This is a genomic window from Nocardia sp. NPDC102475, from assembly GCF_055584605.1.
In genome coordinates, this window is sequence record NZ_JBVJLS010000025.1 from 1 (window position 1) to 110754 (window position 110754).

Consider the following 110754-nt stretch of genomic DNA (forward strand, 5'->3'; position numbering starts at 1 on the left):
TAGGCGGCGGAGTCGGTCGCGGGGGTTTCGGCGGGCTTGGAGTCGGTGGCTCGCGTTGCGGCCGCGCTCGATGCGGCGCGTTTCTTCAGGTATTCATCGATGCCGCCGGGCAGATTGGTGAGTTTTCCATCGCATGCAGACGGCCGACCTGCGCTTATTGCATTCTGGCACAAGGTAGTTGTAGTAGTGGGCATCGCAGGCGGCTTTGTCTACGCCGTTGACCTGCACGACACCCTTCGTGCATTGCGGCACCGCGAGCGGTGCAGCAGACGCGCTCGGAGTGGCGAGCAGACCGGCCGATAGGCCGTTACCGAGAATGACTAAGAACCGGGTCGCTAGGTTTCGCATGATTCCCCCTCACGAGTCGAGAAATACTGTTACGCAACGTTTCCCATTCCGACTGGCTGACCGACCGGCGCCGATCAGTACTCCTCTGATGCGTCGGACTTCATCCCGACCGTGTCCTCGCCTTCGATCCGTTCGCGGATTCCCCTGACGGACCGGTTCTTCGGAATCCGTTCCGGCCACACCATCACTCCGACCGTCACCAGCAGCGGCAGCCCGATCGCGACAACCCAGCCGAGCTCGATCACGGCAGATCTTGGAGCAGTCGCAGCACCGTGGCGCACGTCTCGGCGTTGGCGGGTTCGACAGGGCTGACGCGGTGATCCACGACGGCAGCACCCGGAACCCGTTGCGGTAGCACACGATCGGCTGGAGTCCGCAACTCCAGGTACACCCCTGGACCGTCGTTGTCGTCGCCGTTGTCGGCGACCTCCAACAACCCGCCTGGAAACACGAACAGTCGTGTGAACCTGTCCATCTCGACTCCTGTAGTCCGGTGTTGGTAGGCACCCCGTGACCGGTTGGCGTCACATGTCACGGGGGCCAGCTCAGACGCTACGAACCGACAATTAGATGGGTCCACAAGTTTGATAAAACTTGCTCATATTTAGTGATCAGCTAGACGTGCCAGAAAGTTGGAGGGATCATCGAAATCAGCACGGAAAGTCCGTGCATATAAGTGGACACGGAGCTAGATCATGCTCTTGCATTTCCTCGGTAAGGGTGGTTCGGGAAACAACGATTGCCCGAACCTCTACGCCACTGACCAGGGCAGTTACGCGATCATTGGATGGGTTACCGATCGGCCGGAGACGGTTGAGATTCCGCACTTGCTGTTGGGATTCCTCGAGCCGGACACGTTCATCGATGCGACCTTGACCGATTCGGGCCGAGGCACGTTCCTTGTGTCCGGTAGCCCGATCACGGACCGTGAAACGCTGGGCAAGATGACGATGGAGACCTACGAAACCGCTATCGAGGTTCCGAAGGCAGAAAGGACGTTCTACGGTGCAGCTGCTTCAGGGCAATCCGTGGCCTGACCTCTTCGGGCAGTGCCAACGAGAAGCGTTCCACCTCGAAGTCAGAGACACCTACGCAGTGCCGAACGAGTCGGAACCGCTGCGCCGGTTTCTTGATGGGGAGCCGGACGACAACGCATGGTTCGAACCGTGGGGGGAGCTTGTACGGGCAACAACCGGCCGGGGTGTGCGTGTGACCCGTGTCCGGGTTGTCACATTGCCTCACGTGGACTACCAGCGATGGTTGCTAGCGCTGACAGCGCTGAATACCGAAGCGGGTGAAGAGATCCGGTACCTTCCCCGGCATCTCGCTGGAGATGTGCCCGTCGATGATTTCTGGCTGTTGGATGACGAACGGGTGGTGTTCAACCTCGTCGACGAGAACGGACGTGCGGCCGGGGCGTCAGCTCTGACCACCGACCCGAGGATTGCCGACCAGTGCCGACAGGTGAAAGAGCGCTTGTGGCAGCTAGCTACGCCGTACACCGAGTACGCGGTAGACATCCGGAGGTGAGTAACGGCGTTGATGAGGCCCGGCAGGCGCTCGGGCAGCGGCTTCGGGAGATCCGGCGGAGGTCGGGAATCTCAGGCCGTGAGCTTGCGCGCCTGTCTGGCTGGCACGAAACGAAGGTCTCCAAGATCGAGTATGGCAGGGTAAAGCCGTCCGACGCGGATATTCGTGCCTACTGCGCTCACACCGGGGCAGGTGATCAGCTCGAAGATCTACTAGCGACAGTCCACAACATAGATGCTGCGTACCTGGAGTACCGACGACAGCACGCGGCAGGACTCAAACGGGGACAGCAGAAGTCGGTCAGGCTCGCTGAGCGTTCGAAACTGATGAGGATCTATCAGCCGGTCGTTATTCCCGGCATTCTTCAGACTGCCGAGTACGCCGAAGCCATCTTGAGGCATTCAGTCGATTTCTACCGACTCCCTGACGACATAGACGAAGCAGTATCCAAGCGGCTCGAACGTCAGCAATACCTGTACAGGGGTGAACGGCGCTTTCACATCCTGATTGCCGAGCAAGCTTTGCATACCTCGGTCGGCACCGACGCCGTAATGATCGGGCAGCTAGACCGGCTCATGGCCGTGATAGGCCTTTCCCGGGTTCGGCTTGGAATCATTCCGGCGCAAGGTGGCCCGCCTATGCAAACGACGAACTTCGTAATATTCGACTCGCGCATGGTCACGGTCGAAGGCATCACAGCAGAGCTGACGATTACGCAACCGCGAGAGGTTGCGATCTACGGCCGGGCGTTCGATGTGCTTGCCGGTCAATCGGTTACAGGTGAGGCAGCCAGGGAACTCATCCGGAAGGCGCTCGAAAGGCGGGCTCGATAGCCGTCTGACGGACTTTAGTGCGCCGTCTGGAGTTGCCCACTCTTGAATACCGCTGTGGATGCCTTCGACGGAGCATCGTAGTCGCTCTTCACTCGCCAGGCCGTGCCGGTTATGCGGCTTGCTCAGCGCGTGACAGCCGTTGCCGCACTGGGCAACAGCTATCGCTCGTTTGCAGATCAGGCTGTATTCGAGACCCGGTTGAACATCCGACCAGCCATATCTGCGCCCACGATCCGGCCGTTCTCGTCGCGGGTAAAGAAACCGCGCTGCCCCTGCAGACCGCCACTGGTGACGACGTATTCGTCGCGGTCGCCGGGCAGCAGGCCGAGACCGGCGGCCGGAAGATCCGGTGGCAGTTCGATTTCCGAGGCCGCGCGGACCTCCGGTTTGATCCCGCAAGCGACCGTCAGGCCCGTCTCATCGGTGCCGATGGTGAGTGTCATGGCGTCGATTTCGTAGTCGCCGATGATCTCCTCGGCCCGTGCCGGATCGAAGGGGAGCGGTTCGGGATCCTGATCGATCAGCCCGAGGTAGTGCTCCAGCGCCCACCGCACCACGGCCTGGTTGAACTGGATGCCGTCGTCCGGGCCCGCATTCGACATGACGGTGATGGCGAAATTCCGTTCCGGCACGGTGACGAGTTCGGCGAATTGGCCGTTCGATGAGCCGCCGTGGCCGACGATTCGCACGCCGTCCACATCGCGCAGGAACCAGCAGATGCCGAAGGCGTCGCCGAGCGAGCTGCCCTGCAACTCGACGGTCTGCTCCTTCATCCGCGCCAGCACCTCGGCGGGCACTACCTGTTCACCGCTTTCGGCCCGGCCGTCGCCGAGCTGAAAACGCGCCCAACGCAATTGGTCGGCGACCGAGGATACGATGCCGCCACCCGGATTGTTGGCCCGCGTATCTTTCCACTCGCGTGCGACCGTCAGCGCACCGTTCGCACCGCGATTGTGTCCGACCGCGAAGCGCCGAGTCATGATCTCGCTCAACAGATAACGGCTGTGCGACAGCCCGATCGGGTCGAGCAGCAACTGCGCGACCGCCTTCTCGAAGGTCAGCCCGGTGACCTTCTCGATGACCCGCCCGAGCAGGTTGTACCCCGCCTGTGAATAGGACGCGCGAGCACCGACCGGCCCGATCAAATCCAACTCGTCCAGTCGCGCCACATACTCGGCCAGCGCGTCGTCCCCGTCTCCGGTCTCGACAATCAGCCGAATCCCCAGCCCCGCAGTGTGATTGAGCAGATTCAACACCGTCATCTCCGCAGCGGCCGCCGCATCGCGGAGTGCTAACTCCGGCACATACCGCCGCACCGGCGCATCCAACTCGACCTTGCCCTCCGCGACCAGCCGCATCACCGCCGTCGCGGTGAACGTCTTGCTCACCGACCCCAACCCGAACATCGTGTCCCGATCCACCGGCACCGGACTCTCGATACTCGTCACCCCATGCGCGGCAAAAGCCTCCCGCCCATCAACCCAAACCCCCACCGCAGCCCCTGGCACCCCGAACTTCGCTGCTATCTTCGCAACGAATTCCCCCAGCTCAACGTCAGTCATCGTCCAACCCTTTCGGTCCTGTCCGCCACTCCGGGGAAGTCCCCCGTGCGGCCTGCCAGAACCATGCCCACCCCCACTGACACGCCGCTGACACGGCGCGCAGAGCCCTCGGTGCGGACGACACCTTCGAACGCAGGCACCGGGTGGCGGCCGGAGACACCGCCACCCTGCGCAGCCCTTTCGAATTCACCGTGGATCCGGCGTCACTGATGCCCTGAGCCGGACTTATCACGGGCAGGTACTTGGGCGAGTAGTTCATCGACCGACCATTGGTCATCGGCGTGCACCCCGAGTTTGCCGGCGAGCACACGTCCGTCGGGGGCGATGAGGAAGTCGCCCGGGAGGCCGAGGCGGCCGCCTTCGGGTTCCGATGGGGGAGCGGGCTTTTCCTTGCGGAGGACGGCCATGGTCGCGGTGGTGACGCCGCGGATTATAGTGGGCCAGGCGCGGGGGTCGAGGAGGGCGCGGGGTTTGGCTTCGACGCCGAATTCGCGGTATAGGGTTCGGGTCGGGTCGGCGATCAGGTCGAAGGGGAGATTGCCTTCGTATTTGCGCAATTCATCTGCGCTGGAATGGAATACGACGACTTCGCGGATATCTGCGGCGAGGATTTCGGCGTGCCGGACCGCGAACGAGCGCAGGTGCAGGTTGCAGATCGGGCAGCCGGCGAAGCGGCGGAACTGGAGGTGGATCAGGCAATCCTGGTCCGGAATCCGAATTGTGCTGTCGGCGATGGTGACCAGTTCTCGGGTGGGCACCGTGGTCGGCAATGGCATGGAAACTCCCTTCGTAGGTGTACGACGTACGCCTACGACAAGTATGCGCGTACCTTGTACGCTGTCAACCCGTGCCCCGCCCTCGCTCGCTGACCAGCACCGCCATCGCGGCCGCCGCCGTCTCGGTGCTCGACCGCGACGGACTGCCCGGCTTCACCATGCGCGCGGTCGCGAACGAACTTCGCATTGCCACCATGGGCCTCTACCGCTACGTCGCCGACCGCGACGAACTCGAGGTGCTGGTCGTCGACCATCTCCTGGCAGATATCGATCTCACGCCACCGACCGACCCGGACTGGCGCGATCGCATCGCGGCCCTGCTCGACCGCATGCGAACGACGGCATCCACCCACCCGGCCGCGATCCCGCTGGTCGTGCGCCACCGTCAGTCCGCCCCGAACAGCCTGCGCTGGATCGAGGCGATGCTGACCGTCCTCACCGATGCGGGCTTCACCGGCATCGGCCGAGTCCTGGCCCAACGCACCCTGATGGCCTTCCTGCTCGGCCACCTCCAGAACGAGCACTACGGCCCACTCTCCGGCCCGGGCACCGCCGCGATGACCCGACTCGCCCCGGCCGACTATCCGGTACTCGTCGAAACCGCCACCGACGCCCGAAATGTCGATGCCGAGACGGAATTCCGCCTCGGCATCGAAATCGTCTTGCGCGGCCTGGCCCCGTAACTAGTCGGTAAGCCCCGGGATCGCCATGGTCTCACCCATGATGCGGTGACCCGCATCGTTCAAATGCAGCCCGTCGCCGCTGTCCAGATCGGGTCGGATGAAGTCGGGATCATTCGGATCCTCGACGGCGGCAGCCACGTCGAACACGGCATCGAAAACGGTTGTGGTGCGCAGCCATTCGTTGACATCACGGCGAACCACCCGGCCCTCGGCGACATTGAGGTCCGGATAGATGACACCGGCGAACGGGCCAATGGTGTTGGCGTACACCGCAAGTCCCGCCGCACGGGCACGTCCGGCCAATTCCGTATAACCGGCAATGAGCGCCTCGGCAGACGATGTGCTGTTGTCGAGGATCAGATCGTTGATGCCGAAGTTCAGGACAACATGGGTCACGCCGGGAACTGCGAGCACATCGCGGTCGAAACGGGCCAGACCGTGTTCGCCGATCTGGTCGGTCAGCAATCGGGTCCCGCTGATGCCCTGATTGAGAACCCAACCGCTGGTGAGGCGTTCGTTGAGGACGTCGACGGAACGATGGTTCGCACCCGATGTGGACCCGACGCCTTCGAACCAGGAGTCGCCGAACGCGACAACGATCGGGCTGTCCGTCGAGGTGAGCACGTCGACACCGGTCACATAGAAGCGCGAGGTCGTCTCCTCGGCTTCGGATAGCGCGAGTGCGGCGACCTGGTCACCGGCGGCCACGAAACTGGATTCCATCGGCAGATGCGAAAAGGGTGCCAGGCCGGTCTCTTCCGGCAGGTAGATACTCAGCACCAGATCCGTACCCGCCGTCGTCGCGAAATCGACCGGGTCGCTGACGATATCGGCACCCGCCGGAACGGTCACTGAAACCTCGCCGTCGAAACGCAGCTCGGTATCGGTCTCCGCGACGATCTCCGCCCCGAACTTGCGCACCGCGATCCGTGCCGCGCCGACGGTCACCGGCGTCGCGCCATAGCGGTTCGTCAGCCGCACCCGCAGCTGCTCGCCGCCTCCGACCAGGTGCAGCACCTGGCGCACCGTCTCATCGGCGAAGCCGCGCGGCTCGGCCAAACGGATCCGCTCGGTGGGGTCGACCAGCGTGGAACGGAAGCCCGCGACCCAGCGCGAAGAGGTAGTCATCGGAATCTCCATTTAGTTGCGGTGAGGAATATTGCGATGACAACAATCTAGCGCATATGTTCCGCATGTCAACTATCCCCACCGCAACTATCTCGGCTAAGCTCGCTCCCGTGGACGCAGAACTCTTCGACGATCCCAGGCTAACCACCATGGGCCTGCTCTACGAGGCGTACGACGGCCTGACCCGAAAACTGGAACCCACCTGGAAGAAACACGGTCTGTCCGGCCTCGATGTCAACGCACTCATGCGCCTGAGCCGCTCACCGGAGCGTCGCCTGCGCATGACCGATCTCGCAGCCCAGACCAACTTGTCCACCAGCGGCGTCACCCGACTGGTCGACCGCCTGCAGCGCAACGGTTTCGTGCGCCGCGAACTCGACTCGGTCGATCGCCGCAGCTCCTACGCGGTCCTCACCGCCGCCGGAGCGACCCGCCTGGCTCGCGTACTCCCGGATTACCTCGAGGTCATCGAGCGCTGGTTCACCGGTCTGCTTCCCTCCGACCAGCTCGAGGCCTTTGTCGCCGGTCTGCGCACCATTCGCGATCAGGTGAGTCCGGAAGCCACTATGCGCGAAGCCGACTAGAACAGAATCCGCCCCGCCATCACCGTTGTCATGGTGGCCGGACTCGCCGCGTCAGGGTGGTTGTCGAGATCGAGGCCGTCGCAGCCACCAGGCGGTACGGCTTTCGGGCCGGATCCAGCAGTTGCGGACGCCCTGGGGCAGGCTTTCGCGGCTGAAGGCGGGCGAGTATCGGGTCAATCCTCTTGGGTGAGTCTGGTGTTGAGTTCGAGGGCTTCGGACAGTTGGTCTTCCAGGATGATGATCCGGCACGCCGCCTCGAGGGGTGTGCCGTGGTCGACCAGTTCGCGGGCCCGTGCGGCGATGCGCAGCTGGTAGCGGGAGTAGCGGCGGTGCCCGCCGGCGGAGCGTTGCGGGACGATCAGTTTCGCCTCGTCCAGGCTGCGCAGGAATGCCTGGGTGGTCCTGAGCAGGTCCGCGGCCCGGCCCATCGAGTAGGCGGGGTAGTCGTCATCGTCGAACTTCTCGTTCGCGGTCGGGGATTCAGAAATCGTGCGGCCTCCATACGCCGAAGTGCCCCGGTGCCGTGCGGCACCGGGGCACTGAAAGGGGGGAATTACTTTCGTCTTCCGACATGTAACCGAAACGTCGGCGATCACCCGAACCACAAACTTTCCCGGGTGACCCGACGGGCAACTTCTCCCTTCTCCTCACGGGGTTACTTCATCTTTCCTTCAACTCATCTTGCTGTCCGGCGGGCGGCGGGACCCTTGTAACTGCTGGTCCCGCGGCCGCGCCCGCCGTCTTACCTATCACGGGCAGTTCATCATCTCCCGTGCTGTCTGGATATTTCCTTCGCTTCCGACATCACAGAAGTTACCGCGTTCTGCAGCGAATGTCTACTGTTGTCACTACAGAATTTTTCGAGCCGTCGGATGAGGGTGCAACGAGAGATCCCGACCACGGGCGACCCGTGCCACAGGCCGGCCGGGGGTGTGGAGATGGCCGGCCACCGCCGGTATCGCGACCCCGATGACGACGCGAGCCTGGCCGAGGAGTACGGCGTCGGCATTCTCGCGCGATCGGTGGCCGTTTGGTGACACGATCCTTACCGGCACCTCCAGCTAGTCGATCGCGGCGGTAAGGCGATTGGTGAGTTCGCGGACGTGGGCAATCAGTTCGGGGGGTTCGTGGATTCGGCAGTCGAAGCCGAAAGTCGCTATGTAGACGGCGAGTTCGTCCAGGGAGTTGGAACCGGTGCGGAGCAGGCAGGTCCGGTCGTCGATGGCCTCGATGACGCCGACGGTCGGGGTAATGCGTTCCGCGGCGACCTGGGCGGGTACGTACAGGGTGACGCGGGCGGCGTAGCGGTAGGGAGAAGTCGTTGTGCCACTGGTGATGTAGTGGGCCAGGTCAATGCGCGCTGGCCCGCACCGCTGCCCGGCGACGGCTGGGACACCGGCGTGCCGACCACCTGGCTGCGCGAACTGGTCGACTGCTGGCGCACCGGCTACGACTGGCGCGCTGCCGAGGCCCAGCTCAACACCTATCCGCAATTCACCACCGAGATCGACGGACAGCGCATCCACTTCCTGCACGTCCGCTCGCCCGAGCCCGATGCCATGCCGCTGTTGATGACGCACGGCTGGCCCGGTTCGGTCGTCGAATTCCTCGACGTGATCGGACCGCTCACCGACCCGCGCGCCCACGGCGGCGATCCCGCCGACGCCTTCCACCTGGTCATTCCATCGCTGCCGGGCTTCGGCTTCTCCGGACCCGTCAGCGAGTCGGGCTGGACCCGCGCGAAGATCGGCGAGGCCTGGGTCGAACTCATGCGCCGACTCGGCTACGAGCGTTACGGCACACAGGGCGGCGATATCGGCGCTGCGGTGAGTCCGGAGGTGGCCCGGAGTGCGCCGAAGAACGTAGTGGGCGTCCACACCAACGGTGGTCCGGACCCGCTTGCGACCCATCAGCTTTCCGAGGACGAATCGGCGAGTCTGACCGATCTCGAACGCGACCGGATCGATCGCATCCAGGCCTTCATGCGCGAGGAGTTCGGCTATATCGCGATTCAATCCACCCGCCCGCAGACCTTGGCATACGGACTGGTCGATTCGCCGATCGGCCAGCTCGCCTGGATCATGGACAAATTCCGGGAATGGACCTTTCCGCGAAATGTGGACCCGGACAAGATCCTCGACCGGGACCGGCTGCTGACCAATGTGATGCTGTACTGGCTCAACGGCACCTCGGGTTCGGCCGCATTCGTCGGCTACGCACAGAACGATGCCCGGGGTACAACCAAGTCAAATTCCAGAGTGCCCACTGCGGCAATCGTTTTCGCTCACGATGTAGGCATTCGCCGATACTGCGAGACCCAGAACACCATGGCCCGCTGGGTAGACGTGGACCGCGGCGGGCACTTCGCGGCGCTGGAGGAGCCGGAGCTGCTACTGGAAGACGTTCGCGAGTTCTTCCGCGACCTGCGCTGAAAAGTTGGGCCTGTTCCGGCATGTCGCGGCCGGAGCAGGCTCACAATCAATGGCAGCACGACGGTGGCAATGCAGAGGTGAGCGCCATGAGTGAGCCGAGACGGATTACTCAGCAACATCGGGAAGACTTCTGGCGGAGCTGCGGCTGGTCACCGGGTCTGCCGGAGGGCGAACGACGCCATATCGAGGAACTCTGGGATGACGAGTCCATCGACATGGCCGAGCTCTTCGGCTGGTAATGCGTGATCAGGCGGTGAGTTCACCGGCCTGCCGCCAGGAGTCGCGTTCGGCGGCAAAGGCTTCGGCCTGGACCGCGCGGAATTCGTCGATGGACTCGGCATTGTCGGCGAGGAACTTCCGATAGTCGGCGAGCGCGAACTCACCGTCCTCGGCCCGCACCTGGATCTTGCCCGCCGCGAAATCGGCGCGCAGGTCGAGGAGTTCATCGGCCTCGACCGGATACCAGTGGATCCGGTCGAAATAGCGCAGCAGCCAGGGGGATTCGTCGCTCACGATACCGGGGTGACGGTGGTTCCAGACTTGGGTTGTGCGGCCCACGAACTGATAGCCGCCGGGTCCTTCCATCCCGTAGATGCACAGGTATGCGCCGCCGATGCCGACCGCATTCTCGGGAGTCCAGGTGCGGGCTGGGTTGTACTTCGTGGTGACGAGCCGGTGGCGTGGGTCGGTCGGGGTGGCGACCGGTGCGCCGAGATAGACGTCGCCGAGACCGAGGACCAGATATTCGGCCCCGAAGACGGTGTCGTAGACGTCCTGTACCGACGCCAATCCGTTCATGCGCCGGATGAATTCGATATTCCACGGGCACCAGGGTGCGTCCGCGCGCACACCGTGCATATAGCGGGTGATCGCCTCCCTCGTGGCCGGATCGTCCCAGGACAGCGGCAGGTGCACGGTGCGGCTCGGCACCACGAGCTGGTCGGAGGCGGGGATGTGCTGTTCGGCCGCGGTGAGCAGATCGAGCAGCGTGGAGACCGGCATGACCGCCGGATCGACCCGGATCTGCAGCGAACGGACACCCGGCGTCAGCTCCGTCACGCCGCGTACACCGACCTCGAGCAGGTGCTGGTGCAAGGCGTGCACGCGAGCGCGTAGCCCGAGATCCAGTGTCATGGCACCGTATTCGACGAGTACACCGTCATCTCCCTGACGGCGGTAGGTCACCCCCGTCTCGTCGTCGACATCGGTGCGGCGCAGTACACCGTCATCGCCGTCGCCGCCAGGGGATAGCACCGTGGGCCATGCGGCGCGCCGGGCCGGACCGAGTTCACGAACCGAGGCGGCGCGATCGCTGCGGATCGGGACGAAGCGCACGGCATCGCCGGGGGCGAGCTGACCGAGTTTCCATCGGTCGGCGGCGACCACCGTCACCGGGCAGACGAAGCCGCCGAGACTGGGTCCGTCTGGGCCGAGCAGGATCGGCGTATCGCCGGTGAAGTCCAGCGCCCCAACCGAATACGGGGTGTCGTGGATATTGGACGGGTGCAGTCCGGCTTCGCCGCCATCGGTCCTGGCCCATTCGGGTTTCGGGCCGATCAATCGGACTCCGGTGCGATCGGAATTGAAATGCACCTCGTAGTCGGTGCCGACAATCGTGTCGAAGTCATTGCGGGTGAAGAACTCCGGTGCGCCGTGCGGCCCCTCGGTGACGGCCAATTCCCACCGCCGGGACAGGACCGGCTGCTCCTCCATCGGCACTGCGGCCGCCACCCGGCCCTGATGCGCGCCGAGCGGCAGCATTTCACCGATACGCAACGCGGCACCCGCGCTGCCGCCGAACTTGCCGAGGGTGAATGTGGCTGCACTGCCCAGATATTCGGGCAGTTGAATACCACCGGCGATCAGCACATAGCAGCGCATACCCGGTCCGCTTATCGCACCGATATCGAGAATTCCATCCGCCGGGACCAGCACCGTTCGCCACTGCTGGACGCGGGTCCCGTTCACAGTGACATCGGTCGGCGCACCGGTGACACACACCCAGGTCGGCGCGGAAAACTTCAGTGCGGGACCGCCGAGTGTGCACTCGAGGCCCGCCACGCCCTCGGGATTGCCGAGTACGCGGTTGCCGAGCCGGAACGACAGATCGTCCATCGGCCCCGAAGGCGGAACGCCGACGTGCCAATACCCGATCCGCCCCGGCCAATCCTGCACCGTGGTGAGCATTCCCGGCCGTACCACCTGCGCCGACTGCTCTGGCTCGACGGCGCGCGTACCGTCGATCGGCATCGCACTCTCGGCGGGGCCCACCACTTCGCTCTGCGCGACAACCGCTGTCATCGGGTTACCACCATCCGTACGGGCGTGGGATCGAAGCCGTTGCAGGGGTTATTGATCTGCGGGCAATTCGACACCAGCACCAACGTGTCGATCTCGGCTCGCAGCGTGACTTTCTTTCCCGGAGCCGACAATCCGTCGACAATGCCGAGGGTGCCGTCGGTCTCGACCGGGACATTCATGAACCAGTTGATATTCGACACCAGATCCCGTTTGCCGAGGCCCCATTTCAGCGCCTCGGTGAGGAAGTTCTCCACACAGGCGTGCTGGTGGCGGGTGTGATGGCCGTAGCGCAGCGTATTGGACTCCTGGGAGCAGGCGCCCGCAATGGTGTCGTGGTTGCCGACCTCATCGGCGAGCACGGTCATGAGCGCGGTGCCCGCATCGGTGCGCAGCACGCTGCCCGTGCCGAGGAAGATATTGCGCTGTGCGGTAATGGTGGCCTGTGCGCTGTAGCGGTCGGTGTGGTCGGCGGCCGAATACAGCAGGCAGTCCACCGCCTGATTTCCGTGCAGGTCGATGATTTCGAGCTGGTCGCCCGCGCGGACCACGGTCGACCAGGGCGCGCAGGCGGGCACGGTTTCATCGAGCACGATGGTGCGGCTCGGTGCCGAGATCATGCCGCTACCTCCAGAGTCGCGGCCGTCCAGGCCTGTTCGGTGTTTTCCACGGCCCGCAGGTACTCCGGATCGGAATTGTCCAGTACGGCAAGCTCTTCCGGTGCGGACCAGGCGACTATGTCGAGATACGTCGCGGGCCGGTCGTCGAGCGGGTGTGCGGTGTCGGCGATGAGCAGCACCACCGGCAGATGGATGAGCAGGTCGACCGAGGAGCCCGCGCCTGCGCTACCTGTGGCGGTCAGCGCACCATCGGATTCGATGCGGACGCCGCGGAAGAAGGACACGGTCGGCCCGATATCCCGTGGCTCGAGTCCCTGCTTTGCGCCCGCGAGCCGCAGCAGCGCACGGCTTTCGGGCGTCGGGCCGCAGAGGGTGTCGTGCCGACCGGACGTGTCGGCGACAACGGTGGCCAGCACCCGACCCTGATCCGAGAGCAGTGGATGTCCGGTACCTAGATACGCCTGCCACGGCACCTTCACGGTATCGGCGACATTGAGCCGCTCCCACGGTGCGTCGGCTCGCAGCAGTAATACGTGCGCGCATGCGGCACCGGCGGGATCGCGCAAGCGCAGCCTGGTCCCGCGACCGAGTACGACATTCGTGTATCCACCGGGCGGAATGCGTTGTGCGAAGGTTATCTTCGCCGCCGCGACGTCATCCGGTAGGTCAGGCCCGGCAATGGTTGCGGCAGCGGCTTGCGACCTCGCATGTGCGCGTGCTCCGGTAGTGGAGGCTGTGCTGGTCATCGTTGTCCCTAAGGTCGTAGACGTCTGGGGTTGGTGTCGTCTGGGGTTGGTGCCCCGGACGCCCAGGGGCAGTGAGGTAGCTGATCGTTGGTTGCAGTTGTTGTGTTGTTGTGGCTCGAGGGGAATGGCTTCCCCCGAGGTGCTGAACACTCCGACCGCTTATTGAGATCTGAAGCGAGTCGTCGCTGGTGAGAGATCTGGTGGCGGGCTGCCTACGGGCTGTTTCTGCGAGCAGTGGGTTCGAGGCGGTGTGCCAACGGATGTGGGTCGGCATCAGGTGTGCCACGTGGGCGGCTGGTGCGGCGGCGGTGGGCGTCAGCGCCCACCGCCGCGCGCAGGGTCAGGCGAGTTGGGCGGCGGGTTCGGGACCTTCGATGCTCGGCCCCGCATTGACGATCCGATGCACGACAACTCCGACGGCGACCACGATCACCACGAAAAGTGGTGCGGCCCAGAGCATCCACCAGCTGCCGCCATTCGGCGTATAGACCTCGGCACGCGGCCAGGCCAGGTTCACCGCCATCGCGATGCCCCAGACGACGGCGAGCGCGTTGATCGGAATTCCGAAGCGCCCCAGGCTGAACAGCCCGGCAGCACCGCGGTCCCAACCCTTGATTCGCCGCATCAGCAGCGGCACTGTGACCAGCAAATACGCCAGATAGAGCGTCACGATGCAGACACTCGCCAAGGTGGCGAAGATCGCCGCATTGCCGAGATTGAGCACCAGCAGACCGATACCGAGCACGCCGATGATCACCGCGGGCAGCACCGGTGTGCCGAAGCGCGGATGCACCACGGCTAGGCGGCGGGCGAAGGGTAACTTGCCGTCTCGCGCCATCGAGAACATCAGCCGCGACCCTGCGGTCTGAATTGCCAAGGTGCACACCGTGATCGCCACCGCGACGCAGCCGAGCAGCACCTTGCCTGCCGGGCTGTCCAGCTTCGAGGTGAGCACATAGGCCAGGCCCTCGGTGCCCAACGAACCGTCATCCAGACTCGGCGCTGCCATCAATGCACCGAGCAGTAGCAGTCCGCCGCCGAGCGCGGAGACCGACAGTGCGGTCAGAATCGTGCGCGGCGCGACTTGCCGCGGATTCTTGGTTTCCTCGGAAAGCTCTCCGGCGGAATCGAATCCGACCATTACATAGGCCGCCATCAGACCGGATACGAGGAACGCCGCCCAATACGGCCCGGGTGCGGCCTGATCGGTCTGCAGCACTACGCCCGGCCCGCGCTCGGTGTGGGTGAAGAACAGCGCGATGATCGCCAGCACGCCGATGATCTCCACGGTGACGCCGATCGAATTGATCCGTGACATCAGATCGATGCCGATCACGTTGATCACCGTGGTGAGCACCAGCAGGATGCTGCCGAGCAGTACCGCATTGGTGGCGCCGGAGGTCGAGGTGAGCGCGGTGTCGTCGCCGACGATCTGGAATCCGCTCCAGATCGATGGCAGCACCACCTGTAGCGCGATCGCCGCCGCTGCGGCCGTGACGATCTGCGCGATGACCATCATCCACCCGGCGAACCAGCCGACGACCTCGCCGCCGAGCCGACGCGACCACTGGTAGATACAGCCCGAAATCGGATAGCGCGCAGCCAGTTCGGCGAAGTTCAGCGCGACCAGCAACTGTCCGGCGAACACGATCGGCCAGGTCCAGAAGAATGCGGCACCGCCGAACGAATAGCCGAAGCCGAAGAACTGGAAGATCGTGGTGAGGATCGAGACGAAGGAGAATCCGGCCGCGAATGAGGCATAGCGGCCGAGTTTGCGGTGTAGCACCGGCTGATAGCCGAAGCCGGCCAGGTCGGCATTGTCCTGGTTGGCGGGCGGTGGGAGGACGGGGGCGGGGGAATCGACTTTGGTGGCCATGGGGTTTCCTTCGCGAGCGGCCAATACCTATCGAATGACAGTTTTGCGTTCGCGATCGCGCTTTCGGTGTCCCTCGTGTATCGCTTCCGGGAACGCCGGTAACTTCTGCGTTGCCTGTATTTCTATCGAGTGACAGAAACCTCACACCTGGGCAATCGCATTGGAAACATCAGACCGGTCTGATCGCTATGCGGCGGTCGGCCGGATCGGACGCGGTGTCAGAATGGCGTCGTGGCAAATCTCGGTCCCGGCCGTCCTCGTCTCGACCAGCGCCCCCGGCGCGGTCGGACGCCACGCGCCGAGATCCTCGACGCCGCCGGAGAACTGTTCACCACCAATGGTTACGCCAATACCTCGACGCGGACGGTCGCGGACGCGGTCGGTATCCGGCAGGCCTCGCTCTACCACCACTTCGCGTCCAAGGACGACATCCTCGACGCACTGCTCGCCGAAACCATCGCAGGCCCCTTGGATCTCGCCGAACGCATACGTGAGGTGCCGGAGCCTGCACACACCCGGTTGTACGCGCTGGCATGGTTCGACGTGCGCCAGCTGTGCGCGTCGCACTGGAATCTCGGTGCGCTGTATCTACTTCCGGAATTGCGCACCGAGCGCTTCGCCGCCTTTCGAGTGCGCCGCGACGAATTGCGCAGGCACTACGAAACTTTGGGCGCGGCGGTCGCTGCCGAGGCAGGTGTGCCGGGGGCCGAGGCCCTGCCGTTCCGGCTCGTGGAGACGGTGATCAACATCCGCTCGGACGAGGGCAGCGCACCCGCCCACGCCGAACGCGCCATTCCCGACGCGATCATGCGCATGCTCGGCTGGCGCGGCGATCTGGACAGCCTCCGCGCCGATGCCGCCGAACTCCTCCAGCGTTTGGCCTGAACCCCCTGCGCGTCAGGACTTTCCGTCGACCGCAACCCACTCCATGCCCCAGCCAGCTCACCATTGATGTTCTCGATGAGCGCCAGCACCATGCGCCGCGAATCATTCGTACAACCGTCGACGCTAGCCTTTACCGCGTGTGGCTTTGAATTCGAAACCCCAGTTGTACATGCGCGCGATTTCGCGCACACCGCCGCCCGGATGCCCCGATGGCGGCCGGATGAAGGTGCCGTCGCGACGAACGATCAACTCGCCGTTGACATTCTCGATATGCGCGAGGATCACATCGCGCGAGTTGTCTTGGCAGCCGCTGATGATCATTTCGATCGGCGGCGAGTTCAGCGGGTACAGCGTCGCTGTGGACTGCACGCCCTGAAAGTTGTTCGCACCCTCGTAGATCGAGGCGAAGACCAGAATCCGGCGGAACTGCGCGGTGTGGTCGAGATTGATATCGAGATTCTCACCGGTCGTGCTGCTGCCGGTCCGGTCGTCCTGGTCGAGCCGGATGAAGGGCGGGCGATCCAGCGCGCCGAACGAACGGTCCAGGGCGCGAACGGATCCGATCCGGCCGTCGGCCAATTCGAAGAAGCAGCAGAGATCGAGGTCGAGGCCGTTGGCGCGCTTGCGGCCGAACAGACCACCGCCGCCGGTCTGCGCGGTCACCCAATTCAGGTTGACCCGCATGGTGCCCGAGGTCGCACCGTGCTTGGTCAGCGAGACCGTCGGCGCGTCCTTCGTCAGCGAAACCTTGCTGAGATTGACCGGCCCGCCGGAAGCGGCAGCAGGCGGGGCGAATTGGTTGGACGCGGACGGCGGTGGATATGGCTGCGATGGTTGGTTCGGCGGCGCATAAGGCTGCGGTTGCTGATCAGGGGGTGAATAGGGCTGCGGCGTTTGGTTCGGTGGAAAAGGGTTCTGCGCGTAAGACTGCGGCGTCGGGCTCGCCGGATACGGCTGCCCCGGATTCGGCGGATATCCGGGCGGTGCCGCGGGCGGATACTGCGGAGGTGTCGCGGACTGCTGCTGCGCGGGCGAAGGCGCAGGCGGCGCCCCGAACTGCTGCGGCGCGGGAGGCACCCCGAACTGCTGCGCTGCAGGAGGCGGCGTGGGTTGCTGCGGCGCGGGCGGCGTGGGTTGCTGCGGCGCGGGCGGCGTGGGTTGCTGCGGCGCGGGCGGTGTGTACTGCTGCTGCGGCGTATGCGGCTGCGCGGGCGGCGGCGTGTACTGCTGCTGTGCGGTGGACGGTGGCGTGTACGGCTGCGTCGGAGGCGGCGGGTAAGCCGGTTGCCCATGCGCCTGATCCGCAGGCGTCTGCCCAGCCCCCGGATCATCAACCGAAATCCCGAAATCGGTAGCCAGCCCGGCCAACCCGGTCGCATATCCCTGACCAACCGCCCGGAACTTCCACGCCCCTTGCCGTCTATACAACTCCCCGAGCACGAACGCGGTCTCGGTACTCGCGCCCGTACTGTCGAACCGTGCCGCCTCCGCACCGCTCACCGCATCGAGTACCCGCACATAAAGCCCTTGGAACTGCCCGAACGTGCCACCATCCGCGGATGCCGCGATCACAATTGTGTCGATCTGCGATTCGACCTGCGCCAGATTCACCGACAACGTGTCGATGACCGTCGGTCCCGGCCGCTTTCCTTCGTGCCGCACGGCGCCGGACGGATGATTCGGCTGGTTGTAGAAGACGAAGTCGTTATCCGACCGCACCTTCCCGGAGACGAGTAACAGCGCGGACGCATCCGCATCCGGAACCCCTGGACCCGACTGCCACCCCAGCTCGACGCGGACTGAAGACATCGGCACCGCAACGTTGGCGCCCTTCATCATCGACACATCTGCCAAGGTATACGACCTGGGTGCGCCCTGTCTCGGTCACTGCGGGGCCCGGCTATCAGCGGGTGGGCGGCGCGATCTGCCAATGTTGTTGCAGCGCACCGGCGATCTCCGGCAGCACCGTGACCGGCACGCGCTTGCGCCGCAACATGGCCCGAATCTCGTTGACCTGCTCGCGTTTGCGCATGTCGTACGCCCCGGCGACCGGCCGCCGCACCGGCGGGATGGACAGCAGCACGAGTTCGCCGTGCCGCTCGTCGCCGCCGATCAGATCCAGTGCCAGCGACCAGCGGGCCCGCTCGTCGAGTGCGAACCGTCCGGCCACCACCCGCTCCCAGTCGATACTGGCTTCCCGCCAGGGCGTGCGCTGGTAGATCGCCCCTTCGGTGAGCACGACGACATCGCGCCCGAACAGCGCGACCAGCAGCGCGATTCCGGCGACCGCACCGGCCAGCAGACCGGTGAAGATCCGGTTGACCCCGAATCCGGTCACGATCGCACCGCAGACCAGCACGGTGACCGCGATCCCGAGGATCCCGTACAGCATTGCCCGCCCGGTCGGAACCACACCCGCGCGCACCATCGTCATCTCGACCTCCTGCATACCGCACCCCAACCTAGCCGGTCGGTTTACTGCCGGCTTCCCGATGCGGGCGGGTCCCAGATATCAGGACGCCAGTGCGACGGCCGCCTCGCCGGTGTAGACGAGGAACTGCAGACTCTGCTGGAAGTAGAGCTGCACCGACTGCGCATCGTGGGTCTGGTAGCCGATGGACAGGTCCTGGCCGAGTTGCAGATCGAAATCGCCGCCGCGCGTGGTCAGCACGAACGCACCGTCGATGGCCGGGGCCCAGATGATCTCGCCCTCCGGGATGAGGCGTTCGATATGGGTGCGGATCGGGTGACCGTGATCGGAGGTCTCGCTGACCGCCGTGTACAGGTCCGCGCTCAACAGCACCGAATACGGACCGTCGACGCCCGCCAAACGCAGCGCGCTGAGCGCCTGCGCGACGGACTCCGGCACCAGTCGCGGATCGCTGGGCAGCGTGATCGGCGAATTGGACGAACTCGCCCGAATACCGGTGATATTCGCGGCCTGATAGCCCTCGAAGATGGCCCGGTCCTCGGCGAACGCGATCTTGCGCGCGGCCTCTTTCACCGCATCCAGATCTGTGTCCTGCGCGCCGCGCTCGACATCGTCGAGCTCCTCGCGCGACAACGTGAACGGCACCCGCAATTCGACGAGCGGCGCGACCACCCGCTGCCGGGCCTGCACACCCTCATCCGGTGCGGTGATGACGGTGGTGCGGCCGAGGCCGACCGCGGAGTAGTCGGTGCCGTGTGGCCCGGACAGGTCGACCACCCGGCGACCGGCGATATGACGCTTGAAGGTGCGCGTCGCCTCTTGCTCGATGGCTGTCCATGCCTCGGCGGTGATCGGCGCGAGTTCGCGATGGAGGTTGTTCATGATTGCATGCTCCTTTTCAACGTGCCGATACCCAGAGAACCGTTACTGCCAACACGATTCGGCGATAAAGATTCCTCGAGCGCTGTCGCGGCGACCTCGGGTGCGTCGGGGAGGTCGTCGAAGAAGTCGAGGGGCGGTGCGAAGAACAGCGTGCCGGTCACCGCGATGGAGAAGTCCAGGATCCGGTCATAGGCCGCCTCCTCGGTTCCGATGAACATCCGGGTAAGCATGGTTTCGGTGATGCTCGGCGTGGCCGCGTAAGCGACGTAATAGGTGCCGAATTCGCCGTCCTTGACGCTGCCGAAGGGCATATTGGCGCGCAGGATCTTTCGCTCGGTGCCGTCGTCGTCGGTGACGGTGTTCACCGCGACATGCGAATTCGCGGGCTTATCCGCATCGGAGAGCTCGAAATCGTCGAGTTTGGTGCGTCCGATCACACGCTCCTGCTCCTCGGTCGACAGCGCCCGCCACTCCGCCATGGGGTGCAGATACTTCTGCACGATGACATAACTGCCGCCCGCGAAGTCCGGATCCTCATCGCCGACGACGGCCGCGCTGAAGGCCGCGGATCCTTCCGGATTCTCCGTGCCATCCACGAAGCCGAGCAGATCACGCTGCTCGAAATACCGGAACCCGACGGTCTGGTCGACGATGGTGACCGCGCCGTCGAGCCGGTCACCGATCGTCATCGCCAATTCGAAGCAGGCGTCCTGGAATTCGGATTTGATGTGGAAGAGCAGATCGCCCGGCGTGGTCGGCGCGCTGTGGTGCTCGCCTACGAATTCGGGCAGCACATGCAGTTCGGCCGGTCGCGGGCCCGCGAAGAGGCGATCCCACGCATCGGACCCGATCGATGCGACGCAGGTGAGCCCGGCGCCGGGCAGTCGGAAACCGACCGAACGACGTAATCCGGGGAGATCGGCGAGCAGGTCGCGCACCGCCGCTTCGCCACCCTCGTCGATTGTGGCGACGAGGAAGATGGCGGCCGGTGTGAGCGGTTCGAGGATCGGCTGCGGCTCACCCATGCGCTCCACCCTAGAGGGCGGCTCCGACAAACCGGCCACGCGGTGCGGCCCCGCCGGCTCCTACTTGGCGACCGTCAGCAGGAATGCGACATCGTCCACAGCCTTGACGCTGTGCCGGGCTTTGGGCACGACCAGCAGGTCTCCGGCCGACCCCTTCCACTCGTTGGTGCCGCTGATCAAGGTCAGTGTGCCGCTGAGCACCAGCAGCGTGGACTCGCCCGCATTGTCGTGTTCGGCCAGGCTCTGGCCCGCCGACAGGCCGACAACGGTCTGCCGCAGCGCATTGGCATGACCGCCGTAGATGGTTTGCGAACTGCGCCCGCTCGTGGCGGTGCTGGCCAACTTGAGCTGTTGGCGCGCGACCGCAGTCAGCGATTTCTTGTCCATGGACCACCTTCCGCAGATGCAATCAGCCGGATCAGGGCTGGTGACACGGGCTGATATCCAGGAGTATGCCCGACCGGCGGGTGACGTGTGTCCGGTTTGGTCGCTGCGGCGGTATGTGGCGTGTTCGCTGCCGATCGGTACTCGAAAGTCGAATTACTTGCGGGTGTAGCGACGAATCCGGAAGCGCAGGCCGGTCTTCGATTCGTGCCACGGGTCCGTGTCGTCGGCGTGCCATTCGGGGCCGATAGCGGGCGCGTAGGCGTCACCATCGACGGCGGTGTCCACCTCGGTGACGAGCAGGTCGGTCGCGAAATCCATAGCGGCCCGGTAGATTTCGCCGCCGCCGATGATCCAGACGTGCTCCGGCGCGGTCGCGGCCATAGCTTCGGACAGCGATGCGGCGCGTTCGGCGCCCGCGCCCGACCAGTCGGGCTGCCGGGTCACCACGATATTGCGGCGGCCGTCGAGCGGGCGGAATCGGGGCGGCAGGGAATCCCAGGTGCGCCGGCCCATAATGACGGGATGCCCCATGGTGACGGCCTTGAAATTCGCCATATCCTCGGGCACACGCCAGGGGATGGTGTTCTCGAAGCCGATTACCCCGTCCGGAGTCTGCGCCCAGATCAGACCGATGATGCGGTCGTTCATACGGCAACCGGCGCCTTGATCGCCGGATGGTGTTGGTAGCCGACCACTTCCACATCTTCGTAGACGTAATCGAACAGCGTCGGCGCGGGCCGCAGGTTCAATGTGGGGAACGGGTAGGGCTGCCTGGTCAGCTGCTCGGTGACCTGCTCGACATGGTTGTCGTAGATATGGCAATCGCCGCCGGTCCAGATGAATTCACCGGGTTCCAGCTCGGTCTGCTGCGCGACCATGTGCGTGAGCAGGGCATAGCTGGCGATATTGAACGGCACGCCGAGGAACAGGTCCGCGCTGCGCTGGTACAGCTGGCAGGACAGCTTGCCGTCGGCCACATAGAACTGGAAGAACGCGTGGCAGGGCGCCAATGCCATCTTGTCGAGGTCGGCCACATTCCAGGCCGAGACGATGATGCGCCGGGAATCCGGATTGGTGCGCAGGGTGTGCAGTACTTCGGCGATCTGGTCGATATGGGTGCCGTTGGGGGTGGGCCATGATCGCCACTGCACGCCGTAGACCGGGCCGAGTTCGCCGTGGCGATCCGCCCATTCGTCCCAGATGGTGACGCCGTGTTCGTGCAGCCAGGCCACATTCGAATCGCCGCGCAGGAACCACAGCAATTCGAAGATGATCGACTTCAGATGCACCTTTTTGGTGGTGATCAGCGGAAAGCCGGCAGCGAGGTCGTAGCGCAGCTGATGGCCGAAGACGCTGCGGGTGCCGGTGCCGGTGCGATCCGCCTTCGCGGTGCCGGACTCCAGGACCAAGCGCAGCAGGTCCTCGTACTGGGTATCAGCATTGTTGGCCACGCCTGGCGAGCTTACCCATGTCGTGCCTGGCAAGCTCGAGCCATGCGCAAGCTCTACGTGATCGGCATCGGTGCCGGGGATCCGGACCAGGTGACGGTCCAGGCGATCAAGGCCATGCGGCAGGTCGAGGTGTTCTTCGTGATCGGCAAGGGGGCCGAGAAACAGGAGCTGGTCGACGTGCGCACGTCGATCCTCACCGAACACCTCGATCACCCGTACCGCATCGTGGAGATCGCCGATCCGCCGCGCGACCGGGATCCCGCGGACTATCAGGGCGTTGTCGAGGATTGGCACGATCGCCGTTCGGCGCTGCTGGAGAATGAGTTCGCGCAGGTCGGCGGTGTCGGCGGCATCCTCGTCTGGGGCGATCCCTCGCTCTACGACAGCACGCTGCGGATGATCGAGCGGGTACTGGATCGCGGTGCCCAGAGCTTCGATTGCGAGGTGATTCCCGGCGTCACCAGCGTGCAGGCCTTGGCCGCTCGGCATCGGATGGTGCTGCATCGCATCGGCGAGCCGGTGCACGTCACCACCGGGCGTCGGTTGCGCGAGGACGGACTCAGCGGCTCGACCGTGGTGATGCTGGACGGTGACTGTTCGTTCACGGAGGTGCCCGGCGACAATGTGCACATCTGGTGGGGCGCGTATCTGGGGATGCCCGACGAGACGCTGATCGAAGGACCGCTGCGTGCGGTCGAACAGGAGATCGTCGAGCGGCGCACTCGGTTGCGTGCCGAAAAGGGTTGGATCATGGACGTCTACCTCCTGCGTGCGGGCTCCTGATGTGAGACGGCCTTCACGGTGGCGAGGACGGGTGTGGTCTCCAAGGCGTGAATGGCCTCGAATGCTCCGAGACGGTGGGTGAGGTAGTGGTGCAGGGCCTCGGGATTCGAGCACATGGCTTGCGCGACAAGGTTTGTCGGACCGGTGGTCGCGGCGACGAAGGCCAATTCTTCGTGCTCGGCCAGTGCGGTTGCGACGCGATCGAGCTGCGACGGTGCCACCGACATCCACAGCAGCGCTTGGGTGGTGGCGCCGAAGCGAGCGTCGTCGAGTTCGACATCGAAGAAGATCGCCTGTGCCGCTTGTAGTTCCGCGAGTCGTCGGGTGACGGTGGCTTGGGACCAGCCCGTTGCCGTGGCGAGTAGGGACACGGTCGCTCGGCCGTCTTGTTGCAGGGCGTTCAGTAGCGCGGCATCGGTGTCCGCGAGGCCACGCCGGGGTCTGGGCCCGGATCTGTTCGGCTCCAGTTGTTTTCGTTGCTGTTCGTTCAGTGCGGTGATGTGGCCGCGCCATGCGGTCGGGCCGCCGAGATAGGTGTGCAGGACGTAGTGCGCGGAGACCGCGGTGATGCCCGCGGCTCGGGGGAGGTCCCGCAGCAGTATCGAGCGGGAAGCGTCGCCGCGCGGAATATTCACTACCAGAAGGATTTCCGTGCCACCGGAGGTGAGTTTGACCCATGATGTGTCGGGGCGGCGGGCCAGCGAGTTCGCGAGGTTCTGGCCGCTGGCCGTCGTGGTGGTGAGGCGCACGAGCCACTGGGTGTATGCGGCGTGGCTCGGATCCGCGAGGCCGACCACGCGCAGTCCGGCGGTGGCGCGCAGGCGTTGGTAGCGGCGGATGACGGTCTGGGTCGAGACGTCCAGGACCACCGCGATCTTGCTGAACGGTGCGCGGCCATCGATGTGCAGGGCGTGGATCAGGGCGCGGTCTACGTCATCGAGCATGGAAATATCTTTCATATTTGCGCTTGATATGGAAAGTATCCGCTGATCTTCGTCGGTTGATGGTGTATCTCGGCGCGTCTGCCGAAGGTGGACTTCGCCTCGGGCTGCTCGGCCCGGCAGATGAAGGAGAAGTTGATGATTCTGGTGACCGGAGCGACCGGAACCGTAGGCCGTGAGTTGGTCGGCCAGTTGCTGGCGCAGGGTGTTCCGATGCGGGCGGTGACGCGGCGGCCCGAACTCGCCGGACTGCCCGACGGCATCGAGGTGGTACGCGGGGACCTGAGCGATCCCGACAGCCTCACCGATGCGATCCGCGGTGTCGATCGGGTGTTCCTGTTGTCCAGCGGCCCCGAAATCCCCACGCACGACGCGAATCTCGCGCGAGAGGCGGCCCGTGCGGGCGTTCGGCACATCGTCAAGCTGTCATCCGGCCGCACCGGTGACGACACCGCGACCGATCCGATTCCCACCTGGCACCGCGCCGGAGAACAGGCGGTCCGCGACAGCGGAGTCCCGTGGACGATGGTGCGCCCCTTGGGATTCATGGCCAATGCATTGCACTGGGCCGGTTCGATTCGCGATCACGGCGCGGTCTACGCCCCGTTCGGCCAGGGCCGCATCGCCGTTGTCGACCCGCACGACATCGCCGCCGTCGCCGCTGCGGCACTCACCACCGACGGCCACGAGGGCGAGATCTACACACTGAGCGGCCCGCAGCCGCTGTCCCCCGGTGAGCAGACCGAAATCCTCGCCGACATACTGGGCCGCCCGCTGCGCTACGTCGAAGTGGAACCCGGCGCCGCTCGCCAGTCGATCATCGACAACGGCGTCCCCGACGAAATGGCCGACGCGATCATGGCCTTGCGCGCCACCGCCCTGGAAGCGTTCACCTCGGTCGTACACCCCACCGTCGAGCACATCACCGCAACCCCACCCCGGACTTTCCGCACCTGGGCCGAGAACCACCGCCCCCACTTCGCTCCCGCTGCCTAGCGCCCGCTCTTGCACGGGCAAGCGTCCTTGCTGCCGGCAGTCGCGCGCTGCCCCTCGCGTAGCGGACTAAGCGCCGCTCGCCGCTCGCCGCTCGCCGCTCGCCGCTCGCCGCTCGCCGCTCGCCGCCCGGCGTCGAGCGCCCGGCGATCAAGATCAGGTGGAATCTATGGTGGCATCGCCCGAGAAGTCCCCGCCACCAGTGCCACCTGATCTTGATCCGCCCGCTCGCGTGAACTGCGCCGATGTCGGTGGGGCCGGGTAGCCTGAGGGTCGTGCCTGAGCTACCGGAGGTGGAGGCGTTGGCGCAGTTCCTGCGGGAGCACGCGGTCGGCGCTGTGGTGGGGCGTGTCGATGTGGCGGCCTTGAGTGCGGTCAAGACGTTCGATCCGCCGGTTACGGCGCTGTCCGGGCGCGATGTGACCGGGGCGGGCCGGTGGGGGAAATTTCTCGGGATGGAGTGCGACGGGCTCTGGCTGATCACCCATCTGTCGCGCGGCGGGTGGTTGCGGTGGATCGATGAGCCGAGCCAGACGCCACCCAAACCGGGCGGCAAGAGCCCGCTCGCATTGCGGGTGCACTTCTTCACCCCCGAGGGCATGACGCCCGCGTTCGACCTGACCGAGGCGGGCACCAAGAAACGGCTCGCGGTGTACATCGTCGACGATCCGAAACTCGTGCCCGGCATCTCGCGCCTCGGCCCGGACGCACTCGAGGTGACCGAGGAGCAATTCGGCGAAATCCTGCACGGCGCATCGCAACGCATCAAGACCGCGATCGTCGATCAGTCCCTGCTCGCCGGAATCGGCAATGCCTACTCCGACGAGATCCTGCACACCGCCAGGATCTCGCCCTTCGCCAGCACTAAAACCATGTCGGCGGAGACTATTTCGGTGCTGTACGAGGCCATGCGTTCGGTGCTCACCGACGCCGTACAGCGCTCGGTCGGCCAGGACGCCGCCCGCCTCAAGGGCGAAAAGCGTTCCGGCATGCGGGTACACGCCCGCACCGGCCTGCCCTGCCCGGTCTGCGGCGACACCGTCCGCGAGGTTTCCTACGCCGAGCGCTCCTTCCAGTACTGCCCGACCTGCCAGACCGGTGGAAAGGTACTCGCGGACCGCCGCATGTCGCGCCTACTGAAGTAGTTCAGATCAACGTCGGCACCCGGATGCCTTGCCAGGCAATACGTTTGGCCTTGTCCGGGTCATTCTCCAACCGGGTGATCTCATCGATGATCAGCGTGGTCCGCCGGTCTTCGGTATAGGCGGGCCAGGAGGGGAGTGGTCGCCCGGTCCGCGCGAATGCGAGCCAATTGTCCTGGAACTGCCGAGTGACCGACCGCATCCCTCGCCGCCCGCCCGCCGCCGTGAAGGCCCGGCCGACTGGCGAATTGGCGGCACCGAAAACCGGAATCAGCTCCGTGGCATGGGTCGCGCCGACCCCAGCGAGACGCAGTGCGCGCGGTGCGAAGTCGTAACGGTAGGAGTAGGTCGGTGCGTAGCGACTGTGCCCCACCGCCACGGTGACAGACGGCCGCCAGAACACATAATCCCCACCGGCGCGAACGGCGACCTTCGCATCCGGATAGCCCGGATAGGCTGCTATGACTCGGGATTCGAGCTCCGCACCACCGTCACGGGTGAGCAGGGCATGCAGGCGTCCCGGAGTGGTCGGCAGTTCGTCGGCGAACTTCGCGAACAATGTCCCCTCATCGCGATTGGTACCGATGATGAGCGGAACCTGGTGTGCGGCACCGCTGGTAATCGCATCGATCGGGGACTGTGGCAGGTAGTCGTCGTCCACGACCGGCGCGATCGGGAACAATCCGGGACGCTCCCGCAGCACCTTATTGCTGGTCTTGTCGACCGCGTGCCGAATGTCGTTGGCACCGGCGGTGATCAGTGCCTTTGCCGCGGTATCGGGTGTCGCGCCGAGCGCGTCTATACATCGGCGAGCGAAAGCGCGACCGTCCTCGGTACCCATACCCCAATCAGCGGGCGGACTCTGCGCGATGCCGCGATGGAACAGTCCCTTCGCCGCAGGCGTGGCCAGTAGGGAGAGCACGGCATGGGCACCGGCGGATTCGCCGAAAATGGTGACATTGCCGGGATCTCCGCCGAACGCTGCGATATTGCGCTGCACCCACTCCAGCGCCGCGACCTGATCGCGCAGTCCGAGGTTGCTGTCGAAAGGTCGCTCGGGCGTACTGAATTCACCGAAATCGACATAGCCGAACGCACCGAGCCGGTAGTTCAGCGACACCACGATCACATCGCCGCCGACCGCCAGTCGCGCACCGGAATACAGACCGAGCGCCGAGGTGCCGATCAGATATCCGCCGCCGTGAATGAACACCATTACCGGCCGGGGTGTCGACGATGGTTCGATCGGCGCGACGACATTGAGTGTCAGGGCGTCTTCACTGGTCGGCTGATACCGGCGCGGCCCGATCCTGGCGCCGGTCCGATGCTGCATCGCGGCGAACCCGAATGCGGTGGCCTCGCGGACACCGGTCCACGGGGCCACCGGCTGTGGTGCGCGAAATCGCAGGTCGCCGACCGGTGGGGCGGCATAGGGCAGGGAGCGCCAGCGCAGGACGCGACGGCCGCGGTAACCGCGGACAACTCCGTCGGCGGTCGTTATCTCGGACATCTTTCCGATGGTAACTACGAGCGGCGGGCCTCCAACAGACGCAACCAGAGCTCGCTCACCGTCGGATACGCTGGCACTGCGTGCCATAACGTCGCCAGCGGCACCTTGCCGACCACGGCAACGGTCGCCGCGTGGATCAACTCGCCGACCTCCGGTCCGACGAAAGTGGCCCCGAGCAGCGTGTCGGTCGCGGTATCGATGACGATCTTCGCCCGCCCCGCGTAATCGTCGCGGGCCAGCGCCGATCCGGCGACCGCGATATCGAGCTCCACGGTTTCCACCGCATAGCCCGCTTTACGCGCCGCCGCCTCGGTCTGCCCGACGGACGCGACTTCCGGGGCGGTGAATACCACCTGCGGCACCTGCCCGTGGTCGGCCGTCGCCGCGTATCGCGCATCCGCCAGCGCGCGCCCCTCGGCCCGCGCGGCAATGACATCACCACACACCCTGGCGTGGTACTTCCCCATATGTGTAAGCGCCGCACGGTGATTCACATCGCCGACCGCATACAGCCACTCGCCGTCGACGCCGCGCACCGTCAACCGGTCGTCCACCTCGACATAGCCGTCCGCCAGTCCGACCGAGCCCAGGCCGAGTTCCGCCGTCGCCGGTCCGCGCCCGGCGGCGACCACGATCTCATCGGCCTCGATCTCGCCTTCGTCGGTCTCGACGGTCACCACACCGCCGTGAATCCAGCCCTCGCCGGAGTCCTTCGCATCGGCGCGCACCACCCGTCTGGGTTGGGTGCCGAACAGAACCCGAACACCGGCATCGGACAGCGCGGCAGCAACGCGTTCCCCCGCGAACGGTTCGGTATTGCCCAGCAACGCATTGCCACGGACAAGCATGGTGATCTCACTCGCGCCCAGCGCAGCAAGCCAGGTAGCCGCTTCACACGCGACCACACCGCCGCCGATGATCACCACCCGGCGCGGAACCTCGTGCAGATTCGTCGCATCCCGGGAAATCCACGGCAGCGCATCGCGCAATCCGGGCACATCGGGAACCGCGGCCTTGGTCCCGGTGGCCAGCACCACCGCGTGCCGGGCGCGCAGCTGTCGGCCGCCGACCTCGACCAGTCGCTCGCCCGCCAGCCGTCCCGTCCCGCGGATCACCTCGATGCGATTGTCGTTGGCCCAGTCGACCTGCGAGCTGTCGTCGTGCTTGTGCGTGAAGGCATCGCGCCGCCTCAGCACCGCGTCGACATCGAGCCCGCTCGCAGTGATTCCGGCCATCGCCTCGGCGCCGGACAGCACATGGGCCGGTCGCAGCAGCGCCTTACTCGGCATACATGCCCAATACGAACATTCACCGCCGACCAGTTCCCGTTCCACGATCACGGCGGTGCGCTCGCTGTCCGCGATGGCGTAGGCGGCGGCGTTCTCGCCCGCCGGCCCACCACCGATCACGATTACGTCGTATTCGGCGGCGGAATCGGAGGTCACTGTAGGTAACCCTCGACCTGGCGGGCCGGGCTCTCCTGCGCCTCCTCGGGCGTGGCCCCGGCGTCGATGCGCGCCCGGCGCTGCCGCAGCAGATCCCAGGCCTGATCGAGCATTACTTCGAGTGCGGCGAGCTGCCGCCTCTCGGTTACCGGATCGACCGCACCCGCCGTCGCCTTGGACCGCAAATCATGCTCGCGATCGACCAGATTTTTGATTCGCGCCAGGATGTCCTGTTCGGTCATGGGGACCATGCTACGACCGCGTTGGCGCGGTCACAGTCCTTCGGGAATCGGCCCGGGGCCGATCGGCGCCGTGGCGGCTGGTTCCGCGTGCCCGAAAAAAGCCCGATCCGAATGGTTCGGACCGGGCCTGATGCTTTTCCTCGCGGGACTACGCGCGGTCGAACTCGCCGTCGGAAACGCCTGCGGTGAAGGCGTCCCATTCGCCGGGGGTGAAGACGAGTGCGGGGCCACCTGGGTTCATGGAGTCGCGGACCCGGACGCGCAGATCGCCGGATGGCCAGGTATGCAACGTCGGGGCAAGGCGCTATGGATGCGTAAGGCATTCTCCGGCAATCGGAATCGCGGTACGAAGCTCGGTCCAGCTCAGCGCGGTGTAGCCGAGTGCGATGCCGAACGTGTGCGGACCGACTGCCGCTGCGAGTGGATGTTGTTGTGCCACAAGGTGATGGCGGGACAGTCCATCCAGCGCCACACCGCGCGTATGGCCCACTGTCACGGCACGGCGTTCGGCTTCGGCCGAATCCAGTGGCACCACCACGTGTGAACCGGCATCGTCGCCGAGTACTTCGAGTCCGCGGCGGCGAAGCTCGTCCACGACCAGGGCGCGGCGCGGGGGTACTGCGCGGCGCAGTCGGCGCAGGTGTCTCGCGAGATCGCCGTGCTCGGCGAATGCGGCAAGTACTCGCTGGCCCGCGGAGCTCGGGCCGGTGCCGGTTCGTTCGCGGTATGCGACTACGGCTTCGGTGATATCCGGGGTGGCGACGAGCCAGCCGATACCCAAGGTCGGCGAGAGGATCTTGCTCGTGGTGCCGAGATGGACGACGACGTCCGGTGCCATTGCGGCCAGCAGTGGCAAAGGAGCGGTGTCGTAACGCAATTCGCCGTCATAGTCGTCCTCGATTATGAGTATGTCTGCGCGCCTGGCGAATTCGACAAGTTGTACGCGCCGTGCCGCTTGCATGCGCGTGCCGAGTGGAAATTGATGTGCCGGAGTGCAATACACGGCCTTGATGCCGTGCGGCAGTCGGTCGACTCGCAGGCCGTCGGCATCGATCGGCACCGGTAGTACCCGGAAACCGGCCGCGACGAACGCGCCCGCGGCACGCTGATAGCCCGGGTCTTCCATGGCAATGGCGTCGCCGGGCCGCAGTAGGGCGGCCGCGAGTTCGCCTACGGCCGAACTGGTTCCGGCCGTCGCGAGCACCACGGACTTGCTGCCCGCACCGAGGCCGCGGTGGCGCAGCAGGTGTTCGGCGACCGCCGCGCGGTATTCCGGTTCGCCGCCGCGATTCTTGCGGATGATGGGGGAGTCGTCGGCGGCCGCGCGCCAGGCACGTCGCCAGGCTGCCTGGTCGAGGGCCTCGATGCAGGGCGCGCCGGGGCCGAGATCGAGCAGGTGCGGCGCGTGCTCGGTGGTGCTGTGTGTGCTCGGTCGTGCGGGCGGTTCGGCGGGGGCGGTGGTCAGGTAGGTGCCCGAGCCGCGGCGGCCCGCGATCCAGCCCTCGGCGTGCAGTTGGTCGTAGGCCGCGGCGACCACCGTGCGGCTAACGCCGAGGCGCTGGGCCAGCGCTCGCGATGAGGGGAGCCGATCGTCCGCGCGCAGGAGTCCGTTGCTCGCCGCGGCACGCAAGCCCTCCGCGACTTGAACCGATAATGGCTGCTCAGCCTCGCGGTCGAGGACGAGCGGAAGTTCCTCCAGCATCGCGCACCTCCCGAATTGGACTGTTCGAATTTCTATGAATTGGCTATTTCAGAATGCCACTTCCGGCTCCACGCTAGAGATATGACGAACTCTCGGCCGCCGCTTTCGCCTACCCCACGTACCACCTTGACACGTTCCAAGGAGCGTGGCCGGATCGACCGTGCCGAATTGGATGCGGTCCTCGACGCGGGCCTGGTCTGCCACCTCGGCGCGCTCCTCGGCGGCAGTCCGGTGGTGCTCCCGACCGTCTACGGCCGCGACGGCGACACGCTGTACCTGCACGGTTCGACCGGAGCCGGAAACCTGCGGGCCGCGCTGACCGGCGATATCTCCATCGCCGTCACCCTGGTCGACGGCATCGTCTACGCCCGCTCGGCCATGCACTTCTCCGCCAACTTCCGCTCGGCCGTTGTGCGCGGCCGTGCCATCGAACTCACCGATCCCGATGAGCGCATGCGCGCACTGCGGGTCATCGTCGAACACTCCGCCCCGGGTGCGTGGGATCGCGTGCGGCAGCCGAACAAAAAGGAAATGGCCGCCACCATGGTCCTCGCGCTCGACCTGACCGAGGCATCGGTGAAGGTCCGAACCGGCGGCCCCAAAGACGATGCCGCCGATATCGAAACCGGCGGCGTCTGGGCAGGCGTCCTGCCCTTGCGTCAGGTCTGGGACGCCCCGATCTCCTCGGGCGATCTGGAGCCGGGCATCGAGGTTCCGCAGGACGTACTCGATCGAACCGATATCGTCCCCGCCCGTTGACCCGACCTGTCCCTCCTCAGTGAAGTCGGCGCGAACCGGAATTGACGGACGAACGTGAGATCGATTGTCGGACAGTCGGTTACCACGATTCGATCAGCGGGATGTCGTGCTCCTGCCGCTGCCATTGCTCGGTGAGGCGACCGAGTCGGTCCGGGGAGGCGATGCCGCGCACGCCTGCGATCTTGTCGTCCCGGATCTCCAGGATCACGACGCCCAGGGCCCGGTCGTCGAGGGTGGCGAGCATGGCCGGGCAGCCGTTGACCACGACGGCATGGATCGAGGGCGAGCCACCGGCGAGTCTCCGCTTGGCCGGCGATGGCTTGAAGCCGGCCCGCACCGCGCTGGCGATCCGCTCCGGGGTCGAGTACCGGATCAGCTTCTCGGCCAGCCCGAGCCCGGCGCCGTCGGAGATACCGGTCGCGTCGTCGGTCAGCAGCGCTACCAGCCGTTCGGTCCGGCCCGAGGAGGCGGCGTCGACGAACGCCTCGACGATTCGACGCGCGGAGGCACGGTCGATGTCGGTGTTGTTGCCGGCGGCGGCGATTCGACGCCGCGCTCGGTGGATGTGTTGCTGACTCCCGGACTCGGTGATGCCGAGAATCTCGGCTATCTCGGCGTGGCTGTACGCAAAGGCCTCGCGCAGCACGTATGCGGCCCGTTCAACCGGCGACAGACGCTCCATGAGCGTCAGCACCGCCAAAGTCACCGATTCGCGCTGCTCGACGGTGTCGGCCGGGCCAAGCATCGGGTCGCCGTCGAGGAGCGGTTCGGGCATCCAGGCGCCGACCGCGCGTTCGCGCCGCACCTTCGCCGAACGGAGCCGGTCGAGCGCCAGGTTGGTGACGATCTTGGTCAGCCATGCCTCGGGCACTTCGACGTACCCCCGGTCGGCGGCCTGCCACCGCAGGAACGCGTCCTGCACCGTGTCCTCGGCGTCGGCGGCCGAGCCGAGCAGACGGTAGGCGAGCGAGGCCAGCCGATTCCGGCTGGCCTCGAAACGCGCCACGGTGGCAGTGTCCATGAGCGCGACTCTATGCGGCGACCACGGCGGGCGAGTGCTCTCCGGTGGTGGCCAAGCGGTACCGGTGACTCGGCATTCCGAAGGTCGGGTGGCTCAGGCTCCAAGCGGAAGTGTCGAGGATTGCCTTCTTGACGCGCGCGGCCGTCCGGCCACACAGGGCCCACGACTTCGATCGCGCGTTACCGTCGACCAGTTGGAAGATCGCGTCCTTGCGGCCGAGGCTGATGTGGTTGCCGACATACGACAGCGAGGTCGTCGAGATCTTGCGTCCGGTCAGGTCCCCGATGATCGCGGCCGTCGCCTGCATGCTGGTGAATCCCGCGGAAGCACACGACATCGGCAACGGCCGACCGTTCTCGCCGATGACGAAGGCGCTGTCACCGGCAACGTAGACATCCGGGTGCGAGACCGACCGCATCTGACGGTCGACCGTGATCTGGCCGTTGGGTACCACCTCGAGGTCGCTGGCGGCGGCAATCGGGTGGACGGCGAAGCCGGCGGCCCACACGGTCGCGTCGGAGGCGAAACCGGTGCCGTCGGCGGCGACCGCCGCCGCCTCCTCGACGCGCTCGATGGTGGTGTGCTCGTGGACCGTGATACCGAACCGGTCGAAGGTACGCAGCAGGTGACTGCGGGCCTTCGTGCCCAGCCAGCCGCCCAGTTCGCCGCTGGTGGCGAGGCTGACCCGAAGTCCTGGACGAGATTCGGCGAGCTCGGTTGCGGCCTCGATCGCGGTCAGGTTGCCCCCGACTACCAGCACCTTCCCGTTCTCGCCCAGCTCGTCCAGGCGTGTGCGCAGGCGCAGCGCGGACGGCCGCGCGGCCACATGGAAGGCATACTTTTCGACGCCCGGAACGCCGTGGTCGGCGGCGGTGCTGCCGAGTGCGTAGAGCAGGGTGTCGTATTCGAGCCGGTCGATGCCCTCGCCGTCGGCGACTGTGACAGTCCGGTGCTCGGCGTCGACATTGGTCACCCTCGCCAGTCGTAACCGGATGCCGGTGCCCGCGAACACCTCCGCCAGCGGCCGGTGGCGCAGATCCTGCCCGGCGGCGAGCTGATGCAGGCGCAGCCGCTCGACGAAATCGGGTTCGGCATTGACGACGGTGATCTCGAAGTCGTCGTGGTGGAGTTGGCGCGCCAGGTATCCGGCGGAGAAGGCTCCGGCGTATCCGGCCCCGAGGACGACGATGCGGTGCTTCATGATTCGCTCCTGTCTGGTTCGCGTGCTTCCTGAACGAGACAGCCCGCGAATTCCTGACAGCATCAACCAGTGACGTGGATCACCCTCGAGAATCGCGTGGGTCGATACCCAGGGTGGCGCAGGCGCCGTCCACGGCCGCTCGGCGGAGTTTGTCCTTCGGCACGTCGGCGAATTGGATCGTGCAGTCCTGGAGGCCGCCGAAGGCGATCACGGCACGGGTGGCCTGCTCCAGTGTGGGTTCGGGGCCGCACAGCAGCTTCACCAGCCGCCCGCGCCAGGCCAGTACGAGGTCGATCAGGCCCAGGTCGGCGAGGGTGGTCAGCTCGGCGAGCATGAGCACGATGTCTTTGCGGTGGCGGTAGTGGAAGTCGAAGTAGCCCTCCAGCAGCGCGCGTGGCTCGACCTCGCTCAGCGCCTCCTGCTTCTCCAGGAACGCCTCTTCCTCGTCGATGATCGGCTGCACGATGCTGCGGACCAGTTCCTCGCGTGAGGAGAAGTGGTAGTAGAGCGCCGGTTTGGTGATGCCCAGCCGGTCGGCGATCTCCTGCAGGCCGGTCCGGTGTACACCCTGCTGTGCGAAAAGCTCGCGGGCGACCTCCTGGATCCGCTGCTTGGTGTCGGAAGGACGAGGCATGCCGCGAGCCTATCTTACTTAACGATAGGTAAGTAACGGTGCTAAGCTTACTTATCGTTAAGTAAGGAGAAATGCTCATGCGGATTCTCATCTCCGGCGCCGGCGTCGCCGGTCCGGTGCTGGCGTACTGGCTCACCAGCCACGGCTTCTCCGTCACCGTTGTCGAGCGCGCGCCGGCTCTGCGCAAGACCGGCGGCCACGCGGTCGATCTGTTCCGGCCCGCGATGGACATCTCGGAGAAGATGGGCGTGCTCTCACGGGTCGAGAAGCGGGCCACCGGCGCGAAGCGGATGACCCTCTACCGGGAGGGCGCACGGCGTCCCGTCCAGGTGGACCTCTCCAAGATCTTCGGCGCCACCTCCGACCGGCACGTCGAGATCATGCGTGACGACCTGAGCGAGATCTACTACGACGCCGCGCGCAACGACGTCGAGTACGTCTTCGGCGACTCGATCACCGCGATCTCACCCGACGGCGAGGTGCGGTTCGAGAACTCCGCGCCGCGCCGCTTCGACCTCGTCGTCGGCGCCGACGGGCTGCATTCCGATGTGCGCCGCCTCGTCTTCGGTGACGAGTCCCGCTTCAGCGATTTCATCGGGGCGTACCTAGGGGTGCTGACGCTGCCCAACGGCTTCGGTCTCGACGGCGAGCTCCGCATCCACGTCGGCGTCGGCCGAACCGCAGGCATGTACGGCGCGCGGCACCTCGGCGACGCGCGGGCTTTGTTCCTGTTCCGAAGCGAGCGTGAACTCGACTACCACCACCGTGACGAGCCCCGGCAGAAGGACTTGCTGCGCAATGCGTTCGGCGGCATGCACGCCGACGTGGACCGCTGGCTCGACGAGCTCGACCGCACCCCGGCGTTCTACTTCGACTCGATCACTCAACTGCACATGGACACCTGGTCGCGGGGGCGGGTGACGCTCGTCGGCGACGCGGGCTACTGCCCCGGCCCGGCCGTCGGCGGCAGCACCACCCTGGCCGTCGTCGGCGCGTACGTTCTTGCCGGAGAGCTGGCGCGGGCGGGCGGCGACCACGAGCGCGCCTTCCCCGCCTACGAGCGCGCGATGGCGGAACACATACGCGGCAGCCACGCGGTCGCGCTGAGCGCGGCCAAGACACTGATCCCCACATCCCGCCTCGGAGTGTCGGGACTGGTCCAGGGCAGCCGCCTGATTTCCGCCCTGCCCGCGGGGCCCAGCCGTGCTTTCATCCGCCTCACCACCAAGAGCGCACGTCTCTACAAGTCGATGACCGTCGAGGACTACCCACCGTCGCCCGCCGCGGCGGTCACCAGAGGGTGATCGGGAGGCCGATGGCGGTTGCGGTTTCGTGGGCCAGGTTGCGGAGGGTTTCGGAGGTGTCGATGTGGGCGGGGGCGAGGCTGACGACGGCGAGGGTGTAGGTGTCGGCGATGCGGCAGAGATAGCCGGATAGCCGGGTGCGGGGGAGGAGGTCCGCGGTGAGGCCGGGGTGGATGGCGCGGGCGGCGACGCCGGTGCAGCGGTGTGGGCCGAGGGTGCGCAGGGAGTCGGGGAGCGTACCGATGTTGGAGCAGAGGATGTCTCGTTCACCGGCACCCTTGGACAAGGCGTAGGCCCAGCGATCCGGAATGACCTGCAGCAGTTCCTCCGGCATCCCGCCGGGGCCGGACATGCGCCGCTCGTAGGCGATTCGGGCCTTCTCGCGAATCGTGGCCGGAGTATCGGTGCGCTCGATGGTGACCTCGGTCATCGCGAGGTCATTGTCGACGCGCGGCTCGTCGCGGGTGTCGACCGGAAGGCTGGCATCTATCTTCTCGCCGGGAAATCCACTGGCCCACAACATCTTCGCGATCAGTGCGATGAACAGGCTATTGGCCGTACCGCCCTGCGCCGCAGCCGCCGACTCCCAGTCGGCAGCGGGGCACTGCAGTACAACGCTGAAGGTCGGCGCGCTCTGAGCCCCTACGCGTCCAGCGACCGACCCGCTTTCAGGCGTCGATATCCCGTGTTCGCGAGTCGATGCAGTCCGGGCGGGACGTTCGGGGATTCCGCGACGAAGCGCGTGAAATGTGCCGCGCACGACGATCGACCACTGCCGCCGAGCATCGGACCAATCCGATGCCGCAGCTCGGGCTTCCCGGCCCAGCGCGGCATTCACTGGCGCGTCGGACCGGTCTGGTTCCCTTGCTTTCGATGTCGACGAAGGTCTCCGCATCGTCATCGAGTCGCCCATACTCGATCGGCCGGCCGCTCCGGCCATTTGTATGGTGTCCAAGTAATTTGCCTCTGGCGCAGCAGATTTCATTGATGGCGCACCGATCGTCGACGATGCCGACCTCATGCCTGACCCGATATCCGCCTGCACCGACGACGCGGTCAGGCTCGGGCCGCCCAGCGCATCATCCACCGCGAGCGCAAGCGCTCTCCCGTCGGCGAGCGCATGCGAACAGGTCAGCGACACAATCGATCCGCCGTCATCCACGGCGGCGGTCGACAATCGCCAACCCGGACCGTATTCGGGATCGAGGTTCGCGCCCCGCTCATCGGCCCACTGGAGCAGGTCCTCGGTAGCGATAGTGCCATCGGTGCACTCGAGCGGATACGCCCGAGCGTTCGCCCGCCAACTTCGACGCGCACCCGGAACCGAAGGCCGAATCACTCTGCGCCCCAACTGTCCGACCCGCAGTGCCGCGTGCACCTGCCGCAGTAACTCGGGATCGACGGGATCGGCCGTGCGCCAAAGACCCTGGAGCACGATCGGGGTGCCGAGCCCGCGATGCGTGCGCAGGAAGATCTCGTCGACGACGCTCAACCGTTGGGCAGCAGCCATTGTCAGGTACGCGCACCGTGACGGCCCGCACCGGCGGCGAACCGTTGCGCGCCGTCCAGGGCTCCGTCGGCCAGGGCCTTCAGGCCGTGTCGGTACTCGTTGAGCAGCGCAGCCTCTTCGTCCATACCGTCCTGCTCCAGCAGCGACATGCGGTCCGAGCGCAGGCAGGTCTGCGGTAGTGCGGCCAGTTCGGCGGCGAGTTGTTCGGCGGCACTGCGGGATTCGCCATTCGGCACCACCCGATTGATCAGCCCGATCTGCAGCGCCTCGGTGGCGCCGACGGCGCGACCGGTGAGCACCATATCCATCGCGCGCCCGGTGCCGACAATGCGCGGCAACCGAATCGTGCCGCCATCGATCAGCGGCACACCCCAGCGGCGACAGAACACGCCGAAGGTACTGTCCTGCTCGGCAACTCGCATATCGCACCACAGCGCCAACTCCAGTCCGCCCGCGACCGCGTATCCGGAGACCGCGGCGATCACCGGTTTGGACAGCCGCATTCGGGTCGGTCCCATCGGACCGTCACCGTCCTCGGTGACCCGATTGGAGCGCTCGGTGCCGAGCGCCTTCAGGTCCGCGCCCGCGCAGAAGGTGCCGCCGTCGCCCCATAGCACGGCGACCGCAGCGTCCGGATCGGCATCGAATTCGCGGAATGCGTCGACCAGGGCCGCGGCGGTCGGGCCGTCGACCGCATTGCGTGCCTGGGGCCGGTGCAGGATCACGGTGGTCACGGGCCCGTTGCGTTCGATTCGCACAGTCACGAGCACGACCATACGCCGTCAGAAGTACCCTTGTGTGAAGAAATGAATTTATGGTTCACTTCTTGTATGGCCTACCGCAGAACTCCTGCTGTGCAGGCCCGCCTCGATGCCCAGGCGGGCCTGATCGTGCAGGCAGCGACCAAGGTGCTGTCTCACGCGGGCTATGCCGGACTGTCCATGGCGGCCGTCGCCGCCGAGGCGGGCGTGGCCACCGGAACCGTCTACAAGAACTTCAGCGGCAAGGCCGACCTGGTGAGCGCGGTATTCCGGAAGGTGGTCGCGCACGAAGTGGCCGCAGTGGTAACCGCAAGTGCCTCGGGAACGGCCGTCGAGCGGGTGACCGCGGCGGTGGAAACCTTCGCGGGCCGGGCGCTGAAGAATCCGAAACTCGCCTACGTCCTGCTCGTCGAACCCGTCGATACCGTGGTCGATGCCGAGCGGCTGCGCTTCCGCCGCGCCTTCGCCGAAGCCTTCGAATCCGCTGTCGCGGAAGGTGTTTCGCGTGGTGAATTGCCCGCGCAGGATGCCAAGACCAGCGCGGCCGCGCTCGTCGGCGCGATCGGCGAGGTCCTGGTCGGCCCGCTGGCCGATGCCCCGCACAGCGAATCCGTTGTGCCCGAACTCATCAGTTTCGCGTTACGCGCACTCGGTGTGCGCGATGAATCCGACTCAGGAGTGTCCGATGCCGACGCATGAAGTCTTCAACCAGGTTCCCGACATCGTGCCCTTCGATGTCGCGCGGAACCCGGCCCTGCTCGAGGGACTGCACCGCGAAGGCGCGGGCTGGGCCGAACCCGAAGTGCGTGAACTCGGCAGGCTCGCAGGCGGATTCGAAGCCCAGGAGTGGGGCCGCCTCGCCAACGAGTACCCGCCCGTCCTGCATACGCACGACCGCTACGGCAACCGCATCGATGAGGTCGAATTCCATCCGTACTGGCACGAGCTGATGAAAGTCGCTGTCGCGCACGGACTCCACGGCTCGCCCTGGCTCGACGACCGGCCCGGCACCCATGCCGCCCGTGCGGCCAAGTTCTACACCTGGGGTGTCGCCGACGCCGGGCATATGTGTCCGATCTCGATGACCTACGCCGTCGTGCCCGCGTTGCGCCACAATCCGGAACTCGCGGCCAAGTACGAACCGCTACTCGGCTCCCGCACTTACGATTTCGGCCTGCGCGAACCGTCGACCAAGGCCGGTCTCATCGCGGGCATGTCGATGACCGAGAAGCAGGGCGGCTCCGACGTCCGCGCCAACACCACCACCGCCACACCGCAGCCCGACGGCAGCTACCGCATCGTCGGCCACAAGTGGTTCACCTCGGCGCCCATGTCGGATATGTTCCTCACCCTGGCCCAGGCGCCGGGCGGTCTGTCCTGCTTCCTGCTGCCGCGCGTCCTTCCGGACGACACCCGCAACCCCATCCGGATCCAACGCCTCAAGGACAAGCTCGGCAACAAGTCGAACGCGTCCTCGGAGATCGAATACGAGAATGCCACCGGCTGGCTGGTCGGCGAGGAAGGGGCCGGGGTCAAGACCATCATCGAAATGGTCAATATGACCCGTCTGGACTGCGTCATCGGCTCCGCCACCGGCATGCGTGTCGGCGCCGTCTACGCCGCGCACCACGCGCGACACCGAGAAGTGTTCGGGGCCAAGCTGATCGACCAGCCCGCTATGCGCAATGTGCTCGCCGACCTGGTGATCGAATCCGATGCCGCCACCACGGTCATGATGCGCCTGGCGGGTGCGACCGACCGTGCGAGCACCGACCCCGCCGAGGCCGCGTTGCGCCGAATCGCCTTGGCGGTCACCAAGTATTGGGTCTGCAAGCGCGCTCCCGCGCATGCGGCCGAGGCCCTGGAATGCTTCGGCGGCAATGGTTATGCCGAGGAATCCGGTATGCCGCGCCTCTACCGTGAGGCCCCGCTCATGTCCATCTGGGAAGGATCCGGCAATGTGGCGGCGCTGGATGCTCTGCGCGCCATGGGCCGTCAGCCCGAAACGGTAGAGGCCTTCTTCAACGAAGTCTCGCTGGCCTCTGGCGCCGACCCCCGTCTCGACGATGCCATCGCCCGCCTCGGCAAGGAACTGTCCGACTTCGACGAAATCGAATACCGCGCTCGCCGCGTCGTCGAACTCATGGCCCTGGTCCTACAGGGCGCGCAACTCGTCCGGCACGGCCACCCCGCAGTCGCCGACGCCTTCTGCGCCACCCGTCTCGGCGACGACTGGGGCATCGCCTTCGGCACCCTCCCCACCGGCGTGAACACCACCGACATCATCGCCCGCGCCCTCACCTGACCCGGCCACTCGCGTCAGCGCGCGAGGGAAGCAGGCTGGGTGCGCCATTGCCGAGGTGAAAGATCGTTGTTGCGCCGGAACAACCGGGTGAAGTAGCCCGCGTCCGGGATCCCGACCCGCCGGGCGATCTCGCCGACCGGCAGATCCGTCTCGGCCAGCAACCGGCGCGCCTCGGTCATCCGCCGCTCGGTGATCCACGCCTGCACCGTGCGTCCGGTGCGGCGGCGCACCACGGTGGTCAGATGTCCCGGCGTCATGCCGACCGCATCCGCCACATCGCGCAGTGACAGTGGCGCGGTGTGCCGCTGGTCGATCACATCGAACACCTCGGCGAGCAGTGGTTCGCCGCTGCGCCGCAAATCACCCACCACATCGGCGGCCAACCGCGCGAGATCGATCAGCAGCAGTGTCAGATGTGCCGACGCCGCCTGCCGGTACCCCTCCTGCCGCTGTGCCAGCTCGGCATCGATGGCGGCAATCGCACTGTCCCACAATGGTCTTCGCTCCACCGGGACCGTCAACTCCAGCACTCCACCCGAATGCTCGTGCAGGAACGGGAACAACAGCGGATGCGCTCGCCACGCGGGCCAAGGCGCACGTCCGGCATCGCCGAGCGCCGCGGGATCGAAGAACACCCCGACCGCGCCTTCGAACTCATGCGGCGGGGCCGCCGCGATCACCTGACCTGCCGCGACGACGTACACCACACCGGCGGACCGGACGTAGAGCAATACCGGAAAGTTGTGAATATGCGGGCGGTGGCCGAGCTCGGCATGACGATCGAAGCGCAGCAGCGACACCGGCGGCGTGACCTGATCACTCCGATAGTCGTACACCGGAACACCACGGCGGTGCCGCACCACCCGGGTAGCCTCGATCATGAGACCGAAAATAGTCCATATTCGGCCGATAATCACCCAATTATCAAGCTGGATCTGCGAGCACCATGAGAATCATGACCAAAGATCATCCACATTCAGTACTCAAAGCCATGGGCAACCAGCACGACTACCTGCCCGCAGCGGGTCGCGACGCACTGCTGCCCACCTACGATCTGCTCACCCGCCTGCTCGGCATGTACAAACTCCACGAAACTCTCGTCGCGCGGGCCGAACTCGAACCTGGTCATCACGTACTGGAAATCGGTTGTGGCACAGGCAATCTCACTCTGCGGGCGAAACGAACCCAACCTGCGGCGGAGGTGATCGGTTCCGATCCCGACCCGCTCGCACTCGCCCGCGCCGAGCGAAAGGCGAACGGCCTGAACGGAATCCGCTTCGAGCGCGCCTACGCTCAGGAACTGCCCTATCCGGACAAGGAATTCGACCGGGTGCTGTCATCGATGATGCTGCACCACCTCGAGACCGACATCAAAACCGCCGCACTGGCCGAGGCGCTGCGCGTCCTGCGCCCCGGCGGCAGCCTGCACATCCTCGATATCGGCGGCGAGGTGACCCCGGACGACGGCCTGATGGCTCGGCTGCTGCTGCACAACCACCATGCCCACGACAACCTCGGCGACGGCATCCCCCAACTCCTGCGCACTGTGGGCTTCGACTGCACAGTGGTCGCCTCCCAACGTCACCGTCGTCTGGGCCGCGTCACCTTCTATCGGGGCACCCGCCCGAACTAGCCGAGGCGCTGGAGCACCCGCTCGACCAGCGCCGTATCGCAATGCTCGATGACCTCCGTGAGCCGACCATCCGCGATCCGGAAAATGAAACAGTAGGTCTGCTCGTAAGGCTTGCCGCCAGTGGTTGTGCCGTGGCCGCGGACCTGGGCGACGACGCGGTCGTCTTCGGCTATCACGAAGTCGGCCGCGCTGCGATACTCGGCGAACTGGGTCATCAGCGGCCGCAGAAGTTCGTTCAGCACAACCGTTTTCGGTTCCCAGGTGCGCGACCACGACCAGTTCCCCGGGAAGATCCAGCGGAAGTCCTCGGCCATGGCCTCGCCCATCGCTCGGGTATTGCCCTGGGACATCTGCTCGAAGATGTCCTCGATCAGTTTTTTGTTCGCTGCTGCACTCATGCATTCGACGCTAGGTACCGACGAGATATGCGACAAGCGAGAGTCTCGCATATTTGATATGAGTAAAAAGCATGGGTGAGTTCACGATCATCGGATTGCGGGTGGTCCGGGAGGCCGCACGGAGCGGCTCGTTCTCGACGGCCGCGGAGAATCTGGGCTACACGCAGTCGGCGGTGTCCCGGCAGATCGCCCTGATGGAGCAGGCGGCGGGCCGGGCATTGTTCGAGCGCCACGCGCGCGGCGTACAGACCACCGAGGCGGGACGGATCGTGCTGCGGCATGCCGAAACGGTGCTCGGTGGACTCGGTTCCGCGCGGCAAGAACTCGACGAACTCACCGCGCGTCCGCCCGCCACGCTCCGCGTCGGGGCATTCTCGACCGCCATGGCCGCACTGGTGCCAAGGGCCATTGCCGCCACCGCATCCCGACTCGCGCGAGTACCGCTACGCGAAGGAACCAGTCCGCGATTGGTATCCGCTGTCGCGCGCGGTCGGCTGGATCTGGCAGTGGTGACCGAGACGCGGAATCTGCCCGCGGATACCGAGATCGAGCCACTCCTGGACGACCCGCTGTTCATCGCGGTCCCACCGGACCATGCGCTCGCGGGCCATGCCAGCGTCACGCCCGCGCAACTGCGTAGGGAACGCTGGATCGCGGGCAGCACCGAGGTGAGCAGCACCCTGCTCGGCGCATGGCGCGACGCCACCTGGGAACCGGAGATCGCTTTCGTCGCCCGCGACTGGTTCGCCAAGCTCGGGCTGGTCGCGGCGGGTATGGGCAGCACCGTGGTACCCGGAATCGCGGTGCCGGTCCTGCCGCCGGGTGTCGCACTGGTCCGCATCGACCATCCCGCAGCGGTTCGCGCGACGTGCGTCGTCTATCGAAGCGGCGACACCCCGAGACAGATCTTCATCGAGGCACTGCGCGACGTCGCCGCCGACCTCGCCACCGAAGTCCGCCAGCGACTGCGATAGCCGACTTGTATAGCCACACGCCCAAATTCGCAGCGGACCGACTCATGCTGAGTACTGTGATTTCGATGACACGGACTTCCGTCGAAATGCCGTTGCGCTCGCTGGTCGAGCACCTGCGGATCCGGGCGGCGGGGTGCGCCCGACGGTACGTGCTCGGCATCGCCGGTCCGCCGGGTGCGGGTAAATCCACGCTCTCCAAGGCCATTCGTGACGATCTGAACAACCGATCCGGTGCCCGGATCGCCGAGATCGCGCCGATGGACGGTTTCCACCTGCCCAATGCGGTACTGCGCGCGACGGCGAATCTGGAGCGCAAGGGCGAACCGCACACCTTCGACGTGGTGTCCTTCGTGGAAACCCTGCGTCGCCTACGCGATACCCCGCTCGGCGAGCCGGTGCCGTGGCCCACCTTCGACCGGGCCATCGAGGAACCGACCCCGGCCGGTGTCGTCTTCGATCGGCAGGAGATCGCCATCACCGAGGGCAACTACCTGCTGCTGTCCGACGGCGCCTGGTCGGGCGCGCGCGAATTCCTCGATGAGGTCTGGTACCTGGACGTGGCCCGTGAGGTGCTCGAACAACGCCTGCTGCGTCGCCACATTCGCGGCGGCCGCACCCGCGACGCCGCGAAAATCAAGGTGTACGACAGCGATCTCCCCAATGCCGATCTGATCGCCGATACCAGGCACGGAGCCGACCTCGTCCTGCGTCAGCGCGGCGGCCGCTACTACGCCGCCGAGGGGTGATGTGCGCCGCGTCGCCGAATCACGCTGGAGGTGACATGATCTCGCTCGACAAATCGTGTCGAGGCAGCCGGGAGCAAGCGGGATGTGGGAGTACGAATACAGCGCGGAGACTGCGGTCGCACCGGAGGCGCTGTGGCGGTGCTGGTCGGATGTGGAGTCCTGGCCCGAATGGAACGAGGGGCTCGACGAGATCGAAATCGACGGCCCGTTCGAGATCGGCACTTCGTTCACCATGACGCTCCCCGGCGGCGATACCGTGCGGATGCGCCTGGTGGAGATCGAACCCGGCGAACTGTTCACCGATGAAATGGACGGCGGCGATTTCACTGTCGTCACCGAGCACCGCTTGGAGCCGGTGGGCGAGGGGTGGACCCGCGTCGTCTACCGGACCGAGATCATCGGCGACGCCGCCGATACCGTCGGCCCCGAAATCGGTCCGGAGATCACCGCCGACTTCCCGGATGTCGTCGCCGCCCTGATCAAGACGGCGCAAGCGCTGGGCTGAGGCTCAGCGGTTGTCGCGGTACCAGCCGATCAGGGCGTCGGTGGACGAGTCCCCTTGCGACTGTGGCTCTTCCGGAGACGTCAGCAAGGGGGCCAGCGCGAGCGCCTGCTGCTTGCCGAGTTCCACGCCCCACTGGTCGAAGCTGTCGATGCCCCAGATGGTGCCCTCGACGAATACCTGATGCTCGTAGAGCGCGATCAACTGGCCGATCACCGAGGGGGTGAGTTGCGGCGCGAGGATTGTCGTGCTCGGCCGATTGCCCGGCATCACCTTGTGCGGCACCACTTTCGGATCGGTGCCCTCGGCCGCGATCTCCTCGGCAGTCTTGCCGAAGGCGAGCACCTTGGTCTGCGCGAACAGGTTGCTCATCAGGATGTCGTGCATGCTGCCGGTGCCGTCGATAGTGGGCAGATCAGCGGTGGGCTGGGCGAATCCGATGAAATCGGCCGGAATCAGCCGGGTGCCCTGGTGCAGCAACTGGTAGAAGGCGTGCTGGCCGTTGGTTCCCGGTTCGCCCCAGAAGATTTCGCCGGTCGAGGTGGTCACCGGGGTGCCGTCGGCGCGGACCGATTTGCCGTTGGACTCCATGGTCAGCTGCTGCAGATAGGCCGGAAAGCGCGACAGATCGTTCGAATAGGGCAGCACCGCACGCGATTCCGCGCCGAAGAAGTTCGAGTACCAGATGCCGAGCAGGCCGAGCAGTACCGGAGCGTTGCGGTCCAGCGGCTCGGTCGCGAAATGCCGGTCGACGGCGTGCATTCCGGCCAGGAATTCGGCGAAGCGCTCCTTGCCGATGGTCGCCATCACCGAAAGCCCGATCGCCGAATCCACCGAATAGCGACCGCCGACCCAATCCCAGAAACCGAACATATTCGCGGTGTCGATGCCGAATTCGGCGACCCGCTCGGCATTCGTCGAGACGGCCACGAAATGCTTGGCGACGGCGTCCTCGCCGAGCGCGGCGACCAGCCAGCGCCGGGCGGCAGTGGCATTGGTCAGCGTCTCCAGCGTCGAAAACGTCTTGGAGGCAACGATGAACAGCGTGCCTGCCGGATCGAGTCCGTCGAGCTTCGCGAGCAGATCGGCCGGGTCGACATTCGAGACGAATCGGGCGCCGATCCCGGCATCGGCATAGTGCCGCAGCGCGCGGTGCACCATATCCGGGCCGAGATCCGAACCGCCGATGCCGATATTCACCACGGTCTTGATGCGCTCGCCGGTCGCGCCGCGCCATGCACCGGAGCGCACCGCGTCGGTGAATTCACCCATCCGTCGCAGCACCTCGTGCACCTCGGCGCCCGCATCCACGCCGTCCACGATGATTGACTCGCCCTCGGGCAGGCGCAGCGCGATATGTTCGACCGCGCGGTCCTCCGAGGTGTTGATGTGGTCGCCGCGATACATCGCGTCGCGCCGTTCGGCCACCCCGGCCTCATCCGCCAATTCGACCAGCAGATGCAGGGTTTCCCGGGTGACGCGGTGCTTGCTGAAGTCGATGTGCAGGTCCCCGACCTGGACGATCAGCTCGCGGCCGCGGTCGGGATCCTCGGCGAAGAATTCACGCAGGTGTCGTCCGGCGACGGCGGCATGGTGCTCGTGCAGTTTCCGCCAGGCCGCCGATGCGGTGATGTCGCTGCTCACGTCCGCGAGGTTACAAGCACTCGGTCGGGCGCGCAGGCAAGGACCGCATACTTTCGCCGATGTTGTCCTGACGGCTACCCCGTGGCGATCATTCGCGTGTCGCTCGGACGGGGGTGCGACCCGCTCGAATGGGTCGGTGAATTTCGGATCGATGAGTCGAGCGTGATGCGCGAGCGCGCGGCTTAGGCTGGGGTACATGGTGTCCGAACGCGAAGTACTCCAATCCGTGCCGACGCAGCTGTGGATCGGCGGTCCCGTCGACGCCACCGGGGGCGGCACCTTCCCGGTGCACAATCCGGCCGACGGGCAGGTGCTGGCCGAAGTCGCCGACGCCACGCCGGAAGATGCCGTGCGTGCGCTCGACGCGGCCGTCGCGGTGCAGTCCGAATGGGCGGCGACACCGTCGCGGGAGCGCGGCGAGATCCTGCGCCGGGTTTTCGACCAGCTGACCGCGCGCGCCGAGGAATTCGCACTGCTGATGACGCTGGAGATGGGCAAAGCGCTGCCGGAAAGCCGCAACGAGGTGCGCTACGGCGCCGAATTCTTCCGCTGGTTCAGCGAGGAAGCTGTGCGGGTACACGGGCGCTACTTGCACGCGCCCTCTGGCACCGGGCGGATCATGGTGCACAAACAGCCGGTCGGGCCGTGTCTGGCCATCACGCCGTGGAACTTCCCGCTCGCCATGGGTACCCGCAAGATCGGACCCGCACTGGCCGCGGGCTGCACGATGATCGTCAAGCCCGCATCGGCCACACCGCTGACGATGTTGGCGCTGGCCAAGCTGTGCGGTGAGGCGGGGCTGCCGGACGGGGTGCTCTCGGTGATCACCTCCAGCCGTTCCGGCGCCGTTACCCAACCGCTGCTCGACGATCCGCGCCTGCGCAAGCTCACCTTCACCGGATCCACCGAGGTCGGCAAGAAGCTGGTGGAGAAGTCGGCGAACGGACTGCTGCGCACCTCGATGGAACTCGGCGGCAACGCACCGTTCGTGGTCTTCGACGATGCCGATATCGACGCCGCCGTACAGGGCGCGATGCTGGCCAAACTGCGCAATGGCGGCGAGGCGTGCACCGCGGCCAACCGCTTCCACGTGCAGAACGGTGTGCTGGAGGAGTTCACCGCCAAACTCGTCGAGGCGATGTCGAATACGGTCACCCTCGGACCCGGCACCGATCCGAACACCACGCTCGGCCCGCTGATCAACGAGGAGCAGCTCGATACCGTCAGCGAACTGGTCGATGACGCGGTGGCGGTCGGCGCGCAGGTCCGCCTCGGCGGCAAGGCGCCCGGCGGCCCAGGCTGGTTCTATCCCGCGACCATCCTCAGCGAGGTCCCCGCGAATGCTCGGATCCTGCGCGAGGAGGTCTTCGGCCCCGTCGCCCCCATCGTCGGCTTCGACACCGAGGAGGAGGGTCTCGCCGCCGCCAACAACACCGAATTCGGCCTGGTGAGTTACGTCTACACCCGCGATCTCGACCGCGCCCTGCGCATCGCCGAGGGCATCGAATCCGGCATGGTCGGCATCAACCGCGGCGTAATTTCCGATCCCGCAGCACCTTTCGGTGGTGTCAAGGCCTCCGGCTTCGGCCGCGAAGGCGGTATCGAGGGTATCGAGGAGTACTTGTCCACCAAGTACATCGCCCTGACCTGACCCGCAGACATGAAACGACCGCCCCGGGGTGAAATACACCCGGGGCGGCCTTGTGGAAGGCGGCGATCTCGCGAACGCCGCGTGGTTCGATTGTGCCGCTAGTGGCGGCCGGAGACGGTCAGTGGCCGAGTCGGCCGCGACCGAGGCGCAGCAGCAGCATGGCGAGGGTGTGGCCCTCTTGGCCGAGTTCGCTGAAGCGCTCGAGCACCTTCATCTCACGACTGTGTACGAGGCGGGGGCCGCCGGAGGCCATGCGCGTACGACCGATGATCCGGGAGATCTCGGTGCGGCGTTTGACGGCGGCCAGAATTTCCGCGTCGAGCTGGTCGATCTCCTTGCGGAGCTTGTCGATCTCGGCCTCGGTGTGGGGCAGAGCCGAATCGGACCCGGTCGTGGCGGGGGTGCTCATCATTCATCTCCTCGTGTCAGAACATGGATCGGCCGGTGAGCCGAGCTCGTTACCGATCGGTTCTTTCACCGTGTAAAACAAACCTGGTAGGTCTTGCAATCCTCCCCCCAGGCAGCGCGCTCAGGTACAAAGCCCGCGATCACGATATCCGGCCGTCAGCCGAATCGGATACTTCGCGGGGGTCGCGCAGGTCATATGGGCCAGTCTGCCACGGGGCCGAAGCAATGCAAAACACCTCATTTTGTGAATCTCCCGAGTAAGGCTTGCATGTTGCGACGCCCGTGTCGAGCCCGGGCGGTTCACCTCCCCGTAGCGACTGCTTGCAGGTCGCTCGAAACGATCGGCTCGTTGAATGGACACCGATGTCGACCGGGACTTCATCTCTGTCGGTGCCCGCCGGTAGCGTGGATGGGCGATGGACATCACGGTGGCTCCCAAGACGCAGGCCGGGCGGACTCGGCACCAGGATTCAGCCCAGAAACCGCAGGTCGAGGCTGCTCGCACCGAGGAGATGGGCGAGTCTGCCGTGCCCCCCGCGGCAGGGGTCCCGCATCCGGCCGCCGATGATGCGTCGCGGCGTGTCGTGGATGACAAGCACCGTGTCGAACAAGAAAAGCGCCGCGCCGAACGCGAGCAACGTCGCGCGGAGGAGGCCGAGCGGCTGCTCGACGGGCTCAACCCGCAGCAGCGCGCCGCGGTCGTACACACCGGTGCGCCGCTGCTGATCGTCGCGGGCGCGGGTTCGGGCAAGACCGCCGTGCTCACCCGGCGCATCGCCTACTTGCTGGCCGCTCGGGGCGTAACCCCTGGTCAGGTCCTGGCCATCACCTTCACCAATAAGGCCGCCGCCGAAATGCGCGAGCGAGTGAGCGGGCTGGTCGGACCGCGTGCGAACAACATGTGGGTCTCGACCTTCCACTCCAGCTGCGTCCGCATCCTGCGCATGCAGGCCGCGCTGCTGCCCGGCCTGAATTCCAATTTCTCCATCTACGACGCCGACGATTCCCGGCGGTTGCTCACCATGATCAGCCGCGACTTCGATATCGATGTCAAGAAATATTCGGCGCGGTTGCTCGCCACCGCCATCTCGAATTTGAAGAACGAGCTCATCGGGCCCGAGCAGGCCACCGCCGATGCCGAAACCGACGAAACCGAACTGCCCGGACTCGTCGCCCGCGTGTACACCGAATATCAGCGCCGGCTGCGTTCGGCGAACGCAGTCGACTTCGACGATCTGATCGGCGAAACGGTGGCGCTGCTGCAGAACCATCCGCAGGTCGCCGAGTACTACCGTCGCCGGTTCCGGCATGTGCTGGTCGACGAGTACCAGGACACCAACCACGCCCAGTACATCCTGGTCCGCGAGCTGGTCGGGCATCACGCGCAAGAGCAGGCCGAAGACGCGGTCGAGCCGAGCGAACTGTGCGTCGTCGGTGACGCGGACCAGTCCATCTACGCCTTCCGCGGCGCGACGATCCGCAATATCGAGGAATTCGAACGCGACTTCCCGGATGCGGAAACCATTCTGCTGGAACAGAACTACCGCTCCACCCAGAACATTCTGTCCGCCGCGAACGCGGTGATATCGCGCAATGAGAAGCGCCGGGACAAGCGGCTGTGGACCGATTCCGGTGAGGGCGATCTGATCACCGGTTACGTCGCCGACAACGAGCACGACGAGGCCTCGTTCGTGGCGCGCGAGATCGACCGGCTGGTGGACGCGGGCGATGCCAACTACAGCGATGTCGCGGTGTTCTACCGCACCAACAACAACTCCCGCGCGCTGGAAGAAATCTTCATTCGCATGGGACTGCCCTACAAGGTGGTCGGCGGCGTGCGCTTCTACGAGCGCAAGGAGGTGCGCGATATCGTCGCGTATCTGCGCGTGCTCGACAATCCGGAGGACACGGTGAGCCTGCGCCGCATCCTCAACACCCCGCGCCGCGGCATCGGCGACCGGGCCGAGGCCTGCGTGGCGGTGCATGCCGAACAGCGCGGCATCGGTTTCGCCGAGGCACTGCGCGATGCGGCCGATGGCAAGGTGGCGCTGCTGAATACGCGGGCGCAGCGCGCGATCGCCGGATTCCTCGACCTGCTCGAAGAGGTGCGGGCGGCCGGTGCGCAGGCGGATCAGGACTTCCCCGACCTCGGCAATATGGTCGAGGCGGTACTCGATCGCACCGGCTACCGGGCCGAGTTGGAGGGCTCCGACGATCCCCAGGACGGTGCGCGGCTCGACAACCTCAACGAATTGGTGAGCGTCGCGCGGGAATTCAGCTCCGAGGCATACAACAATGCCGAGGCCGCCCGGGAAGAGGGACTGGTGCCGGAGGTGGCCGAGGGCGAACCCGATCCGGGCTCGCTCGCCGCCTTCCTGGAACGCGTCTCACTGGTGGCCGATAGCGATCAGCTGCCCGAGGAGGGCACCGGCGTGGTCACCATGATGACGCTGCACACCGCCAAGGGCCTGGAATTCCCGGTGGTCTTCGTGACCGGCTGGGAGGACGGGCAGTTCCCGCATATGCGCGCACTCGGCGATCCGACCGAACTGGCCGAGGAACGCCGCCTCGCCTACGTCGGCATCACCCGGGCGCGGCAGCGGCTCTACGTCACTCGCGCGGTGGTGCGCTCCGGCTGGGGGCAGCCGGTCTCGAATCCGGAATCCCGATTCCTGCAAGAGATACCGGCCCACCTCGTCGACTGGAAGCGGTTGGAGCCGAAGGGTTCCCCGCTCACCCGCGGCATCCGCCGCCGCGGTGACGACGACGGCCTGGAACACGACTGGACCCGCGACGGCTGGAACCAGCAGCGCCCGGGTGTCAGCGACCGCGCCCCACGCCGCCCCGCACCCGGTGGCGCAAGCCGCAACAATGCCAATCTCGTACTGGCGGTGGGCGATCGAGTCAGCGATGACAAGTACGGCCTCGGCCGCGTGGTAGCCGCAGAGGGCTTCGGGCCCCTGGCGACCGTCACCATCGACTTCGGCACCGCAGGCAAGATCCGCCTCATCCCGCAATACAGCCGCACCCTGGTCAAGCTCTGATAGGGGCCTTGGACCCTGATCTATCGACGATGCTGTCGGTAGCGTGCGCGACATGGAAACCGTCGCGCAATACCTGCTGTGGCTGCTTCCGATGCTGTGGCTCGGCATGGTGCTGGCCATCTCGTTCCTGGAAGCGCCGCTGAAGTTCCGGGCGCCGGGCATCACCGTGCCACTCGGCCTCGGCATCGGACGGCTGGTATTCCGGGCGCTGAATATCGTGGAGACCGTCCTCGCCGCCCTGTTGGTCGTGGCGACCCTGGTCGTCGCACCCAGCGGTGCCGTTCGGATCTGGCTCGGCATCGCCGCCGCGATCCTCGCGATCCAACTCCTCGCGGTCCGGCCACCGCTGACCCGCCGCTCGGACCGCGTGCTCGCGGGCGCGGAGGTGCCGCGCTCTCACGCTCACTATTGGTATGTGGGGTTGGAGGTCGTCAAGGTCGTGGGTTTGATCGGACTGGCAATCGCTGCCGCGCCGTAGCCCCGGCTGAGGGCTCGGGGCCATCAGTGAGGGGTCAGTCGCGTTCCTGGCCGAGGCTGATGCCGCGGGTGGCGAGCCAGGGGAGCGGGTCGATGCGGTCGGTGCCGTTGAGCCAGACCTCGAAGTGGCAGTGCGGGCCGGTGGATTCGCCACGGTTGCCGACGGTGGCGATCTCGTCGCCCGCGAGGACGTGCTGGCCTACCGAGACCAGCGCGGTGTTGATGTGGCCGTACACCGTGACGGTGCCATCGTCGCCGCGCATCCGTACCCACATGCCGAAACCCGCTGCCGGACCGGCGTCGATGACAGTGCCGTCCTCGACCGCATAGATCGGTGTGCCGATGGGGGCGGCGATGTCGACACCGGGATGCAGCACACCCCAGCGCTCGCCGTATCCGGAGGTGAAGGAGCCCGAGGCGAATTTCATGAACAGTGGCCGCAGCGTCGCCTCCACCTGCGCCTCCAAGTCCTGCGCGAACTTATCGCCGTTCTCCAGCACATCGGAGAACTGCCCGAGGCTCGTCGGTGTGGCCGTGTCGAGCAACTCCGGTGTCGTCGGCAGCTCACCACTCACCGGCTCCAGCGCCTGCTGCTGCCCGACAGCCTGCAATTCGGCTGTCTGCGGCGACTTCTCACTACCCGCAGCCAAATTCTGCCCCGCAGCAACAATCGCCCCCGCCGCCACCGCAATAACCGCAGCCCGCCCCTTCAACGCCCGCGGCGGCGCAGGCACCCGATGCGCACCACCCCGCCGCTTCCGCTGCCCGGCCGAATCGGCAGGGGCACTCGCCCCCGCCCGCCCCTCGACATCCCGAGCGCCGCCCCCGAAATCGCTACCACCCCGAACCCCACCGCGATTCCGCCAAGCGTCGTCGCGCCGAGCGACATCGCGATCCCGGAGCGCGATCCCATCCCAGTCCACGCCCTCATCGAGGCCGCCATCGAATCCGCGCCAGTCGGCATTGCCCGCACGGTAAAGCAGACTGTCGTCGTAATCGTGGTTTGCGTCGTAGTACTGGCGTGCATCGTGTTCTTGGCGCACGCCGGCACTCAGGCTTGTCTCCTGACTCCCGCCTGTGCCTTCGCCGTGGTGCTGGATAGCGTGGCCGATCCAGTCCAGGCTCTTATCGCGGTCGCCGTGGACCTGGCGCCAGCGATTACCCATGCCGTGGTCCAGGCTGTTGCCGTAATCCGGGCCTGCGTCGCCCAGGCTCGTGCCGTGGCCCAGGCGTGCGCTGTGATCCTGGCGTGCGCTGTGATCCTGGCGTGCGCTGTGATCCTGGCGTGCGCTGTGGTGTTGGCGTGCGCTGTGGTGTTGGCTTGTGCCGTCGCTCTGGCTTGTGTCGTATTCCTGGCTTGCGCCGTCGCCGATCCAGTTCAAGTCCTGATCGTGGTCGCCGCCGGGCTCGCGCCAGCCGCCGTTGCCCATACCGTTGTCCGGGCTGGTGCCGTGATCCTGGCCTGCGTGGCCCGGACTTGCGTTGTGATCCTGGCCTGCGCCGTAATCCCGGTTGGCGCCACCGTTCCAGGTCAAATTCTGATCGTGGCCGGGGCCGAGCTCGTGCCAGCTGCCGTTGCCCGCGCTGTAGATCAGGCTGTCGCTGTAATCCTGGATAGCGGCGCCGTTCCAGTCCAGGCTTTCATCGCGGCCGGCCGGGAACCCGTGCCAGCTTCCGTTGCCCGCGCTGTAAAGCGGGATGTCGGCGTAATCGTGGTTAGCGTCGTTGATCTGGCCAGCGCCCTGATTCTCGCCTGTGCTGTAGCCCTGCCCACCGTGATACTGGCCGCCGCCGTAGCTCTGCCCCGCGTGGTCCTGCCACGCGGCGTAATTCCGTCCCTCGCTGGAGCTCTGAATACCACTGTTGAACGGTGAATCCGCTTGCGACCATTGATCATTCAGCTGCCAGGATTCGACGCCGTTCGACTGCCCTGAAGATTGCCGAGAATTATCTAGATAATGCTGAACCGGCACCCCTCGCTCATCGGAGCCCGATAACCACTCTCGCGTCATCGCCGTAACCGCATCGCACCACTGGTGTGCCCGGATTGTCCTGAATGCGAGGAAAGTTCGAAAGTTCCTGATCTTCGAGTGTCGTGGACGGCGCTAGGGGTGTTCGCAACGCGCATGGAGATATCTATCCTCCGGTCACAACTACGGAAGGGGAACGGGTCCATCGACGGTAACGAATCGATAGCGGTACCGCAACCAGTCGTCCGATGAATCCTCTTGCTGCACTTCGAATTCCGCTCCAAGCGCGCAGAGATGCACCGACTCCGAAGGAAGTCCCTTGCTTGGAAAGTAGATCAGTCGCGCTGCGGGCCCAAGCTGATACCGCGCGTCGCCAACCACGGCAGCGGATCGACCTTGTCGACACCGTTCAACCACACCTCGAAATGGCAGTGCGGGCCGGTGGAGAAACCACGGTTGCCGATGGTGGCGATCTGATCACCGGCCAGCACGCGCTGACCCTGCGACACCGTCGCGGTGTCGATGTGACCGTAGATGGTGACGGTGCCGTCATCGTGCAGCAGTCGCACCCACATACCGAATCCGGATGCCGGGCCTGCTTCGATCACGGTGGCGTCGGCGACGGCGTAGATCGGTGTGCCGATCGGGCCCGCGATATCGACGCCGAGATGCTGTACTCCCCAGCGGGCGCCGAATCCGGAGGTGAAATTGCCTGCCGCGAATTTGGTGAACAGCGGACGGAGTTTCGAGGCCTCCTGCGCCGCCAGATCGTCGGCGAATTTCTGCCCCTTTTGCAGCATGTCGCCGAACTGGCCGAGATTGGTCGGCGCCGAAACATTGAGCACCTGAGGCGAATCCGGCGAAGTATTCGGATCGGCCACGCTGACCGACTGCGCCGCGATTTCGTGAATCTGTCCGGCGGCCTCGTAATCGACAGCCTGCGTAGGCTGTTCGGGCGAGGCGAAGGCGGCCTGTCCGGCGGCGACCACCGCACCCGCGGCGACGGCGACGACCGCGGCGCGGCCCTTGAGCGAGGCGGGGGGCGCGGGCATCCGATGCGCGCCACCATTACCACGGTTCGCGCGGCGGCCCGGGATCACAGTGGGCCTGGCCGGCCCTTCCGGATCCTCGGACTCCCAGGAAGAGTCGCTGCCATCCCACGATCCGTCGCCATCCCAGGACTCGTCGGCGTCCCAGGACCCGTCCGCCTCCGGCGTCCATGACGCCTCGGAGTCGGCGTTCCAGGTCTCGTTGCCCTCGGGAGTCCAAGAATCTTCGGACGCCCACGCACCGCCACCGGCCCAGGAATCACCTTGCTGCCAAGCCTGCGACTGTCCCCACGAATCAACTTGTGGCGACGAGCCCTGCGACTGCCCCCAAGCGGAATCGGATTGTGCCCAAGAATCGTTCGCACTCAACGAGCTGTCCTCGTGTCCGCCGGTTGCATATCGATGCCCACCGGCACGCCGCGACGAAGTCCCGAAGGGATCTACCGCAGCACTGGAATGTCCACCGAATCCCTCGTCATCATCGGACCGGTAACGATGTCCGGAGTGAGCGCGATTTTCGGTTGCGAAGGTCGAGCGATGGTTCATCGGTGGTGCCACATCATCGAGCGAGAGATCACGGTGTCGAACTGCCTGGTCAGAGGCGTTAAGGAACGGCTCTCCGGCTGCGGAGTGCTGTGCTGTGTCAAGCTTGCCGTCCTCCTAGTCGTGACCGTGTTGTGACATCGACCGCAATGACGGTAACGAAACGATTGCGGGGTCCGCAAGCGCTACGTGCGATCAATCCAAACATGTGAGATTGATCACGGTAACGCACCGGAATATCTCACTGTGATCGGGGCACGCGGGTGAGGCTGAGCGACGACGAACCGTAGTAGAAGGCCTTCGGTCGACCGGTTCGGCGGCTCTACCTGCCGCGCCATCAGCAACCTACTGGCGAGTAGCCTTGGCCAGGCGTTTTCCCGCCCTGGGCGGCACCCCGTGACCTGCGCCACTTAGGATGAACGTGGCCGTTTGGCCCTCCATGTGACTGGTTAAAGTCCGACCCGACCCGCTTCCGACGTCGGGCCGCCAACAAAGACGTTGTCATCACAACGCAGACGAGACGGTGAGTACATGGATCTCTTCGAATATCAGGCGAAGGAGCTCTTCGTTAAGCACGGAGTGCCTTCGTCCGAGGGCCGCGTCACGGACACGGCCGAGGACGCCCGCGCCATCGCGGCGGAAATCGGCAAGCCGGTGATGATCAAGGCCCAGGTGAAGGCCGGTGGCCGCGGCAAGGCGGGTGGCGTCAAGTTCGCCGCCACCCCGGACGACGCGTTCACGCACGCGCAGAACATCATCGGCCTGGATATCAAGGGCCACATCACCAAGAAGATCCTTGTCGCCGAAGCCAAGGACATCGCGGAGGAGTACTACATCTCCTTCCTCCTGGACCGCTCCAACCGCACCTACCTGGCCATGTGCTCGGTCGAAGGCGGTATGGAGATCGAAGAGGTCGCCGCGACCAAGCCCGAGCGCCTCGCCAAGGTGCCCGTCGACGCCGTCAAGGGTGTCGACCTCGCGTTCGCCCGCTCGATCGCCGAGCAGGGCCACCTGCCCGCCGACGTGCTCGACGCCGCGGCCGTGACCATCCAGAAGCTCTGGGAGGTGTTCATCGGCGAGGACGCCACCCTGGTGGAGGTCAACCCGCTGGTCCGCACCCCCGACAACGAGATCCTCGCGCTCGACGGCAAGGTCACCCTGGACGAGAACGCCGAATTCCGCCACGCGGACCACGAGGCCTTCGCGGACAAGGACGCGACCGATCCCCTGGAGCTCAAGGCCAAGGAGAACGACCTCAACTACGTCAAGCTCGACGGTGAGGTCGGCATCATCGGCAACGGTGCGGGTCTGGTCATGTCCACCCTCGACGTGGTCGCCTACGCGGGCGAGAACCACGACGGCGTCAAGCCCGCCAACTTCCTCGACATCGGTGGTGGCGCCTCGGCCGAGGTGATGGCCGCCGGCCTCGATGTCATCCTGGGTGATGCCCAGGTCAAGAGCGTGTTCGTCAATGTTTTCGGTGGCATCACCGCCTGTGACGCGGTCGCCAACGGCATCGTGAAGGCGCTGGAAATCCTTGGTGCCGAGGCGAACAAGCCGCTGGTCGTCCGTCTCGACGGTAACAAGGTGGACGAGGGTCGCAAGATTCTCGTCGATGCCGCGCATCCGCTGATCACACTTGCGCAGACAATGGACGAAGGCGCCGACAAGGCCGCCGAACTGGCAGCGGCCAAGTAAGGAAACCGGAAATGTCTATCTTCCTCAACAAGGATTCCAAGGTCATCGTCCAGGGCATCACCGGCGGTGAGGGCACCAAGCACACCGCGCTGATGCTCAAGGCCGGCACCCAGGTCGTGGGCGGCGTCAACGCGCGCAAGGCGGGCACCACCGTCGCGCACACCGACAAGGACGGCAACGCGGTCGAGCTGCCGGTGTTCGGCAGCGTCACCGAGGCGATCAAGGAGACCGGCGCCGACGTCTCCATCGCCTTCGTGCCGCCGAAGTTCGCCAAGGACGCCATCATCGAGGCCATCGACGCGGAGATCCCGCTGCTCGTGGTCATCACCGAGGGCATTCCGGTGCAGGACACCGCGTACGCGTGGGCCTACAACGTGGAGAAGGGCAACAAGACCCGGATCATCGGCCCGAACTGCCCCGGCATCATCACCCCCGGCGAGTCGCTGGTCGGCATCACCCCGGCCAACATCACCGGCAAGGGCCCGGTCGGCCTGGTGTCGAAGTCCGGCACCCTGACCTACCAGATGATGTACGAGCTGCGTGACTTCGGCTTCTCCACCGCCATCGGCATCGGCGGCGACCCGGTCATCGGCACCACCCACATCGACGCCATCGAGGCGTTCGAGAAGGATCCCGAGACCAAGCTGATCGTGATGATCGGTGAGATCGGCGGCGACGCCGAGGAGCGGGCCGCGGCCTACATCAAGGCCAATGTCACCAAGCCGGTCGTCGGCTACGTCGCGGGCTTCACCGCTCCCGAGGGCAAGACCATGGGCCACGCGGGCGCCATCGTGTCCGGTTCGGCCGGTACCGCCCAGGCGAAGAAGGATGCGCTCGAGGCCGCCGGTGTGAAGGTCGGCAAGACGCCGTCCGAGACCGCCGCGCTGGCGCGGGAGATCCTGGAGAAGGCAAGCGTCACCGCCTGATTCGCTGATCGAACGAAGGCCGCCATCCCGATTGGGGTGGCGGCCTTCGGCGTTGTATCAGAAGAAGTGAACTACCGAAGCGATTCCGAAGACGAGGCTGTACACCGCGAACGGCAGCAGTGAATTCGATTTGAAGTAGCGCTCCAGGAAGCGAACCGCGATATACGCCGCGCCGCCCGCGACGATCGATCCGACCAGCACCTGACCGAGAATGCCGTCGCCCTGCGGACCGGCCAGCGTCGGCAGCTTCAGCACGCCAGCCGCCAGAATGACCGGAGTGGCAAGCAGGAAGGCGAATTTCGCCGCGTCCTCGTGGTCCAAACCGCGCAGCAGGCCGCCGACCATTGTCATGCCGGAGCGGCTGATGCCCGCGAACAGTGCGCCTGCCTGCGAGACACCGATGATCAACGCGTCCTTGGCCGACAGATCGCCGAGGCCGGTCGGCTCCTCCGCCGTCGCGACGAAATATCCCTCTTCGATGGCCTTGGTCCGTGCCTCGGACTCGGCGAAGCGGCGGCCGTAGTCGGACAGCGTCGGCTGGCTGCGGCGACGCATCACCTCACCGGTGACCAGCACGACTCCGTTCAACGTCAGAAATAGGCCTGCCGCAAGGGGTTTCGCGAACAAGGTGCGCAATGGATGTTCCAGCAGCAAACCGAGAACGCCTACCGGCACGGTCGCCAGGAAAACCAGCCACGCCAGGCGCTGTGTCGAGGTTTCGATCCGGCGGGTACGCAGTGTGGTGAGGAACCCGGCCACGATCTCGACCCAGTCGCGCCGATAGAACACCAGCAGCGCGATCGCGGTCGCCACATGCAGCCCGACAACGAAGGCGAGATACGGTGTGCCGGAATCGGAATCGCCCTGGGTGACCAGATCGCTCCAGGACCCACCCAGCCACGCGGGCACCAAAACGGAATGACCCAGGCTGGAAATCGGGAACAGTTCGGTTATGCCTTGCAGTGCGCCGATAACAACGGCTTGGGTGTAGGTGAGCATCGCCTGACAGCTTGGCACGACCAACCCGCCACGACACCGCCCTGAAACAGACCTGTGTCCGTTTTGGAATGCTTGTCGCCGTTAGGATCTCACGGCCTGAACAGGGATCGAGCAGTGCTCGGGCGACCGGGTGTGCGCGGACAAAGCGGCGCTGCCATGCTGTGAGGCGTGGACGTGCTGGTGCTGGGCCCAGTGCAGTTGTGGGCGGGCGAGGAGAGTGTCCGCATCGATCGGCCGTTGGAGCGGGCCGTGTTGGTGCGGTTGGCGTTGGCGAACGGTGTGCCGGTTCCTGATGGGCGGCTGGCCGAGGATCTGTGGGGTGCGGACGTCGAGCGGCCGGTGCAGCGGTTGCGGGTGGTGGTTTCGCGGTTGCGGGCGGCACTCGGGGCACATACGGAGGTCATCGGACGGACGCCTGCCGGATATCACGCGAGCTCGAGGGCATCGGATCTGGTGACCGCGGAGGTGGCGGCGCAGCGGCTGTATGCCGCGCGCCGGGCTGGTGACCATGCCGTTGTCGCTGCGGCCGCGCGAGAGGCGCTGGGGTTGTGGCGTGGAGCCGCGCTGGCCGATCTGCGCAGTGTTCCGTATGCGGCGGCAGAGGGGGACCGGCTCGACGATTGGCGGCTGTCGCTGACCGTGGCGGGGCTGGAGGCCAATCTGGAATTGGGCGCGGCCGGGGAGGTCGTCACCGAACTGACCGGCCTGGTGGCGCGTTATCCGCTGCACGAGCCGCTCTCGGGTCTGCTGGCATTGGCGCTGTATCGCACTGGGCGGCAAGCGGACGCACTCGACCGGCTCGCCCGCCTGCGCCGAAATCTCGCCGAGGAACTCGGTGTCGACCCGGCACCGGAGACGGCAGCGCTGGAGCTGCGCATCCTCGACCACGATCCGACCCTGCGTCCCACGAATGCCGCGCCGATCCCCGTCACCACCGAAACAGCAACCGCCGCACCCCACCCCGACCCGGTCGTCTCGGCCCCGGCGACCAGTTTCATCGGCCGCGGCCGTGAATTCGACACCCTCGGCACCCGCCTCTCCGAACCCGGGCTGACGACCCTGGTCGGCGTCGCGGGCAGCGGAAAGTCCCGTCTCGCAGCCGAACTCGCCCGCGCCGCCGCCAACTCCGGCCGCCCGGTCGCCTTCGTCGAACTGGCACCCCTGGTCCGAGCCGAGGACGTGCTGCCCGCAGTGCTCGCAGTACTCGAGACAAATGGCCTGACGGAAGACATCCCGATCAACCCCGACGACCCATTGCCGGGAATCATTGCGGCGCTCGGTACTTCGGGAGCCACAGATGATTCCCGTGCTCACAGGGATGTAGCCGCGCCAGGTGATGTGGCAGCGTTGGATAGTTCGGTCGCCCTGGGCGATTCGGGTGCCCTTGCGCGCGCAAATGCGGGTCCGCCGAATGGCTCGGATATGCGAGGTGGCTCTGGCACGCGCTCGGATGCGGGTGCGACAGGTGATATGGCGGCGCTGGGCGATTCGCGTGACCTCGAGCGCGCAAATGCGGGTCCGCCGAATGACTCGGGCAGCCGAGGTGGTTCGGGCGCCCCCGCCAGCGACAACGCACAGCAAGTCTTGTTGATCCTCGACAATGCCGAGCATTTGATCGAGCCTGTTGCTGAATTAGCGACTGCCGCAACCGGTTCCAGCATCTTGATCACTTCGCAGCGAGCACTGGGAGTGGCGGGCGAGTCGGTCTATCCGCTGGGTCCGCTGGAACGTGGCAATGGCGTCGCACTGTTCACCGAACGGGCCGGATTGCACGGTTTGGTCACCGTCGATGAGCGTGCGGAACTGGTCAGGATCTGCGCGGCGGTGGATTGGCTGCCACTGGGTATCGAGTTGGCCGCAGGTCTCACTCGGACGCTCACGATTTCGCAACTCGCGCAGCGCATCGATGATCGGGTGCGGCTGTTGGTCGGCGGGGCGCGGGATGCCGGGGGAGGGCGGCATACGAGTCTGCGGGTAGCCCTGGACTGGAGTTATGAACTGCTGGCCGAACGGGAGCGGGCGGTCTTGCGCAGGCTGGGGGTATTCGCGGGCGGGTGCACGCTGGAGGCGGCCGAAGCTGTCACGCCCGCAGCGGATCTCGATGGCGGCGATATCGCGCCCGCACTCGCCGACCTGGTGAACCGAAGCTTGGTGTCCGTCCAGAACTACGGTGCGACAAGACGATTCGTACTCTTGGAGACGGTCCGCGACTACGCACTCGCACAACTGGCGCAAACCCACGAGACCGATCCGCTCCGTGCCCGACACGTGGCCTGGTGTCTCGATCTGGTGCGCGACATCGGCGAGCCCGACGATTTCGCAACGGCCGAATCCGTGGCCGCGGTCTTCGCCGAATGGCCGAATATCCTCGCCGCTCTCGAAAACGCACCGGGAACATCGAGAGCCGCCGCCGGTTTACGACTCGCCACCGCAATGCACGTCCCCTGGCTGGCCAGGGCCTGGTTCCGCGAGGCGCGACGCCACTACGGGGCATTGATCGAGTCAGTGCCTGCCGACACTGCGGCGGCCGAATTGGCGCAGGCGCTGAGTCATTACGGCTTCCATACCCTGATGACCGGCGATTTCGATTCCGCCGCAGCACAATTGGCTAGAGCAAGTGAACTCGCCGCGCCGCTGGACGACATCGAACTCGCCCAGACCGTGCGCTACTACCAGAGCATCGTCGATATCGAACGGGCCAAACTCCCGGAGGCGGTGGAGCGCCTGCGCGAGGGGGAGCGGCTGGCGGTGCGCGTCACGCAGGCCTCATCCTTCGCCGACGCACTCGGCACCGCGCTGTTGTATTCGGGTGACGCGGCAGCCGCTCTCGCCGCCTACCAGCGCTCCACCGAGGTGGACCGCGCCAATGACGATGAGCACAGCCTCTCCCGCGGCCTGAGCAATCAGGCCAAGGCACTGCTCGATCTGGGCCGCACCGAGGACGCACTCGCGATGGTCGAAGAATCCGACCGCTACGCCCGCCGCCTCGACGATCGACAGATCCTGCCGCTCAACGACCTCACCCGTGCCGCGGTCGCGTTGGCTGCCGGACAACTCGACGCCGCCGAATCCTACTGCCGCTCCGCCTTGGCCCACGAAGAGGAGGCCGGTCTGGCCCGGCTCGAACTCGCCGACGTCCTCATCGCCAAGGGCGAATTCGACGAGGCCGCAGGACTGCTCGCGGAGCACGACGCGGCGGCTCCCGGCGGCGTCCCGGCACTCGCGGCCCGCGCGATCGAAGTCGCGCTGCGGCATGTTCGTGGCGACCCGGACGGCGAGTTGGTCGAGCGCACCCGGTCCGCCTACCGGACCAGTGGTTTCGGCTGGCAGCGCTACCTCAACAGACTCGAAAAACCGGGCACTACCTCGTGAAATGCGGATGAAATCGCGCTGAGACGGCCGCACGGGACTCTGGTCATCGCCAAGGGAACCAACCAGAGAAAAGGCGCAGACATGACCGTCAATCGCATCCGCCCCGCTCGCATCGCGGCCATCGCCGCCCTCACCGTCGCCGGCTTCGTCGGCGGCATCGCCCCCGCCGTAGCGGGCCCGTTCGGCACCGGATCGGCCCAGGCTCAGCCGGGCAACCTCGGCCCTTTCGAATACGAACACCAGTGCCTCGCTCGCGGCAACGAGGGCATCCGGACCGGCGAATGGCAGGACTTCGACTGCGTCGGCAGCTACGGCGCCTGGTATGTCGTGCCCCGCTAGTCACTTGGGGCGCACTGGAGGGGATTCGGCCCGGAGCAGCTCGCTCCGGGCCGAAGTGCGTTCCCATCCGAGGCGGTAGCGCAGAATTGTTATCGGTCGGCGCAGATCCACACAGGACCAGCGTAGACGCCGTTTTTCGGTCGCCCGGCCAGTTCGTTAAGGGTGACCTGGGCAAGCGAGTGCAGTAGCGTCAGGTAGAGATCCAGCCGTTCAGACGACGTACGACTCGACCTAGGAGACGACGACCATGTCATACCCGACCGGGGGCTCCGGGTACAACGCACCCGCGACGCCACCCGCACCTTCCAGCTCCGGCCAATCGGCTGGTACCGGCACCGAGTCCACCCCGAAGGGCCTGCCGTACTTCTTGGTGGTCGGCGTCGCCGCGCTCGGTGTGATCAACTTCCTGCTCGGCTTCCTCCCGTTCTTCGGTCAGAAGCCGCGGGAAGTGCGAGGTGTCACGGTCGAAGGTAATGACACGCTCAGTCTCTTCCAGTACTTCGGCGCGGCGGGACTGCTGGCCATCCTGCTGCTCGGCGGCCTGCTCGCCGGACTTTCGTTGCTGCCCAAGCAGAATTGGACCGGCGCCGCGGCCGCGGCATCCGCCGCCGGTTTCCTCGGCACGCTGTTCCTGTCCTTCACCACGCCCGACGATCTGAACGTCGAGCTGAAGTGGGGCGCATACGTGCTGCTATTCCTCGCACTCGTGCAGACGGCCGTCGCGGTCGTCGCCGTGCTCTTCGAATCCGGCATCCTGACCCCGCCCGCACCCAAGCCCGCCACCCCGCAGGCCCCGCCGAGCGGTTTCGGTTCCGGCGGTTACGGTCAGCAGGGTGCGTTCGGACAGGGGCAGCCCTCGGTCTTCGGTCAGGGTCAGCCGAGCCAGTACGGTCAGGGTCAGCCGGGTCAGTTCGGCCAGAGCCAGCCGGGTCAGTACGGCCAGGGCGCACCGCAGTACCCGTCGCAGCAGCCCTACGGTCAGAGTCAGCCGAGCCAGCCGACCTACGGTCAGGGCCAGCAGCCGTCCTACGGCCAGCAGCCGCCCGCCTATGGTCAGCAGCCCGGATACGGTGCGGCGCAGCAGGGTTCGCCCTACGGTTCGTCGCCCGCCGCGCAGCCGCGCCCGGATGAGAGTGCAACCCAGCACTTCGGGACCCCGCAGTCCGGACAGCAGTACGGCACACCGGGTTTCGGTCAGGGCCAGCAGGGTCAGCAGGGTCAGCCGTTCGGCGGTGAATCCGGTTCGGACCCGTCCTCGGACGCCACCCACGCATTCCGTCCGGACGAGAACAAGTAGTTCGTCGGCTCTCCCGGCGCGCCCCAGAACGGGTCGGCGCGCCTGACCCGCTCACGCCGGGGGAGCTGCCACGCTGAATTTCCATGAGCTCCTCGAGATCCTCTCTTGTGCGCCGGACCGCCGAGTCCCGCGGCGCGCCGGAACGTTCGGCGCGGAGCGACCGATCGACGCCGCGCACATCCGCGGACGTTTTCGACGAGGCCGGATTTCTATCGCTGACCCCCGAGCGCGCCCGCGTGCTGCTCCTGGTCGCGGCCCGGCCGACCACCTACGCGCTCGTCGCCGTCGTCGTCCTGATGCTGGCCGCTCTACTGTCCTCGGGCAGTAACCTGGCTGGCACCTCGGGTGCGATCGCCGCAGGTTGGCTTGCGGCACACCAGGTTCCGCTGGTGATCGGCAAGACCTCGCTCGAACTCCTACCGCTGCTGCCGACCGGACTGCTGGTCTGGGCGACCGGTCGCGATTGCGCCCGCGCGGTCGAGCCGGACAGTTCGCGGGCGGATCTCGGCTGGATCGTCGGTGCGGCGCTGTCCGGACCGCTGCTGGTCACTGCCGTCTGTCTGGCGGTCGCCGAGGACGCCTCCGGTGTCGTGGCATTGCAGCCGCCGAATACGCTGGCCGCCTTCGGCTGGGTCGGCGCAGTGCATCTGGTCGCCGCGGTCGGTGGCATCGCGAGCCGGAGTCGGCGTCGGCTGTTCACCCTGCTGCGGTTGCCGGACTGGGCGATCGCGGGCGCATTCGGCGCGGGTCGAACAGTCGTACGCCTGCTGACCTGCGCCACCGCGGTCGTCATCGTGTCCTTCCTCGCGCACTGGTCGCGCATCGGTGACACCTTTCACACCGCGGGCAATGCGGCGGGTGTGCTCGGGCTGATCCTGCTCTCGCTGGCGTATCTCCCGAATGTGGTGATCGCGACGGTCGGCGTCCTCGTCGGCTCCGGCGCGCAGTTCGGGGATGCGTCGATCGGGGTGTTTTCCGTTGCCGGCGGCCCGCTTCCGGCCGTTCCGCTCATGGCGGCGGTGCCGACCGGACCCGCCGAAGGCTGGTGGCCGGTGCTGCTGTTGATTCCGGCTGCGGTGGGTGTCCTCGGCGGGCTCGATATCGGACGGACCTCCCACGACCGCGCGGCCGCACCGTGGGCGACGCTGACCTCAGCCGGAGTGGCGACCGTGATGTTGGTACTGCTCGGCGTGGTGGCGGGCGGCGACCTCGGAACGTTCGGACAGTTCGGGCTCGACCTGCCGATCTTCGCGGTGGTGGCCTTCGGCTGGTTGGCCGTAACCGGATATGTGGGTCTGGTGTTCGCGCGTTGGGTCGTCGTTCCCATCGGCGCGCCGGTGACCGGGTACGACGACGAGGACGCGGATTACGACGACTACTACGAAGACGACTACTACGAAGATGACTACTACGAAGACCGCGATCACGACGACGATCATTACGAGGACGAGCACTACGACGACTACGCCGGTCCCGACTTCGAAGTGGAACTCGACGGCGAACTGGTCGACGAGCAGCCCGCCATCGCCACGTCGGGCGCCGCGGGCAGCAATACCTTCCCCGACATCGTCGATGCCGAAGTCGTCGAGGCGGACCTGCCGGAAAGTGACCGGGTGGACGGTCGTTAGGCTCTACCTGGCGGTGTAACACCGCCTCCGCCCTTTCGACCGACATGCAGGAGTGGACCGCTGAGCTTGCCCACCCCGCCGGCTTCGCCGGCTGCCAACCCCCAGTCGTCTTCGAATGCCCCGTGGGTGCCATCCGCGACCCCGGCAACCGTCGTCGTGCTGGCCTCTGGCACCGGTTCCCTGCTGCGCGCTCTCATCGAGGCCGCCGCCGCTCCGGAGTTTCCGGCAACCGTCGTCGCCGTCGGCGTGGACCGCGTCTGCCAGGCCACCGAACACGCGGCCGCCGCGGGGATTCCGGCCTTCCGGATGGCCGTGCAGGATTTCCCCGATCGCGCCGCCTGGGATGTCGCGCTGACCGATGCGGTCGCCGCCTACGAACCCGATCTGGTGGTCTCGGCCGGATTCATGAAGATCCTCGGCCCGGTCTTCCTGGCCCGCTACGGCGGCCGGATCATCAATACCCACCCCGCGCTGCTGCCCGCATTCCCGGGCGCGCACGGGGTCCGCGACGCACTCGCCTACGGGGTGAAGGTCACCGGTTCGACCGTGCACCTGGTCGATTCCGGCATCGATACCGGACCGATCCTGGCCCAGGAGGCGGTGCCGGTGCTCGACGATGACGACGAGGCCACGCTGCATGAGCGCATCAAGGTTGTCGAGCGACGGTTGCTGGCGGAGGTTGTCGCCGCCGTCGCCACCAGAGGCATTGTCTCCGACGGACGAAAGGCAGTAATTCCAGATGAGCGGGTACTTCGGTGAGTGAGCGTAAGGGGATTCACAGGGCGCTGATCAGCGTCTACGACAAGACGGGGCTCATCGAGCTCGCGACCGGGCTGAACGCCGCCGGTATCGAACTGGTTTCGACCGGTTCGACGGCGGGCAAGATCGCCGACGCGGGCATCCCGGTGACCAAGGTCGAGGATCTGACCGGATTCCCGGAAACCCTGGACGGCCGGGTCAAGACCCTGCACCCGCGGGTGCACGCGGGCATCCTCGCCGATACCCGCAAGGCCGAGCACGTCGACCAGCTGGTCGAGCTCGGCGTCGAGGCCTTCCAGCTCGTGGTGGTGAATCTGTACCCCTTCACCCAGACCGTGGCCAGCGGTGCGAGCAATGACGAATGCGTCGAGCAGATCGATATCGGCGGTCCGTCCATGGTGCGCGCGGCCGCCAAGAACCATCCGTCGGTCGCGGTGGTCGTCGACAGCGGCGACTACGACGACGTACTCGCCGCGGTGCAGGCGGGCGGCTTCACTCTGCCCGAGCGGACCGTGTTGGCGGCCAAGGCATTCCAGCACACCGCAAGCTATGACGTCGCGGTCGCGAGCTGGATGACCAGCGTGCTCGCTCCGGTCGGCGAGGCGAATGAGGCTGCCGCACAGCAGTTCCCGAGCTGGATCGGTGGCTCCTGGGAGCGCGCCTCGGTGCTTCGCTACGGCGAGAACCCGCATCAGGCCGCCGCGCTGTACACCCAGAACGACGGCAGCCGGGGCCTGGCGCAGGCAAAGCAGTTGCACGGCAAGGAAATGTCGTACAACAACTACACCGATGCCGACGCCGCCTGGCGCGCCGCGTACGACCATTCGGCCCCGGCGGTCGCGATCATCAAGCACGCCAACCCCTGTGGCATCGCGATCGGTGCGGATCTCGCCGAGGCGCACCGCAAGGCGCACGCATGCGATCCGGTGAGCGCCTACGGCGGCGTGATCGCCGCCAACGGTGAGATCACCGTGGAGATGGCCGAACAGGTCGCCGATATCTTCACCGAGGTGATCGTCGCGCCGTCCTATGCCGATGGCGCCGTCGAGGTGTTGCAGCGCAAGAAGAATGTGCGCATCCTGGTCGCCGAGCCGCCGCGGCGCGCTGGTGCGGAGCTGCGCCCGATCAGCGGCGGCGCACTGCTGCAGAGCCGCGACATCCTCGACGCCCCTGGCGACAACCCGGAGAACTGGACCCTGGTGGCGGGTGAGGCGGCCGATGCGGAAACCCTTGCCGATCTCGAGTTCGCTTGGCGCGCCTGCCGTGCCGTGAAGTCCAATGCCATCCTGCTCGCCCACGACGGCGCCTCGGTCGGCGTCGGCATGGGCCAGGTCAACCGGGTCGATGCGGTGGGTCTCGCGGTGCAGCGCGCCGGTGACCGGGCCAAGGGGTCGGTCGCCGCATCGGATGCGTTCTTCCCGTTCTCCGACGGCCCGCAGCAGCTCATCCAGGCCGGTATCCGGGCCATTGTGCAGCCCGGCGGCTCGGTCCGCGACCAGGACACCATCGACCTGGCCCGTGAAGCGGGAGTCACCCTCTACCTGACGGGATCTCGCCACTTCGCGCACTGAGTTATCCCTGAAGAGGGCGGGAGCCACCGGCTCCCGCCCTCTTTGCGTGTCATGAGTCAACTGCCGGGCAGAGCAGGACGGTTTTCGTAGAGTGACCGGTATGGCGACTCGTGCGGTGGTATCGGGTGTGGTGGCTATGGCGGCCGTGGCGCTCGTCGCCCAGCCCCAGGCGCGTGCCGAACCGGCCGCACCGCTGACGGTTCCGTCAGTGAAGAGCTGGACTCCCGGCGGTACCGGGTTCGCACTCGGCGTTCATGCCCGAGTGCTGTATGCCGGAGACGGGCTGCGCGACGCCGCAGTAGACCTTGCGGACGGCCTGCACGCTGTTACCGGCAATGATGTTGTGGCACAGTCTGGTTCGTCCGGCGATCCGGGTGACATCGTACTGCGGAACGGTCCGGTCGTCGGGGCGCCGGACACTCCGGAGTCGTACCGGATAGCGGTCGGCGACACGCTCGATCTCCAGGGCTCGGACACGGCCGGAACCTTCTACGCCACCAGGTCCGCACTGCAGATGCTGCGCGGGAACCCCGCGATTCCCGGCGGCACCGTGACGGATTGGCCCGACTACCGCGAACGCTCACTCATGCTCGACGTCGGCCGCGAATTCACGCCGGTCGATATGCTGCGCGATCAGGTCCGGCGCATGGCCCAGCTCAAACTCAACCTGCTGCACCTGCACTTCTCGGACACCTTCGGATTTCGACTCGAGAGCGATAGCCATCCGGAAATCACTGCACCGGAACACTATTCGAAGCAAGACATCCGCGATCTGATCGACTACGCGGCGCGCTATCAGGTCGAGATCGTGCCGGAGGTGGATTTCCCTGGCCATATGAACGGGATTCTCGCGGCGCATCCTGAGCTGAAACTGCGCAGCGCGGCCGGAGTCGTCTCGGACTCCGCCATCGATATCTCGAACCCGCAAAGCTACGACTTGATGCGCGACATCCTGGAGGAATTCCTTCCCCAATTCCCCGGCCGCTATTGGCATCTCGGCGCAGACGAGTTCCTGCTGCAGGGCACCCGGGTCGTTTCCATGGACGAATATCCGCAACTGGGCGAATACGCCCGCGCCACCTACGGCCCGCTGGCTCAACCCGTCGACGCCTACCTCGGCCTGATCAACTGGGGCGCCGAAATCGTGCGCGCCCACGGCAAACGTCCACGCATCTGGAACGACGGACTGCACACCGGCGAGGGAACCATCACGCCCGACCGCGATATCGTCATCGACTTCTGGAGCCGCGCAGGCATCCCGCAACTGCCCCTGCCATTCTTCGGAAATGCGCGCACCGCACCGGGTCTCATCGCCGCTGGACATCAGGTGAAGAATGCGGCCTTCACGCCCACGTATTACGTGACCGGCGGACCGGCCACCATTGGCAATATTCCGGCCCCACTGGCCTACGAGCTCTGGGACCCAGCACTTTTCGTGGACGGCACCCGGCTGACTCCGCTACAGAACGCGAGCAATCTCGGCTCCGGTCTATACGTATGGTGCGACGACCCGACCGCACAAACTCCGGACCGGATAGCCGCATCGATCACGATGCCGATGCGCGTCATGGCGCAAAAGACCTGGGGCCCAGCCAAACCCACAACCTACTTGGAATTCGCCGCCCTCTCGGACGCGGTCGCCGAACCCGTCTAGACCGCGCTGAGGACCTGTCGGCTGCCGAGTGGAGTCTTCAGCGGCACCTCGAGGGTGCCGAAAACCGCGATCATGGTGCACATTCGGCCGACGGCATCGGCGCGCGTACCCGATCGGAGTTCCACGGTGACCGTCGAATCGGTCTCGGTCACGCCGGCATCCACGCCATAGCACTCCGGCGATCCGGTCTCGAAGTTGATCGCGATCCGATCATCGGCCACCCGTGACCAGGACGTGAACGGAATCGGATGCGCGCCAACGATCGTCGGATCGGCGACGAACATCCGGCCCGCGTCGGCGGGTGTACCCTCGGTCGGCGTACTCTTCGCTGCACTCGTTGTCTTCCCTTGTGTCCCACCGTTATCGGAGCCACCGCATGCGGTGACGGCGAGGCCGACGAACAATGCGACGGCGACTGCGGCGGGCCGAACTCGCGACATCCGATACATACCGACCACCCTAATCCACCCGTCGAAGCGCCGAGGCGAACCGCGCCAGCAAACCAGGAGAATGATTGTGTCGGTTTGTGCGACAAGATGATAGAGCGATGAAGCGGACACAGTGAACATTCGGCTAAGCCTGCGCGTAATACCTCCGCGCTGCTCGCCCGCACAGTACATTCGGGGGCCGATGCGCGCCCAGCGGCACGCATCGAGTCGGAATGCTTGGCACAGTAAACCTTCGAAAGGAAGAACGTGGGCGACACGCTGCGCGTAGGTGAAGAACTCGGGCTCGGCCAGACTCTGGTCGGCGGTGCGTACACCCTGACCCTGCAGCCCGATGGCAATCTGGTGCTGTCGGAACCGGATGGAAATGTCGTGTGGTCCACTCTGACTCACGATCAGGGTGTCGAGCGGGCCGTCCTGCAGGAGGACGGCAACTTCGTGCTCTACAAGGGTGAGGGCGCCGCCTGGGCCACCGAAACCAATGGCCGGGAAGCGGACCGGCTGACCGTGCAGGCCGACCGCAATGTGGTGCTGTACGGCACGGACGGCAGCGCGCTGTGGGCGTCGGACACCCAGACCGACAACCCGCTGCCCGCCCCGGAACCGGAGCTCGAGCCGGTTGCCGAGCAGGCCGCCGCGCCCGCCGCCGAAGAGGTTCCGCCACCGCCGCCGGCCGCGCAGACCTACACGGTCGAGCCGGGCGACACCCTGTGGGCGATCGCCGAGCGCTTCTACGGCGACGGCAACCGCTACCAGGAGATCGCCGACGCCAGCGGCATCGACAACCCGGATGCCATCAACCCCGGCCAGGTGCTCACCATCCCGTGACGTGCTGACGACGAAGGGCCCCGAGGCTGCTTCAGCTTCGAGGCCCTTCCGCGTCGGTGTCTACCGGCTGGTGAACGGCAGAAGTGCCATCTCGCGGGCGTTCTTCACCGCGACGGCGACCTGGCGCTGCTGCTGCGGGGTGAGCCCGGTGACCCGGCGGCTGCGGATCTTGCCGCGATCGGAGATGAAGGTGCGCAGCAGGTTGACGTCCTTGTAGTCGACCGTCTCGATGCCCGCCGCGATCAGCGGGTTCTTCTTCGGGCGACGGGCCTGCTCGGCGCGAACCTTCTTCGAGGGTGCTCGCTTGACTGCCATGTGACGGGTTTCCTTCTCGAGATCAGTGGTTGTCTACCAGCTCGATTTGTGCACACCGGGGAGTTCACCCCGATGGGCCATCTCGCGTACACGTACGCGGGAAAGTCCGAACTTCCGGAGATGACCGCGCGGTCGTCCGTCCGCGGCGTCCCGATTGCGCAATCGTACCGGACTGGCATCGCGGGGCAGCCGATGTAGCGCCGACTGTGCCGCTGCGCGGGCTTCCTCGGAGGTGGTCGGCTTGCGGATCAGTTCCTTGAGCTCCGCACGCCGCGCCGCATGGCGGGCGACGATCTCCTTGCGCTGTTCATTGCGGGCGATTTTCGACTTCTTGGCCATCAGCGCTCCTCGCGGAAGTCGACGTGCCTGCGCACCACCGGATCGTATTTGCGCAGCACCATCCGGTCCGGATCATTGCGCCGGTTCTTTCGCGTGACGTACGTATATCCCGTTCCCGCAGTGGATTTCAGCTTGATGATCGGCCGGATCTCGGTCGATTTCGAGGCCATGGCGCGCTCCCGTCAGATCTTGTCGCCGCGGGCTCGGATCCGGGCGACGACCGCCTCGATCCCGTCCCGGTCGATGGTCTTGATGCCCTTGGCGGAGACGTTCAGCGTGATGCGCCGGTCCTCGCTGGGCAGGTAGTAGGTCTTGCGCTGGATATTGGGATTCCAGCGCCGGCTCGTCCGCTTGTGCGAGTGCGATACGGACTTGCCGAATCCCGGCTTGCGCCCGGTGACCTGGCAGTGGGCCGACATGCGGACTCCTTCCAGTATTTGACAATCATTTTCGACAACGGCTGTTCGACAATGTACCGTTGCCTGACAGCAAATGAAAATCGTTATCGAAAGGAAGGTCGCGTGGAACCCGCCCTACTCCCACCCGGGGGGCAGTCCGACCGGAGAACGCCCGTCGTGGTGCTCGCCGGATGCTCCGGAGCGGCCGCGGCGGGTGTGGCACGACTGGCCGCCGCACTGCGCGAGACGCCGGCCACCGTCACCATCCGCCACGACCTGGGCGGACTCGGCGAGGGCATCGTGCATCGCACGGTGCGCATCGGCGAGCAGGAGACCTCGACCGTGCTCGAATTGGCGCACGGCTGCGTCTCCTGCACCCTGCGCATCGATCTGCTGCCGCTGCTGTGCGCGCTCGCGGCCCGTGAATCGGTGGATCGCATTGTGCTGGAACTGGATCCGGCCTTCGAGGCGGAGGCGGTATGCCGGGCGATCGAGAATATCGTCGTCACCGGTGTGGTGGGACGTGTCGACGGCCCGGCCGGGCGCGATGTGCGGGTCGAGGCCGTGCTCACCTGTGTGGACGCGCGAACCTGGTTGGCCGATGCCACCGGCGAGGACACCCTCGCCGAGCGTGGACCGGCGACCGCCGACGACGATCGGACCGTGGCTCAGGTGGCGGTCGGTCAAGTCGACTTCGCGGATGCCGTTGTGGCACACGGTAGTACCGGCGATCCGATCGATCGGGCGCGTCTCGCCGCGGTACTGTCCCGGCTCGCGCCCGAAGCGCCGGTGGCCTGGATCGACGACATCGATCTGCTCGACTCGGCCGATGTCGAGGCATTGCTCGCGCGCATCCCGGCCCATTCACGGCGTGGCCGCGTCTTCGATGCACACGCGCCGCTGTTGCGTGGCCAGCCGCCGCTCGGCGCCGAATACGGTGTCGCCCTAGTCGAATTCGCCGCGAGCCGCCCGTTCCATCCGGCCCGCCTGCACGAGGCCCTCGACGTGCTCTTCGACGGCGTCGTGACCGCGCGCGGGCGGATGTGGCTGGCCACCCAGCCGAACGAGGTGGTGTGGCTGGAATCGGCGGGCGGCGGATTGCGCGTCGGCGGCGCGGGACCGTGGCTGGCCGCCATGAGTCCGAGCGAGCTGGAACAGGCCGACCCCATGCGCCGGGCCATGGCCGCGCTGCGCTGGGACGAGCAGTTCGGCGACCGCGATATCTCGCTGGTCATCCTGGTCCATGACGCGGACCCGGCCGAGATCCGGCAGGCCCTGCACTGGGCGCTGGTCGAGGACGACGAACTGCGCCTGGTGGAACGCGCACCCGAGCGGGTAGCGCAGTGGGAGGACCCCTTCGGCGAATGGCATGCCGACCCCTGCGAACCCACCGGCCTGCCGATCGATGGCCAGACGAAAAGCCCTAGAGGAGAGGCGAAATGAAGACTGGCATACATCCGGACTACCACCCTGTGGTGTTCGAGGATTCGAGTACCGGAAAGCGGTTCCTGACCCGGTCCACCGCCACCAGCGCACGCACTGCCGAATGGGAAGACGGCAATACCTACCCGCTGCTGGTCGTGGACGTCACCTCCGATTCACACCCGTTCTGGACCGGCGCGCACCGCGTGCTCGATACCCAGGGCCGGGTGGAGAAGTTCGAGCGCAAATACGGCAGGCGGGCCTCGTCCCGGCCTTCACGAGGGGAGGGCTGATATGGCGGTGCCCAAGCGCAGGATGTCGCGGTCGAATACCCGCAGCCGTCGCTCGCAGTGGAAGGCGACCCCGCCGGACCTGGTGCCGGTCAGTGTCGGCGGGGTCGTACACAAGGTGCCGCGCCGTTTGGTGCAGGCGGTGCGGCGTGGGCTCATCGATCCGGAACGGATCTGATCCACGCTCGAACGAACGGCGGCCCGGCAGATGATTCTGCCGGGCCGCCGCTTGTCGAGCACCACGTTTACGGTCATGCGAACTCTTTCGTACGAACCGGTATGTGCAAGCTGACGATAACTCGCGCGCTGCTGGCACAGGACGGAACGCGCTGGGGCGATGGTCGATCGACCGGAATGGCTCGATGCCGGTCTCGGACCGTACCCGCTCGAGAATGTGGCAATCCAATAGCTACCTAAGTTGGTCAAGTCACGTGGAAGTTCGCCGTGTCTGTGATTGCGGAGTGGTAGCTCATCAGTCAATTACGTACTGTGAGTTGGTTTTTCGTGTCCGTAAAAGTCCTGGCGCAGTGATGATTTCGTGCTCTCGCGCCGGTACCCTCATCCGAGAGGGCGGGTTCTCGGAACCCCGGTTCACCGGATCTCCGGGAACCCGCTCATCGCCAAACTTCCGGCCTCTCTGCCGATTTCCCCACTTCCCGGCCACCGGGCCGACCTGGCAAGTCCGGCAATAGGGACTCCAGCCGGGCCAGTTGCTCACCCACGAAGTCGGCCGGACCCTCGATCAGCGACAGCGGCCACGGCCAATGCGGCCCGTCCAACCGCTTCACCTCTTCCACCAGATCCGCGGTGGTGGCCTCGAGTTCGCTGATCTCCGTACGCAATTCGCCGATTTGCGTACGCAAATCGGCAGATTCGTCCTCCAGCTCCTTGATCCGCTGTAGCGCCGCCGCCACACCGTCCACCAGCGTGCGATAGCGGCCCTCCGCATCGGTGCCGAGTTGCGGCCAACCGGACAGCTCCGGACCGCGCAACTGGATCTGGATATCGCGCAGCACTGCCTCTTGTTCCGGCGTCACGTCCGGTTCCTCCTGTACGAAGTCCCACTGACCGAAATCGATTGTCTCGGCCTCGTTTACATCGCAGAGCACGCCCCCGACGACCACCTGACGCAATGTCTGATGGATATTGCGCCTTGTCTCCACATTGGTGCCCGACCAGGCATCGGTCTGCCACGACCAGGCCGCGAAGCCCGCGTCCAACGCCCGGCTGATCGACCAGAACCCGCCGTAGATACCGACATTCGCGGCGCCGAGCACGGTGGCCGCGCCGTCGAGATAGGCGTTGATCGCCACCTGATCCTGCGGTGTCGAATCGAAGTCCGCGGAAAAGTAGATCGGCCGATCCAACCGCCCGCCACAGCGCAGCACCTGCGCCAAACCCGTACGGGCATCGACTATTCCGGCGCCGTAGCCGTCCAGCATCCTGGCCGCGGTGGTCTCCCAGTTCGACACGATGGAGATGCCGTTGGCCCGCAGGTCGTCGGCTTCGGCCGGGGTCAACTGCTTGCCGGGCAGGGTCGGACCGCCCTCGGAGAGGTAGCGCACGACGAAATCGAAACCGGCCGCTCGAATGGCCGCGCCGCCGGGACGGCCCGCCGCGTAGTCCAGCCCCAAACGCATATCTCTCACTGTAGGGGGTGGCGTGGGCCGAAATCGGCGGCATCGCCGAACCCGCCGAAACTGTCGGCGCCCGGTGGTTGACTAGGTCTCTGGAGGTGCCTATTCACTAGAAACGGAGATGACCGATGCCCATACGCAACGAGGCATGGCCCGAGGGAACACCGGCCTGGATCGACTGTCAGGTCGAGGATCCGGGGAAGGCCGCACAGTTCTACGAGGGTTTGTTCGGCTGGGAGATCCAGGACGGCGGCCCGGATTCGGGCGGCTATCTGATGGCGTTGAAAACCGGCGCGCCGGTGGCCGGAATCGGTCCGAAGCCGCCGTCGATGCCGGGCATGCCATCGGTCTGGACCACCTACTTCGCGGTCACCGATGCCGATGCCACCGCCGCGAAGGTGCAGCAGGCGGGCGGTGAGGTGATCGTGCCGACCTTCGATGTCATGGAGTTCGGCCGGATGTTCGTCGCGACCGATCCGGTCGGCGCGGTCTTCGCGGTATGGCAGGCGACGGGGCACAACGGCGCGGCCGTCTACAACGAGCACGGCGCCTACGGCTGGAACGAACTGCACACCCGCGATATCGAGGCGGCCAAGAAGTTCTACGGCGACGTATTCGGCTTCAGTTACACGGAATTCGACTTCGGCGACGCCGAGTACGTGGTGTTCACTCCGCCGGCCAGAACCGAGGGCGTCGGTGGCATAGCCGACGAGTCCGGTAAGCCGGCCGACGGTATGCCGTCGTATTGGCTGGTGTGGTTCCAGCACGACGATGTGGACGCCGGTGTCGCCACGGCAACGGAATTGGGCGGCCGGGTGCTGCAGGCGATCGCGGATTCACCCGCCGGACGCTCGGCCGTCATCGCCGGTCCGCAGGGCGAGGCGATCGGCATCATCGATCCGAGCAAGACCGTCGGGGAGATGCCGGCACCCAAGGCCTGACCCCTCGGCCGATCGGCAGCGAGCTCCAGCCGGCTCAGCGCACCGACTGGAGCTCGGACCGGAGCCGGTCCGACCGCAGCTCGGACCGGCGCTTGGCCTCGAGCGCCGCCGCCGTCTCGCGCCGGTCCGGTGCGATGAGTACCGCGCTGATCGGGACCGTCAGCGCGAGCGATCCGATGACGAACATCGGGAAGACGAATTCGAACAGCGTGAGTCCGTCCGGTGCCTTCGCGGTGGTATCGATGTTCGGGTCGATGGCCGCGACCCCGGCGTAGTACATGCCCGCCACACCGACGGCGAACAGCAGCACCGTGGCCGCCCGCGCGAGCAGACCGTGCAGCGCCTGGAACGACCACAGCGTGCCCACACCGGTGAGCACCGCGACCGCCATCGCGACCGCCGCGAGCCACGGGGAGATATCGATCGAACCCCGGATGCGAATGGACCCGAGCCCCAGATACAGGGTGAGACCGATGCCGAATCCCATGACCAGCCCGCCCGGGATGAGCCGGGCCGGTTGCAGCCGACGGCCGATGATGATCAGCGCGACGAATACCGCGACGAACGAGGTCACCATCGCCGCGATCATCTTGCCGCCGTCGAAGCGCGCCGCGGTACCCGAAATATCGAGGCCGAGCAGCGCGACCGAGGTCGACAACCAGACCCCGACGCCGCCGAGCGCCACCGCGGCCGAGGTCACCCACACCAACCGGAACCGCGACGATCGCGCCGCGTGTAGTACGCAGGCCAGCCCGACCACGGCGCCGAGCACCGAAACACCGTAGGAGAGTGAGGCGACCCAGTATCCCATCGAGAACTGGTCCACCACTGCGCCGTTGTCCGCCGCGGCGAACAACCGGACGTCATGCATGTCGAGCGGTTCCTTCCAATTCGAGCGCCTTCAGTTGGGCGATCGCGTATTCGGTGACGGCCGCCAGCGCCTGGCGGACCTCCATGGCATTGCGCGCGTCGATATCCACGATGGGCACCCCCTCACGCACCGAAAGCGCCTCGCGCAGTTCGGCGATCGGGAAGCGGGGCGCGTCCGGGAAGCGGTTGACCGCGATCAGGAACGGCAGCTTGCGCGCCTCGAAGAAGTCGACGGCGGCGAAGCTGTCCTCGAGCCGTCGGGTGTCGATGAGCACCACCGCGCCGATGGCGCCGCGGATCAGGTCGTCCCACATGAACCAGAAGCGGCGCTGGCCCGGCGTGCCGAACAGGTACAGCACCAGGTTGCCCGGCAGGATGATGCGGCCGAAATCCATTGCGACCGTGGTGGTTTCCTTGTCCGGGGTATCGGCGAGATCGTCGATACCATCGGAAAAGCGGGTCACCATGGCCTCGGTGCGTAGGGGAACGATCTCCGATACCGCGCCGACGAAGGTCGTCTTACCCGCCCCGAAGCCGCCTGCGACCACGATCTTGGTCGAGGCGACGCGGGTGTCGGCATCGGCGGGTCCGGTGTTACCGGATCCGGAGTTGCCGGGCTGCCCGTAATTTCCGCCTTGCCTATAGGGCACGGAGTCCACGCAAAGTCCTCTCCATAAGGGAACGGCGCTCATCGAAGCTCGCCTCGTCGGTCAGTGTCGAATGCACGCGCAGCGCGCCGTCGACGACGAGGTCACCGACCATGACCCGGACCATGCCGAGCGGTCGATCCAGGTGGGCGGCGATCTCGGCGACCGACAGCCGGTGCGTGCCCAGCCGCAGGATCTCGGTGCGCAGATCGCCCGCCGGCCAATCGAGATGCGCAGTGTACGACAGGGTTTCGATAACCGCTTCGAGCGGTAGGTCGACCGCGGGTTCGGTACGCCCGGAGGTCAGGGCATACGGTCTGACGCGGGTGGTCGGCCGGTTCGGTCCGTGGCCGAATGGACTCGACATCGTTGGATCAGACGGCTGTCCGGGCGGTGGCCGTGACCACCGTGCCCACCCGGTCGACGAGCAGGGCCATTTCGTAGCCGATCCGACCGATGTCGTGCGACTTGTTGGCGAGCACGGCCAGGTGCGACCCGTTGCCGACGCTCATCACCAACAGGTAGCCGCGCTGCATCTCCACGATCGACTGCATCACCTTGCCGCCGTCGAACAGCGATGCCGCTCCGGTGGCGAGGCTGGCCAGACCCGCGGTGACCGCGGAAAGCTGTTCGGCGCGGTCCGCGGGTAGATTCGGGCTGGTCGCCTGCAGCAGACCGTCCGCCGTCACCAGCACCGCGTGCGACACTCCGGGCACATCCTTGGTGAAGCGGGCAACCAGCCAGTTGAGGTTCTCGTCCGTGGTGCTGTTCGGGTTGGTCATACAAGCCCTCCGTCGTTGTACTGCGCTTCGGCCCGCCCGCTGCGGACCCCACTGAGATGCCTGGTCAAGTTGTTCCGGATCTCCTCCGGATCGCGTACGCCGGGTTCCTCCACCGGCGCGAGGCCGCCGGGCACCAATTGCGCTCCGGGCCTGCGGATCGGCAGTCCGCCGACGGTGCGTGCGTCGGCGGTCGGATGGCTGGCCTGCTCGGCGGCTGTCCAGCCCGCGTCGGCGGGGGAGGTCCATGCCGAGGGCGAGGGTTGTGCCGTCGCAGGCTCGACCAACCACTCCGAGACCATCCGCTGATAGATCGGGGTGGGCGTCTCGCCCTGCACAGGCTGTAGTCGGGTCGAGGTGTTGGTCGCGGCGTCGGCCGAGACCGGCTGTAGTCGAGTCGAGGTCGGCTCGGGTTCCGTTGCGGCGGGCGGCCTTCTGGTCGGCAGCGACGGCCGCAGAGCAGCGGTCTGATACGGCTCGGCGGGCTCACGGGCGACGATCGGATTCGATCCGGTGTCCACCGGCCCTTCGGGCTGTTCGGCCCACAGATCGGTGACCGCGCCGAGGGGCACCTGCGGTTCCGCGTCGATGACCGAATTCGGTCCGGTGGCAGGCTCATCCGCCGGGGTCGGCGGCCCGAACGGCGCGATGCGGGACCGGTCGTTCTCGCCGCGGCGGCTGCTCGGATTCTCGGCGAATACGTCGACCGAGGTTTCGGTGTGATCATCGCCGGGTACCGATATCTCAGGCGCGTCGGCGACGCGCATGGTCGGACGACGTTGTGGCAGACCGGAACTGGTGACCGCGAACCGCGACGGTTCACGCTGCGGCAGGCTCGGCACCGGTACCAGCGTGCGCGGCGGCTGTTGTTGCGAGGGGGCGGGCAACGCGGCCATGACCTGCGCTTCGAGGGCCCGCTGGTTCGGATCGGTCGCATCGAGCGGCGGCGCGACCAGTGCGCCGGGCAGGTGCACGCTCGCGGTGATGCCGGGCTGCTGCGCCATGGTCGAGGTACGGCGCAGGCTCACCGTGATGGTGTGCCGCTTGGCGAGTCGGCCGACGACGAAAAGGCCCATGCGGCGGGCGGTTTCGACGGTGACCTCACCACCGGAGGCCAGCCGGTCGTTGGTGAGCTGCAGATCCTCGAGTGACATGCCGAGGCCGCGGTCGGTGATCTCGATCAGGTAGCCGCCGTCGACCGCGCGCGCCACCATCACCGCGACCGGTGTGGTCGGCGGGGAGTAGCGCAGCGCGTTATCGATCAGTTCGGCCAGCAGATGTTCGATATCGACAGCGGGCTCACCGGCGACGATGCCGTCGGGCACCGCGCCGATCTCGACCCGCTGGTAGTCCTCCACCTGGGAGACCGCACTCCAGAGCATATCCGATAGCGGCACCGGATGTAGTTGACCGCGGCGCAGTGCGGTACCGGCGAGCACCAGCAGGTTGTCGCCGTTGCGGCGCATGCGGGTGGCGAGGTGGTCGAGGCGGAACAGGCTCTGTAGCCGTTCGGCATTGTCCTCGTCGTGTTCCAGATCCTCGATCAGCGACAGCTGCTGTTCGACGAGGGATTGGCTACGGCGGGAAAGGGTTTCGAACATATTCCCGATCTGCAGTCGCAGTCGGGCCTGATCGGCGGCGAGATTGAGCGCCTGCTCGTGGATTTCGTCGACGGCGCGGGCCAGCTGGCCGACCTCGTCGGTGGTGTGCACGCCGACCGGGGTGATCTCCGGGGTGGCGCCACCGCTGCGCACCACCGCGAGTTCGTCGGGCAGCTTGACGTGCGCGACCTCGAGCGCGTCGCGGCGTAGCCTGCGCACCGGGACGACCAGGGTGCGCGCGACGGCGAGGGCCAGCGCAAGACCGGCCAGCAGCATGCCGATGACGATCGTGGTCTCGCGCAGCGCACCGGTCTGCGCCTCGGTGGTCCGATGCGCCAGCGCCTTATCGATGGTGTCGGCGAGGGAATTGGTGGTCTTCTCGTAGGTGTCCGAGCTGGCCTGTAGTGAATCCAGTACGGCCGGATTCGATGTCGGATCCCCGCCGTTCTGACTGAATGCGCCGAGGCGGATGCCGACCGCGTCCAGCAGTGGCCGCATATTCGGCGCATTGTCCAGCAGGATGATGCCGTAGGTATTGATCATGGTCATCTCGGCGCCGGCCGAGATGAGCACCTTCGCGCGCACGCTCGGATTGCGGCCGGCATCGGGGGAGCCGATCATCATGCGCTGCTGGGTGAGTACCCGCCGGGCGTTCTGGATCGCGCCGATCTGCAGGAAGTAGCGCTGGATGTTGAGGTCCTCGACCGACGGCGACAGCGCAAACGCGTTGCCGATGCGAACCGCGATCTCGTCGGCCTGCTCGCCGACCATCATCGGCGATCCGTTGCGCAGGCTATTGCGCATGGTGGTGCCGGTGGCGACGGCCGAGGCCAATTCGGAGGTGACCCGGGTGCTCACCTTGGTGGTGCGCATTCCGGCCTCGAGATCGGCGAGCGCCTGATCGAATTTCGTCAATGCCGCGTCCGTCGCCGGATCCGCGGTGTTACCCCAGGAGGCGGTCGCCGCGACCGCGAGTTGTTCGGTGGCCGTGCCGAACTTGACGATCGGGCGAATGATGATGACCTGTTCGGTCGCCGCATCCAACTGCGACATCGTGCGCAGTTCGTTGTTGATGCGAAGCACGGCGAAGACGGTGGCCAGCAGCACGGGCAGGACCAGCACGATGCCAACCTTGCGAGTGACCGACCAGTTGGACAGACTGAATTGCCAGGACCGCGGTGCAGCTTCCATCCGCTTCCGTTGCCTCCGCTTCACGAGCTTGCACGTGTGCCCCCGGATGGCGCGTGGCTGTTCGGTTTTGATTCAACCCGCTGAGAACCAACTAGAGGTCTTCTTTTTACCGCAGGGAACATACCGCGCAGAGTGACTAACGGCAATCTGGGGCAGTCGCTCTGCAATTCACTCGAATATGGCTACTCAGAACGGCTTTCGTCGCCCAAAACGGTTGCCGGATTCCGTCGAGATCTGTACGTGATCACAAACCTGCTGGTCGCTCGTCCAGCCCCTAGTGGGCGGCATCGATGCTGGCGCGGCGTGTCGGGCGGCGCCCTCTCAGTCGACTCTCAGTCGATGCGGTCAAACTGGGGGCATGCGCATTCTGGTAGTCGACGACGATCGTGCCGTCCGGGAATCGCTGCGCCGGTCACTGACCTTCAACGGCTACTCCGTCGATCTCGCGGTCGACGGAGTGGACGCACTGGAGAAAGCAACTGTGCAGCGACCAGACGCACTCGTGCTCGATGTGATGATGCCCCGGATGGATGGGCTCGAAGTTTGCCGACGCTTGCGCAGCACCGGAGACGATCTGCCGATTCTGGTTTTGACGGCGCGGGATTCGGTTTCCGAACGGGTAGCCGGACTCGATGCCGGTGCCGATGACTATTTGCCGAAACCTTTCGCACTAGAGGAATTGCTGGCCCGATTGCGCGCGTTGTTGCGTCGCCGTGCCACCGATCCCGGCGAGGTTTCCGAGACCATGACGTTTGCCGATCTGTCGCTGGATCCGGTCACCCGCGAGGTGACGCGACGCGACCGCTCGATCAGCCTGACCCGCACCGAGTTCTCGCTGCTGGAAATGCTGATGGCCAATCCGCGCCGGGTGCTGACCCGCAGCCGCATTCTCGAGGAGGTCTGGGGCTACGACTTCCCGACCTCCGGTAATGCGCTCGAGGTCTATATCGGCTACCTGCGCCGCAAGACCGAGGCGGAGGGCGAGACCCGGCTCATCCACACCGTGCGCGGTGTCGGCTACGTGCTGCGCGAAACTCCTCCGTAGGCGAGTCGACACCCCATGGCCAGAACCAATCCCAAGCGACAAGTGGTCGCGGCGCTCGGCGCATATCCCTCGGAACCGCCGGATATGCGCCCGCCCATGCCCCTGACCAGGTCGGTCTCCCTGCGCTGGCGGGTCACCCTGCTCGCCGCCTCGGTGGTCGCCATCGCCGTGGCCGTCACTTCCATCGCCGCCTATGCCATGGTGGCCCGCGCACTGAACGCCGATGTGGACGCACAGCTCCGGGCGCGCGCGAACACCATGATCAACAATAATTTCGACAGTTTGGGTTTCCAGTCGATCGTGCTGGCCGGCCTGTACTCCAATGATGTCGGAGTGGCGTTGATATACGCGAAAGACAAGGCGTATATGCCGCCGCAGCAAACGATTCCGCCGGTCGGCACCCAGGAACTCGCGGTCGCGAACGGTGAGCTGCCCTCGTCACTGCGCACCGTGAGTAATCAGCGGGTACTCGCCATGCCGACACATTCCGGCGCGACGCTGGTCATCTCGCAGCGGCTGCAACCGACCCGCGAGGTATTGGATCGGCTCGCTTGGTTGCTGTTCGTGGTGGGCGGTTGTGGAGTTGTGCTGGCAGCGGCAGCGGGTACCGCGGTCGGTCGCACCGGGCTGCGCCCGATCGGACGGCTCACCGCGGCGACCGAACGGGTCGCGCGCACCGATGATCTGACACCGATTCCGGTAACGGGTGACGATGAACTCGCAAGGCTCACAGAGAGCTTCAACACAATGTTGCGCGCACTCGCCGAATCGCGCGATAGGCAACGCCGATTGGTCGCCGACGCCGGACATGAATTGCGCACCCCGCTGACTTCGCTGCGCACCAATATGGAATTGCTGATCGCCTCCAGTCGCCCTGGCGCACCGCAGATTCCGGAACAGGACATGGCCGAGCTGCGCGCGGATGTGATGGCTCAGATCGAGGAATTGTCGACCCTGGTCGGCGATCTCGTCGATCTCGCCCGCGAGGACGCGCCCGAAACCGTTTACGAGCGAGTGGATCTCGGCGAGGTGGCCGAGCGCGCACTCGAGCGGGCCCGGCGCCGTCGCGGTTCCATCGAGTTCGCCGCACAACTGCAGCCTTGGTTCGTATACGGCCATGAGGCGGGCCTGGAGCGGGCGATTCTGAATGTCCTCGACAATGCCGCGAAGTGGAGTCCGGCGGGCGTGCAGGTGAAGGTCACCATGCGGGAAACCGGTCGCGGCTTGCTCGAGCTCGATGTCGACGACGCCGGACCGGGCATTCCGGCCGCCGAGCGCGAGCTGGTGTTCGACCGTTTCTATCGGACCACGGCATCGCGTTCCATGCCGGGCTCGGGGCTCGGCCTGGCGATCGTCAAACAGGTGGTGACCAAGCACGGCGGCACGATCACCATCGAGACCTCCGAGCGCGGCGGCGCCCTGATTCGGATCGTGTTGCCGGGTGCGGCCAGCATGCTCGACGGTGTGGTCGACTCCGTAACCGATTGACGCCGTTGGAGACTAAGGTGATGGCCGGGCCTTACCCGGTCCGTCCGCAATACTCGGAAAACTGAAAGCAGCGTCTCAGTCCGCTCTCAGTCGTCGTCGCCAAGCTGGTCGAAGACGTAAGGAGAAAAATGACCGAGGATTCCAAGGAAGGCTTGACGCCGCAGCCGGATAACGCCGACGCCGTGTCCGGTCCGCATCCGACCCAGGAGATCCCGGTCGCACCACCGGGCCAGACCTACGCGCAATCCGGATACGGGCCTCAGGCGCCGACACCGCGTCCGACGATCTGGCAGCAACGCATGCCGCCCAACTCGACTCAGCAATTCCCCGGTCCCGAAGCGGGTCCGGAATACGCCCAGCCGTCCTACGCCCCGCCCGTCCCACCCGGCGGGCCGTATCCCGGCGCCGCGTTCGCCGCCGAGCCGCAGCCCGAACCCGCACGCCGCCCGGTCCGCACCGGTCTCGTCGTCGGCGCGGTCGCGCTCGCACTCGTCAGCGGTGGTGTCGGTGGCGCGGTCGGCTCGCTGGTCACCCGTTCCGACAACGGCCACAGCACGGTGACCAATGCCCTGGACGTGCCCAAACCCAACGTCAGCAATGTCACCAACGCGCCGGCCGGCTCCACCCAGGCGGTGGCGCAGAAGGTGCTGCCGAGCGTGGTGATGATCAAGGTCGCCAGCAATCGCGCACAGGGCGAGGGCTCCGGTGTGGTGCTGTCCTCCGACGGTCTGATCCTCACCAACAACCATGTCGCCTCCGGCGGTGGCACCAACGCCAAGATGGAGGTCGCCTTCGCCGACGGCACCACCGCACCGGCCACGCTGGTCGGCGCCGATCCGGTCTCGGATCTGGCCGTGATCAAGGTGCAGGGCAAGAACGGACTGACCCCGATCGATCTGGGCAGCTCGTCGGATCTCGCGGTCGGCCAGCCGGTCATCGCCATCGGCTCGCCGCTCGGGCTGGCGGGCACGGTGACCACGGGCATCGTCTCGGCACTCAACCGCCCGGTCTCCACCAACGGTGAGGGCACCCCGAGCCAGGTGCAGCCGGTCATCGATGCGATCCAGACCGATGCCGCGATCAACCCGGGCAACTCCGGTGGCGCGCTGGTCGACGCCAACGGCAAGCTCATCGGCATCAATACCGCCATCGCCAGCCTCGGCGGCAGCGAGGCGACCGGTCAGCAGAGCGGTTCCATCGGCCTCGGCTTCGCCATCCCGGTCGATCAGGCCCGCCGGGTCGCCGACGAACTCATCAAGACCGGTCACGCCACCTACGCCCAGATCGGCATCAAACTGCGCCCGCAGGACACCGCCGCACGGGTGCTCGAGGCGACCCCGGACGGTCCGGCCGCCAAGGCGGGTATTCCGGCCGGGGCCATCATCACCAAGGTGGACAGCCGGACCATCGACTCGGGCGACGCACTCATCGCCGCCGTCCGTTCCCATCAGCCAGGAGACAAGGTGAAGGTCACCTACACCGATGAACAAGGCAACAACCCCAAGACAGTCGACGTGACGCTCTCCGGTGCGGCCGCGGACGGTGGCCGATGATGCGGGTTCTGCCCGGCGGATTGTCGGCAGGACCGGGAGCCGACGCCCACCTCGTCGATCTGGACGCTACGGTTACCAACATGGAAATCGATGCTCCTGTCGCGGGGCGTGCTCTGGTGGTGGTCGTCGACGATCGAACGGCGCATGGAGGTGTGGATTCGCTCGGGCCGCTGGTCACCGAGCTGCTCACCGAGGCGGGTTTCCTGGTGGACGCTTCGGTATCGGTGCAGGCTGATGAGGTCGAGATCCGCAATGCGCTCAACACCGCGGTGATCGGCGGTGTCGACCTGGTCATCTCCGTCGGCGGCACCGGCATGTCCCCGCGCGATGTCACGCCCGAGGCCACCTCGCAGGTGCTCGACCGGGAACTGACGGGGATCAGCGAGGCGCTGCGTTCCTCCGGTCGCGTAGCCGGTTCGCTCGACGCCGGCCTCTCGCGCGGTCTGGCCGGAATCTCCGGCAGCACTTTGGTGGTAAACCTGCCGGGCAGCCGGTCCGCGGTCCGCGACGGCATGGCAACCCTCGGTCCGCTCGCCAGCCGAGTGATCGGCGAGTTGTCCGGATTGGCGGAATAAATTACCGCCGCGAACTCCTCCGACGACCCTCGTCCGGCGACACGCCGGGCGAGGGACGCGGCGCGTCTGGCAAAAATTTTCGGTGAGGTCCTCCCGGAGACGACCGGTGACGAGCGCGGCGACGAGACCGAATCGTTATCCGACGACTGGCTCCGGTCGCAGGTGCCACCCCATCACGGCTCGTGACTCATCTACGGTCCAGCCACGTACCATCGTTCGCGATCGCGCCTCCATCCATTGCGAATTCCTCACGCTGAAGTTTGCTTGACCTTCAAGTACGATGCTGTCCCGTAGTTACCATCGGCATCGTTGCGACTGCGGCCGCCCTTTGCGGTCGTTCGGGTGGCGCTTATTTCCTGTTTATGCACGTCAAGCAATATGAGCATTTGAGATGGTGTGATCTAGATCACATTGATCTTAACGGAAACTTACGTTGCCAGACCGTTACTGGTCGGTTTAATCTCGCCACGAGCCACCCACGCTGCTGGACCTCGCGGGCCCGGGTGCGGCACGTACGTTTGTCGACTCGGCGGAACCCGGCTCGGTTCCGATGCCAGCACTGACCGTTGCGCCGAAATAACAGCCGGTTACGTATCGGCAACAATCGGGGCACAAACTGAGCTGGGCCTGAGAGGACCAACGTCCAGCCTCGATGGTCGAGGTTGACTGTTAGAACCTGATGAGGGGAAGTATGAGCGAGAACCGCACCAACGGTCTGCGCCGCAGTGCCCGGATCGCGGGCGTCGGCGCTGCCGCGGCCGTGGCCATGGGCCTGCTTTCGACCGGTGCTGCCAATGCCGATACCTTTGTGCCGTTGCCGGACGGCCAGAAGGGCGGCCCCGATGTGACGCTCACCCGTACTGGTGAGCACGCCCTGATTTCGCCTTCGTTGGCGGCCAACGGTGCCGGCCGTGTGGTCTGGGTTTCGGGCAATGCTGTCGCCGATGTGAACGTGACGCCGGAAGGCACGGTCGGGCCGAACAACGGCGCCTCCGGGGCACCGGGTACCAACAACTCCTCGACGCACGGCGCATCGCAGCTGAGCACCGGCTACATCGTCGGCTGCCAGGTCAGCATCGCCAGCGACGCCATTTCGGCCGGTGTCTCCGGCAGTATCAACCTCTCGGGCGGTACGCTCGGCGGTTCGATCGGCCTCAATCTCGGCCCGGGCGAGGTCAAGTTCGTTCAGATCGATTACAAGGACATTCTGAAGCCGGGCCGTTACTCGGTCGAGTACCAGGATGCCGAGATCGAGATCCAGGGCTGCGCGGGCTACGCCCAGGCGCGTGCCTACACCGTCGTCGAGATCATCGGTGACCACTACTCGAAGACCACCCTCTACGGGCAGCCGTTCAGCATCGGCTGATATCGGTCAATCCACGAATATTCTTCTCGCTCAAGCGAATCAACCCTCGAGGGATTACTAGCATGATCAACCGTAAGAACGTGGCACGGGTGGCCGGTGTAGGCGCCGCTGCCACTGTCGCTCTTGGCCTGTTCTCCACCGGCGCCGCGAACGCCGATACCTTTGTTCCGCTGCCGGGTGGCTCGATCACCAAGACGCTGTCCGACGGCACCGTGGTCACCATCAGCCTGACCGGCGAATCCGCCAACATCAACCCGTCCATGGGCTCGACTCCGCTGCACCGCAACGCGTGGGTTTCGGGTAGCGCTCAGGTCTCGGTATCCGGTGATGGCGGCGGCTCGATCTTCCCGGGCTACACCGTCGGCTGCCAGGTGAACATCGCCGGTGGCGGCGCCACCGGTGGTGTCGATGGCAACGCGGACTGGAGTGGTGACACCGTTACCGGTGGTGTCGGCGCGAGCAGCGGCGGCAACCTGACTCTCGGCCCCGGCCAGTCGCAGTCGTTCTATGTGCTCGATCTCGAGCAGGCCGACGACTTCGGCAATGAGGCGCACAAGAAGCGCAACAAGTTCAAGAACGGCAGCGGCTCGGTCACCTGGGCAGACGAGACGATCGGTCTGACCGGCTGCGCCGGTTACGCCCAGGCTCGTGCCTTCGTCAGCGTCGAGGTGGAGACCGACAACGTCATCACCTGGACCACGCTGTGGGGCCAGCCGTTCAGCCTCGGCTGATCGACAGGGGCAGCGTACCCTGAAAACACAAGCGGGCTCGTCGCATTCGCGGCGGGCCCGTTTTCGTTGTGAAACCCCCTGGCACCCAGCCGAATTCGCAGATCGTAGCGGATCGAGCGGTAACATGTGCGAAATCTCACAGGAATTCGGCGCAAACCACTAATATTGGGCGCACCCAAGATCGTCCACCGACGAGATTGTCGGCAAACCGCTTGATGGCCAATGTCTTTCCAGCGAGCGGTGTCCGCATGAAAGGGTTTCGTCCTCGGTACCCCGAGGCCGACCGCTAGAATCCGATGAGGGGAAGTATGAGCAAGAACCGCACCAGCGGTCTGCGTCGAGGTGTCCGCGTCGCGGGTGCCGTTGTCGCCGCCGCTGCTGGGATGGGCCTGCTTTCGACCGGCGCTGCCAACGCCGACGTTTTTGTGCCGTTGCCGGACGGCCAGAAACTGGGCCCGGGTGTGACCGTCAGCCGGACGGGTGAACACGCCTTGATTTCACCATCTTTGGCCGCGAATGGCGCGGGCCGAGTCGTCTGGGTCTCGGGCAACGCCAATGCCGATGTGTCCGTCACTCCCGAGGGCACCATCGGCCCGAACAACGGCGCCTCCGGGGCGCCGGGTACCAATAACTCCTCGACGCACGGCGCTTCGCAGCTGAGCACCGGCTATATCGTCGGCTGCCAGGTGAGCATCGCCGATAACGCGATCTCGGCCGGGGTTTCCGGCAGTATCAACCTCTCGGGCGGTTCGCTCGGTGGGTCGATCGGCCTCAATCTCGGCCCGGGCGATGTCAAGTTCGTTCAGATCGATTACAAGGACATTCTGAAGCCGGGTCGCTACTCGGTCGAGTATCAGGATGCGGAGATCGAGATCCAGGGCTGCGCGGGCTATGCCCAGGCGCGTGCCTACACCGTCGTCGAGATCATCGGCGACAACTACTCCAAGGTCACCCTGTACGGAGCGCCGTTCAGTATCGGCTGACCGCGGTGGGATCTGTCGAATCTCTACTCGCCGAATCGAATTCATCGAACTCAATCGCTAGGGGTAGTACCAATCATGATCGATCGTAAGTTTGTGGCGCGCGTGGCCGGGCTCGGCGGCGCCGCCGCGCTGGCACTCGGCCTGTTGTCCACCGGTGCGGCGAATGCCGACACCTTCATTCCGCTGCCGGGCGGTCAAATCGTCAAAACGCTTTCCGACGGAACGGTTCTCACCATTCGGCTGGTCGGCGAATCGGCCAATATCAATCCGTCCATGGGCGCGACACCCGTGCACCGCAATGCGTGGGTGTCCGGTAGCGCGCAGGTCGATGTGACCGACGGCTGGAACGGCGCGATCTTCCCGGGTTATGTCGTTGCCTGCCAAGTGAATATCGACGGCGGCGGCGTCGACGGCGGCGTCACCGGTGGTCTGGACTGGAGCGACAGCCAGAACGTCAAGCCGAAGGTGAGCGCCGATAGCGGTGCCAACCTGAGTCTCGGTCCCGGCCAAGCGCAGTCGTTCTACGTGCTCGATCTCGAGCAGGCCGACGACTTCGGCAATGAGGCGCACAAGAAGCGCAACAAGTTCAAGGGCGGCAGCGGCTCGGTCACCTGGGCCGACGAGACCATCGGCCTGTCCGGCTGTGGTGGCTACGCGCAGGCTCGTGCCTTCGTCAGCGTCGAGGTGGAGACCGACAATGTCATCACCTGGACGACGTTGTGGGGTCAGCCGTTCAGTCTCGGCTGAGTCCTCCGCTCGAATATGTGAACGGGCCCGTCGCACGTGCGACGGGCCCGTTTGCCTTGTGGCGCAGGGAATTACCGTATGTGATTGTGGTGCAGTCGAATTCCTGCTCATGTTGTCGGGCAGGGGAATTCGATTCAGAATTCGTGACGTCCACCCGCGCTGCGCTGGCTGTCGGAGAGCAGGTCGCGGATCTCGATCAGCACCTCGGAATCGCTGAGTTCGGTGTCCGGGGTGGTGCCGAACCGCTTCTTCGCGTGCAGTGCGGGCAGCACCAGCACGAAGTACAGCACCGCTGCGATGACCACGAAGTTGATGGCCGCGGTGATGAGCGGACCCACCTGCACGAAGGTTGCCGGTTTATCGGCAATCAACTGGAAACCGAGGCCGAGGTCGTCCCGTTCGCCGAAGATGGCGAGAATCGGGTTGATGATGCCATTGGTGAAGGCGGTGACGATCGCGACGAACGCGGTACCGATCACCACGGCTACTGCCAGGTCGACGACGTTTCCGCGGAGTAGGAAATCCTTGAAACCCTTGAGCATTGCCGATATCTCCTCTTCGGGTGGGAGCTGACGTTTTGCTCGGCGGTTCGGGCTGCCGTATCGACCGATGCTAGTTGACCTTGATGGCAAATTCTCGGCGAACTGCGGTCAATGAAAAACCACGGTCAGCGCGGTGCGCAGCGAGGCGGCGGCAACCGCGGTGGCGTGTTCGGCGTCCATCGCGACCAGCACCACGCGCTCGGGCGCGCCGCGCCGGTCACCGGGACCGGATACCAGGACGACCGCGGCGTCGATCGCAAGCAGCCGGGCGGGCCGGGTGCCGGGACCGCTCTGCTCCTCGGCTCCGATGACGTCCACCCGGTCACCCGCCCGCAGGATCTCCGCGACCGCGGAATCGGCCAGCCGGATGGGCACGATGCGGGCATCGCCCGCCCCGGTGGCGACCGCCGCCAGTCGCGGTCCGACGATGCGCAGATCGGTGAATACCTCGCCGGTGCGCATCCCACCGGTCAGCGTCGCGCCGACCAAAACGGCGATATCGGCGACCGCGCCCGCGGGCAGCGTGCCGGATTCCAGAGGTGTCGAGCGTAGATCGGTCGCCTCGAGCAGATGGCCCGGCGGCAGATCGCGTCCGGCCACTACGACCTCGGTGCGTGCACTGCCAGGATCGCCGCGCAGGAACAGGACGATCGCGAGTGCGGTGAGTGCCGCCGCCAGCAGGCGTCGGGCGAGTAGCGCATCCGCCCAGGGCGGTCTATTCCAACTCGCCCTATTCCAGATCGCCGAGCGCAGCGAGTCGCCGCGACCGAGATCGGCGAAGGATCGGGTCTTGTCCGACGAAATGATGCCCAGGGGAGCCATGCCCGGAGCCTATGGCCACCGGCACTGCGACTCGCCCGGGAAAGGCGTGCCCTGTGGATGACGACAGCCCTGGGGATAACTCCCACAGGGCTGCTTCTACCAGGGAAAACTCAGCTGGCGACGGCCGTGCTGGTAGTGCTGGAGCTGCTGGACGAACCGGAATCCGAACTCGACGTGGAGCTGCCTGCACCGCTGTCCGACTTCGCGGGCTCGCTCGCGGTCGAGGAGCCGCCGCGGCTGTCGGTGCGGTAGAAACCGCTGCCCTTGAACACGATGCCGACCGAGTTGAAGAGCTTGCGCAGCTTGCCCGAGCACTCCGAGCAGACGCTCAGCGCCTCATCAGTGAAGGACTGAACGATGTCGAAGCGGTTGTCACACTGGGTGCACGCATATGAATAAGTTGGCACAGCATCCTCCGCAGGGTTCGTCAATCTGGCACTCTACAGCCGACAGTGCCAACACCGCTAATCGGTATTTCATTCCGCATCCTCATCGCCACCCAATCGATGCAGTCCGCCATGCGGTGTGAGGGCCCAGCCCATGCGCAGATCGTGCGGTTCCTCGGGGAGCCGGTCGAGCAGTTCGTCATCGCGGACCACCGCGATCAGCCGCGCCGTCGGCCGGGCCGCGGACAACGTCCGGTCGTAGTACCCGGCGCCGCGGCCGAGCCGAACACCGCGGCGATCCACCGCAAGCGCGGGGACCAGGATCAGCTCCGCCAGCGCGATCGCATCGGCGAGCACCTCGCCGACGGGTTCCAGCAGCCCGAATCTGGCGCGCCGCAGGTCATCGATGCCGGTGAACTCGGCCCATTGCAGCGGTCCCGGCGGTCCGGTGACCGGCAGCAGCACCCGGGCGCCTGCCGCACGCAGAGCCGTCAGCATCGCCGTCGATCCGGGTTCACCGCGCACCGGCACATACGCGCACACCCATGCGGGGACGTCCAGCTCGGCGACACTGTGGGCCAGCTCACGCGCCTCATTTTCCTGTTCGGCGCTGGTCATCGCGGCCCGTCGAGCACCAATTTCCGCCCGCCAGGCATGTTTGTCGCGCTCGCCGGGCATCTCCACGGTGATCACCTTAAGCTCACCGGGACCCGAGTCGGCGTGATGGCTGCTTCGGGCCGGTGACGGATGGATAGGGTAGGCGTATGACAGCAAAGGCCGGACAACCCGCGAATGGCGCGGTCGTGTCGTGTTTCCGCACGGCCGTCGTGCCCGCGGCCGGACTCGGGACGCGGTTCCTGCCCGCGACCAAGACCGTGCCCAAGGAGTTGCTGCCGGTGGTGGACACTCCTGGCATCGAACTGGTCGCCTCGGAAGCCGCCGATTCCGGTGCGGAGCGGCTGGTCATCGTGACCTCGCCGGGTAAAGACGGGGTGGTCGCACACTTCGTCGAGGACTTGGTGCTGGAGGGCACGCTCGCCGAGCGCGGCAAGTTCCAGCTGTTGGAGAAGGTGCGCAAGGCGCCCGCGCTGCTCGATGTCACCTCAGTGGTCCAGGACGAGCCGCTCGGTCTCGGCCACGCCGTCGCCCAGGCCGAGGGCGCCCTCGATGACGACGAGGATGCCATCGCCGTACTCCTGCCCGACGACCTGGTGCTGCCGTGTGGCGTGCTCGATGTGATGAGCCGGGTCCGGCGCAAGCGCGGCGGAACTGTGTTGTGCGCCATCGACGTTCCCAAGGATCAGGTCAGCGCCTACGGTGTCTTCGACGTCGCGCCGGTACCCGATGCGGTGAACCCGAATGTGCTGCGGGTCAACGGAATGGTGGAGAAGCCCGCGCTCGCGGACGCACCGTCGACCTACGCGGCCGCGGGCCGATACCTGTTGGACCGCGCCATCTTCGACGCGCTGCGCCGGATCGAACCGGGTGCCGGCGGCGAGCTACAACTCACCGACGCGATCGCACTGCTCATCGAGGAGGGCCATCCGGTCCATGTGGTGGTCCACCGTGGGTCGCGCCACGATTTGGGCAACCCGGGCGGTTATCTTCGTGCTGCGGTCGATTTCGCTTTGGAACGAGAGGAATACGGCCCCGCCCTGCGGGAGTGGCTGCAGCATCGGCTCAGTGCGGACTGGGACCCACAGCTGACGACCTACGACTGATAGGCGCGGGCGTCGGGTTTCGCCGATAGTGGACCGTCGGGTACGAATGATGGTTCATCTGCGGTGTGAGCGACGGGCTCGGAGGCGGCAGCTTGCGTAACCACGTAGAGCCCCGGGAGCACCGCGGATCGGGCAGAGCCGCGCGGGTTCGGTTGCGCGGTCGCGGAATCGGGTCGGTGCGGAGAGATCAGGAAGGGCTGGATGCGCTCGGTTGAGGATCAGCAGATCAAGGTGACGGCTGCGGCGGTCGCGCCCCGGCCGGTCCGGGTCGCGATCTCCGAGGCGCAAGGCCTGCTGTGTGCCGAGGATGTGGTCACCGAGCGGCCGCTGCCCGGCTTCGATCAGGCCGCGATCGATGGTTACGCGGTGCGCAGCGTCGATGTATCCGCCGCGGGCACCGATATCCGCGACGAGGACGGCGAACTCGTCGATCTGACGCTGCCGGTGGTCGGCGAGGTGGTCGCCGGTTCCAAGCAGCCGATCCGATTGCAGCCGCGCCAGACCGTGCGGGTCGATACCGGTGCGCCGCTGCCGACGCTGGCCGATGCCGTGCTGCCCTTGGATTTCACCGATGGCGGGCGGGCCAGGATCAAGGTGTACGAGCCGGTGCGATCCGGTGACTATGTCCGGCGCATCGGTGACGATGTGCAGCCCGGCGACGTCGCGGTGCGTGCGGGCACCATCATCGGTGCGCCGCAGGTCGGTCTGCTTGCCGCGGTCGGTCAGGACAAGGTGCTGGTGCATCCGCGCCCGCGGCTGTCGGTGATCTCGGTGGGCGGCGAGTTGATCGACATCGATCGGACGCCGGGGCCGGGGCAGGTCTACGACGTGAATTCCTATGCACTGGCCGCCGCGGCGCGCGACGCGGGCGCGGATGTGAACCGGGTCGGCATCGTGAGTTCGGATCCGCGGCGGCTGCGCGATGTGGTGGAGGGTCAGCTGGTTCGCTCCGAGGTCGTGGTGATCGCGGGCGCCATCGGCGGCTGGGCCTCGGAGCAGGTCCGTGAGGCGCTCGAGGGGCTCGGTGAACTCGAAATCGCAAGGGTCGCCATGCATCCCGGCTCCGTGCAGGGTTTCGGGCGGCTCGGGCGCGATGAGGTGCCGACTTTCTTACTACCGTCGAATCCCGTTGGCGCACTGGTGGTTTTCGAGGTCATGGTGCGACCGTTGATCCGAATCGCGTTGGGGCGCAGACATCCCATGCGCCGGATCATCCGTGCCAGAACGATCACCCCGATCTCCTCGATGGCCGGACGCAAGGGTTACCTGCGCGCGCAACTCATGCGCGATGAGGCCACCGGCGACTACCTGGTGCAGCCGCTCGGCGGCGGCGCGGGCGGTTCGTCGCATCTGCTCGCCACGCTGGCCGAGGCGAACAGTCTGATCGTGATCGACCCGGACGACACCGAGATCAGGACCGGTGACGAGGTCCGGGTCGCATTTCTCGCACAGCGTGGCTGAGGCGTGGAGACGATGAATGTGTTCCGGGTCACGCAGCATCCCGGTTGGCCCGCGCATCTGGGACCGGTGCAGGTCGCGGCGGGGGAGGTGACATTGCGTCCGGTGCGGTTGCGCGATGCGGCGGCATGGAGCCGGATCCGGTTGCGCGACAGGGCGCATCTGGAGCCGTGGGAGCCGACCGGGCGCGGTGCCTGGGAGGCACGCAACCACGTGTCGAACTGGCCGTCGCTGTGGTCGAGTCTGAAGGCCGAGGCCAGGCGCGGTGCGATGATTCCGCTCGTGATCGAGGTCGACGGCGCGTTCAGCGGGCAGCTGACCGTCGGCAATATCGTGCGCGGTGCACTGCGTTCGGCATGGATCGGCTATTGGGTGGCCAAGGATTTGGGCGGGCAGGGCGTGGCGACGGCCGCGTTGGCGCTCGGGCTGGACCACTGCTTCGGGCCGGTCGGATTGCATCGGGTCGAGGCGACCGTGCGGCCGGAAAACCTCGCCAGTCAAGCGGTTCTGCGCAATGTGGGGTTTCGCGAGGAGGGTCTGCTGAAGCGGTACCTCGATGTGGACGGGGCCTGGCGCGATCACCTGCTGGTCGGCATCACCGTCGAGGAGGTGGCGGGGACCGTCGTCGATCGACTGGTGCGCGATGGCCGGGCCACGCTGCCCTGAAATATCTGTACGTCCGTGCTGTTTTCGACGCGCCCGGCTGACTTCGGCGCGCGGCGAAAATGGTGGAACTGTGACAGGTGTGGCGTATGTGCACGGCGCGCCTGACCGAACTTGGTGCGCCACGGAATTAACCTACGGACGTCGGAGGTGCGCCCCGCGCCACCGGCAATCAGCCTGTGAGGCAGTGCCGAATACGCCTCACGGCGGCCGGACGTTCCGTCCGTCCGAGGCGTTTTGCGGCGAGCGAACGCACCGCGACGGGGCGCGGTGCGACCGGTCGAAAGGCCGAGCGGACGATGCGGCGGGGACGGAGGTGCAGAGGCGAGATGCCGAATTCGATCCTATGGATCGGCCTGGTCGTGCTCTGGGTCTTTGTGCTGTTCCCGATCCTCGCCGACCGGCACCCCAGGATCAGGCAGACGACCGACGCGGCGTTGGCGACGCGCGTATTGCACCGCGGAGGTTCCAAGCGGCGCACGAAGAGTGGTCCGGCCGCGGGACACGACAGTGATCCGGATTACCGGCCGACCCGAGTGCAGAGAAAGCTTTCCCACAGCGATGATGCGGAGGACCGGATGACCCCACCGGCCGACGAGCAGGTCACCGAGGACGACAATCCCGCGGACAGCCCGCCCGAAGCCGAGTCGGCGGTATCCGATGCCGAAATCGACGACCCGGACGACGAATTCGACGGTGCGGATAGTGAATTCGACGACGAAGCCGAAGAAATCGACGCCGCCGATTCCGATGATGCCGAAATCGCAACGGCCCGAACGGCTGCGAAGCAACCGGCGACCGCCGATGATGACCGGGTGGCTTTAGAGCACACCGAATCGACCGGTGCCCGAATCCCCCCGGCCCGGATGGCGGCGCCCGCCCGATTCGACGAATCCGACTCCGACGATTCGGATTTCGTGCCGACCCGGCGCGGCCGCGGCGGGTTCGACCCGGAGGCCGACGCCATCGCGCGCGCGGCCCGCTACACCTTCCGTCAGCGCGCGGTGCTCGGCCTCGTCCTGGCCGCCCTCGCCTTCGGCGGACTCTCGGTGGCGCTGAGCCCCATGTTCTGGTGGGGCTGCGGCGGCTCCGCGCTCGTCCTGGTGACCTACCTGGCGTACCTGCGCAAGCAGGTCCGCATGGAGGAGGAAATCCGCCGCCGCCGCCTCGCCCGCTTGGCCCGCAGTCGCGGCGAGCACATCGAGGCCGAACGCGAAGCCGAACAGCGCGCCCAGCAGCGCGTCATGGACCGCGACACCGCCCGCGCCCTGCGCCGCCGCTCCGCCCTCATCGAAGTGGACGACGAAGACCCCACGTTCGACCACTTGGAAGCCTTCGACCCCGCCACCGCCCGCGCCCTCCGCCGCGGCACCGGCGACATGCGCCGCGCCGCAGGCGCCTGATCCATCCCCCCAGGTCACCCACACGATTCGGAGTCTGCCCACCCCGCCTGATACAGTGTCACAGCGCGGTTCCCCGGAGCCGCACGGGGCTATAGCGCAGTTGGTAGCGCGTCTCGTTCGCATCGAGAAGGTCAGGGGTTCGATTCCCCTTAGCTCCACAAATGGGAAGGCGAGTGCTCGTGTAGAGCACTCGCCTTTTTGATTTTGTGACGACTCGCAGGGAGCTACGCGGCGACAGTAGCGATGCGGAGGTGATCCTCGATGTCGGCGGGTGAGCCGGTGTAGTGGAGAGTGCGGAGACCGAGGTGAGCGGCGGCTCGGCAGTTGTCAGCGCGGTCGTCGACGAACAGGACGCGGCCGGGATCGCGAACTCCGGTCGCGGCGAGTGCGTTTCGGTAGGTGTCGGGGTGGGGTTTGTTCATGCCGAGCCGGGCCGAGTAGAGGGCGTCGGTCATCAGCGTGCGCCAATCGGAGGCGTCGAGGGCATCGCTGACCGGATGAGGTGCGTTGGAGAGCAGCACCATCGGCAGATCTGCCCGCCGGGCATGGTGCAGGAGTGCGACGACGCGGTCGTCGGTCCGGGTCCACATCGCGGTGTCGACGGCACGTAACCGGGTGAGCAGCTCCGGGTCCGGGCGATGGCCGACCACGGTGGTCCAGAAGTCCGCGTCGTCGAACTCGCCGGAATCGTAGGGTTCGCGGGCGCTCCAGAAGGCAGTTTGGAAAAGCCCGAGCTGGTCTGCGTGCCATCCGGCGAGTTCGGCGAGCCTGCTCCACCTGGGAACAGTGGGTTGCAGGCCGATGACGCCGTTGTAGTCGAAGATGACCGCGTCGAGTTCCACGGGCTGGTGAGGTAGTGCAGTTACCACCGGTTCTCCAAGGCTTGATGGGACGGGACAGCCACGCCCGCGACGAGCGGGGCGGGCAGCATGAGGAGGGCGGTGTCGTCGCGGTGCGATGAGAAAGCTCGATCGGTGCCGCCGACGACTTCGCCGTCGAGAATGGCCGCGAAATCGGCTGCGTGGATATGACGATTCCCGCCTCCTTCCATGACGGAAGAGGCGCACAAACTGTGGATCGAAGGAAGGTTTCGCGAATCGAAGGCTGGAGGTGATGCGCGACGCTGCGCGAACAAGCCGAAACCTACCAAGGGGTACGGCGAGGTACCACTCGGAACGGGTCTTGGTGATCCGCTCCACAAAGTGCCGTCCGAAGGTCTCACCGGCGTCGCAGCCGAGATCACCGGCAGCCGTATGTCGATTCGCTCGGCGCGGGAGAAGCGCTGCTGCTCATGGATTTACGCTGTCCTGATGGGCCACGATCAGCGCCAGCCGGCTTTGTGGAGGATCAGCCCAGCCGGGCACACAGCAGCCAGGCGGGTACCGACTTGCGGCCGCTGGGTTCGTCGCGGATGCCCTCGAACCGGAACCTCGGGCCGTCGGTCGGGCCGAAGTCGCCGACGGGCAGGTTGCCATGGATTCGTGCCGGCCTGATCTCATCGATCACCCAGTACTTCTCCACTGCCTCGCGAAGCTCGTCGGCGGTGACCGGCGCCGGCCCCGGCACGGGTACTTCGGGCAGGGCGGTCCGGTCGAAGACCAGCGCGAAATACGACGCGCCCGGCGCGGCGGCGCGCACGATCGACTGCTGGTAGCCCGCCCGCGACTCGACCGGGATCGAGTGGAACAGCGTGCTGTCGACGATCGTGTCGAAGCGACCGTCGTAGCCGGTGAAGGAGGTGATGTCGGCGACCTCGAAGGAGGCGTTGGCCAGGCCGCGCCTGGTCGCCTCGGCGCGGGCCAGCTCGATCGCGGTCGGCGACAGATCCAGTCCCACGGTGGTGTAGCCCCGCTCGGCCAGATACAGCGAGATCGCCGCCTCCCCGCATCCCACATCGAGGACATCTCCATGGAATTTGCCCTGCTCGATCAGCGTGGCGAGTTCCGGCTGAGGTTCCCCGATACTCCACGGCGGTTTGACGCCCGGCCCGAACGGGCCACCCGTGCCTCGGTAGACGGCTTCGAACTCGAAATCATCCGGCCCAGTCATAGCACATGAGTATCAGTGACCTCGGTGTATGTCAACGTCGTCGGTGGCCGAATATCACAGGCTCACGCCGGCTGCGCCGGATAACGTCAACTCATCGACCGACGCGAGAAGGAGACCCGTTGCCCATTGAGCACGAAGCCAAAGTACTCGATATCGATCCCGACACCATTGAGCAGCGCATCCTGGACAAAGGGGGCCGAAAGCTCGGCGAGCAACTCATGCGACGCTACGTCTACGACATCACGCCCGGCATCGACAGCAAGTGGATCAGGCTGCGCGACAACGGGAATGAAACCACGCTGGCCGTCAAGGAGATAACCAGCGACGCCATCGACGGCACCCACGAACTCGAGGTGACCGTCGACGACTTCGCCACCACCAACGCCCTGCTCGAAATGCTGGGCTTCACCGCGAAGTCCTACCAGGAAAACAAGCGGACAAGCTTCACACTCGATGGCGCGCAACTCGAGATCGACAGCTGGCCCCAGATTCCGCCGTACCTGGAGATCGAGGCGGCTACGAAGGGGGACGTGATCCGCGCCGCCGAACTGCTCGGCTATACCGAATCCGACCTCACCGGTGAGAACACGATCAAGATCTACGCGCGCCACGGCATCGACCTCGATACCGTTCGCGAACTTCGTTTCTGAGCAGGTCGTCCATCACCTGCGCTGTCGAGTTCATCGGCGTACCAGCGCATGAGCCCCGCTCACCAACTTCGTACCTGACAGAATGCGCTCATGAACGATGCGTCCTCGGCTGCTCCGACGATTGCCTGCGGTGCACGGGTGCGCGCCCAGTCCGAGGCGCATCACCGCGCAGGATGTCTCGCGTCGGCATTCGTTTCGAATGGGATTGCGCGCGGTGATCGTGTCGCGGTGATGTTGCGGAACGACATCGAATTTCTCGAAGTCTCTCTTGCGATTGCTGCCTGTGGGGCCAATCCCGTTCCTATCAATACGGGCTGGCGGGCCGCCGAGGTTGCGCATGTCCTCGAAGACAGCGGTGCTCGCGTCGTTCTCGCGCATACCGAGTTCATCGGCACCATAGAGAAGGCTTGTGAGACAGCCGGGGTGGGGCCGATGATTGTCGAGGTCGCTATGCCGACTGAACTGCTCGAGGAAGCTGGGCTCAACTCGGCGTCGGCGCAGCCCACTGGTCGGCACCGCACTGTTGAGCAGTGGATCCGGGATCATCCTGAACCGCTCGGTTATCTCGATGGTGCGATTGCGGATTCGATGGGGCTCATCTATACATCGGGCACCACGGGAACGCCGAAAGGTGTTCTCCGCGAACGTATGGCGCCGCATCAGCTGTTGTCCATCGCGGGTGGTACGGCGAAGCGGATGGGATTGGCCCCGGGTGGGCAGATGTTGGTGGCTGGGCCGCTGTATCACACCAGTCCCAATGCGGTGGCGGTGTTGGCGCTGCGGATGGGGACCAACATTACGATCATGCCGCGGTGGGATCCGGAGCGATTTCTGCAGCTTGTCGAGGAGCGTCGGATTACGCAGGCCAAGGTGGTGCCGACGATGCTGTCGCGGCTGTTGTCGTTGCCTGCCGAAATCGCTTGTCGCTACGACGTTTCCAGTCTGACGCACCTCATCCATTCCGCGGCGCCGTGCCCGCCCGCTGTCAAACGCGCCGCGATCGAGTGGTTCGGTGATGCTGTGATCGAGTTCTATGGCTGCACCGAGGCGGGCACCGTTACCTGGATCGGCGCCGCGGAATGGCTCGAACATCCGGGGAGCGTCGGTCGTGGTGCCGACGGTTCCGATGTCGTTGTCGCTACCGAGGACGGAAAACCGTTGCCGCCGAACGAGATCGGGAATGTGTTCGTTCGTGGTGCCGACTACTGGCCCGATTTCCGCTACCTCAACCGCGACGCACAAGCGACCAGCCCCGTCCCCGGCTTCCTCAACGTCGGTGACACCGGGTTCCTCGACGACGACGGCTACCTCTACCTCACCGGGCGCTCCAGCGAGATCATCATCTCGGGAGGCGTCAATATCTACCCTGCCGAAATCGAGGCTGCTATCGCTGCTCTCGCCGGGGTAGCGGACGTCGCCGTATTCGGCGTCCCGCATGCGGGCGATTTGGGGGAAGCGGTCGCGGCGCATGTCGTTGCGCGATCCGGGGCGACGCTTACCGAGAGTGGAATTCGTGCGGGCCTCGCCGACCGGATTGCTCGCTACAAGATTCCGGCCCACGTGCGTGTGGTCGCGGCTTTGCCTCGGGATGAATCGGGCAAAGTGTACAAACGCGAACTCCGGGCGCTCTACGGAGCTTGACGCCCAGGGTAACGGTGTAGCGCCGACGGCTCCCGACCGGTCAACCCGTCGGGAGCCGCGGCCGTGCGTTTACACCAATTCGGGGACGCGGAGGTGGGCGATGGCCAACTCGCACTCGCACATGTCGACTACCTGCATACCGGCTTGGCGGGTGATTCGCTCGCGCAGGGCGGTTGCGTCTTCGCGGTTGCGTTCCATGGCGTCGGCGGTATCGAAGGTGACGCAGGAGACGCCACGGCCGGATGCGCGCTCGACCAGGAGGCTCGCGCTGCAGAACCCTTCGAGGGATTCCATTTCGGGTAGGGCTTGGGATTTGTAGGTCTCGATCGCAGCGTCCTGTCGATCCGGGTTCGTCTTGATCCAGACAACGCGGGCGCAGGCGCCCTGCTGTGCGCGGTGGTCACGATGTAGGGCGGCGATTTCCCATTGCTCGATCTGGGTGCCGCCGCCGCCGAATGCCGCGGCCGCGCGATCTCGAATGGGGCGAACCCGGTCGGCGCTGCCGGTCATCGCATCCTCGGATTCCCATGAGCTAGTGACGATGCACCGGCCGGACTGGCGATCGACCAGCAACGATAGTCCGACATAGCCGCGTATGTCTTCCAAAGCCGGCATTACCTCGTCACGTACGTGCGCAATCCCGGCGTCGATAGCGGAGGGTTGCGCCTGAATAGTGGTAGAACGTGCGTACACGAGCGACTCCCTCGGTGTGCAGGGCAGCGCCCCGGTGGCGCCACCGACATGTTCACACTGCCCCGCTGCGGCGCTCATGGCAATAGGCTCAGCACACTTCGCGCAACATATATTCATGGCCAGAGACCACCGCTGCGGCTTCAGGAGTTTGCGGTAGCCGGATGCGGGGTACTTCCGGCGCTGAACGAGTTCCAGGCAATCGGCGGCCGTGGCAGTCAGTGAACCTGTCCGGCAAGAGGAATTATTATGCGGGACAAGCAGTTCGACCACATCACCGCGCATCGACAGCCCGAGAGCGATGAATGGTACAGCGACACAGCCGCTTTCGCTGAGATCGCGGATAACCTGGTTCGAAGTCTGCTCGATACCGGACTGCAGCTCAACAAGATCGGTATCGAATTCGACAGGGAGCCGGCATCCGCGCAGGCGGATCGGACTCGAGATGCGATCAGCGACATCATCGACGACCTCGACCGCATCATCCGGGATGCCGGTCGGGCCGTTATCGCGGTGACTTCGACGCTGCCGAGGACGGGTGTATCGCGGTACAGATGAACAACGCCGCATTCCAGGTAGCACCGCCTGGGTGTGCGCGACCGGTCCGAGCACATCGAGCTGGACCAGCCGTTCCACCGTCGCGGTCGGCAGCTCGGCCAACGGTCGCATTATCCAGGCATGGGCGCGGAAGCCGCAGTGGCATGGGCTACTTCGTATCTGCCGCGAGTTCGATCAGGCGGGCGCGGACGAGTTCGGGGCGTTCGTCGGCGACGAAATGTCCACAGCCGGTTACCGGTTCGAAGGTGTAGTCGTCGGCGCCACGGGCGGTCTCGGGGGCGGCGAGGGAGCGATGGACAGCGGGGTCATTCACGCCGAAGAGGACGCGGATCGGGATGGTGATTCGGCGGCGTTCGGGATGACGTGCGGCATCCGGGATTTCGCGCAGCCAGAAGGTGCGGTAGGTGTCGGTGGCGGCGCGGGCGCAGACCGGATCGCGGAATCGGTCGGCGAAGATGCGGATCACCTCGGGACTGACCGTGCCGCGGTCGGTGATCGCCCCTCTGATGAGCCATTCGAGGAAGCGGGTGCGCTGCTGCAGCGGCACGCCCACCGTGGCGACCAGCGGCTGGTAGGTGAGGAAGCGCCAGAGCTGTCGCATGACCGTCGTCGGCGGTACCCACGGATGGGCCATATTCAGCACCAGGTAGCCGTCGAAGCGGTCGGGTTCGCGCAGCACCATGCGATAGCCGATGTAGCCGCCCCAGTCGTGGCCGACGAGCAGGGCGCGTTCCAGGCCGAGCGCATCGAGGAGTGCAAACACATCGGAGGCGACTTCCTCCTTCGACCACCGGTGCGGCGCGGGACCCGACCAGCCGTATCCGGGCAGATCGGGGGCGATGATCCGGAGTCCCTCGGGCGGGTCGGCGAGGAGATCTCGGTAGGCGTAGTGGTGCTGTGGCCAACCGTGCAGCAGCACGACCGGGCGACCGTCCTCGGGTCCGGATTCGGTGACGTGGAACCGGACATCGCGAGCTGTCACGAACGAACGGCGCACACCGGGTATGACTGGCGGTTCGGTACCGTCGGTAACAGGCATACGCTCACGATAGTTCGCCGACCGTCTGCCGAACCACCATCTGGAGTCGGATTCGGCCACCGCCTGTGGTCGGATAGCGCGTCGCGGAACCGACGATCACACTGGAGGTGTGTTCCAGCGGATCGTGGTGGGATACGACGACTCGCCCGGCGCCAGGGAAGCTCTGCGGATGGCACTCGAGTTGGCCGCCGCGAATAAGTCCGTGCTCACCGTGGTCGCGGTGGAGGAGCATCGGCCGCACTATGGACCGGTGATCGGGGAAATCGAGGAGGAGTTCTCGATCGAGGAGGTGGCCAGCCGCCGCTGGCTCGCCGCGGCTGCCGAGACGGCCGCCGAGCGCGGCATAGCCATTGCAGCCGAAATCCGAGCCGGGCACCCCGCGCATGAACTCGCCGTCGCCGCCACACACCATGAGGCGGATCTGCTGGTCCTGGGCCGCAGTGGTCATTCGGCGATCTGGGGTCGATTCATCGGAGCGACCGCCGAGAAGGCCGCCCGGCACGCCGACTGCTCGGTCCTCATTGCTCAGGACGGCCACAAGTGAATCTAATGTGTTTGGCGCGCAATGTATTACGGTCTTACGGGCGGAGGCTCAGCGTATGTCCCAGCTCAGCACCTGGTCGACTCGACTGGCCGCGACGAACGCACCCGCGTCGATTGTCCTGATCCGCCTGTTCGTCGGCGTGATCTTCCTATCCGAAGGCATCCAGAAGTTCGTCTATCCCGATACCCTCGGCGTCGGCCGATTCGACAAGGTCGGCATCCCGGCTCCCGGATTCGTCGCACCGCTCGACGGTGTCTTCGAAACCGCCTGCGGCGGCCTGATCCTCGTCGGGCTGCTGACACGGGCTGCGGCGGTCCCGATGGTCGTCGACATGATCGGTGCGCTGCTGATCACCAAACTGCCGCTGCTCTGGGGCGATGCGGCACTGTTCCCGGGCAAGTCCGGATGGTGGGCCTTGCTGCACGAGTCCCGCACCGATCTCGCGCAACTGTGTGGGAGCGCATTCCTGCTCATCGTCGGTGCCGGAACACTTTCCTTGGACGCCGAGCTCGTCCGGGTCAACGAGCGACACGCCGAATCCGCCCGGCGGTAAAACCAGGTGAATCCGGTGCTATCGACAAGGTAGGAATGCCTCATGCCGACTGAATTCGCCCCGGGTTTGTTCGCCGGGCAGGACCTCGCCGCGCGGGTCGAGCGCGCCGAACGCACGCTGATCGAGGAGGGCGCTCGCGCGGCCGCCCGCCGCGACCCACAGCAGCGAGTGCTGGTGCGCCCCATCGGCGGCGGCCTCGCGGTGTGGGCTGGCCCGGGTTCACCGCTCGACAAGGTGGTCGGCATCGGCATGAACGGCGCTGCCTTCGATGAAGCCGAGCTGGACGCGATCGAACAAGCCTTCGCCGAGCGGGACGCGCCGGTTCAGATCGAGGTCTGCACGCTGGCCGATCCGGCCGTCGTCGAACGTCTGACGCGCCGCGGCTACGTGCTGTTCGGATTCGAGAACGTGCTGGGCCTGCGGCTCGAGCCGGGGCGGCAGGCGCAGTTGGCCGAGGGCATCGAGATCCGCTATGTCGGGCACGACGAATTCGAGACCTGGGTGAACGTCGTCGTCGACGGCTTCGCCACGCCGGACACCCAGGGCGTCGCCTCGCACGAGGAATTCCCGCGCGAGGCCATCGAACGCGCCGAGCGGGACCTCACCGCGACGAGCGGTTTCGTCGGTTCGCTCGCCATGATCGACGGTAAGCCCGTCGGCGGCGCGAGCCTGCGCCTCAGCGACGGTGTAGCCCAATTATGCGGTGCGGCAACCCTTCCCGAATTCCGGCGCCGCGGCGTGCAGGGCGCACTGCTGTCGATGCGCCTCGCCGCCGCGGCGGCCGCCGGTTGCGACCTCGCGGTGGTTACGACACTGCCGGGTTCGAAGTCGCAGCAGAACGTGCAGAAGCTCGGTTTCCAGCTGCTCTACCCGCGTGCCATTCTCGTCCGCTAGTACCGGCCGAAGGCGAGCGCGACATTGTGCCCGCCGAAACCGAACGAGTTGTTGATCGCGTACTCGATCTCCTGGTTGCGCGTCTCGCCGTGCACAACATCCAGATCGATTTCGGGATCGAGGTTGTCCAGGTTCAGGGTCGGCGGCACGACGCCGTCGCGGATGCTGAGCACGGTCAGAATCGATTCCAGTGCACCCACCGCGCCGATCGAATGTCCCAGTGCCGACTTCGGCGCGTACACCGAAGCGTGGTTGCCCACGGCCTTGTTGATCGCGTTCGCCTCGGCGGTGTCACCGATGGGGGTCGCGGTCGCGTGCGCGTTGATGTGGGTGATGTCCTTCGGGGTGAGACCGGCGAGCTGCATGGCCCGGGTCATCGCGCGCGCCGCGCCATCGCCATCGGGGGCGGGAGCGACCAAATGGTAACCGTCGGAAGTGATTCCGGCACCGAGCAGGCGCGCGTGGATGGTCGCGCCACGAGCCTTGGCGTGCTCCTCGGTCTCGAGGACCATCAGCGCACCGGCCTCACCGAAGACGAAACCGTCGCGATCCTTGTCGAACGGACGCGAGGCGCCCTTCGGGTCGTCGTTGCGGGTACTCATCGCGCGCATCATGGTGAAGGCCGCGATCGGGAGTACATCGATATATCCCTCGACGCCGCCGGTGACGACCATATCGGCGTCACCCATCGCGATCATGCGCCACGCGTTGACAATTGCTTCCGACCCGGACGAGCACGCCGAGACCGGCGTGACCACGCCTGCCTTGGCCTTCAATTCGAGACCGACGACCGCCGACGGGCCATTCGGCATGATCATCTGCACGGCCAGTGGCGAAATCTTGCGATAGCCACCGTTCTTCAGCTTGCTGTTCGCATCGGTGATCGCATCGGCGCCGCCGAGGCCGGTGCCGATGGCCACACCGAGCCGCTCGGGATCCACCTCCGGACTGCCCGCATTGCGCCACACCTCGCGTCCGAGAACCGTCGCGAGCTGTTCGACATAAGCCATCCGGCGCTGTTCGACCCGCGTCAGCAGGGTTTCGGGGCGCACCTTCAGGTGACCGCCGATGCGGACGGGGAGGTCGTACTCCTCGACGAAGGGATCCTCCAGCACGTCGATTCCGCTCTCGCCGTTCAGGAGTCCCTTCCAGGTCGCGTCGACATCACCCGCGATGGAGGTGGTCGCCGCGAGACTCGTCACGACGACATTCGGGAATCGCCCGTCGGCAGCAAAGAGGTTTCGCACGAGAGTCGCTCCTGGTTTCTCTTCCGATAACGCGGTTTTCGGTGTCCTGGCGAGTGCCTTAGCTGAAGTGGACAGGCGTTCGACAGGCTACGGCGGCCGGACCTCGTTGTCGTGCGGCATCGTCGCAGGCGTTCTACTATGCCGCCGCATGCACCGAAATGCACTGCTGAGCTGGTATTTTCGCTGGACATCGTTCCCGGAAGAGCATACCGGCGCGGATTGATCACGGTATGCCCGTCGTTACGAACCTTCGGCCCGGCGCTTGTGGGAAACCTCCAAAGTCGCAGGAACCGCGCTCAACCGCGGGCCGTTCGGGCGTAGTGTGCTGGTCCATTGACCGGTTCTCTCCGGCCCATTCTGTCGCCTTACCGTCGCATCTATGCAATCTTGTTATTGCACAACGGCATTGAAAGGGTCGCCCCAGCGGCACCGGTGAAGGGGTGTGGCGAGATCATGGTGTCGTCGAACACAGCCGAGTCCGGCGGCAATACCGCCGCGCAGAGTTCACCCACCCCGCCGGCTGCCATCCCCCGGCACGTCAGCAGCCGCAGGAGTCGCTCTGCCGATCCGCTGTGGCCGGGCATGCTCCCGCCCGGACCCGCACCACGTGTCCTCCCGCCGACGCGCCCACATCGCCGGAAGCGGCGTCCGCCGCGGCGGCCCTGGCTGGTCGGCAGTGCCGCGATCTTCGGGACGCTGGCGGCGGTGGCATTGGTGCTCGTGTACACGGCCGAGGCGAGCAATACCCGGCAGTCGACGGCCACGATCACCGATCGGGTCCTCGGCGGCGGACCGAACTGCGAGCCGACGCGCACCGAACAGCTGGTGCGTGGCAACGGAACCGGGTCGACCGAATCCGGGCCGGATGTGATCCTGGCCTTCCAATATGCCTACTACGTGACCCGCTCGGCCTCGGATGCCCGGGCGCTGACCACAGCGGATGCGGCGGTGTCCTCGGTCGCATTGATCGACGCGGGCATCAAATCGATTCCGTCCGGCACCCAGCACTGCGTCATGATCACCCCGATGCTCGACGGTCGCTTCGACGTTGTCATCACCGAGTTCCGACTAGATGCGACGGTGCGCACCTATCGACAGTTCGTCACCGTCGCGCCCCACGAGGGCATTACCGTCATTACCAAGATCACCGCGCCGTCTTGAGTCTTCCGCTCAGCTCCGGTGGCCGGGAAGACCCGCAGCGGTCGCCGCAGCGGCCAGCACTGCTTCGAGCATGTCGGGAGTGAGCCGACCGGTGAAGGTGTTCTGCTGGCTGACGTGATAGCAGCCGAATAGGTGCAGCGGTGCACGATCATCGACGGTCGGCGGCAGCACAACGTGAGCGCCGTGCCCGAATTCGGGTCGCGGACGCGGCACGGTCCAGCCGGAGGCGGCAAGTACCGGAAGCAGTGCCTGCCAGCCGAACGCGCCGAGTATGACCACCGCCCGCAATGTCGGTGTGAGCAGGCCCAATTCGGTCTTCAGCCAGTGACTGCAGCGGTCCCGCTCGTCGGGTGTCGGCTTATTGTCGGGCGGCGCGCAGTGCACCGGCGCGGTGACCCGAGCGCCGATCAGCCGCAGTCCGTCATCGCGGTGCACCGCCGTAGGTTGATTGGTCAGCCCGACGTTGTACATGGCGGCGTAGAGGAAATCGCCGCTGCGGTCGCCGGTGAACATTCGCCCGGTCCTGTTGCCGCCGTGGGCGGCCGGGGCGAGCCCGACGATCAGCAGCCGAGCATCGTCCGGACCGTACCCGGGAACCGCCCTGCCCCAATATGTTTCGTCACGATACGCGGCGCGCTTTTCCCTGGCCGCCCGTTCCCGCCAGGCGACCAGCCGCGGGCAGGCGAAGCAATCCGCGACCGCGGCGTCGAGTTCGGCGATGTTCTCGCACACGATCACATGGTGCCGTAGGTCATTTCGGCGCGAGCAGGCCGGTCAGATGGTCATGGGCGACATGCGCGTGCAACCGCACACCGGTGACCAATGGGCCGTCGTCGGCATAGAAGTGCGGATTGTGATTCATCGCCATACCGCGGCCACCCGGAATCGGCACTGGCATACCCGTCTTCGGGTCGATTTCCGAATCCTGCACACCGAGGGTCACATAGAGACCACCGTACTTGTTGACGAATTCGGAGACATCGTCATAGCCGAGCGTCGGGATCGTCGGGGTGACCTTATCGGCCCCGGCGACGCGCTGGAATGTCGGCAGCGCGGCGGTGATCCACGCCTCGGTGTTGTGCACGGCGGGCACGTCCTGCAGGTATTCGACTGTCGCCGAACAGTTGTAGGCCTGCGCCGAATGCGCGGCGAGGGTGTCCAGGCGCTTCTGGATATCGCCCATATCGGTCTCGACCGCGCAGCGGATGGTGCCCCATAGCGTCACGGTCTGCCCGATGATATTGAACCGGCCCACATCCTCCACGTGGCCGATGCTGACGGTGCACGGATCGAATGCGCTGACCTGCCGGTACAACTGGCCGATGCCGGTGATGACGGCGCCCGCGGCGGGCATCGGGTCCACGCCCATCCACGGTGTGGACCCGTGCACCTGCTGTCCGGTGATGGTGATCTTCGCCAGACAGGAGGCGCCGAACTGATTGCCGATCCGATATCCGATGTAGCCCTTGGGATATGGCGTGACATGGAAGCCGAACGCCATGGTCGGCGATGGATCGTCGAGTGCGCCTTCATCGATCATCTGCTTCGCGCCGCCCTTTTCGTCGACCGGCGGCCCCTCCTCGGCGGGTTGGAAGACGAAGAGCACCGTTCCAGGCAGGCGGTCGCGCACGTCGGCCAGTACCGAGGCGGCACCCATCAGCATCGCGGTGTGGCAGTCGTGGCCGCAGGCGTGCGAGACCGGGAACGGTCCACCGGGATAGTCGTTGTCCACGACCTGCGATGCGAAATCGACACCGCACAGGTCGGGTACCGGCAGTGCGTCGATGTCGGCGCGCAGTGCGATCGTCCGGTCGCCGCCCATGCCGCCGTGCAGCACGCCGACGATGCCGTGTCCGGCGATGCCGGTGCGCACCTCGTCCAGATTCAGCGAGCGCAGATGATCGGCGACGAGTGCGGCGGTATTCGACTCCCGGTTGGACAGCTCGGGATGCTGGTGCAGATGGTGCCGCCACTTGACGACCTGATCGGCCACTTGCGCCGCGCGCCTGTCCAATTCGTCATAGATCGCGCCTGCAGTCATCTGAACTCCGTTCGTCGTGTCGGGATGCCACACGCTCAGCGAATAGACGAAGCGATCATGTCCACTATGCATCGATAGCCACTGGTTTGCGTACAGGTCACACGACCAGTTCGAGGCGGCGGTGAGGTGTGCGTAACGACCCGGACATGTGAGCCGGACCACGCGGTCGAGTTGATAGCATGGCCTTTCTGGCCGACCGGATGCGGGCAACGCCCCCGGGTTCACCTCGAAAGAGTCTTTCCATGCAGTTTGAAATCGTCGAGCGAGACGAGACGTGGGTTGCCGGGCTCCCGGTGCGCAGCCCGAAACGTGCGCTCGGGGAACTGCGGGACCACGACCTCGAGGCCGCGTGGGCCGCGGTACTGCATCAGGAACTCGGCGGCCAACTGGCCAGTGCCTACACCGACTACTCCGGTGAACTCGGCACCTACAACACTCAGATCGTCGGCTATGAGTGCGCATCCTTCGGCGAGGTCACCCGCGGCCAC

General features: G+C 66.0%; 116 protein-coding genes and 1 tRNA gene (1 of these 117 only partly in view). 58 read left to right on the forward strand and 59 right to left on the reverse strand.

Features of this window, described 5'->3' with window-relative positions:
- Window positions 1-422: 422 nt before the first annotated feature.
- Window positions 423-593, reverse strand: a complete 171-nt coding sequence (locus ACZ60G_RS34430) for a hypothetical protein (RefSeq protein ID WP_465815449.1) — start codon at window positions 591-593, stop codon at window positions 423-425.
- Complete coding sequence (locus ACZ60G_RS34435; RefSeq protein WP_465815451.1) at window positions 590-823, reverse strand: hypothetical protein; 234 nt, start codon at window positions 821-823, stop codon at window positions 590-592. Before ACZ60G_RS34435 ends, ACZ60G_RS34430 begins: the two co-directional genes overlap by 4 nt.
- Before the next feature lie 220 nt (window positions 824-1043).
- Here ACZ60G_RS34435 and ACZ60G_RS34440 point away from each other — a divergent pair, with 220 nt between their 5' ends.
- Genes ACZ60G_RS34440 through ACZ60G_RS34450 form a run of 3 tightly spaced genes read left to right on the forward strand, consistent with a single transcriptional unit; the run spans window position 1044 to window position 2711 of the window.
- Entirely contained in the window at window positions 1044-1385 is a 342-nt protein-coding gene (locus tag ACZ60G_RS34440; protein WP_465815453.1) for a hypothetical protein, read from the forward strand.
- Window positions 1354-1878: a DUF6879 family protein gene (locus tag ACZ60G_RS34445; protein WP_465815455.1), complete on the forward strand. Its 525-nt coding sequence runs from the start codon at window positions 1354-1356 to the stop codon at window positions 1876-1878. The genes ACZ60G_RS34440 and ACZ60G_RS34445 overlap by 32 nt, the downstream gene beginning before the upstream one ends.
- Window positions 1875-2711 (forward strand): helix-turn-helix domain-containing protein, encoded by an 837-nt coding sequence (locus ACZ60G_RS34450; protein ID WP_465815457.1) that lies wholly within the window; start codon window positions 1875-1877, stop codon window positions 2709-2711. Before ACZ60G_RS34445 ends, ACZ60G_RS34450 begins: the two co-directional genes overlap by 4 nt.
- Window positions 2712-2887: 176 nt before the next feature.
- Here ACZ60G_RS34450 and ACZ60G_RS34455 read toward each other — a convergent pair whose 3' ends face one another.
- Both ACZ60G_RS34455 and ACZ60G_RS34460 read right to left on the reverse strand, forming a co-directional pair.
- Window positions 2888-4273 carry a serine hydrolase domain-containing protein gene (locus ACZ60G_RS34455; protein WP_465815459.1) on the reverse strand — a complete coding sequence of 462 codons (1386 nt, stop codon included), beginning with the start codon at window positions 4271-4273 and terminating at the stop codon, window positions 2888-2890.
- Window positions 4274-4476: 203 nt separating this feature from the next.
- Complete coding sequence (locus ACZ60G_RS34460; RefSeq protein WP_465815461.1) at window positions 4477-5049, reverse strand: peroxiredoxin-like family protein; 573 nt, start codon at window positions 5047-5049, stop codon at window positions 4477-4479.
- A gap of 71 nt (window positions 5050-5120) precedes the next feature.
- On the opposite strand from ACZ60G_RS34460, the gene ACZ60G_RS34465 reads away from it, so the two are divergent.
- Window positions 5121-5732: a TetR/AcrR family transcriptional regulator gene (locus ACZ60G_RS34465; protein WP_465815462.1), complete on the forward strand. Its 612-nt coding sequence runs from the start codon at window positions 5121-5123 to the stop codon at window positions 5730-5732.
- On the opposite strand, the gene ACZ60G_RS34470 is transcribed toward ACZ60G_RS34465, so the two are convergent.
- The gene (locus tag ACZ60G_RS34470) at window positions 5733-6860 is read right to left on the reverse strand and encodes a GDSL-type esterase/lipase family protein (RefSeq protein WP_465815464.1); all 1128 of its coding nucleotides are present in this window, start codon (window positions 6858-6860) and stop codon (window positions 5733-5735) included.
- Between the two features lie 110 nt (window positions 6861-6970).
- Between ACZ60G_RS34470 and ACZ60G_RS34475 the strand changes: the two genes are divergently transcribed.
- Window positions 6971-7444 (forward strand): MarR family winged helix-turn-helix transcriptional regulator, encoded by a 474-nt coding sequence (locus tag ACZ60G_RS34475; RefSeq protein ID WP_465815466.1) that lies wholly within the window; start codon window positions 6971-6973, stop codon window positions 7442-7444.
- Between the two features lie 173 nt (window positions 7445-7617).
- Here ACZ60G_RS34475 and ACZ60G_RS34480 read toward each other — a convergent pair whose 3' ends face one another.
- Together ACZ60G_RS34480 and ACZ60G_RS34485 are read right to left on the reverse strand one after the other, a co-directional pair.
- Window positions 7618-7932 carry a MerR family transcriptional regulator gene (locus ACZ60G_RS34480; RefSeq protein WP_465815674.1) on the reverse strand — a complete coding sequence of 105 codons (315 nt, stop codon included), beginning with the start codon at window positions 7930-7932 and terminating at the stop codon, window positions 7618-7620.
- Window positions 7933-8505: 573 nt separating this feature from the next.
- Complete coding sequence (locus ACZ60G_RS34485; RefSeq protein ID WP_465815676.1) at window positions 8506-8799, reverse strand: WYL domain-containing protein; 294 nt, start codon at window positions 8797-8799, stop codon at window positions 8506-8508.
- Here ACZ60G_RS34485 and ACZ60G_RS34490 point away from each other — a divergent pair.
- On the forward strand, window positions 8785-9876 hold the full coding sequence (locus ACZ60G_RS34490; protein ID WP_465815468.1) for an epoxide hydrolase family protein: 1092 nt from the start codon (window positions 8785-8787) through the stop codon (window positions 9874-9876). The two genes, ACZ60G_RS34485 and ACZ60G_RS34490, sit on opposite strands and share 15 nt — an antisense overlap.
- A gap of 86 nt (window positions 9877-9962) precedes the next feature.
- Window positions 9963-10115 (forward strand): hypothetical protein, encoded by a 153-nt coding sequence (locus ACZ60G_RS34495; RefSeq protein ID WP_465815470.1) that lies wholly within the window; start codon window positions 9963-9965, stop codon window positions 10113-10115.
- Between the two features lie 7 nt (window positions 10116-10122).
- On the opposite strand, the gene ACZ60G_RS34500 is transcribed toward ACZ60G_RS34495, so the two are convergent.
- From ACZ60G_RS34500 to ACZ60G_RS34515, 4 genes are all read right to left on the reverse strand, one after another.
- Complete coding sequence (locus ACZ60G_RS34500) at window positions 10123-12126, reverse strand: 5-oxoprolinase/urea amidolyase family protein (RefSeq protein WP_465815678.1); 2004 nt, start codon at window positions 12124-12126, stop codon at window positions 10123-10125.
- A gap of 47 nt (window positions 12127-12173) precedes the next feature.
- A complete protein-coding gene (locus ACZ60G_RS34505; protein WP_465815471.1) occupies window positions 12174-12794 on the reverse strand; it encodes an urea amidolyase associated protein UAAP2 in 621 nt (206 codons plus the stop codon).
- Window positions 12791-13540: a DUF1989 domain-containing protein gene (locus ACZ60G_RS34510; RefSeq protein ID WP_465815473.1), complete on the reverse strand. Its 750-nt coding sequence runs from the start codon at window positions 13538-13540 to the stop codon at window positions 12791-12793. The genes ACZ60G_RS34505 and ACZ60G_RS34510 overlap by 4 nt, the downstream gene beginning before the upstream one ends.
- Window positions 13541-13880: 340 nt before the next feature.
- A complete protein-coding gene (locus ACZ60G_RS34515) occupies window positions 13881-15416 on the reverse strand; it encodes an amino acid permease (RefSeq protein WP_465815475.1) in 1536 nt (511 codons plus the stop codon).
- Window positions 15417-15647: 231 nt separating this feature from the next.
- Here ACZ60G_RS34515 and ACZ60G_RS34520 point away from each other — a divergent pair, with 231 nt between their 5' ends.
- Entirely contained in the window at window positions 15648-16301 is a 654-nt protein-coding gene (locus ACZ60G_RS34520) for a TetR/AcrR family transcriptional regulator (protein WP_465815477.1), read from the forward strand.
- A gap of 123 nt (window positions 16302-16424) precedes the next feature.
- Here the strand turns inward: ACZ60G_RS34520 and ACZ60G_RS34525 are convergent, their stop codons facing one another.
- From ACZ60G_RS34525 to ACZ60G_RS34555, 7 genes are all read right to left on the reverse strand, one after another.
- Window positions 16425-18140 (reverse strand): TerD family protein, encoded by a 1716-nt coding sequence (locus tag ACZ60G_RS34525; protein ID WP_465815680.1) that lies wholly within the window; start codon window positions 18138-18140, stop codon window positions 16425-16427.
- 64 nt (window positions 18141-18204) lie between these two features.
- Window positions 18205-18735 carry a hypothetical protein gene (locus ACZ60G_RS34530; RefSeq protein WP_465815479.1) on the reverse strand — a complete coding sequence of 177 codons (531 nt, stop codon included), beginning with the start codon at window positions 18733-18735 and terminating at the stop codon, window positions 18205-18207.
- A gap of 78 nt (window positions 18736-18813) precedes the next feature.
- Window positions 18814-19614, reverse strand: a complete 801-nt coding sequence (locus ACZ60G_RS34535; protein WP_063036943.1) for a family 1 encapsulin nanocompartment shell protein — start codon at window positions 19612-19614, stop codon at window positions 18814-18816.
- A complete protein-coding gene (locus tag ACZ60G_RS34540) occupies window positions 19611-20639 on the reverse strand; it encodes a Dyp-type peroxidase (RefSeq protein ID WP_465815481.1) in 1029 nt (342 codons plus the stop codon). The genes ACZ60G_RS34535 and ACZ60G_RS34540 overlap by 4 nt, the downstream gene beginning before the upstream one ends.
- Before the next feature lie 60 nt (window positions 20640-20699).
- The gene (locus ACZ60G_RS34545; protein ID WP_040695490.1) at window positions 20700-21026 is read right to left on the reverse strand and encodes a cupin domain-containing protein; all 327 of its coding nucleotides are present in this window, start codon (window positions 21024-21026) and stop codon (window positions 20700-20702) included.
- 153 nt (window positions 21027-21179) lie between these two features.
- Entirely contained in the window at window positions 21180-21674 is a 495-nt protein-coding gene (locus ACZ60G_RS34550) for a dihydrofolate reductase (protein ID WP_465815483.1), read from the reverse strand.
- Window positions 21671-22477, reverse strand: a complete 807-nt coding sequence (locus ACZ60G_RS34555) for a thymidylate synthase (RefSeq protein ID WP_465815485.1) — start codon at window positions 22475-22477, stop codon at window positions 21671-21673. The genes ACZ60G_RS34550 and ACZ60G_RS34555 overlap by 4 nt, the downstream gene beginning before the upstream one ends.
- Before the next feature lie 42 nt (window positions 22478-22519).
- Between ACZ60G_RS34555 and cobF the strand changes: the two genes are divergently transcribed.
- Window positions 22520-23260 (forward strand): precorrin-6A synthase (deacetylating), encoded by a 741-nt coding sequence (cobF, locus tag ACZ60G_RS34560; protein WP_465815487.1) that lies wholly within the window; start codon window positions 22520-22522, stop codon window positions 23258-23260.
- On the opposite strand, the gene ACZ60G_RS34565 is transcribed toward cobF, so the two are convergent.
- Window positions 23236-24219 carry an Lrp/AsnC family transcriptional regulator gene (locus tag ACZ60G_RS34565; RefSeq protein WP_465815489.1) on the reverse strand — a complete coding sequence of 328 codons (984 nt, stop codon included), beginning with the start codon at window positions 24217-24219 and terminating at the stop codon, window positions 23236-23238. The genes cobF and ACZ60G_RS34565 overlap by 25 nt on opposite strands.
- A gap of 120 nt (window positions 24220-24339) precedes the next feature.
- Between ACZ60G_RS34565 and ACZ60G_RS34570 the strand changes: the two genes are divergently transcribed.
- Both ACZ60G_RS34570 and ACZ60G_RS34575 read left to right on the forward strand, forming a co-directional pair.
- Window positions 24340-25197: an SDR family oxidoreductase gene (locus ACZ60G_RS34570; protein WP_465815491.1), complete on the forward strand. Its 858-nt coding sequence runs from the start codon at window positions 24340-24342 to the stop codon at window positions 25195-25197.
- A 272-nt stretch (window positions 25198-25469) separates the two neighbouring features.
- Window positions 25470-26339 (forward strand): Fpg/Nei family DNA glycosylase, encoded by an 870-nt coding sequence (locus ACZ60G_RS34575; protein WP_465815493.1) that lies wholly within the window; start codon window positions 25470-25472, stop codon window positions 26337-26339.
- A 1-nt stretch (window position 26340) separates the two neighbouring features.
- Here the strand turns inward: ACZ60G_RS34575 and ACZ60G_RS34580 are convergent, their stop codons facing one another.
- From ACZ60G_RS34580 to pdxR, 5 genes are all read right to left on the reverse strand, one after another.
- Entirely contained in the window at window positions 26341-27846 is a 1506-nt protein-coding gene (locus ACZ60G_RS34580; protein WP_465815495.1) for a carboxylesterase/lipase family protein, read from the reverse strand.
- Between the two features lie 14 nt (window positions 27847-27860).
- Window positions 27861-29291, reverse strand: a complete 1431-nt coding sequence (locus ACZ60G_RS34585) for a dihydrolipoyl dehydrogenase family protein (protein WP_465815497.1) — start codon at window positions 29289-29291, stop codon at window positions 27861-27863.
- Window positions 29288-29533 (reverse strand): DUF2630 family protein, encoded by a 246-nt coding sequence (locus tag ACZ60G_RS34590; protein WP_465815499.1) that lies wholly within the window; start codon window positions 29531-29533, stop codon window positions 29288-29290. Before ACZ60G_RS34590 ends, ACZ60G_RS34585 begins: the two co-directional genes overlap by 4 nt.
- Before the next feature lie 148 nt (window positions 29534-29681).
- Complete coding sequence (locus ACZ60G_RS34595) at window positions 29682-29822, reverse strand: DUF397 domain-containing protein (protein ID WP_465815501.1); 141 nt, start codon at window positions 29820-29822, stop codon at window positions 29682-29684.
- A gap of 15 nt (window positions 29823-29837) precedes the next feature.
- The gene (gene pdxR / locus ACZ60G_RS34600) at window positions 29838-31235 is read right to left on the reverse strand and encodes a MocR-like pyridoxine biosynthesis transcription factor PdxR (protein WP_465815503.1); all 1398 of its coding nucleotides are present in this window, start codon (window positions 31233-31235) and stop codon (window positions 29838-29840) included.
- 81 nt (window positions 31236-31316) lie between these two features.
- Here pdxR and ACZ60G_RS34605 point away from each other — a divergent pair, with 81 nt between their 5' ends.
- Entirely contained in the window at window positions 31317-31994 is a 678-nt protein-coding gene (locus ACZ60G_RS34605; RefSeq protein WP_465815505.1) for a pyridoxamine 5'-phosphate oxidase family protein, read from the forward strand.
- Window positions 31995-32073: 79 nt separating this feature from the next.
- Here the strand turns inward: ACZ60G_RS34605 and ACZ60G_RS34610 are convergent, their stop codons facing one another.
- The 3 genes from ACZ60G_RS34610 to ACZ60G_RS34620 form a co-directional block, all read right to left on the reverse strand.
- A complete protein-coding gene (locus ACZ60G_RS34610; protein WP_465815507.1) occupies window positions 32074-33015 on the reverse strand; it encodes a sigma-70 family RNA polymerase sigma factor in 942 nt (313 codons plus the stop codon).
- 10 nt (window positions 33016-33025) lie between these two features.
- A complete protein-coding gene (locus ACZ60G_RS34615) occupies window positions 33026-34216 on the reverse strand; it encodes an NAD(P)/FAD-dependent oxidoreductase (RefSeq protein WP_465815509.1) in 1191 nt (396 codons plus the stop codon).
- Between the two features lie 79 nt (window positions 34217-34295).
- The gene (locus tag ACZ60G_RS34620; protein WP_465815511.1) at window positions 34296-34850 is read right to left on the reverse strand and encodes a TetR/AcrR family transcriptional regulator; all 555 of its coding nucleotides are present in this window, start codon (window positions 34848-34850) and stop codon (window positions 34296-34298) included.
- A 77-nt stretch (window positions 34851-34927) separates the two neighbouring features.
- On the opposite strand from ACZ60G_RS34620, the gene ACZ60G_RS34625 reads away from it, so the two are divergent.
- Entirely contained in the window at window positions 34928-36154 is a 1227-nt protein-coding gene (locus ACZ60G_RS34625) for an FAD-dependent monooxygenase (RefSeq protein ID WP_465815513.1), read from the forward strand.
- Here ACZ60G_RS34625 and ACZ60G_RS34630 read toward each other — a convergent pair.
- Complete coding sequence (locus ACZ60G_RS34630; protein ID WP_465815514.1) at window positions 36141-37664, reverse strand: hypothetical protein; 1524 nt, start codon at window positions 37662-37664, stop codon at window positions 36141-36143. The genes ACZ60G_RS34625 and ACZ60G_RS34630 overlap by 14 nt on opposite strands.
- Before the next feature lie 2 nt (window positions 37665-37666).
- Window positions 37667-38428 (reverse strand): crotonase/enoyl-CoA hydratase family protein, encoded by a 762-nt coding sequence (locus tag ACZ60G_RS34635; protein WP_465815516.1) that lies wholly within the window; start codon window positions 38426-38428, stop codon window positions 37667-37669.
- 66 nt (window positions 38429-38494) lie between these two features.
- Between ACZ60G_RS34635 and ACZ60G_RS34640 the strand changes: the two genes are divergently transcribed.
- Together ACZ60G_RS34640 and ACZ60G_RS34645 are read left to right on the forward strand one after the other, a co-directional pair.
- Window positions 38495-39124 carry a TetR/AcrR family transcriptional regulator gene (locus tag ACZ60G_RS34640; protein WP_465815518.1) on the forward strand — a complete coding sequence of 210 codons (630 nt, stop codon included), beginning with the start codon at window positions 38495-38497 and terminating at the stop codon, window positions 39122-39124.
- A complete protein-coding gene (locus tag ACZ60G_RS34645; protein ID WP_465815519.1) occupies window positions 39111-40730 on the forward strand; it encodes an acyl-CoA dehydrogenase family protein in 1620 nt (539 codons plus the stop codon). Before ACZ60G_RS34640 ends, ACZ60G_RS34645 begins: the two co-directional genes overlap by 14 nt.
- Before the next feature lie 14 nt (window positions 40731-40744).
- Here the strand turns inward: ACZ60G_RS34645 and ACZ60G_RS34650 are convergent, their stop codons facing one another.
- Complete coding sequence (locus ACZ60G_RS34650; protein WP_465815521.1) at window positions 40745-41611, reverse strand: helix-turn-helix transcriptional regulator; 867 nt, start codon at window positions 41609-41611, stop codon at window positions 40745-40747.
- A gap of 74 nt (window positions 41612-41685) precedes the next feature.
- Between ACZ60G_RS34650 and ACZ60G_RS34655 the strand changes: the two genes are divergently transcribed.
- Window positions 41686-42363: a class I SAM-dependent methyltransferase gene (locus tag ACZ60G_RS34655; protein WP_465815523.1), complete on the forward strand. Its 678-nt coding sequence runs from the start codon at window positions 41686-41688 to the stop codon at window positions 42361-42363.
- Here ACZ60G_RS34655 and ACZ60G_RS34660 read toward each other — a convergent pair.
- A complete protein-coding gene (locus ACZ60G_RS34660; RefSeq protein ID WP_465815525.1) occupies window positions 42360-42761 on the reverse strand; it encodes a nuclear transport factor 2 family protein in 402 nt (133 codons plus the stop codon). The genes ACZ60G_RS34655 and ACZ60G_RS34660 overlap by 4 nt on opposite strands.
- Window positions 42762-42832: 71 nt before the next feature.
- Between ACZ60G_RS34660 and ACZ60G_RS34665 the strand changes: the two genes are divergently transcribed.
- The 3 genes from ACZ60G_RS34665 (at window position 42833) to ACZ60G_RS34675 (ending at window position 44986) form a co-directional block, all read left to right on the forward strand.
- Complete coding sequence (locus tag ACZ60G_RS34665; protein ID WP_465815527.1) at window positions 42833-43735, forward strand: LysR family transcriptional regulator; 903 nt, start codon at window positions 42833-42835, stop codon at window positions 43733-43735.
- A gap of 65 nt (window positions 43736-43800) precedes the next feature.
- A complete protein-coding gene (locus tag ACZ60G_RS34670; RefSeq protein WP_465815529.1) occupies window positions 43801-44481 on the forward strand; it encodes a nucleoside/nucleotide kinase family protein in 681 nt (226 codons plus the stop codon).
- Between the two features lie 82 nt (window positions 44482-44563).
- Complete coding sequence (locus ACZ60G_RS34675; RefSeq protein ID WP_465815531.1) at window positions 44564-44986, forward strand: SRPBCC family protein; 423 nt, start codon at window positions 44564-44566, stop codon at window positions 44984-44986.
- A gap of 3 nt (window positions 44987-44989) precedes the next feature.
- On the opposite strand, the gene pgi is transcribed toward ACZ60G_RS34675, so the two are convergent.
- The gene (gene pgi / locus ACZ60G_RS34680) at window positions 44990-46627 is read right to left on the reverse strand and encodes a glucose-6-phosphate isomerase (protein WP_465815533.1); all 1638 of its coding nucleotides are present in this window, start codon (window positions 46625-46627) and stop codon (window positions 44990-44992) included.
- 196 nt (window positions 46628-46823) lie between these two features.
- Here pgi and ACZ60G_RS34685 point away from each other — a divergent pair, with 196 nt between their 5' ends.
- Window positions 46824-48278, forward strand: a complete 1455-nt coding sequence (locus tag ACZ60G_RS34685; protein WP_465815535.1) for an NAD-dependent succinate-semialdehyde dehydrogenase — start codon at window positions 46824-46826, stop codon at window positions 48276-48278.
- 118 nt (window positions 48279-48396) lie between these two features.
- Here ACZ60G_RS34685 and ACZ60G_RS34690 read toward each other — a convergent pair whose 3' ends face one another.
- Window positions 48397-48687: a chorismate mutase gene (locus tag ACZ60G_RS34690; protein ID WP_397056570.1), complete on the reverse strand. Its 291-nt coding sequence runs from the start codon at window positions 48685-48687 to the stop codon at window positions 48397-48399.
- A gap of 415 nt (window positions 48688-49102) precedes the next feature.
- Between ACZ60G_RS34690 and pcrA the strand changes: the two genes are divergently transcribed.
- Together pcrA and ACZ60G_RS34700 are read left to right on the forward strand one after the other, a co-directional pair.
- Window positions 49103-51730 carry a DNA helicase PcrA gene (gene pcrA, locus ACZ60G_RS34695; RefSeq protein ID WP_465815536.1) on the forward strand — a complete coding sequence of 876 codons (2628 nt, stop codon included), beginning with the start codon at window positions 49103-49105 and terminating at the stop codon, window positions 51728-51730.
- A gap of 52 nt (window positions 51731-51782) precedes the next feature.
- The gene (locus ACZ60G_RS34700) at window positions 51783-52208 is read left to right on the forward strand and encodes a hypothetical protein (protein WP_465815538.1); all 426 of its coding nucleotides are present in this window, start codon (window positions 51783-51785) and stop codon (window positions 52206-52208) included.
- 34 nt (window positions 52209-52242) lie between these two features.
- Here the strand turns inward: ACZ60G_RS34700 and ACZ60G_RS34705 are convergent, their stop codons facing one another.
- Complete coding sequence (locus ACZ60G_RS34705) at window positions 52243-54180, reverse strand: M23 family metallopeptidase (RefSeq protein ID WP_465815540.1); 1938 nt, start codon at window positions 54178-54180, stop codon at window positions 52243-52245.
- Window positions 54181-54512: 332 nt separating this feature from the next.
- The gene (locus ACZ60G_RS34710; protein WP_465815542.1) at window positions 54513-55595 is read right to left on the reverse strand and encodes a M23 family metallopeptidase; all 1083 of its coding nucleotides are present in this window, start codon (window positions 55593-55595) and stop codon (window positions 54513-54515) included.
- 705 nt (window positions 55596-56300) lie between these two features.
- On the opposite strand from ACZ60G_RS34710, the gene sucC reads away from it, so the two are divergent.
- The gene (gene sucC / locus ACZ60G_RS34715; protein ID WP_465815544.1) at window positions 56301-57467 is read left to right on the forward strand and encodes an ADP-forming succinate--CoA ligase subunit beta; all 1167 of its coding nucleotides are present in this window, start codon (window positions 56301-56303) and stop codon (window positions 57465-57467) included.
- 11 nt (window positions 57468-57478) lie between these two features.
- Window positions 57479-58393, forward strand: coding sequence for a succinate--CoA ligase subunit alpha (gene sucD / locus ACZ60G_RS34720; protein ID WP_465815545.1), 915 nt, complete (start codon window positions 57479-57481; stop codon window positions 58391-58393).
- Between the two features lie 57 nt (window positions 58394-58450).
- On the opposite strand, the gene ACZ60G_RS34725 is transcribed toward sucD, so the two are convergent.
- Window positions 58451-59392 carry an undecaprenyl-diphosphate phosphatase gene (locus tag ACZ60G_RS34725; RefSeq protein ID WP_465815547.1) on the reverse strand — a complete coding sequence of 314 codons (942 nt, stop codon included), beginning with the start codon at window positions 59390-59392 and terminating at the stop codon, window positions 58451-58453.
- Between the two features lie 168 nt (window positions 59393-59560).
- Between ACZ60G_RS34725 and ACZ60G_RS34730 the strand changes: the two genes are divergently transcribed.
- From ACZ60G_RS34730 to ACZ60G_RS34760, 7 genes are all read left to right on the forward strand, one after another.
- On the forward strand, window positions 59561-62764 hold the full coding sequence (locus ACZ60G_RS34730) for an AfsR/SARP family transcriptional regulator (protein ID WP_465815548.1): 3204 nt from the start codon (window positions 59561-59563) through the stop codon (window positions 62762-62764).
- 81 nt (window positions 62765-62845) lie between these two features.
- Window positions 62846-63103 (forward strand): hypothetical protein, encoded by a 258-nt coding sequence (locus ACZ60G_RS34735; protein ID WP_465815550.1) that lies wholly within the window; start codon window positions 62846-62848, stop codon window positions 63101-63103.
- A gap of 247 nt (window positions 63104-63350) precedes the next feature.
- Window positions 63351-64400 (forward strand): DUF5336 domain-containing protein, encoded by a 1050-nt coding sequence (locus tag ACZ60G_RS34740; protein ID WP_465815552.1) that lies wholly within the window; start codon window positions 63351-63353, stop codon window positions 64398-64400.
- A gap of 83 nt (window positions 64401-64483) precedes the next feature.
- Window positions 64484-66028 (forward strand): cell division protein PerM, encoded by a 1545-nt coding sequence (locus tag ACZ60G_RS34745; RefSeq protein WP_465815554.1) that lies wholly within the window; start codon window positions 64484-64486, stop codon window positions 66026-66028.
- 126 nt (window positions 66029-66154) lie between these two features.
- Entirely contained in the window at window positions 66155-66787 is a 633-nt protein-coding gene (gene purN / locus ACZ60G_RS34750; RefSeq protein ID WP_465815556.1) for a phosphoribosylglycinamide formyltransferase, read from the forward strand.
- Window positions 66784-68358 (forward strand): bifunctional phosphoribosylaminoimidazolecarboxamide formyltransferase/IMP cyclohydrolase, encoded by a 1575-nt coding sequence (gene purH, locus ACZ60G_RS34755; protein WP_465815557.1) that lies wholly within the window; start codon window positions 66784-66786, stop codon window positions 68356-68358. Before purN ends, purH begins: the two co-directional genes overlap by 4 nt.
- Before the next feature lie 100 nt (window positions 68359-68458).
- Window positions 68459-70012 (forward strand): family 20 glycosylhydrolase, encoded by a 1554-nt coding sequence (locus tag ACZ60G_RS34760; RefSeq protein WP_465815558.1) that lies wholly within the window; start codon window positions 68459-68461, stop codon window positions 70010-70012.
- Here ACZ60G_RS34760 and ACZ60G_RS34765 read toward each other — a convergent pair.
- Window positions 70009-70461: a hypothetical protein gene (locus tag ACZ60G_RS34765; protein ID WP_465815560.1), complete on the reverse strand. Its 453-nt coding sequence runs from the start codon at window positions 70459-70461 to the stop codon at window positions 70009-70011. The genes ACZ60G_RS34760 and ACZ60G_RS34765 overlap by 4 nt on opposite strands.
- A gap of 246 nt (window positions 70462-70707) precedes the next feature.
- Here ACZ60G_RS34765 and ACZ60G_RS34770 point away from each other — a divergent pair, with 246 nt between their 5' ends.
- Window positions 70708-71286 (forward strand): LysM peptidoglycan-binding domain-containing protein, encoded by a 579-nt coding sequence (locus ACZ60G_RS34770; protein WP_465815562.1) that lies wholly within the window; start codon window positions 70708-70710, stop codon window positions 71284-71286.
- A 60-nt stretch (window positions 71287-71346) separates the two neighbouring features.
- Here the strand turns inward: ACZ60G_RS34770 and rpsR are convergent, their stop codons facing one another.
- From rpsR to rpmB, 4 genes are read right to left on the reverse strand one after another with little or no spacing between them, the layout of a single operon-like run.
- A complete protein-coding gene (rpsR, locus tag ACZ60G_RS34775; protein WP_011211513.1) occupies window positions 71347-71601 on the reverse strand; it encodes a 30S ribosomal protein S18 in 255 nt (84 codons plus the stop codon).
- A gap of 33 nt (window positions 71602-71634) precedes the next feature.
- Window positions 71635-71940, reverse strand: coding sequence for a 30S ribosomal protein S14 (gene rpsN, locus ACZ60G_RS34780; RefSeq protein WP_465815564.1), 306 nt, complete (start codon window positions 71938-71940; stop codon window positions 71635-71637).
- Window positions 71940-72110, reverse strand: coding sequence for a 50S ribosomal protein L33 (gene rpmG, locus ACZ60G_RS34785; protein ID WP_040695436.1), 171 nt, complete (start codon window positions 72108-72110; stop codon window positions 71940-71942). Before rpmG ends, rpsN begins: the two co-directional genes overlap by 1 nt.
- A gap of 12 nt (window positions 72111-72122) precedes the next feature.
- Window positions 72123-72359, reverse strand: a complete 237-nt coding sequence (gene rpmB, locus ACZ60G_RS34790; RefSeq protein WP_062986533.1) for a 50S ribosomal protein L28 — start codon at window positions 72357-72359, stop codon at window positions 72123-72125.
- A gap of 102 nt (window positions 72360-72461) precedes the next feature.
- On the opposite strand from rpmB, the gene mrf reads away from it, so the two are divergent.
- From mrf to rpmF, 3 genes are read left to right on the forward strand one after another with little or no spacing between them, the layout of a single operon-like run.
- Window positions 72462-73781, forward strand: a complete 1320-nt coding sequence (gene mrf, locus ACZ60G_RS34795) for a ribosome hibernation factor-recruiting GTPase MRF (protein ID WP_465815566.1) — start codon at window positions 72462-72464, stop codon at window positions 73779-73781.
- Entirely contained in the window at window positions 73778-74053 is a 276-nt protein-coding gene (locus ACZ60G_RS34800) for a type B 50S ribosomal protein L31 (protein WP_465815568.1), read from the forward strand. The genes mrf and ACZ60G_RS34800 overlap by 4 nt, the downstream gene beginning before the upstream one ends.
- Window position 74054: 1 nt before the next feature.
- A complete protein-coding gene (gene rpmF, locus ACZ60G_RS34805; RefSeq protein ID WP_465815570.1) occupies window positions 74055-74228 on the forward strand; it encodes a 50S ribosomal protein L32 in 174 nt (57 codons plus the stop codon).
- 436 nt (window positions 74229-74664) lie between these two features.
- Here rpmF and ACZ60G_RS34810 read toward each other — a convergent pair whose 3' ends face one another.
- Window positions 74665-75690 carry a DUF1906 domain-containing protein gene (locus ACZ60G_RS34810; protein ID WP_465815572.1) on the reverse strand — a complete coding sequence of 342 codons (1026 nt, stop codon included), beginning with the start codon at window positions 75688-75690 and terminating at the stop codon, window positions 74665-74667.
- 125 nt (window positions 75691-75815) lie between these two features.
- Between ACZ60G_RS34810 and ACZ60G_RS34815 the strand changes: the two genes are divergently transcribed.
- The gene (locus tag ACZ60G_RS34815) at window positions 75816-76628 is read left to right on the forward strand and encodes a VOC family protein (RefSeq protein WP_465815574.1); all 813 of its coding nucleotides are present in this window, start codon (window positions 75816-75818) and stop codon (window positions 76626-76628) included.
- Window positions 76629-76662: 34 nt separating this feature from the next.
- Here the strand turns inward: ACZ60G_RS34815 and ACZ60G_RS34820 are convergent, their stop codons facing one another.
- Genes ACZ60G_RS34820 through ACZ60G_RS34840 form a run of 5 tightly spaced genes read right to left on the reverse strand, consistent with a single transcriptional unit; the run spans window position 76663 to window position 81716 of the window.
- Window positions 76663-77499 carry an MHYT domain-containing protein gene (locus ACZ60G_RS34820; RefSeq protein ID WP_465815576.1) on the reverse strand — a complete coding sequence of 279 codons (837 nt, stop codon included), beginning with the start codon at window positions 77497-77499 and terminating at the stop codon, window positions 76663-76665.
- The gene (locus ACZ60G_RS34825; RefSeq protein ID WP_465815578.1) at window positions 77492-78157 is read right to left on the reverse strand and encodes a GTP-binding protein; all 666 of its coding nucleotides are present in this window, start codon (window positions 78155-78157) and stop codon (window positions 77492-77494) included. Before ACZ60G_RS34825 ends, ACZ60G_RS34820 begins: the two co-directional genes overlap by 8 nt.
- Window positions 78138-78512, reverse strand: a complete 375-nt coding sequence (locus ACZ60G_RS34830; RefSeq protein WP_040695427.1) for a DUF742 domain-containing protein — start codon at window positions 78510-78512, stop codon at window positions 78138-78140. Before ACZ60G_RS34830 ends, ACZ60G_RS34825 begins: the two co-directional genes overlap by 20 nt.
- 7 nt (window positions 78513-78519) lie before the next feature.
- Entirely contained in the window at window positions 78520-78927 is a 408-nt protein-coding gene (locus ACZ60G_RS34835) for a roadblock/LC7 domain-containing protein (protein WP_040695425.1), read from the reverse strand.
- Window positions 78924-81716 carry a sensor histidine kinase gene (locus ACZ60G_RS34840; protein ID WP_465815581.1) on the reverse strand — a complete coding sequence of 931 codons (2793 nt, stop codon included), beginning with the start codon at window positions 81714-81716 and terminating at the stop codon, window positions 78924-78926. Before ACZ60G_RS34840 ends, ACZ60G_RS34835 begins: the two co-directional genes overlap by 4 nt.
- A 358-nt stretch (window positions 81717-82074) precedes the next feature.
- Between ACZ60G_RS34840 and ACZ60G_RS34845 the strand changes: the two genes are divergently transcribed.
- From ACZ60G_RS34845 to ACZ60G_RS34885, 9 genes are all read left to right on the forward strand, one after another.
- Complete coding sequence (locus ACZ60G_RS34845; RefSeq protein WP_465815583.1) at window positions 82075-82761, forward strand: response regulator transcription factor; 687 nt, start codon at window positions 82075-82077, stop codon at window positions 82759-82761.
- Between the two features lie 15 nt (window positions 82762-82776).
- Window positions 82777-84249: a HAMP domain-containing sensor histidine kinase gene (locus ACZ60G_RS34850; protein WP_465815584.1), complete on the forward strand. Its 1473-nt coding sequence runs from the start codon at window positions 82777-82779 to the stop codon at window positions 84247-84249.
- Window positions 84250-84377: 128 nt separating this feature from the next.
- Entirely contained in the window at window positions 84378-85802 is a 1425-nt protein-coding gene (locus tag ACZ60G_RS34855) for a S1C family serine protease (RefSeq protein WP_465815586.1), read from the forward strand.
- 80 nt (window positions 85803-85882) lie between these two features.
- Window positions 85883-86377: a MogA/MoaB family molybdenum cofactor biosynthesis protein gene (locus ACZ60G_RS34860; protein ID WP_157123982.1), complete on the forward strand. Its 495-nt coding sequence runs from the start codon at window positions 85883-85885 to the stop codon at window positions 86375-86377.
- On the forward strand, window positions 86378-86563 hold the full coding sequence (locus ACZ60G_RS34865; RefSeq protein WP_465815683.1) for a hypothetical protein: 186 nt from the start codon (window positions 86378-86380) through the stop codon (window positions 86561-86563). It begins immediately after the preceding gene.
- A gap of 505 nt (window positions 86564-87068) precedes the next feature.
- A complete protein-coding gene (locus tag ACZ60G_RS34870) occupies window positions 87069-87743 on the forward strand; it encodes an MspA family porin (RefSeq protein WP_465815588.1) in 675 nt (224 codons plus the stop codon).
- A 62-nt stretch (window positions 87744-87805) separates the two neighbouring features.
- Window positions 87806-88474, forward strand: coding sequence for an MspA family porin (locus ACZ60G_RS34875; RefSeq protein ID WP_465815590.1), 669 nt, complete (start codon window positions 87806-87808; stop codon window positions 88472-88474).
- 308 nt (window positions 88475-88782) lie between these two features.
- Window positions 88783-89457, forward strand: coding sequence for an MspA family porin (locus ACZ60G_RS34880; protein WP_465815591.1), 675 nt, complete (start codon window positions 88783-88785; stop codon window positions 89455-89457).
- Between the two features lie 75 nt (window positions 89458-89532).
- A complete protein-coding gene (locus ACZ60G_RS34885; protein ID WP_465815593.1) occupies window positions 89533-90204 on the forward strand; it encodes an MspA family porin in 672 nt (223 codons plus the stop codon).
- A 134-nt stretch (window positions 90205-90338) separates the two neighbouring features.
- Here ACZ60G_RS34885 and mscL read toward each other — a convergent pair whose 3' ends face one another.
- The 4 genes from mscL to ACZ60G_RS34905 all read right to left on the reverse strand — a co-directional run bounded on the left by mscL (window position 90339) and on the right by ACZ60G_RS34905 (window position 92632).
- The gene (mscL, locus tag ACZ60G_RS34890; RefSeq protein WP_465815594.1) at window positions 90339-90746 is read right to left on the reverse strand and encodes a large conductance mechanosensitive channel protein MscL; all 408 of its coding nucleotides are present in this window, start codon (window positions 90744-90746) and stop codon (window positions 90339-90341) included.
- 108 nt (window positions 90747-90854) lie between these two features.
- Window positions 90855-91568: an SAF domain-containing protein gene (locus ACZ60G_RS34895; protein ID WP_465815596.1), complete on the reverse strand. Its 714-nt coding sequence runs from the start codon at window positions 91566-91568 to the stop codon at window positions 90855-90857.
- Between the two features lie 110 nt (window positions 91569-91678).
- A complete protein-coding gene (locus tag ACZ60G_RS34900) occupies window positions 91679-91975 on the reverse strand; it encodes an FmdB family zinc ribbon protein (protein ID WP_465815598.1) in 297 nt (98 codons plus the stop codon).
- A gap of 69 nt (window positions 91976-92044) precedes the next feature.
- The gene (locus ACZ60G_RS34905) at window positions 92045-92632 is read right to left on the reverse strand and encodes a 5-formyltetrahydrofolate cyclo-ligase (RefSeq protein WP_465815685.1); all 588 of its coding nucleotides are present in this window, start codon (window positions 92630-92632) and stop codon (window positions 92045-92047) included.
- Window positions 92633-92718: 86 nt separating this feature from the next.
- On the opposite strand from ACZ60G_RS34905, the gene ACZ60G_RS34910 reads away from it, so the two are divergent.
- The 5 genes from ACZ60G_RS34910 to ACZ60G_RS34930 all read left to right on the forward strand — a co-directional run bounded on the left by ACZ60G_RS34910 (window position 92719) and on the right by ACZ60G_RS34930 (window position 97357).
- Complete coding sequence (locus ACZ60G_RS34910; RefSeq protein ID WP_465815600.1) at window positions 92719-93675, forward strand: UTP--glucose-1-phosphate uridylyltransferase; 957 nt, start codon at window positions 92719-92721, stop codon at window positions 93673-93675.
- Between the two features lie 201 nt (window positions 93676-93876).
- Complete coding sequence (glp, locus tag ACZ60G_RS34915; RefSeq protein WP_465815602.1) at window positions 93877-95136, forward strand: molybdotransferase-like divisome protein Glp; 1260 nt, start codon at window positions 93877-93879, stop codon at window positions 95134-95136.
- Between the two features lie 12 nt (window positions 95137-95148).
- On the forward strand, window positions 95149-95799 hold the full coding sequence (locus ACZ60G_RS34920) for a GNAT family N-acetyltransferase (protein WP_465815604.1): 651 nt from the start codon (window positions 95149-95151) through the stop codon (window positions 95797-95799).
- A 326-nt stretch (window positions 95800-96125) separates the two neighbouring features.
- Complete coding sequence (gene sepX / locus ACZ60G_RS34925) at window positions 96126-97199, forward strand: divisome protein SepX/GlpR (protein ID WP_465815606.1); 1074 nt, start codon at window positions 96126-96128, stop codon at window positions 97197-97199.
- An 85-nt stretch (window positions 97200-97284) separates the two neighbouring features.
- Window positions 97285-97357 (forward strand) — tRNA-Ala (locus ACZ60G_RS34930).
- A gap of 66 nt (window positions 97358-97423) precedes the next feature.
- Here the strand turns inward: ACZ60G_RS34930 and ACZ60G_RS34935 are convergent.
- The 3 genes from ACZ60G_RS34935 to ACZ60G_RS34945 form a co-directional block, all read right to left on the reverse strand.
- On the reverse strand, window positions 97424-98068 hold the full coding sequence (locus ACZ60G_RS34935) for an HAD family hydrolase (RefSeq protein ID WP_465815609.1): 645 nt from the start codon (window positions 98066-98068) through the stop codon (window positions 97424-97426).
- Window positions 98062-98250, reverse strand: coding sequence for a hypothetical protein (locus tag ACZ60G_RS34940; RefSeq protein ID WP_465815611.1), 189 nt, complete (start codon window positions 98248-98250; stop codon window positions 98062-98064). Before ACZ60G_RS34940 ends, ACZ60G_RS34935 begins: the two co-directional genes overlap by 7 nt.
- 296 nt (window positions 98251-98546) lie before the next feature.
- A complete protein-coding gene (locus ACZ60G_RS34945) occupies window positions 98547-99248 on the reverse strand; it encodes a class I SAM-dependent methyltransferase (protein WP_465815613.1) in 702 nt (233 codons plus the stop codon).
- Between the two features lie 119 nt (window positions 99249-99367).
- Here ACZ60G_RS34945 and ACZ60G_RS34950 point away from each other — a divergent pair, with 119 nt between their 5' ends.
- Together ACZ60G_RS34950 and ACZ60G_RS34955 are read left to right on the forward strand one after the other, a co-directional pair.
- Complete coding sequence (locus ACZ60G_RS34950) at window positions 99368-99898, forward strand: class IV adenylate cyclase (RefSeq protein WP_465815615.1); 531 nt, start codon at window positions 99368-99370, stop codon at window positions 99896-99898.
- A gap of 90 nt (window positions 99899-99988) precedes the next feature.
- On the forward strand, window positions 99989-101539 hold the full coding sequence (locus ACZ60G_RS34955) for an AMP-binding protein (protein ID WP_465815617.1): 1551 nt from the start codon (window positions 99989-99991) through the stop codon (window positions 101537-101539).
- 69 nt (window positions 101540-101608) lie between these two features.
- Here ACZ60G_RS34955 and ACZ60G_RS34960 read toward each other — a convergent pair whose 3' ends face one another.
- The gene (locus tag ACZ60G_RS34960; RefSeq protein WP_465815619.1) at window positions 101609-102232 is read right to left on the reverse strand and encodes a hypothetical protein; all 624 of its coding nucleotides are present in this window, start codon (window positions 102230-102232) and stop codon (window positions 101609-101611) included.
- Between the two features lie 246 nt (window positions 102233-102478).
- Here ACZ60G_RS34960 and ACZ60G_RS34965 point away from each other — a divergent pair, with 246 nt between their 5' ends.
- The gene (locus ACZ60G_RS34965; RefSeq protein WP_465815621.1) at window positions 102479-102787 is read left to right on the forward strand and encodes a hypothetical protein; all 309 of its coding nucleotides are present in this window, start codon (window positions 102479-102481) and stop codon (window positions 102785-102787) included.
- Window positions 102788-102935: 148 nt separating this feature from the next.
- On the opposite strand, the gene ACZ60G_RS34970 is transcribed toward ACZ60G_RS34965, so the two are convergent.
- Window positions 102936-103826: an alpha/beta fold hydrolase gene (locus ACZ60G_RS34970; RefSeq protein WP_465815622.1), complete on the reverse strand. Its 891-nt coding sequence runs from the start codon at window positions 103824-103826 to the stop codon at window positions 102936-102938.
- A 109-nt stretch (window positions 103827-103935) separates the two neighbouring features.
- Here ACZ60G_RS34970 and ACZ60G_RS34975 point away from each other — a divergent pair, with 109 nt between their 5' ends.
- The 3 genes from ACZ60G_RS34975 (at window position 103936) to ACZ60G_RS34985 (ending at window position 105817) form a co-directional block, all read left to right on the forward strand.
- Window positions 103936-104370: a universal stress protein gene (locus ACZ60G_RS34975; RefSeq protein ID WP_465815624.1), complete on the forward strand. Its 435-nt coding sequence runs from the start codon at window positions 103936-103938 to the stop codon at window positions 104368-104370.
- A 55-nt stretch (window positions 104371-104425) separates the two neighbouring features.
- Complete coding sequence (locus ACZ60G_RS34980; RefSeq protein WP_465815626.1) at window positions 104426-104923, forward strand: DoxX family protein; 498 nt, start codon at window positions 104426-104428, stop codon at window positions 104921-104923.
- A gap of 66 nt (window positions 104924-104989) precedes the next feature.
- Window positions 104990-105817, forward strand: coding sequence for a GNAT family N-acetyltransferase (locus ACZ60G_RS34985; protein WP_465815686.1), 828 nt, complete (start codon window positions 104990-104992; stop codon window positions 105815-105817).
- Here the strand turns inward: ACZ60G_RS34985 and ACZ60G_RS34990 are convergent.
- Entirely contained in the window at window positions 105814-107064 is a 1251-nt protein-coding gene (locus ACZ60G_RS34990) for a KasA/KasB family beta-ketoacyl-ACP synthase (protein WP_465815628.1), read from the reverse strand. The genes ACZ60G_RS34985 and ACZ60G_RS34990 overlap by 4 nt on opposite strands.
- 453 nt (window positions 107065-107517) lie before the next feature.
- Here ACZ60G_RS34990 and ACZ60G_RS34995 point away from each other — a divergent pair, with 453 nt between their 5' ends.
- On the forward strand, window positions 107518-108225 hold the full coding sequence (locus ACZ60G_RS34995; protein WP_465815630.1) for a DUF8176 domain-containing protein: 708 nt from the start codon (window positions 107518-107520) through the stop codon (window positions 108223-108225).
- Window positions 108226-108234: 9 nt separating this feature from the next.
- Here the strand turns inward: ACZ60G_RS34995 and ACZ60G_RS35000 are convergent, their stop codons facing one another.
- Together ACZ60G_RS35000 and ACZ60G_RS35005 are read right to left on the reverse strand one after the other, a co-directional pair.
- Window positions 108235-108957 (reverse strand): uracil-DNA glycosylase, encoded by a 723-nt coding sequence (locus ACZ60G_RS35000; RefSeq protein ID WP_465815632.1) that lies wholly within the window; start codon window positions 108955-108957, stop codon window positions 108235-108237.
- A gap of 19 nt (window positions 108958-108976) precedes the next feature.
- Window positions 108977-110266 carry a M20 metallopeptidase family protein gene (locus ACZ60G_RS35005; RefSeq protein ID WP_465815634.1) on the reverse strand — a complete coding sequence of 430 codons (1290 nt, stop codon included), beginning with the start codon at window positions 110264-110266 and terminating at the stop codon, window positions 108977-108979.
- Window positions 110267-110508: 242 nt separating this feature from the next.
- On the opposite strand from ACZ60G_RS35005, the gene ACZ60G_RS35010 reads away from it, so the two are divergent.
- Window positions 110509-110754, forward strand: partial view of a GyrI-like domain-containing protein gene (locus ACZ60G_RS35010; RefSeq protein WP_063036734.1) — the 5' portion only. 198 nt of this gene lie beyond the right edge of the window; only the first 246 of its 444 coding nucleotides appear in the window; its start codon is at window positions 110509-110511; its stop codon lies beyond the right edge, outside the window.

Excerpts from the sequence above, each read along its gene's own strand:
- ACZ60G_RS34435 (WP_465815451.1), bottom strand. The coding sequence starts at position 823 with ATGGACAGGTTCACACGACTGTTCGTGTTTCCAGGCGGGTTGTTGGAG.
- ACZ60G_RS34440 (WP_465815453.1), top strand. The coding sequence starts at position 1,044 with ATGCTCTTGCATTTCCTCGGTAAGGGTGGTTCGGGAAACAACGATTGC.
- ACZ60G_RS34455 (WP_465815459.1), bottom strand. The coding sequence starts at position 4,273 with ATGACTGACGTTGAGCTGGGGGAATTCGTTGCGAAGATAGCAGCGAAG.
- ACZ60G_RS34460 (WP_465815461.1), bottom strand. The coding sequence starts at position 5,049 with ATGCCATTGCCGACCACGGTGCCCACCCGAGAACTGGTCACCATCGCC.
- ACZ60G_RS34470 (WP_465815464.1), bottom strand. The coding sequence starts at position 6,860 with ATGACTACCTCTTCGCGCTGGGTCGCGGGCTTCCGTTCCACGCTGGTC.
- ACZ60G_RS34495 (WP_465815470.1), top strand. The coding sequence starts at position 9,963 with ATGAGTGAGCCGAGACGGATTACTCAGCAACATCGGGAAGACTTCTGG.
- ACZ60G_RS34500 (WP_465815678.1), bottom strand. The coding sequence starts at position 12,126 with ATGCCGATCGACGGTACGCGCGCCGTCGAGCCAGAGCAGTCGGCGCAG.
- ACZ60G_RS34505 (WP_465815471.1), bottom strand. The coding sequence starts at position 12,794 with ATGATCTCGGCACCGAGCCGCACCATCGTGCTCGATGAAACCGTGCCC.
- ACZ60G_RS34510 (WP_465815473.1), bottom strand. The coding sequence starts at position 13,540 with ATGACCAGCACAGCCTCCACTACCGGAGCACGCGCACATGCGAGGTCG.
- ACZ60G_RS34515 (WP_465815475.1), bottom strand. The coding sequence starts at position 15,416 with ATGGCCACCAAAGTCGATTCCCCCGCCCCCGTCCTCCCACCGCCCGCC.
- ACZ60G_RS34525 (WP_465815680.1), bottom strand. The coding sequence starts at position 18,140 with ATGATGAAGGGCGCCAACGTTGCGGTGCCGATGTCTTCAGTCCGCGTC.
- ACZ60G_RS34530 (WP_465815479.1), bottom strand. The coding sequence starts at position 18,735 with ATGACGATGGTGCGCGCGGGTGTGGTTCCGACCGGGCGGGCAATGCTG.
- ACZ60G_RS34535 (WP_063036943.1), bottom strand. The coding sequence starts at position 19,614 with ATGAACAACCTCCATCGCGAACTCGCGCCGATCACCGCCGAGGCATGG.
- ACZ60G_RS34540 (WP_465815481.1), bottom strand. The coding sequence starts at position 20,639 with ATGGGTGAGCCGCAGCCGATCCTCGAACCGCTCACACCGGCCGCCATC.
- ACZ60G_RS34545 (WP_040695490.1), bottom strand. The coding sequence starts at position 21,026 with ATGGACAAGAAATCGCTGACTGCGGTCGCGCGCCAACAGCTCAAGTTG.
- ACZ60G_RS34550 (WP_465815483.1), bottom strand. The coding sequence starts at position 21,674 with ATGAACGACCGCATCATCGGTCTGATCTGGGCGCAGACTCCGGACGGG.
- cobF (WP_465815487.1), top strand. The coding sequence starts at position 22,520 with ATGCGCAAGCTCTACGTGATCGGCATCGGTGCCGGGGATCCGGACCAG.
- ACZ60G_RS34565 (WP_465815489.1), bottom strand. The coding sequence starts at position 24,219 with ATGAAAGATATTTCCATGCTCGATGACGTAGACCGCGCCCTGATCCAC.
- ACZ60G_RS34570 (WP_465815491.1), top strand. The coding sequence starts at position 24,340 with ATGATTCTGGTGACCGGAGCGACCGGAACCGTAGGCCGTGAGTTGGTC.
- ACZ60G_RS34580 (WP_465815495.1), bottom strand. The coding sequence starts at position 27,846 with ATGTCCGAGATAACGACCGCCGACGGAGTTGTCCGCGGTTACCGCGGC.
- ACZ60G_RS34590 (WP_465815499.1), bottom strand. The coding sequence starts at position 29,533 with ATGACCGAACAGGACATCCTGGCGCGAATCAAAAATCTGGTCGATCGC.
- pdxR (WP_465815503.1), bottom strand. The coding sequence starts at position 31,235 with ATGCTGGAGGAACTTCCGCTCGTCCTCGACCGCGAGGCTGAGCAGCCA.
- ACZ60G_RS34605 (WP_465815505.1), top strand. The coding sequence starts at position 31,317 with ATGACGAACTCTCGGCCGCCGCTTTCGCCTACCCCACGTACCACCTTG.
- ACZ60G_RS34610 (WP_465815507.1), bottom strand. The coding sequence starts at position 33,015 with ATGGACACTGCCACCGTGGCGCGTTTCGAGGCCAGCCGGAATCGGCTG.
- ACZ60G_RS34615 (WP_465815509.1), bottom strand. The coding sequence starts at position 34,216 with ATGAAGCACCGCATCGTCGTCCTCGGGGCCGGATACGCCGGAGCCTTC.
- ACZ60G_RS34620 (WP_465815511.1), bottom strand. The coding sequence starts at position 34,850 with ATGCCTCGTCCTTCCGACACCAAGCAGCGGATCCAGGAGGTCGCCCGC.
- ACZ60G_RS34625 (WP_465815513.1), top strand. The coding sequence starts at position 34,928 with ATGCGGATTCTCATCTCCGGCGCCGGCGTCGCCGGTCCGGTGCTGGCG.
- ACZ60G_RS34630 (WP_465815514.1), bottom strand. The coding sequence starts at position 37,664 with ATGGCTGCTGCCCAACGGTTGAGCGTCGTCGACGAGATCTTCCTGCGC.
- ACZ60G_RS34640 (WP_465815518.1), top strand. The coding sequence starts at position 38,495 with ATGGCCTACCGCAGAACTCCTGCTGTGCAGGCCCGCCTCGATGCCCAG.
- ACZ60G_RS34645 (WP_465815519.1), top strand. The coding sequence starts at position 39,111 with ATGCCGACGCATGAAGTCTTCAACCAGGTTCCCGACATCGTGCCCTTC.
- ACZ60G_RS34650 (WP_465815521.1), bottom strand. The coding sequence starts at position 41,611 with ATGATCGAGGCTACCCGGGTGGTGCGGCACCGCCGTGGTGTTCCGGTG.
- ACZ60G_RS34655 (WP_465815523.1), top strand. The coding sequence starts at position 41,686 with ATGACCAAAGATCATCCACATTCAGTACTCAAAGCCATGGGCAACCAG.
- ACZ60G_RS34660 (WP_465815525.1), bottom strand. The coding sequence starts at position 42,761 with ATGAGTGCAGCAGCGAACAAAAAACTGATCGAGGACATCTTCGAGCAG.
- ACZ60G_RS34665 (WP_465815527.1), top strand. The coding sequence starts at position 42,833 with ATGGGTGAGTTCACGATCATCGGATTGCGGGTGGTCCGGGAGGCCGCA.
- ACZ60G_RS34670 (WP_465815529.1), top strand. The coding sequence starts at position 43,801 with ATGACACGGACTTCCGTCGAAATGCCGTTGCGCTCGCTGGTCGAGCAC.
- ACZ60G_RS34675 (WP_465815531.1), top strand. The coding sequence starts at position 44,564 with ATGTGGGAGTACGAATACAGCGCGGAGACTGCGGTCGCACCGGAGGCG.
- ACZ60G_RS34685 (WP_465815535.1), top strand. The coding sequence starts at position 46,824 with ATGGTGTCCGAACGCGAAGTACTCCAATCCGTGCCGACGCAGCTGTGG.
- ACZ60G_RS34690 (WP_397056570.1), bottom strand. The coding sequence starts at position 48,687 with ATGAGCACCCCCGCCACGACCGGGTCCGATTCGGCTCTGCCCCACACC.
- pcrA (WP_465815536.1), top strand. The coding sequence starts at position 49,103 with ATGGACATCACGGTGGCTCCCAAGACGCAGGCCGGGCGGACTCGGCAC.
- ACZ60G_RS34700 (WP_465815538.1), top strand. The coding sequence starts at position 51,783 with ATGGAAACCGTCGCGCAATACCTGCTGTGGCTGCTTCCGATGCTGTGG.
- sucC (WP_465815544.1), top strand. The coding sequence starts at position 56,301 with ATGGATCTCTTCGAATATCAGGCGAAGGAGCTCTTCGTTAAGCACGGA.
- sucD (WP_465815545.1), top strand. The coding sequence starts at position 57,479 with ATGTCTATCTTCCTCAACAAGGATTCCAAGGTCATCGTCCAGGGCATC.
- ACZ60G_RS34725 (WP_465815547.1), bottom strand. The coding sequence starts at position 59,392 with ATGCTCACCTACACCCAAGCCGTTGTTATCGGCGCACTGCAAGGCATA.
- ACZ60G_RS34735 (WP_465815550.1), top strand. The coding sequence starts at position 62,846 with ATGACCGTCAATCGCATCCGCCCCGCTCGCATCGCGGCCATCGCCGCC.
- ACZ60G_RS34740 (WP_465815552.1), top strand. The coding sequence starts at position 63,351 with ATGTCATACCCGACCGGGGGCTCCGGGTACAACGCACCCGCGACGCCA.
- ACZ60G_RS34745 (WP_465815554.1), top strand. The coding sequence starts at position 64,484 with ATGAGCTCCTCGAGATCCTCTCTTGTGCGCCGGACCGCCGAGTCCCGC.
- ACZ60G_RS34760 (WP_465815558.1), top strand. The coding sequence starts at position 68,459 with ATGGCGACTCGTGCGGTGGTATCGGGTGTGGTGGCTATGGCGGCCGTG.
- ACZ60G_RS34765 (WP_465815560.1), bottom strand. The coding sequence starts at position 70,461 with ATGTATCGGATGTCGCGAGTTCGGCCCGCCGCAGTCGCCGTCGCATTG.
- rpsR (WP_011211513.1), bottom strand. The coding sequence starts at position 71,601 with ATGGCAGTCAAGCGAGCACCCTCGAAGAAGGTTCGCGCCGAGCAGGCC.
- rpsN (WP_465815564.1), bottom strand. The coding sequence starts at position 71,940 with ATGGCCAAGAAGTCGAAAATCGCCCGCAATGAACAGCGCAAGGAGATC.
- rpmG (WP_040695436.1), bottom strand. The coding sequence starts at position 72,110 with ATGGCCTCGAAATCGACCGAGATCCGGCCGATCATCAAGCTGAAATCC.
- rpmB (WP_062986533.1), bottom strand. The coding sequence starts at position 72,359 with ATGTCGGCCCACTGCCAGGTCACCGGGCGCAAGCCGGGATTCGGCAAG.
- ACZ60G_RS34800 (WP_465815568.1), top strand. The coding sequence starts at position 73,778 with ATGAAGACTGGCATACATCCGGACTACCACCCTGTGGTGTTCGAGGAT.
- rpmF (WP_465815570.1), top strand. The coding sequence starts at position 74,055 with ATGGCGGTGCCCAAGCGCAGGATGTCGCGGTCGAATACCCGCAGCCGT.
- ACZ60G_RS34810 (WP_465815572.1), bottom strand. The coding sequence starts at position 75,690 with ATGCGTTTGGGGCTGGACTACGCGGCGGGCCGTCCCGGCGGCGCGGCC.
- ACZ60G_RS34815 (WP_465815574.1), top strand. The coding sequence starts at position 75,816 with ATGCCCATACGCAACGAGGCATGGCCCGAGGGAACACCGGCCTGGATC.
- ACZ60G_RS34820 (WP_465815576.1), bottom strand. The coding sequence starts at position 77,499 with ATGCATGACGTCCGGTTGTTCGCCGCGGCGGACAACGGCGCAGTGGTG.
- ACZ60G_RS34830 (WP_040695427.1), bottom strand. The coding sequence starts at position 78,512 with ATGTCGAGTCCATTCGGCCACGGACCGAACCGGCCGACCACCCGCGTC.
- ACZ60G_RS34835 (WP_040695425.1), bottom strand. The coding sequence starts at position 78,927 with ATGACCAACCCGAACAGCACCACGGACGAGAACCTCAACTGGCTGGTT.
- ACZ60G_RS34840 (WP_465815581.1), bottom strand. The coding sequence starts at position 81,716 with ATGGAAGCTGCACCGCGGTCCTGGCAATTCAGTCTGTCCAACTGGTCG.
- ACZ60G_RS34845 (WP_465815583.1), top strand. The coding sequence starts at position 82,075 with ATGCGCATTCTGGTAGTCGACGACGATCGTGCCGTCCGGGAATCGCTG.
- ACZ60G_RS34850 (WP_465815584.1), top strand. The coding sequence starts at position 82,777 with ATGGCCAGAACCAATCCCAAGCGACAAGTGGTCGCGGCGCTCGGCGCA.
- ACZ60G_RS34855 (WP_465815586.1), top strand. The coding sequence starts at position 84,378 with ATGACCGAGGATTCCAAGGAAGGCTTGACGCCGCAGCCGGATAACGCC.
- ACZ60G_RS34860 (WP_157123982.1), top strand. The coding sequence starts at position 85,883 with ATGGAAATCGATGCTCCTGTCGCGGGGCGTGCTCTGGTGGTGGTCGTC.
- ACZ60G_RS34870 (WP_465815588.1), top strand. The coding sequence starts at position 87,069 with ATGAGCGAGAACCGCACCAACGGTCTGCGCCGCAGTGCCCGGATCGCG.
- ACZ60G_RS34875 (WP_465815590.1), top strand. The coding sequence starts at position 87,806 with ATGATCAACCGTAAGAACGTGGCACGGGTGGCCGGTGTAGGCGCCGCT.
- ACZ60G_RS34880 (WP_465815591.1), top strand. The coding sequence starts at position 88,783 with ATGAGCAAGAACCGCACCAGCGGTCTGCGTCGAGGTGTCCGCGTCGCG.
- ACZ60G_RS34885 (WP_465815593.1), top strand. The coding sequence starts at position 89,533 with ATGATCGATCGTAAGTTTGTGGCGCGCGTGGCCGGGCTCGGCGGCGCC.
- mscL (WP_465815594.1), bottom strand. The coding sequence starts at position 90,746 with ATGCTCAAGGGTTTCAAGGATTTCCTACTCCGCGGAAACGTCGTCGAC.
- ACZ60G_RS34895 (WP_465815596.1), bottom strand. The coding sequence starts at position 91,568 with ATGGCTCCCCTGGGCATCATTTCGTCGGACAAGACCCGATCCTTCGCC.
- ACZ60G_RS34905 (WP_465815685.1), bottom strand. The coding sequence starts at position 92,632 with ATGCCCGGCGAGCGCGACAAACATGCCTGGCGGGCGGAAATTGGTGCT.
- ACZ60G_RS34910 (WP_465815600.1), top strand. The coding sequence starts at position 92,719 with ATGACAGCAAAGGCCGGACAACCCGCGAATGGCGCGGTCGTGTCGTGT.
- glp (WP_465815602.1), top strand. The coding sequence starts at position 93,877 with ATGCGCTCGGTTGAGGATCAGCAGATCAAGGTGACGGCTGCGGCGGTC.
- ACZ60G_RS34920 (WP_465815604.1), top strand. The coding sequence starts at position 95,149 with ATGAATGTGTTCCGGGTCACGCAGCATCCCGGTTGGCCCGCGCATCTG.
- sepX (WP_465815606.1), top strand. The coding sequence starts at position 96,126 with ATGCCGAATTCGATCCTATGGATCGGCCTGGTCGTGCTCTGGGTCTTT.
- ACZ60G_RS34940 (WP_465815611.1), bottom strand. The coding sequence starts at position 98,250 with ATGGAAGGAGGCGGGAATCGTCATATCCACGCAGCCGATTTCGCGGCC.
- ACZ60G_RS34945 (WP_465815613.1), bottom strand. The coding sequence starts at position 99,248 with ATGACTGGGCCGGATGATTTCGAGTTCGAAGCCGTCTACCGAGGCACG.
- ACZ60G_RS34955 (WP_465815617.1), top strand. The coding sequence starts at position 99,989 with ATGAACGATGCGTCCTCGGCTGCTCCGACGATTGCCTGCGGTGCACGG.
- ACZ60G_RS34965 (WP_465815621.1), top strand. The coding sequence starts at position 102,479 with ATGCGGGACAAGCAGTTCGACCACATCACCGCGCATCGACAGCCCGAG.
- ACZ60G_RS34970 (WP_465815622.1), bottom strand. The coding sequence starts at position 103,826 with ATGCCTGTTACCGACGGTACCGAACCGCCAGTCATACCCGGTGTGCGC.
- ACZ60G_RS34980 (WP_465815626.1), top strand. The coding sequence starts at position 104,426 with ATGTCCCAGCTCAGCACCTGGTCGACTCGACTGGCCGCGACGAACGCA.
- ACZ60G_RS34995 (WP_465815630.1), top strand. The coding sequence starts at position 107,518 with ATGGTGTCGTCGAACACAGCCGAGTCCGGCGGCAATACCGCCGCGCAG.
- ACZ60G_RS35005 (WP_465815634.1), bottom strand. The coding sequence starts at position 110,266 with ATGACTGCAGGCGCGATCTATGACGAATTGGACAGGCGCGCGGCGCAA.